General features: G+C 64.7%; 92 protein-coding genes, 1 pseudogene and 1 riboswitch (1 of these 94 running past the window's edge). Of the genes and pseudogenes, 44 read left to right on the plus strand and 49 right to left on the minus strand.

From position 1 onward, the window contains the following. Together FRC96_RS04230 and FRC96_RS04235 are read left to right on the plus strand one after the other, a co-directional pair. Positions 1–2686, plus strand: a 2686-nt coding sequence (locus FRC96_RS04230; protein ID WP_230469865.1) for a DUF3857 domain-containing protein, incomplete at its 5' end; no start/stop codon positions are given. Further along, positions 2683–6549, plus strand: coding sequence for a tetratricopeptide repeat protein (locus FRC96_RS04235; protein ID WP_146973076.1), 3867 nt, complete (start codon positions 2683–2685; stop codon positions 6547–6549). The genes FRC96_RS04230 and FRC96_RS04235, both read left to right, overlap by 4 nt. A 21-nt stretch (positions 6550–6570) precedes the next feature. Here FRC96_RS04235 and FRC96_RS04240 read toward each other — a convergent pair whose 3' ends face one another. Beyond that, positions 6571–7800, minus strand: coding sequence for a vWA domain-containing protein (locus tag FRC96_RS04240; protein ID WP_230469866.1), 1230 nt, complete (start codon positions 7798–7800; stop codon positions 6571–6573). A gap of 8 nt (positions 7801–7808) precedes the next feature. Further along, positions 7809–8618: an AAA family ATPase gene (locus FRC96_RS04245; RefSeq protein ID WP_146973077.1), complete on the minus strand. Its 810-nt coding sequence runs from the start codon at positions 8616–8618 to the stop codon at positions 7809–7811. 202 nt (positions 8619–8820) lie between these two features. On the opposite strand from FRC96_RS04245, the gene FRC96_RS04250 reads away from it, so the two are divergent. Continuing rightward, positions 8821–9750, plus strand: coding sequence for a hypothetical protein (locus FRC96_RS04250; RefSeq protein ID WP_146973079.1), 930 nt, complete (start codon positions 8821–8823; stop codon positions 9748–9750). A 220-nt stretch (positions 9751–9970) separates the two neighbouring features. Beyond that, on the plus strand, positions 9971–10735 hold the full coding sequence (locus tag FRC96_RS04255; RefSeq protein ID WP_146973081.1) for an MBL fold metallo-hydrolase: 765 nt from the start codon (positions 9971–9973) through the stop codon (positions 10733–10735). Positions 10736–10810: 75 nt separating this feature from the next. Here FRC96_RS04255 and FRC96_RS04260 read toward each other — a convergent pair whose 3' ends face one another. Both FRC96_RS04260 and FRC96_RS04265 read right to left on the minus strand, forming a co-directional pair. Then, positions 10811–12145: an ABC1 kinase family protein gene (locus tag FRC96_RS04260; protein WP_146973082.1), complete on the minus strand. Its 1335-nt coding sequence runs from the start codon at positions 12143–12145 to the stop codon at positions 10811–10813. Positions 12146–12237: 92 nt separating this feature from the next. Continuing rightward, positions 12238–12795, minus strand: coding sequence for a hypothetical protein (locus FRC96_RS04265; protein WP_146973085.1), 558 nt, complete (start codon positions 12793–12795; stop codon positions 12238–12240). Between the two features lie 188 nt (positions 12796–12983). Here FRC96_RS04265 and FRC96_RS04270 point away from each other — a divergent pair, with 188 nt between their 5' ends. From FRC96_RS04270 to FRC96_RS04310, 9 genes are all read left to right on the plus strand, one after another. Beyond that, positions 12984–14174, plus strand: coding sequence for an ATP-binding cassette domain-containing protein (locus FRC96_RS04270; protein WP_230469867.1), 1191 nt, complete (start codon positions 12984–12986; stop codon positions 14172–14174). Then, positions 14167–14877, plus strand: a complete 711-nt coding sequence (locus FRC96_RS04275) for an ABC transporter permease (protein ID WP_146973088.1) — start codon at positions 14167–14169, stop codon at positions 14875–14877. Before FRC96_RS04270 ends, FRC96_RS04275 begins: the two co-directional genes overlap by 8 nt. Before the next feature lie 53 nt (positions 14878–14930). Beyond that, entirely contained in the window at positions 14931–16664 is a 1734-nt protein-coding gene (locus tag FRC96_RS04280) for a GldG family protein (RefSeq protein WP_146973091.1), read from the plus strand. Positions 16665–16676: 12 nt separating this feature from the next. Further along, a complete protein-coding gene (locus FRC96_RS04285; RefSeq protein ID WP_146973093.1) occupies positions 16677–18050 on the plus strand; it encodes a DUF4340 domain-containing protein in 1374 nt (457 codons plus the stop codon). Positions 18051–18131: 81 nt separating this feature from the next. Continuing rightward, positions 18132–19076: a glutathione synthase gene (gene gshB, locus FRC96_RS04290; RefSeq protein WP_146973096.1), complete on the plus strand. Its 945-nt coding sequence runs from the start codon at positions 18132–18134 to the stop codon at positions 19074–19076. Positions 19077–19189: 113 nt separating this feature from the next. Next, positions 19190–19864, plus strand: coding sequence for a superoxide dismutase family protein (locus FRC96_RS04295; protein ID WP_146973099.1), 675 nt, complete (start codon positions 19190–19192; stop codon positions 19862–19864). Positions 19865–20163: 299 nt separating this feature from the next. Next, on the plus strand, positions 20164–20580 hold the full coding sequence (locus tag FRC96_RS04300) for a Bor/Iss family lipoprotein (RefSeq protein ID WP_146973101.1): 417 nt from the start codon (positions 20164–20166) through the stop codon (positions 20578–20580). A 23-nt stretch (positions 20581–20603) separates the two neighbouring features. Further along, the gene (locus FRC96_RS04305; RefSeq protein ID WP_146973104.1) at positions 20604–20936 is read left to right on the plus strand and encodes a hypothetical protein; all 333 of its coding nucleotides are present in this window, start codon (positions 20604–20606) and stop codon (positions 20934–20936) included. A gap of 104 nt (positions 20937–21040) precedes the next feature. Continuing rightward, positions 21041–21823, plus strand: a complete 783-nt coding sequence (locus FRC96_RS04310; protein ID WP_146973106.1) for a DUF3108 domain-containing protein — start codon at positions 21041–21043, stop codon at positions 21821–21823. A 20-nt stretch (positions 21824–21843) separates the two neighbouring features. Here the strand turns inward: FRC96_RS04310 and FRC96_RS04315 are convergent, their stop codons facing one another. The 9 genes from FRC96_RS04315 to FRC96_RS22610 all read right to left on the minus strand — a co-directional run bounded on the left by FRC96_RS04315 (position 21844) and on the right by FRC96_RS22610 (position 34309). After that, on the minus strand, positions 21844–23376 hold the full coding sequence (locus FRC96_RS04315) for a radical SAM protein (protein ID WP_146973109.1): 1533 nt from the start codon (positions 23374–23376) through the stop codon (positions 21844–21846). Then, positions 23376–24194, minus strand: a complete 819-nt coding sequence (locus tag FRC96_RS04320; protein ID WP_146973111.1) for a hypothetical protein — start codon at positions 24192–24194, stop codon at positions 23376–23378. Before FRC96_RS04320 ends, FRC96_RS04315 begins: the two co-directional genes overlap by 1 nt. 94 nt (positions 24195–24288) lie before the next feature. After that, positions 24289–28068 carry a serine/threonine-protein kinase gene (locus FRC96_RS04325; protein WP_146973113.1) on the minus strand — a complete coding sequence of 1260 codons (3780 nt, stop codon included), beginning with the start codon at positions 28066–28068 and terminating at the stop codon, positions 24289–24291. Positions 28069–28241: 173 nt separating this feature from the next. Then, a complete protein-coding gene (locus tag FRC96_RS04330) occupies positions 28242–28586 on the minus strand; it encodes a hypothetical protein (RefSeq protein WP_146973116.1) in 345 nt (114 codons plus the stop codon). A gap of 87 nt (positions 28587–28673) precedes the next feature. Beyond that, complete coding sequence (locus FRC96_RS04335) at positions 28674–30797, minus strand: ribonuclease catalytic domain-containing protein (RefSeq protein ID WP_146973119.1); 2124 nt, start codon at positions 30795–30797, stop codon at positions 28674–28676. Positions 30798–30933: 136 nt separating this feature from the next. Then, on the minus strand, positions 30934–31593 hold the full coding sequence (locus FRC96_RS04340; protein WP_146973121.1) for a CoA transferase subunit B: 660 nt from the start codon (positions 31591–31593) through the stop codon (positions 30934–30936). A 57-nt stretch (positions 31594–31650) separates the two neighbouring features. Further along, complete coding sequence (locus tag FRC96_RS04345; RefSeq protein ID WP_146973124.1) at positions 31651–32352, minus strand: CoA transferase subunit A; 702 nt, start codon at positions 32350–32352, stop codon at positions 31651–31653. Between the two features lie 75 nt (positions 32353–32427). After that, on the minus strand, positions 32428–33198 hold the full coding sequence (locus FRC96_RS04350; protein WP_146973127.1) for a hypothetical protein: 771 nt from the start codon (positions 33196–33198) through the stop codon (positions 32428–32430). Between the two features lie 601 nt (positions 33199–33799). After that, the gene (locus FRC96_RS22610; protein ID WP_146973130.1) at positions 33800–34309 is read right to left on the minus strand and encodes a hypothetical protein; all 510 of its coding nucleotides are present in this window, start codon (positions 34307–34309) and stop codon (positions 33800–33802) included. Positions 34310–34479: 170 nt separating this feature from the next. Between FRC96_RS22610 and FRC96_RS04360 the strand changes: the two genes are divergently transcribed. Further along, positions 34480–35094 (plus strand): hypothetical protein, encoded by a 615-nt coding sequence (locus tag FRC96_RS04360; protein WP_146973133.1) that lies wholly within the window; start codon positions 34480–34482, stop codon positions 35092–35094. Between the two features lie 30 nt (positions 35095–35124). On the opposite strand, the gene FRC96_RS04365 is transcribed toward FRC96_RS04360, so the two are convergent. Both FRC96_RS04365 and FRC96_RS04370 read right to left on the minus strand, forming a co-directional pair. Beyond that, positions 35125–35832, minus strand: coding sequence for a hypothetical protein (locus FRC96_RS04365; RefSeq protein ID WP_146973135.1), 708 nt, complete (start codon positions 35830–35832; stop codon positions 35125–35127). A gap of 315 nt (positions 35833–36147) precedes the next feature. Next, positions 36148–36534 (minus strand): hypothetical protein, encoded by a 387-nt coding sequence (locus tag FRC96_RS04370; RefSeq protein ID WP_146973138.1) that lies wholly within the window; start codon positions 36532–36534, stop codon positions 36148–36150. Beyond that, positions 36528–36639: riboswitch (SAM riboswitch) on the minus strand. It overlaps the preceding gene by 7 nt. Positions 36640–36825: 186 nt before the next feature. Here FRC96_RS04370 and FRC96_RS04375 point away from each other — a divergent pair. Next, complete coding sequence (locus FRC96_RS04375; RefSeq protein ID WP_146973140.1) at positions 36826–37101, plus strand: DUF4160 domain-containing protein; 276 nt, start codon at positions 36826–36828, stop codon at positions 37099–37101. 12 nt (positions 37102–37113) lie between these two features. Further along, positions 37114–37950: a DUF2442 domain-containing protein gene (locus FRC96_RS04380; RefSeq protein WP_146973143.1), complete on the plus strand. Its 837-nt coding sequence runs from the start codon at positions 37114–37116 to the stop codon at positions 37948–37950. A 190-nt stretch (positions 37951–38140) separates the two neighbouring features. Here FRC96_RS04380 and FRC96_RS04385 read toward each other — a convergent pair whose 3' ends face one another. The 6 genes from FRC96_RS04385 to FRC96_RS04410 form a co-directional block, all read right to left on the minus strand. Beyond that, positions 38141–39322 carry a methanobactin export MATE transporter MbnM gene (locus FRC96_RS04385; RefSeq protein WP_146973144.1) on the minus strand — a complete coding sequence of 394 codons (1182 nt, stop codon included), beginning with the start codon at positions 39320–39322 and terminating at the stop codon, positions 38141–38143. 42 nt (positions 39323–39364) lie between these two features. After that, the gene (locus FRC96_RS04390; protein ID WP_230469868.1) at positions 39365–40231 is read right to left on the minus strand and encodes an MbnP family copper-binding protein; all 867 of its coding nucleotides are present in this window, start codon (positions 40229–40231) and stop codon (positions 39365–39367) included. A gap of 155 nt (positions 40232–40386) precedes the next feature. Continuing rightward, the gene (locus FRC96_RS04395; protein ID WP_230469869.1) at positions 40387–40638 is read right to left on the minus strand and encodes a DUF2795 domain-containing protein; all 252 of its coding nucleotides are present in this window, start codon (positions 40636–40638) and stop codon (positions 40387–40389) included. A gap of 223 nt (positions 40639–40861) precedes the next feature. Beyond that, positions 40862–41965 (minus strand): peptide-N-glycosidase F-related protein, encoded by a 1104-nt coding sequence (locus FRC96_RS04400; protein WP_146973152.1) that lies wholly within the window; start codon positions 41963–41965, stop codon positions 40862–40864. 156 nt (positions 41966–42121) lie between these two features. Then, positions 42122–43330, minus strand: coding sequence for a choice-of-anchor D domain-containing protein (locus FRC96_RS04405; RefSeq protein ID WP_230469870.1), 1209 nt, complete (start codon positions 43328–43330; stop codon positions 42122–42124). Between the two features lie 86 nt (positions 43331–43416). Beyond that, entirely contained in the window at positions 43417–45012 is a 1596-nt protein-coding gene (locus FRC96_RS04410) for an RCC1 domain-containing protein (protein ID WP_146973157.1), read from the minus strand. Positions 45013–45419: 407 nt separating this feature from the next. On the opposite strand from FRC96_RS04410, the gene FRC96_RS04415 reads away from it, so the two are divergent. From FRC96_RS04415 to FRC96_RS04440, 6 genes are all read left to right on the plus strand, one after another. Continuing rightward, positions 45420–46892, plus strand: coding sequence for a hypothetical protein (locus tag FRC96_RS04415; RefSeq protein ID WP_146973159.1), 1473 nt, complete (start codon positions 45420–45422; stop codon positions 46890–46892). Positions 46893–46975: 83 nt separating this feature from the next. Continuing rightward, positions 46976–47305: a hypothetical protein gene (locus FRC96_RS04420; RefSeq protein WP_146973162.1), complete on the plus strand. Its 330-nt coding sequence runs from the start codon at positions 46976–46978 to the stop codon at positions 47303–47305. Between the two features lie 82 nt (positions 47306–47387). Next, a complete protein-coding gene (locus FRC96_RS04425; RefSeq protein WP_146973165.1) occupies positions 47388–48203 on the plus strand; it encodes a 2-keto-4-pentenoate hydratase in 816 nt (271 codons plus the stop codon). Positions 48204–48207: 4 nt separating this feature from the next. After that, the gene (locus FRC96_RS04430) at positions 48208–49119 is read left to right on the plus strand and encodes an acetaldehyde dehydrogenase (acetylating) (RefSeq protein WP_146973167.1); all 912 of its coding nucleotides are present in this window, start codon (positions 48208–48210) and stop codon (positions 49117–49119) included. Positions 49120–49150: 31 nt separating this feature from the next. Then, positions 49151–50176, plus strand: coding sequence for a 4-hydroxy-2-oxovalerate aldolase (gene dmpG / locus FRC96_RS04435; protein ID WP_146973170.1), 1026 nt, complete (start codon positions 49151–49153; stop codon positions 50174–50176). 36 nt (positions 50177–50212) lie between these two features. Further along, positions 50213–51001, plus strand: a complete 789-nt coding sequence (locus FRC96_RS04440; protein ID WP_230469871.1) for a 2-keto-4-pentenoate hydratase — start codon at positions 50213–50215, stop codon at positions 50999–51001. Positions 51002–51088: 87 nt separating this feature from the next. Here FRC96_RS04440 and FRC96_RS04445 read toward each other — a convergent pair whose 3' ends face one another. Next, positions 51089–51709, minus strand: coding sequence for a pentapeptide repeat-containing protein (locus FRC96_RS04445; protein ID WP_146973173.1), 621 nt, complete (start codon positions 51707–51709; stop codon positions 51089–51091). A gap of 178 nt (positions 51710–51887) precedes the next feature. Between FRC96_RS04445 and FRC96_RS04450 the strand changes: the two genes are divergently transcribed. From FRC96_RS04450 to FRC96_RS04460, 3 genes are read left to right on the plus strand one after another with little or no spacing between them, the layout of a single operon-like run. Continuing rightward, positions 51888–52817: a phosphatidate cytidylyltransferase gene (locus FRC96_RS04450; protein ID WP_146973175.1), complete on the plus strand. Its 930-nt coding sequence runs from the start codon at positions 51888–51890 to the stop codon at positions 52815–52817. Positions 52818–52826: 9 nt separating this feature from the next. Continuing rightward, entirely contained in the window at positions 52827–53888 is a 1062-nt protein-coding gene (locus tag FRC96_RS04455; protein ID WP_146973178.1) for a fatty acid desaturase family protein, read from the plus strand. Continuing rightward, complete coding sequence (locus tag FRC96_RS04460) at positions 53881–55200, plus strand: MFS transporter (protein ID WP_230469872.1); 1320 nt, start codon at positions 53881–53883, stop codon at positions 55198–55200. Before FRC96_RS04455 ends, FRC96_RS04460 begins: the two co-directional genes overlap by 8 nt. Here the strand turns inward: FRC96_RS04460 and FRC96_RS04465 are convergent. From FRC96_RS04465 to FRC96_RS04475, 3 genes are all read right to left on the minus strand, one after another. Then, complete coding sequence (locus FRC96_RS04465; RefSeq protein WP_146973183.1) at positions 55197–55913, minus strand: transglutaminase-like domain-containing protein; 717 nt, start codon at positions 55911–55913, stop codon at positions 55197–55199. The genes FRC96_RS04460 and FRC96_RS04465 overlap by 4 nt on opposite strands. 69 nt (positions 55914–55982) lie before the next feature. Beyond that, positions 55983–56717: a helix-turn-helix domain-containing protein gene (locus tag FRC96_RS04470; protein WP_146973186.1), complete on the minus strand. Its 735-nt coding sequence runs from the start codon at positions 56715–56717 to the stop codon at positions 55983–55985. Between the two features lie 417 nt (positions 56718–57134). Beyond that, on the minus strand, positions 57135–57488 hold the full coding sequence (locus tag FRC96_RS04475; protein WP_146973188.1) for a DUF4175 domain-containing protein: 354 nt from the start codon (positions 57486–57488) through the stop codon (positions 57135–57137). Between the two features lie 136 nt (positions 57489–57624). On the opposite strand from FRC96_RS04475, the gene FRC96_RS04480 reads away from it, so the two are divergent. Then, positions 57625–58089, plus strand: coding sequence for a GyrI-like domain-containing protein (locus FRC96_RS04480; protein WP_146973191.1), 465 nt, complete (start codon positions 57625–57627; stop codon positions 58087–58089). A gap of 57 nt (positions 58090–58146) precedes the next feature. Here the strand turns inward: FRC96_RS04480 and FRC96_RS04485 are convergent, their stop codons facing one another. Then, entirely contained in the window at positions 58147–59064 is a 918-nt protein-coding gene (locus tag FRC96_RS04485; protein ID WP_230469873.1) for an AraC family transcriptional regulator, read from the minus strand. A gap of 454 nt (positions 59065–59518) precedes the next feature. Continuing rightward, positions 59519–61081, minus strand: a complete 1563-nt coding sequence (locus tag FRC96_RS04490; protein WP_146973197.1) for an L-lactate permease — start codon at positions 61079–61081, stop codon at positions 59519–59521. 234 nt (positions 61082–61315) lie between these two features. Here FRC96_RS04490 and FRC96_RS04495 point away from each other — a divergent pair, with 234 nt between their 5' ends. Next, positions 61316–62098 carry a hypothetical protein gene (locus FRC96_RS04495; protein ID WP_146973199.1) on the plus strand — a complete coding sequence of 261 codons (783 nt, stop codon included), beginning with the start codon at positions 61316–61318 and terminating at the stop codon, positions 62096–62098. 83 nt (positions 62099–62181) lie between these two features. Here the strand turns inward: FRC96_RS04495 and FRC96_RS04500 are convergent, their stop codons facing one another. The 5 genes from FRC96_RS04500 to FRC96_RS21805 all read right to left on the minus strand — a co-directional run bounded on the left by FRC96_RS04500 (position 62182) and on the right by FRC96_RS21805 (position 67471). After that, on the minus strand, positions 62182–63933 hold the full coding sequence (locus FRC96_RS04500) for a hypothetical protein (RefSeq protein ID WP_146973202.1): 1752 nt from the start codon (positions 63931–63933) through the stop codon (positions 62182–62184). A gap of 70 nt (positions 63934–64003) precedes the next feature. Further along, positions 64004–65758: a hypothetical protein gene (locus FRC96_RS04505; protein ID WP_146973204.1), complete on the minus strand. Its 1755-nt coding sequence runs from the start codon at positions 65756–65758 to the stop codon at positions 64004–64006. Positions 65759–65863: 105 nt separating this feature from the next. Next, positions 65864–66340 (minus strand): RES family NAD+ phosphorylase, encoded by a 477-nt coding sequence (locus FRC96_RS04510; protein ID WP_230469874.1) that lies wholly within the window; start codon positions 66338–66340, stop codon positions 65864–65866. Then, positions 66340–66756, minus strand: coding sequence for a type II RES/Xre toxin-antitoxin system antitoxin (parS, locus tag FRC96_RS04515; RefSeq protein WP_146973206.1), 417 nt, complete (start codon positions 66754–66756; stop codon positions 66340–66342). Before parS ends, FRC96_RS04510 begins: the two co-directional genes overlap by 1 nt. Then, on the minus strand, positions 66710–67471 hold the full coding sequence (locus tag FRC96_RS21805; RefSeq protein ID WP_230469875.1) for a hypothetical protein: 762 nt from the start codon (positions 67469–67471) through the stop codon (positions 66710–66712). Before FRC96_RS21805 ends, parS begins: the two co-directional genes overlap by 47 nt. 57 nt (positions 67472–67528) lie before the next feature. Here FRC96_RS21805 and FRC96_RS04525 point away from each other — a divergent pair, with 57 nt between their 5' ends. Further along, positions 67529–67840, plus strand: a complete 312-nt coding sequence (locus FRC96_RS04525; RefSeq protein ID WP_230469876.1) for a four helix bundle protein — start codon at positions 67529–67531, stop codon at positions 67838–67840. A 285-nt stretch (positions 67841–68125) separates the two neighbouring features. Here FRC96_RS04525 and FRC96_RS04535 read toward each other — a convergent pair whose 3' ends face one another. Continuing rightward, entirely contained in the window at positions 68126–68551 is a 426-nt protein-coding gene (locus tag FRC96_RS04535) for a M23 family metallopeptidase (protein WP_230469877.1), read from the minus strand. A gap of 266 nt (positions 68552–68817) precedes the next feature. Here FRC96_RS04535 and FRC96_RS04540 point away from each other — a divergent pair, with 266 nt between their 5' ends. Then, positions 68818–69207 carry a VOC family protein gene (locus tag FRC96_RS04540; RefSeq protein WP_146973213.1) on the plus strand — a complete coding sequence of 130 codons (390 nt, stop codon included), beginning with the start codon at positions 68818–68820 and terminating at the stop codon, positions 69205–69207. Position 69208: 1 nt separating this feature from the next. On the opposite strand, the gene FRC96_RS04545 is transcribed toward FRC96_RS04540, so the two are convergent. Together FRC96_RS04545 and FRC96_RS04550 are read right to left on the minus strand one after the other, a co-directional pair. Beyond that, a complete protein-coding gene (locus FRC96_RS04545; RefSeq protein ID WP_146973216.1) occupies positions 69209–69907 on the minus strand; it encodes a helix-turn-helix domain-containing protein in 699 nt (232 codons plus the stop codon). A gap of 19 nt (positions 69908–69926) precedes the next feature. Continuing rightward, entirely contained in the window at positions 69927–70868 is a 942-nt protein-coding gene (locus FRC96_RS04550; protein ID WP_230469878.1) for a peptidoglycan DD-metalloendopeptidase family protein, read from the minus strand. 447 nt (positions 70869–71315) lie between these two features. Here FRC96_RS04550 and FRC96_RS04555 point away from each other — a divergent pair, with 447 nt between their 5' ends. From FRC96_RS04555 to FRC96_RS04575, 5 genes and pseudogenes are all read left to right on the plus strand, one after another. Beyond that, the gene (locus tag FRC96_RS04555; protein ID WP_146973222.1) at positions 71316–71627 is read left to right on the plus strand and encodes a hypothetical protein; all 312 of its coding nucleotides are present in this window, start codon (positions 71316–71318) and stop codon (positions 71625–71627) included. 215 nt (positions 71628–71842) lie between these two features. Then, a pseudogene (locus FRC96_RS04560) lies at positions 71843–72337 on the plus strand (methylated-DNA--[protein]-cysteine S-methyltransferase); the annotation flags it as partial. 375 nt (positions 72338–72712) lie between these two features. Further along, on the plus strand, positions 72713–73297 hold the full coding sequence (locus tag FRC96_RS04565) for a hypothetical protein (RefSeq protein ID WP_146973227.1): 585 nt from the start codon (positions 72713–72715) through the stop codon (positions 73295–73297). 240 nt (positions 73298–73537) lie between these two features. After that, on the plus strand, positions 73538–74956 hold the full coding sequence (locus tag FRC96_RS04570; RefSeq protein ID WP_146973230.1) for a 3' terminal RNA ribose 2'-O-methyltransferase Hen1: 1419 nt from the start codon (positions 73538–73540) through the stop codon (positions 74954–74956). Further along, the gene (locus tag FRC96_RS04575; protein ID WP_230469879.1) at positions 74949–77567 is read left to right on the plus strand and encodes a polynucleotide kinase-phosphatase; all 2619 of its coding nucleotides are present in this window, start codon (positions 74949–74951) and stop codon (positions 77565–77567) included. Before FRC96_RS04570 ends, FRC96_RS04575 begins: the two co-directional genes overlap by 8 nt. 45 nt (positions 77568–77612) lie before the next feature. On the opposite strand, the gene FRC96_RS04580 is transcribed toward FRC96_RS04575, so the two are convergent. The 3 genes from FRC96_RS04580 to FRC96_RS21815 form a co-directional block, all read right to left on the minus strand. Next, positions 77613–78218: a hypothetical protein gene (locus FRC96_RS04580; RefSeq protein WP_146973233.1), complete on the minus strand. Its 606-nt coding sequence runs from the start codon at positions 78216–78218 to the stop codon at positions 77613–77615. A gap of 80 nt (positions 78219–78298) precedes the next feature. Then, complete coding sequence (locus FRC96_RS21810; protein WP_230469880.1) at positions 78299–78901, minus strand: hypothetical protein; 603 nt, start codon at positions 78899–78901, stop codon at positions 78299–78301. Positions 78902–79230: 329 nt separating this feature from the next. Continuing rightward, positions 79231–79899, minus strand: a complete 669-nt coding sequence (locus FRC96_RS21815) for a hypothetical protein (protein ID WP_230469881.1) — start codon at positions 79897–79899, stop codon at positions 79231–79233. 207 nt (positions 79900–80106) lie between these two features. On the opposite strand from FRC96_RS21815, the gene FRC96_RS04595 reads away from it, so the two are divergent. The 5 genes from FRC96_RS04595 to FRC96_RS04615 all read left to right on the plus strand — a co-directional run bounded on the left by FRC96_RS04595 (position 80107) and on the right by FRC96_RS04615 (position 86432). Further along, a complete protein-coding gene (locus FRC96_RS04595) occupies positions 80107–81603 on the plus strand; it encodes an alpha,alpha-trehalose-phosphate synthase (UDP-forming) (protein WP_146973235.1) in 1497 nt (498 codons plus the stop codon). Between the two features lie 207 nt (positions 81604–81810). Continuing rightward, positions 81811–82869: a hypothetical protein gene (locus FRC96_RS04600; protein WP_146973238.1), complete on the plus strand. Its 1059-nt coding sequence runs from the start codon at positions 81811–81813 to the stop codon at positions 82867–82869. Between the two features lie 13 nt (positions 82870–82882). Beyond that, positions 82883–84520: a hypothetical protein gene (locus FRC96_RS04605; RefSeq protein WP_146973241.1), complete on the plus strand. Its 1638-nt coding sequence runs from the start codon at positions 82883–82885 to the stop codon at positions 84518–84520. Then, positions 84517–85341 (plus strand): TadE/TadG family type IV pilus assembly protein, encoded by an 825-nt coding sequence (locus FRC96_RS04610; RefSeq protein WP_146973243.1) that lies wholly within the window; start codon positions 84517–84519, stop codon positions 85339–85341. The genes FRC96_RS04605 and FRC96_RS04610 overlap by 4 nt, the downstream gene beginning before the upstream one ends. A gap of 59 nt (positions 85342–85400) precedes the next feature. Beyond that, positions 85401–86432, plus strand: coding sequence for a hypothetical protein (locus FRC96_RS04615; protein WP_146973245.1), 1032 nt, complete (start codon positions 85401–85403; stop codon positions 86430–86432). 41 nt (positions 86433–86473) lie between these two features. Here FRC96_RS04615 and treS read toward each other — a convergent pair whose 3' ends face one another. Further along, positions 86474–89809 carry a maltose alpha-D-glucosyltransferase gene (gene treS, locus FRC96_RS04620; protein ID WP_230469882.1) on the minus strand — a complete coding sequence of 1112 codons (3336 nt, stop codon included), beginning with the start codon at positions 89807–89809 and terminating at the stop codon, positions 86474–86476. A 180-nt stretch (positions 89810–89989) separates the two neighbouring features. Between treS and FRC96_RS04625 the strand changes: the two genes are divergently transcribed. After that, a complete protein-coding gene (locus tag FRC96_RS04625) occupies positions 89990–90352 on the plus strand; it encodes a DUF1634 domain-containing protein (protein ID WP_146973250.1) in 363 nt (120 codons plus the stop codon). Further along, positions 90352–91191 (plus strand): sulfite exporter TauE/SafE family protein, encoded by an 840-nt coding sequence (locus FRC96_RS04630; RefSeq protein ID WP_146973253.1) that lies wholly within the window; start codon positions 90352–90354, stop codon positions 91189–91191. Before FRC96_RS04625 ends, FRC96_RS04630 begins: the two co-directional genes overlap by 1 nt. Before the next feature lie 48 nt (positions 91192–91239). Here the strand turns inward: FRC96_RS04630 and FRC96_RS04635 are convergent, their stop codons facing one another. The 6 genes from FRC96_RS04635 to FRC96_RS04660 form a co-directional block, all read right to left on the minus strand. Then, positions 91240–93117: a pyridoxal phosphate-dependent decarboxylase family protein gene (locus FRC96_RS04635; RefSeq protein ID WP_146973254.1), complete on the minus strand. Its 1878-nt coding sequence runs from the start codon at positions 93115–93117 to the stop codon at positions 91240–91242. Further along, on the minus strand, positions 93114–94370 hold the full coding sequence (locus tag FRC96_RS04640) for a hypothetical protein (protein ID WP_146973256.1): 1257 nt from the start codon (positions 94368–94370) through the stop codon (positions 93114–93116). Before FRC96_RS04640 ends, FRC96_RS04635 begins: the two co-directional genes overlap by 4 nt. Before the next feature lie 1450 nt (positions 94371–95820). Next, a complete protein-coding gene (locus FRC96_RS04645; protein WP_146973257.1) occupies positions 95821–96378 on the minus strand; it encodes a glutathione peroxidase in 558 nt (185 codons plus the stop codon). Between the two features lie 606 nt (positions 96379–96984). Further along, positions 96985–97401 (minus strand): GNAT family N-acetyltransferase, encoded by a 417-nt coding sequence (locus FRC96_RS04650; protein ID WP_146973259.1) that lies wholly within the window; start codon positions 97399–97401, stop codon positions 96985–96987. Positions 97402–97456: 55 nt separating this feature from the next. Continuing rightward, on the minus strand, positions 97457–98311 hold the full coding sequence (locus FRC96_RS04655) for a hypothetical protein (protein ID WP_146973260.1): 855 nt from the start codon (positions 98309–98311) through the stop codon (positions 97457–97459). 7 nt (positions 98312–98318) lie between these two features. Further along, positions 98319–99374, minus strand: coding sequence for a hypothetical protein (locus tag FRC96_RS04660; protein WP_146973262.1), 1056 nt, complete (start codon positions 99372–99374; stop codon positions 98319–98321). A gap of 500 nt (positions 99375–99874) precedes the next feature. Here FRC96_RS04660 and FRC96_RS04665 point away from each other — a divergent pair, with 500 nt between their 5' ends. Continuing rightward, the gene (locus FRC96_RS04665; RefSeq protein ID WP_146973264.1) at positions 99875–100693 is read left to right on the plus strand and encodes a hypothetical protein; all 819 of its coding nucleotides are present in this window, start codon (positions 99875–99877) and stop codon (positions 100691–100693) included. A 760-nt stretch (positions 100694–101453) separates the two neighbouring features. Here the strand turns inward: FRC96_RS04665 and FRC96_RS04670 are convergent. From FRC96_RS04670 to hemN, 3 genes are all read right to left on the minus strand, one after another. Beyond that, positions 101454–102533 carry a hypothetical protein gene (locus tag FRC96_RS04670; RefSeq protein ID WP_230469883.1) on the minus strand — a complete coding sequence of 360 codons (1080 nt, stop codon included), beginning with the start codon at positions 102531–102533 and terminating at the stop codon, positions 101454–101456. 201 nt (positions 102534–102734) lie between these two features. Beyond that, positions 102735–104483 (minus strand): hypothetical protein, encoded by a 1749-nt coding sequence (locus FRC96_RS04680; protein ID WP_146973267.1) that lies wholly within the window; start codon positions 104481–104483, stop codon positions 102735–102737. 524 nt (positions 104484–105007) lie between these two features. Continuing rightward, complete coding sequence (gene hemN, locus FRC96_RS04685; RefSeq protein WP_230469884.1) at positions 105008–106381, minus strand: oxygen-independent coproporphyrinogen III oxidase; 1374 nt, start codon at positions 106379–106381, stop codon at positions 105008–105010. Between the two features lie 404 nt (positions 106382–106785). On the opposite strand from hemN, the gene FRC96_RS04690 reads away from it, so the two are divergent. After that, positions 106786–108594 (plus strand): RCC1 domain-containing protein, encoded by a 1809-nt coding sequence (locus FRC96_RS04690; protein WP_146973269.1) that lies wholly within the window; start codon positions 106786–106788, stop codon positions 108592–108594. Positions 108595–109058: 464 nt separating this feature from the next. Here FRC96_RS04690 and FRC96_RS04695 read toward each other — a convergent pair whose 3' ends face one another. Further along, the gene (locus FRC96_RS04695) at positions 109059–111548 is read right to left on the minus strand and encodes a DNA internalization-related competence protein ComEC/Rec2 (protein WP_146973270.1); all 2490 of its coding nucleotides are present in this window, start codon (positions 111546–111548) and stop codon (positions 109059–109061) included. Positions 111549–113010: 1462 nt separating this feature from the next. Between FRC96_RS04695 and secA the strand changes: the two genes are divergently transcribed. Next, positions 113011–115343, plus strand: the 5' portion of a protein-coding gene (secA, locus tag FRC96_RS04700; protein ID WP_146973272.1) for a preprotein translocase subunit SecA. 487 nt of this gene lie beyond the right edge of the window; the window shows 2333 of its 2820 coding nt (coding positions 1–2333); its start codon is at positions 113011–113013; its stop codon lies beyond the right edge, outside the window.

Raw genomic sequence — 115343 nt, forward strand, 5'->3', positions numbered from 1 at the left:
TGGGTTGGAGGGTGGCGCGTTGGGCGCGGCCCAACACGCCGAGGTGCTGCTTGAGGCCGCGCCGCTCTTTGAGGAGCGCTGGCGGCAGGTCAGCCTGCTGGAGCGCGCGCGCGAGCTCTGCGCCGAGGACGACGCGTTGTGGGAGCGCGTCTCGCTGGCGCTCGCGGCGGCCTATGGCGAGGGCAGCTCGCGGGCCGAGTGGCAGCGCCAGCGCACCCTCCTCGAAGAGGTTGTGGCGGCGCGCCCGGGCTCGCTAAACGCCCTCCTGGCGCTTGCGGAGCTTTACGAGGATCGCGGGCTTGAGGGGCAGGCTTTAAGGCTTCTGGAGGGCTGGCAGGGGCCTCCCGAGGGCGATCGTGAGGGAGTTGTGGCCTTGGTGCGCGCGATGATCGACGCGCATGAGGCTGCAGGCGACCTGCGGCGCGCGCGCGAGCTGCGCGAAAGCGTGCTTGACCAGACGCGGTTCTCCGGCGCGTACCGCTGGGAGATGATGAAAGAGGCCCTGGCCGAGGGGGCGCTCGATCAGGCGCTGGCGATCGCCCGGGAGCGCTGGGAGACCAACCCCTGGTCGTCGGCCTGGGGGCTGCAGGTGGCCCGGGCGCTGCAGGCCCGTGGCGAGTTGGAGGAGGCCGGGGAGGTGATCGAGACGCTGATCGCGCGCAACCCTGGCGAGGCCTCGTTGTGGGAGCGTAAGGCCGAGCTGCAGCTTCTGCAGGAGGATCGGGCGGGGGTGGTCGAGGCGATGGAGCAGGCCCTGAGCCTGCGCCCCCAGGACAGCGCACTACGCGGCCGCGCCGAGCTGATGCGCCCGCCCGGCGCGAACTTCTACGATGCCTGGATCGAAGAGGACGTGCGCCAGCTGGCCGAGGCCCACCCGCCAGGCCCCCACGACTACGACATCCTTATCGACCAGGCTGTCGTCGAGGTCGGCCCCACCGGGCTCGCTCGCCGATTTGTGCAACGGGTGGAGCGAGTGATCGACGCGCGCGGTGTTCAGAGCGCGCGGCAGATGGGCGTCTCGTTTCAGTCGGGTGATGAGCGCGTGGAGGTGCTGGGCGTGCGGGTGCATAAGGCCGACGGCACGCTGAGCGAAGACTACGACACGTGGCGCAGTGGTCAGGCACGCAAGCAGTCGACGACGTACAACGATCGCGAGCAGATCAACCTGCGCGCGAGCAATGTGGAGGTGGGCGATCTGGTGGAGTACCGCTACGTGGTCCACCAGGTGGCCAATGAGAACTTCCGCGGCGACTATTTCGGGGCGGTGCGCTACGTGCAGCACGGCCGCCCGGCAGCGCTGGTGCGCTACGCGCTGCTCTACCCCGAGAGCTGGGAGCTCTATTTTCGGCCGCCGGCGCTCACCCACGAGGTTCGCGATGACCTCACTCCGGCTGGCGAAGCGGTTGAGGGCATGAAGTCACGCAGCTTTGAGCTGCGCGAGGTGCCGCGGGTCTACACCGAGCGCGACCAGCCCGGTTACACCGAGATCTACGACTACATCATGGTCTCCAACAAAGCCGACTACGACGCCATCGGGCGCTGGTGGTGGGGGCTGATCGAGGAGCAGCTCGTGGTCGATGATGCGATCCGCGAAGAGGTCGGACGCCTGACCTCCGGGCTGCAGAGCGACGAGGCGAAGGTCGAGGCGATCTACGATTACGTGGCGCGCAACACCCGCTACCTGCACGTTGGGCTGGGCATCCACGGCTGGAAGCCCTACCGAACGTCCGCGGTGATGCGAAACCGCTACGGCGACTGCAAAGACAAAGCCGCGCTCCTCAAGGTGATGCTCGAAGAGGCCGGCGTCGACGCCGAGATGGTGCTCGTGCGCACGCGCCGCTTAGGTGAGGTCGACGGATCGGTGGCAAGCATGCACGTCTTCAACCACGCGGTGACCTATGTGCCCGGCCTCGACGTCTTTCTGGACGCGACCGCCGAGTACAACGGCGCGTTGGAGCTGACCTCGATGGATCAGGGCGCTCAGGCGCTGATCGTCGAAGACGGCGGGCAGACCCGCTGGGTGACGATGCCCATCGACGCGCCGGAGCAAAACCGGCTCTTGCAGCGCCTGGAGATCGACCTTCGCGGGGAGCGCCCCGTGCTGCGCGGTGAGGTGGAGGCGCTGGGCTCGCGAGCGGTGCGCTATCGCCAACTTCTCGAAGATCCGCAGCGCCGCGATGAGGCCTTTGAGCGCGAGCTCGCCAGGCGTTATCCGGGCGCCACACTCACGCGCGCCGACTACGAGGGCATTGAGACTCTGGGCGCGCCAGCAAAGGTGCGTTTTGAGGCCGAGCTTAGCGACGTCGTGCGCGGTGAGGGGGAGGGCTACCTCTACCCGCTGGCGGCCCCCGAGGACGCGCTGGGGGCCTATGCGGCCGAGAGCACGCGGCGCCAGGATCGGATGTTCCGTGTGCCCTTCGCCGAGAGCACGCAGATGCGCTACGTGCTCGGCCCGGGCCGCGCGGTGGAGCGGGTGCCCGAGGATGTGGAGGTGCGCTCGAAGTTCGGCGATATGCGCGTGCGCTACGCGAGCGCCGGCGACGATCTGGTGGTCGAGGTGGACTTTAGCGTCAAGGTCCAGCGTGTCCCGGTCGAGGAGTATGAGGCGTTTCGCGCCTTTGTGAGCGAGCTTCATACGGAGCTCAACCAGACGATTCGGCTTGTGGGTGAGGGAGGTGTGCGATGAAGAGCGCGTCGAGGATGCTGCGGGCGCTTTTGCTCGCGATGATGGCGGCGTGGGTGATGAGCTGCGCCAGCGCCTCTCCCACCCCGTCCACAGACTGGCGATTTGAGGCCGGCTCACCAGCAGCGGCGACCTTTGAGGCGTGGCTTCATGGCGAGGAGGTCGACACGTCGGAAGACGCCGCCGGGGTGGAGGCGCTGCTCACCGCCGGGGAGAGCGCGCTGTGGGAGGGCGATAAAGAGCGGGCCTTTGAGATCTTCTCGACGATGCTTCGCGAGCATCCCGCTCATCCGCTGCAGCGCTACGCGGCGCTGCGCCTGGTGGAGCTGGTTGATGAGGTGGTGGAGGGACCACAGCGCCTTGAGGCCTGGCTGGGGCAGGTGCGTTATGAGGGCCAGGGGGTGTTGACGCAGGTGGAGCTCAGTCGCCTGGCGGGCGCGGTGGCGCACGCGCGCTGGGAGCGCAGCGATGTGCGGGCGCCCTTTGCGCTCCGCAGCGCCGGGGTGCCGATGGCCTGGCGGGTCAGCCCGTTGATGTCGCCCTGGCGGCTGCTGGATGTTGACACGGTCTATTCGCCGGAGCAGGGCGGATGGCTGGGCGATCAGTACCGCAGCCCCCAGATCGCGCGGCCTTCGCCGGCCAACTGGCGGCCCACGCGGCGCGTGGCCCTGGGGCGCGCAGGTCAGGGGTTGGGGTTGGGTGAGAGCGGCGTCTATTACCTGGAGGCAACGCTTCAGGTCGCCGGACCCGATGCGCAAGAAGTCGCCATATTTGGGGACTTCTCGGCCGCCACGAAGGTCTGGGTCGGCTCAACGCCGGTGCTGGAGCATCGCGAAGAGGACTATGAGGCGGGGCGCTACGTGCGTCGGCTGCGCGTAAAGCCAGGCACCCATCGGGTGCTGGTGAAGATGGCGTATGAGGCAGGTTACCGCGACCGGCTCGATCTGCGCGTGGTGCCCGCCGCCGGCGCGGTCATGGGGGAGGAGCGGGTGCGCTTTGTGGAGACGCCGCCGGTGCGGGAGCGGCCGGAGGTAGGGCCGGTCGAGGTGATGGGGGAGGTGCAGCGAAGCTGGGAGGTGGAGCCCCTCCACGCGGTGGCCAGGGCGCCCTCGCAGGCCGGCAGCTCCGGGCTGTGGTGGGCGGCGGTCAGCGCGCTGGAGGCCGGGGAGACGCAGGCGTTTGAGACGATCGTGGGCGCGCTGGCGTCGCGCAGCGACGGTGAGCTTCCCGCCCCGGCCGAGCTCTTAAGGGCCGAGCAGGTGCTTACGCGGTGGGATCTTCCCGGTGATCTGCGTGACGCCGAAGCCCTGATGGCGGTGCGCCGCGCCCACACGCTCCGACCGCAGCTCTTAAGCGTGCTCGTGGCGCTGGAGCAGAGGTTGCGCCGCGGCGGAAGTGATGAGGAGCGCCGCCGGGTGTTGGAGGCCGCCCGCGATGCGGCGATCGATGGGCAGGGAGAGCTGCGCGATCTCGGCCCGCTCAAGGCCTGGGCGGGCTATGTGGCCGGCCAGGGCGTGCGCGCGGTGGCCGAAGAGGCCTGGCGCGAGGTGCTCGCCGTGGCCCCCACCGACTGTGAGGCCGCCAAAAAGCTGCAAGATCTCTATGCGCTGCGCTCCTACGCGCCGCATCCCTCCGAGATCTCCGAGGGGTGGGAGGCCTGCCCCGCGCTTTACGGGGCGTGGGTGCAGGCGCGCGGCGACGCCTTCGACGAGCGGCTGGCCTGGCTGGAACTCCAGGCCGCTCGCCAGCCGCTGGAGGTGTCCCGGCAGGTGGAGCTCGCACGCTTCTTACGCGGCGTCGGCCAGGAGGATGAGGCGCTTGAGGTGCTGGCCGCGGCTCGAAAGGCGCAGCCCTGGGAGACGCGGCTGTGGCTGGCCGAGGCCGATCTGCTCTTAAGCCTGGGGCGCACCGATGAGGCCCGCGCAGCGCTCTCTCGCGATCGCGAGCGCTACGGCTCGACGGCCCGGGTGGACTGGATGATCCACGAGATCGACGGGGAGCTTCCCCTTCAGGATGCGATGCCCGACGGGCTGGCCGCGGCGCGGGCGGAGTTTGCCCGCGCGCCCCTTGCTCCGGCAGGGGAGGGGCAGGAGGTTGGCCTGGCGAGCGGGGGAGAGCCCGGTGCCATGGCGCTCGATGAGGCGTATTACGTGCTCGACTATGCCGCGCGGCGCTACTTCCCGGATGGGTCGAGCTGGACGCTGACCCACACGGTGGTGCGCCTGATGACCCGCGGGGCGATCGACCGTTACGCCGAGGTGGAGCTTCCGCGCGGGGCACGCCAGGTGCTCGTGCGCACGATCAAAGCGTCGGGGGCGGTGCGCGTGCCCGAGGAGGTCGCCGGCAAGGGCACGCTGAGCATGCCCGGGCTGGAGCCGGGCGATATGATCGAGGTCGCCTACCTGCAGCACGACGGCCCCGGGACGTTTCGCACCCATATCGAGGGCATGCGCTTCTTTTTTCGGATGGCCGATATCTCCACGCGCCACAGCGAGTATGTGATCCTGGGGGCGGATGACCTCGGCTTCATCGCGGCCAACGGCGCTCCCGGCGCCGAAGCGGTCGAGATGGGGGGGGTGAAGGGGGTGAGGTTTGTGGCCACCGACCAGCGTCGGCCGACCCCGGAGCCGCTCACCGTCTCCAGCGAGGAGTTTCTGCCCTGGGTGCAGGAGTACCGCGTGGGCGTGGAGGGCGGGGCGATCGAGTCGGACCGCCGCTACGTGGTCAACGCGCTGATGGCCAGCGATCGTGTGGGGCCGGGGCTCAAGGCGCAGGCCGCGCGCTGGCTGGGGCGCCCGCTGCGCGATACGCAGAAGGCCACCGACGCCGAGGTGCGCGAGCTCTTTGCGCAGGTCTCGGAGGCCTTTGCGCAGCCCAGCCCCCTGGCGCTGACCACCGACGCCAACCACGCGGTGCTGCTGGGGCGCGGCAGCCCGCTGGTGGTGCTGTGCACGCTGTATCAGCGCCTGGGCGTCGACGCGGAGATCTACCTCGCGCGTGGCCAGGAGCAGCCCGATGCTCGCCATCCGGTGGGGGACTTTAACCGCTACCGGCGCGGACTTCTGCGGGTCGTGCTCCCCGAGAGTGAGGCTGTGGTGTGGCTGGAGGCCGCCGGACCCGACGCGATGTTCGGGGCGGTCGACGGCGATGTCGAGGGGCAGCCGGCGCTCTGCGTGAGCTGCGCCGACTACGAGGAGGTGCGGGTGGAGGGCGATGCGGCGCGCCGCCCCTCGCGCGCCATCGCGGTGGAGGGGGAGGTCGATGACGAGGGCACCCTGCGCGCCGTGGCCACCGCCACCTACGGTGGCATGCGGGCGGTGCGGGTGCGCGGGGCGTTACGGGCCAGAAGCGATGAGGCCGATCGCGACCGCTACATCGACGCGATCGCCCAGGAGCTCTTCAGCGGTGCCAGGGTCGAAGCGTACGAGGTGCAAAACGCCTCGGAGGTCGACCAGCCGCTGCGTCTGACGATCACGTTGAGCCGCGAGGGTTTTGCGCGCCAGGCCCAGGATGGCTGGGTGATCGACACCACGCTCTTTGCCGACGAGCTCGCCAGCATCTACGCCTCACGCGACCGGCGCCAGCTGCCGATGCGCGTGGGCTATGAGCGCTACCAGACGTACGCGCTGCGGCTGCGCCTGCCCGAGGGGGCGAACCTCGACGAGGCGACGCTGCGGGCCACCGATCTCAATCTGGAGGGTGCGAACGGTAGCTACACGCGCCGAAGTCGACTGGAGGGTGGGGAGCTGCGGGTGGACACCGAGGTCGCGCTGCCTCGCCAGCGGGTGATGCCCGAGGAGTATGAGGCGTTCCGGCGCTGGGCCATCGCGGTGGAGCAGAGCGCAGGCTTGGTGGTTCGCTACTGATTGTTGTTTGGTTTCAATGGTTTAGCGGATCTTTGAGATGGCCGCGTCGAGCCCCTCCAGCGTGAGCGGGAACATCTCGAAGAGCTGGCCAATCTGGCGGGTGGTGTAGCTTCCCCACCAGCGCGGATCGTCGGGGTTGATCCAGGCGGTGCGCGGCACCCGCTCGGCCAGGCGATTGAGCCAGGTCCAGCCCGACTCCTCGTTGAAGTGGTAGTAGTCGATCGCCCCGCCCGGGGCGGTCAGCTCGGTGGGGGCCATGGCCGCATCGCCTACGACCACGCAGCGCCAGGAATCGTCGACCGCGGCCAGAACTTCGGCGGTGGGTTTACCCTGGCGGCGCTCCATGTCGGTGTAGAGCGTCTCGTAAAAACAGTTGTGGAAGTAATACGCCTCAAAAGCCTGGAAGTGATGCGCGCGGTTGGCCGCCGAGAAGAGCAGGCTTGTGAGGTGGGTGTGCGGGGTCATCGACCCGCCGACGTCCATTAAGAGCAGGAGCTTGAGGCGGTTATGACGCGGTGGGCGAAAGACCAGCTCGATGTCGCCGGCGTTTTTTCCGGTGGCCTCAATGGTGGCGTCGAGGTCGAGCTCGTCAGCGCGCCCTTCGCGCGCCAGATCGCGAAGTTTGCGCAGCGCCAGGCTTATCTGGCGGGTGTCGAGCACAAGATCGGTGCGCAGGTTGCGAAAGCGGCGCTCGGTGGCCACCTGCACCGCCGAGCGGTTCTGGCTGGCGCCGCCCACGCGGATGCCCGCCGGGTTGTGGCCCGAATGTCCGAAGGGGCTGGTGCCGCCGGTGCCGATCCAGCGGTTGCCGCCGTCGTGACGCTCGTCCTGCTCAGCCAGGCGATCTTCAAAGGCCTGGCGAAGCTCGTCGAGGTTCATACGCTCCAACTTCGCCAGCTCCTCGGCGGTGGGCACCGGGAGGTCGGCGGCCTGGTCGAGCCAGGTGAGCAGCTCGTCATGAAGTTCGCTGCCGGTGTGCTCGGGCTGGAAGGGACGATCTTTAAAATAAGCCGCAAAGACCTGATCGTAGAGGTCGAAATGCTCGGCGCGTTTGATCAGCGTGGCGCGCGCCAGCACGTAGAAGCCGTGGAGGCTCTCGCGGGCCAGGCCGGCCTGGAGCCCCTGGCAGAGGGCCAGAAACTCGGTGGTGGAGACCGGCACCCCGGCGCGGCGCAGCAGGAAGAAGAAGTCGATGAACATCGCGGTCGTCTGGCGAGTGGGAAGTCGTGGCGAGTGGAGAGCGTGCGGCAAGCGCGCGCTCAGCGGCCGCGGGTGAAACGCGTCAGGTCGGCTTCTTTTTTCAAAAGGACGCCCAGAAAGGGGATCTCGTTGTCGAGCACATCGGGGCTGAGGCCGGCGCGAAGCATCGCGCCGATCCAGTCGACGAGCTCGCTTGTGGAGGGGCGTTTTCGCAGCTGGGGTTGCTCGCGCAGCCAGTAAAACTTCTTGAGGCAGGCGTCGAGGAGCTGGCGATCGAGCCCGGGGTGGTGAACTTCAACAATCGAGCGCATCAGCGCGGGGTCGGGGAAGTCGATGTAGTGGAAGATGCAGCGGCGCAAAAACGCATCGGGCAGCTCTTTCTCGGCGTTGGAGGTGATGATGATCAACGGGCGATGGCGCGCCACAACCTCGCGGCCGGTCTCGCTGATCGTAAAGCGCATCTGGTCGAGCTCATGGAGAAGATCGTTGGGGAATTCGACATCCGCCTTATCGATTTCGTCGATGAGCACCACGGCGCGCTCCTCGCTCTCAAAGGCCTGCCCCAGCGCGCCCAGCCTTATGTAGTGCTCGATATCACTGACATCGCCCTCGCCGAACCTCGAGTCGTTGAGGCGCTGGACGGTGTCATAGTGGTAGAGGCCGTCCTGGGCGCGGGTGGTCGATTTGACGTGCCAGCGCAAGAGGTTCAGCCCCAGGGCTTCGGCCACCGCATAGGCCAGGAGCGTCTTACCGGTGCCCGGCTCGCCGCGGATCAAAAGGGGCTTCTGCAGGGCGGAGGCGATGTCGACGACCTGACGAAGCTCAGGGCTGGCGATGTAGCTGTGGGTGCCTTCAAAGGAGGTGCTCATAAGGATCTTGGGGAGGGGGGATCGGGAAGCGGGGATGAATCGCGCCAGGGCGCGCAGCGTCTGGACTTTAACGCAGCCTTTGCGATGGGCGCCAGCCTCGCGCAGGGCGTGTGCCGCTCGGCCCGGCGGTCTTGACCTCGGGCGGGCTCATGTTAGGGTTGGCGAAGCTACGAGACGTTGTACGAAAAGGACCTTTTTGCGCATGACAACGAGTCGACATATTGCCGCCAGCGCGCTGGCGCTCGTTCTGCTGATGGGCTGCTCGGATGAGGAGCCCGGGGCTGAGATCGGCGCTCCGGTTGAAGATTCTTTCACCGAAGCGGTGCGCTACGGGGCGTTGACCGCCGAGTTTCTCTACCCGCGGGCCTGGGAGAGCGAAGGCGTGGCGGTTCAGGCGCACTTCATGGACGCGCGCGGCGTGGCCGTGGGTCCGGCGCTGGATGCGCTGGAGATGTGGCGACCGATCCGCGGGCTGCGCTCGGGGAGCTGCGAGCAGGTCCTGACGAGCCGCGCGCCGATGAGCGATGGGGCCGCCTCGCTGCATCTTCTCGATGTGGGCGCGATCGCCGTCGAGGCGCCCGTGGCCGACGCGAGCCTGCCGCCCCGGCGCCTTCCTGATCTTCTCAACGCCTTCTACGGTGTGGTCTACGGTAGCGAATACAGCTGGGAGAGCGACGCCGAGCTGCTCGATTACTTCCCCGGCGCCACTTACCGCTTCGCCGCTCCCGGTGGTCCGCTGGCCGGTGCGTTTGACGTCACCCTGCAGGCTCCCGACCCCATGGTGCTCGTGGGCCTTAACGGCCAGGAGCTCCGCGATCAGGCCGGCGCCGAGGTCGACGGGGAGCGCCCCGTGGAGCTCGTGTGGGATGTCGCCGCCAACCCCTCCCAGAGCGACGTGTACATCGATATCAGCGCCGGCTACGGCCCCGACCGCCTGCGCGTGCAGTGCCGCACCGGCGACGACGGCGCCTTCAGCGTGCCGCAGGCCTCGCTGGCTCCGCTCTGGCAGGAAGCCGGCACGCTGGAGATGGTGGTACGTCGGGTGCGTCACCAGCCCGTGCAGCTTGAAGGGCTCGATGAGACCGACTTCTTCTTTACCACCGCCGACCGCTTTGAGCTCAGCCAGCGCTGAGTCGGTCTGGCGAGATGGCGCAGAACAACGCGATTCATGAGGATCGAAAAAGACCGGCCGGAAGGCCGGTTTTTTTTGCTCAGGGTCTGGATGGTGTTGGTGAAAAGTGAAACGGTTTCAAGGGCTTATGGTGGTTTTGTGTGGCCCCTGTGTCGGTTGTTTCACGCGTGAGGACGCTGCCCGAGAGGTGCGGCTTTGAAGATGATCCGAGAGGGATGAGATGGCTTTTGAGCTTTGCATCAACGGGGTGGGCGACGCGTTCTCCACCCGGCATTTTGGCACCAACTTTCTGGTGCGTCGCGGCGACTTTGTGCTGGCTGTCGATTGTCCCGATCTCTACCGCCGCGCGCTGGCCGAGAACCGCTTTGCGCCGCCGCGGGACGACGAGGGCGACTATCTGGATGTGGATGGGATCAGCGCGATGATCCTCACGCATCTGCACGGCGACCACGTCAACGGGCTGGAGATGGTTGCGGCCTACCGGCGTTTTGTGCGCGGGGGTGTGCTGCCGCTGCACGCGAGCGAGGCGGTCCTGAAGGATCTCTGGGAGCGTCGCCTGGCGGTCTCGTTGGGGGTGATGTGGGACGGCAGCGCATATGTGAACTACGGGCCCGAGACCTACTTTGATCTTCGGGAGCTTTCGGCCGAGGCACCGAGCGCGGTGGGGCCGTTTGATGTGGAGACGCGGCTCACCATTCACCATCTTCCCACCACGGCGCTGCGCATCAGCGATGGGGATGTGACCCTGGGGTACTCTTGCGACACGGCCTTTGATGAGGGTTTGATCGACTGGCTCAAAGACTGCGACGTGATCTTACATGAGACGAGCCTGGGGCCGGCGCATACGCCGCTCTACAAGCTGATGGAGCTGCCGGCCGAGGTGCGCGAGAAGATGCTGGTGGTGCATTACCCCGATGATCTGGTGGGGCTGGAGATCGAGGAGCTTCGTTTTGCGCGGCAGGGCGAGGTGATTCAGGTGGGGTGAGGCGATCCGGTGTGTGGCGAGCACAAAAAAAGAGGCGCCGGAGCGCCTCTCTTTTGACATCCATGAATCGGCCGTTCACCAGGCCGTCTTGCGCTCCAACGACGAGACCTCAAAGACATAATCGGCCACCAGATCGCGCCAGGGTACCCGCGGGGTAAACGTGCGCAGGTGGTCGTAGTAGCCGCCGACCACGCGGTTCAAATAAGCGATCTGCACCGGGAGTTGGAAGCTGTTGATGTACTTGATGGACGCGCGCAGACGCTTCGGCGCCCGCTCGTGCAAATCGGCGTTGGCGAAGTCGTAGATATGCTCGCTGACGCAGGGGGTCATCATGTCTTCGCGCCAGGCCACGTAGAAATCTCGCGGGACCGGGGGGCCGTCGACCTGGCGGGCGCCGATGCGGACCATGGCGTCTTCCATCGCGTCGTAATCTTCGTTCATGCCGGCGGCGATGATGTCGGCAAAATCGCGGGCGACCTCCTCGGAGACGTGTTTTACGCAGCCGAAGTCGTAGAGCACGATCGAGCCGTCCGGGCGAAAGGCGTAGTTGCCGGGGTTGGGATCGGCGTGCACCGCCCGGTGGCGAAAGATCTGCGAGAGGGACATCCGGTAGAGGCGCTCGCCAATCTGATCGCGGACCTCCTGCGGGTAGGTCGCGAGCTCTTCGAGGCGGTCGCCCCCCTCGAAGGTCAGGGTGAGAACACGCTGAGCGCTGCGCTCGCCAACGACCTCGGGCACCACGATGTAGTCGTCGTCTTTATGAAGCTCGGCGAAGAGGCGCACGTTATCGGCCTCATTGCAGTAGTCGAGCTCTTCGTGGAGGCGGTCGCGGATCTCTTCAAAGAGGGCATCGAAGGAGCGGCGGTGGTTGCGGTTGATGCCGCTCATCTTCAGGACAAATTTGAGCTGCTTTAAGTCGGAGTCGCAGGCCTCATCGACGCCCGGGTACTGGACTTTGACGACGACGTCGCGGCCATCGTCGGTGACCGCGCGGTGCACCTGACCGATCGAGGCCGAGGCGAAGGGCTCTTTCTCAAAGCTCTTAAAGAGCAGCTCGGGAGGCTGGCCCAGCTCGCGCTCGATCTGCTCGGCGATCACCTCGTAGGGCATCGGCGGGGCGTCTTTTTGCAGCGCTTTTAAAGGCTCGGAGAGCTCTTTTGGTAGAAGATCGGACCCGGCCGAGGCCATCTGACCGATCTTCATCACCGCCCCCTTCAACTCGCCCAACGTTTTGGCGATGAGCTCCCCATTGGCGAGGTTGGCCGTCTGGCGGGCCTGCTCGGTGGCTTCTTCGTCTCGAAATACCGAGGTTACGCGCTCGCGGGTGTAGTTTGTGGCCACCTTCGCCGTCATTGAGGCCAGGCGAGCGAAGCGTTTGGTGCGGGAGACGGGGCCTTTATTTTCGGACATGGTACGGCTCAATCATGGGAGGTGCGGTGGGCGCAAGGTGCGGGCGTCGTCTCAGGGCGATGCCGCGACTCTAACGGGTAAGCGCGTGGGTTTCATCCGCCGGAGGTGATGATCGCCTCGATGTTGCGAGTTACCTCGATGTGGCGGGGGTTGCCGCGGGCAAGGCGCACAGCGAGCGCGCGCCGGATCTGGGCGAGCGCCTCGTCGCGACGCCCCAGCGCGTGGTAGCAACGCGCGCGGGCTTCGGCCAGAAAGTCCGTATACATCTCAAACCCCTGATCAAGCTCATCTTCCAGCGCCTCAAGGGCGGTTGCGGCGCGCTCAAACTGACCGGCCTGATGGTCGATCATGGCGAGTTTGAGCCGGCACAAGAAGTGGGCCTTCGCGCGTCCGAGGTCTTGCCAGATGTCGATGGCCTCCTCTTTGGCCGCGCGGGCCTCGTCGAAGCTGCCGGCCAGGCGCAGGGCCTCACTCAACTTCTGAAGGGCGCGGCCCAGGTGGGCTGTGTTCTCGGTGGTGGGCTCGGCGGCCAGGAGCGGCCGGAGCGCGGCGGTGGTGGTCTCAAGCTCTTTGAGCAACGCGTGCAGCTGCGCCTCATCGCGGGCTTTTTCGCGAAGATCGTGAGGCTCAAAAAAGGTGGGGATCGACATGGGCGACCTTAGAGGTCAGGGTAGGGGGGATCGTCTGGAATAAAAAAGTGCGGTGCCGAAATTACGCGGCCTGCACACCCTCAGCGCGCGGCAAAATGTCGCGCCACTCGGCGTCCGGGGTAAGGCCGGCGCCCTGAAAAACCATCGACGAACGCGATCGTTTCATGAACCTGTAAGTATTGAGGATGATGATGGAGACGGGCTCGACGAGCGGCGCCACCGGCGCCGAGAGTATCGTGGTGGAGAACCTGCACAAGCGCTACGGCGACTTTGAGGCGCTGGGCGGGATCAGCTTTTCGATCAACCCCGGGGAGATCGTGGGGTTTCTGGGGCCAAACGGCGCCGGAAAGACCACCACGATGAAGATCCTGACCTGCTTTATGTCGGCCTCCGGTGGCAGCGCGAGCGTGGCCGGCTTTGATGTGCATAACGACGCCACCGAGGTGCGACGGCGCGTGGGGTACCTGCCGGAGAATGTGCCTCTTTATGACGAGATGATCGTCTTTGACTACCTGCGTTTTGTGGCGGAGCTGCGGGGCGTTGCAAAAGGTCGGCGTGAGGAGCGCATCCGCGCGGTGGCCGAGCTCACCGGCCTGGAGCAGGTGATGGGGCGCACCATCAGCGAACTTTCGAAGGGTTATCGCCAGCGGGTGGGGCTGGCGCAGGCCATCATTCATGAGCCGGATGTGATCGTGCTCGACGAGCCCACCACCGGCCTCGACCCCAATCAGATCATCGAGATTCGCGACGTGATTAAGACGATCGGAAAAGAGAAGACGATCATCTTCTCGACCCATATTTTGCAGGAGGTGACCGCGGTCTGCGATCGCATCATCATCATCAACCGCGGGGAGATCGTGGCCGACGGCTCGTTGCATGAGCTGGAGGCGCGGGTGGCCAGAGCCGAGCCCGGGCTCGTGGTCAGCTATGAGGGGGAGGCCACCGACGCGCTCTACGCCTGGCTTTCGGGCCTCGGGGGCGTCGAAGGTGTCTCGGAGGTGGGCGGCCGGCCGGGGAGCTGCACCTACCGGCTCAAAACCCTCGATAAGGCGACCACCCGGCGCGCGCTCCTGGCCGGGGAGCCCGGGGTGGCCCGCGAGCTTCTGGAGCTGCGCGAGGCCGAGCCCACGCTGGAGGCGATCTTCCGCCTCTACACCGGTGGGGAGACCGAGGAGGGGGCGAGCCTTGTGAGCGTGCCGGCAAGCGCCGCGACGGCTTCAGAGGAAGGCGACGAAGTCGTTGCGCAGCGCGGCGAAGCGCCTGTTGAGGCTTCGGTAAAAAACCTCAACGCGAGCGACGCGGAGGTTTCTGAGAGCATGGCCGAGGACGCGGCGACCATGGACGAAACATCTGAGCCGGAGGAGGTCTCTCGTGGATAAGATCTGGATGGTGACCCGGCGAGAGCTGGGGACGTATTTTAACTCGGTGGTGGCCTATATTGTGGTGATCTTGTTTCTGGTGATCACCGGGGCGCTCTTCTGGCTGAACTTCTTTCAGGAGATCAGCGTGGTGTCGCTGCGCGGGTTCTTCTCGCAGGCGCCGCTCTTTCTGGCGTTTTTTGCCCCGGCGATCACGATGGGGCTTCTGGCCAGCGAGAAGCGCTCGGGCACCCTGGAGCTTTTGATGACGATGCCGGTGAGCGATCTGCAGATCGTGGTCGGCAAGTTCCTGGCGGCGGTGGGTTTGCTGGCGGTCGTCTTTCTGATGACCCTGGTCTACCCGCTGACCCTCTCGATGCTCGGCGATCTGGACTGGGGGGCGGTGGCCGCGGGCTACATCGGGCTGATGCTGCTCGGCGGGAGCTATGCGGCCATTGGCCTTATGGCGTCGAGTTTTACGCGCGACCAGGTCGTGGCGATCCTCGTGGCCTTTTCGATCTGCTTCTTCCTCTACCTCATCGATCAGCTGGTGGGGCAGGCCTCCGGCGTTGCGGCGCGCAGCGCGGAGTACCTCTCGACGAGCTACCACTTTGAGAACATCGCCCGCGGGGTCGTCGATGCGCGTGACGTCTTCTACTACCTCTCGCTGATGGCGGTGAGCCTGGGCGTGGCCACGCTGAGCGTGGGCGCCAGGCGTTGGTAAGCGGGAAGACGACGTGATGATGAGCGACTTTGAGATGGTTGAGGAGCGATACGATGCGTGAATCCAAATCCAATTCCCAGGCTTCGGACCGGCGCCGGCGCGCGGTGAGCGGAGCCAACGCGGTGGTGATGGGCGTGCTTCTGGTGCTGATAGCGGTGGCGGCCAACGCCCTGATGAGTCAGACCTTCTGGCGTCTCGATCTCACCGAAAATCAGATCTACACCCTGAGTGAGCCCAGCCTCGCCGCCGTCGACGACCTCGATGAGCCGGTGGAGGTGCGCGCCTTTATCTCGCCGGATCTTCCGGCACCGTTTCATAACTTGAGCCAGGATGTGGCCGACCTGCTCTCGGAGTATGAGGCGGCCAGCGGCGGGCAGCTTTCGTTCAAGATCATTGCGCCCGAAGACAGCGCGGAGAGTGAGGAGGCCGCCGCAGGCTTTGGCATTGAGCAGGTGGCCATCGGTCAGCAGAGCGAGTCGGAGATGTCGCTGCGCGCCATTTATAAAGGCGTGGCTTTTATCAAGGGCGATCAGAGCGAAGTGATTCGCGATCTTCAGACCACCGGGCAGCCGGAGCTCGACAACTTCGAGTATGAGTTCACCAAGGCCCTGCTCAACCTGCAGCGGCCTGAGCCGCGGCGAGTGGCCTTTGCCAGCGGTGCGGGCGGGCCGGTGGCCGAGCCGGGCTTTGTGCAGAGCCTGGAGCAGGTCTTTTCGCAGCTTTACGGCAGCCTCATTAAGGCCACGACCTACGATCTGAGCCGTGGTGAGCCGGTGCCGGAGGATGTGCACGCGCTGGTGCTGCTCAACGTGCAGGGGGATGTGAGCGAGGAGGCGCTTTTTGCCATCGACCAGTTTTTGCAGCGTGGGGGCAGCGTGGGGTGGTTCCAGAGCAGCTCGGTGGTCGATGAGGCGATGCAGCGCCAGTTGATGCAGCAGCTGCAGCAGAACCCGCAGTTTGCCGGTCAGCTGCCCACGATGCGCAAGCGTTTTGACTCGAACCTCATTGAGCTTTTTTCGCATTACGGCATCACGTTGCGCGCCGACACGGTGATCGACCGGGAGCGCGCGCTCTCCTTTAGCCTTGTGGCCACGCCTCAGGGGCTGGCGCGGGTGAGTCACCCGGGGAGTTTTTCGATCACCGACATCGATACGAGCCTGCCCTTTATACGCGGCTTCTCGACGATGGCGCTGCCGGTGCCCTCAAGCCTCGTGATCGACGAGGCGCTGCGCGGCCAGGAGGGCCTGGAGTTCCACGAGGTGCTACGCACCTCATCCGGCTCCACCCGTTTGCCCTCGCCGCCGAGTGATATGAGCTACCAGACCTTTATGGAGCCCGCGGCCAGCGAGGAGCCCGGGCCTTTTGTGGTGGCGGCGACCGTGCAGGGGGAGCTACCGAGTTATTATTCGGATAATCCGCTGCCGCAGGGGCGCGCCGAGTCGGATCTTGTGCGTGAGACGGAGGCGGGGCGCGTGCTGGTGGTGGGAAGTGGCGACTTCTTAGGGCCGCAGCGCGAGACGGGTTTCGATGAGCGCCTGGCCGGGCTGGGGGCGCAGTTCTTTTTGAGCTCGGTGGAGTGGCTGGTCCAGGACAGTGCGCTCTCGGAGATTCGCGGCAAGGCGATGCCCAGGCTCATTGGGGAGGTGAGCCGGGAGCAGCAGCGCTCGATTCAGTTTGCCAATATCGTGATCGTGCCCTGTTTTTTTGCGCTACTAGGGATCTTCATGATGGGGCGGCGCCGGCGTCGTAAAGAGGCGCTGAGCCAGTGGATGAGCAGCTCCAGGTAAGTGAGGTCAACGATGGTACAGAAACATGTGTGGATTGCCGCCGGGGTGCTGGCGCTCCTGGTGGGCGCGTTTTTCGTGACGCGCGACGCGCCGCCGAGCCAGGTGGACGCGGCGTTGGTGGTGGAGGCGCCCTCGACCCTGGGGCGTCTGGAGTGGGATCGGCCCGGAGACGAACGCGTGGTGCTGGAGTCGCGGGCGAGCGGCTGGTGGCTGACCTCGCCAGTGGAGGCACCGCTGAGCCGGCAGGCTGGCGATGAGGTCGAGCGGGCGTTTGGTCAGACGCTCAAGTCCGATGATCTTCGTTTTGAGATGAGCGAGGACCGCACCTTCGGACTATCTGAGGACGACGTCGTTAAGGTCGCGATCTTTGAGGCCGGGCAAAGCGACCCGATGACCGAGCTTCGTGTGGGGGAGGAGATTCAGGTGCCCGGCACGGGCGTGGCCCGGACCTTCGCGCAGGTTGAAGGCAAGGAGAAGATCTACCGTTTGCAGGCGGCGCTGGGTGAGCTCGTGCGTCAGCCGGTCGACGATCTTCGCTCGCGCAGCATCGTCTCTCTGGGCGATGAGGCGCTGCGTTCGGTGCAGTGGTCCCATGCCGATGGGCATCTTCTGAAGATCGAGCCGGCAGCGGAAAGCAGTGAGACACGTTGGATGCTGGCCAGCCCGCAGGTCGAGATGGCGCTGGATGCGGCGACCGTGGGTCGTGTTGTGAACACGCTCTCGCGGCTTAACGCACGCGACTTTGTGGATGAGGGCGACGCGCAGCTGGAGGCGCTGGACTTCGACGCGCCGGCGGTCACCGTGACGCTGGAGACGGGCTCGAAGAAGGTGGAGCTCGCTGTGGTGCGCCAGGGAGAAGGCGACCAGGCAAAACTCTATGTTCGCCGCGCGGGTGATGGGCAGGTCTTTGAAGTAGCCAGCAGCGCGCGGACAGCGCTTCTGACGCGGATGCTCGACGTGAAAGATCGCGCGGTGATGCCGATGGCCTCCGACGCGATGACGAGCATTGAGCTCGCGGGCGACGATCGCGTGCGCCTGGTCAAAGACGATGAGGGCGTGTGGACGATGGCGCGCCCCGAGGGGGTGGAGGTCGATCCGAGTGAGGCGTCGGCGCTGGCCAGCTGGCTGGGGGCGCTTCGCGCCGAGCGCTGGGTGGAGGAGATCGACGATCGCGAGGCGGGCCTGAGCCCGGGGCAGCGAAGCTCGGTGCGGGTGAGCGCCGCCGATGGCGAGGAGGTTCTTTATCTGGGCGCCTCGGTCGATGATCTGAGCGGCGGGCGTTATGCGCGTCTGGCTTCGAGCCCGGCGATCTTTGTGTTACCCGAGAGCGCTCTGCGGCGTCTTACGCAAGACGCCGACGCCTTTGCGGCGCCGAGCGATGGCTGAGTCTAACCCCCCGGGGCGATGCGTTCGCCCCGACTTCTCACGCGTCTTTTAAAGGCGCGCGATGCGCAGACACGAGGATCTATGAAGATCGCCTATGTGATGGACCCTTTAAGCCAGGTCAACGTCTTTGCGGACACGACCTTCGCGTTGATGCTGGGCGCTCAGGCCCGCGGCCACGAGGTCTTTTATGTGCGCCCGGGGTCGCTGGAGGCCCGTGGCGATGAGGCCTTTGCGACGATTCAGCCGGTGGAGCTGCGTCAGGAGCCGGGTAACGCGGTGAGCTTTGGGGAGGCGCGCCACGTCTCGCTCGATGAGGTCGACGCGGTGTGGATGCGCAAAGATCCGCCCTTTGATGACACGTACCTCTATGAGGCGATGCTGCTGGAGCTGGCCGAGGAGCGGGGCACGCTGGTGCTCAATCGCCCGCGTGGGCTTCGCGACGCCAACGAGAAGCTCTACGCGCTGCATTTCAGCGAGCATACGCCCAAAACGCTGGTGTCGAGCCACGCCGAGGCGATTAAGAGCTTTGCCGAGGAGGTGGGCGGTCGTGCGGTGCTCAAGCCACTCGACGGGCACGGGGGCTCGGGGATCTTTGTGATCGGCACCGAGGATCGCAACCTCAACGCGATGATCGAGGTCTCCACCGCCGGGGGCACGAAACGGGTGATGGTGCAGGAGTATTTGCCGGCGGCGCGCCAGGGCGATAAGCGCGTGATCATGCTCAATGGCGAGCCGCTCGGCGCGATTCTGCGCGTGCCACTGGAGCAGGAGCATCGCAGCAATATTCACGTCGGCGGGCGCGTAGAGAAGACTTCGCTCAGCGCGCGGGAGCGCGAGATCTGCGAGGCGGTCGGGCCGCGCCTCAAACAAGACGGGCTCTACTTTGTGGGCCTCGACCTGATTGGCGAGCGCCTCACCGAGGTCAACGTCACCAGCCCCACCGGCATTCAGGAGATGAGCCGGCTCGACGGCATCGATGGGCCCGATGTGGTGATGCGCTGGATTGAGGATCGGCTGGTCGACTAAAGCGTGCGGCTGAGTGTAGAACTTGCTTTATGTGGGTGGGCGTTTAATTACAGGGCCGGCCCGCACCTGTTGATGATGAACCATCGAAGTACCCATGACCTGGAGAGGTAAGTATGAAGATGATGCGACTTTTGATGATGAGCCTTCTGAGCGCCGGCGTGTTTGCGAGCGCGGCGTGCAGCTCTTCGCAGCCGACCGATGATGAGAGCGTGAGCGAGCAGCCTGCCACCGAGGAGAGCGCCCCCGAAGAGGGTGTGCAAGGCGGTGAGATGGAGCACGCTGAAGGCGACGACCACGGCGCGATGGCCGAGGAGCCCGCCGAGGACGGTGAGTTGATGGAGGCCACCGCCCGCGTGATCAATGGCGAAGGCGAAGAGATCGGCCAGGTGATGTTTAAAGAAGTTGCCGGCGGCGGCGTGCAGGTCTCGGGCATGGTCAGCGGTCTGACGCCCGGGCTGCACGGCTTCCACGTGCATGAGAACACGGTGTGTGAGGCGCCCGACTTCACCTCGGCCGGTGGTCACTTCAACCCGGGCTCCCATGAGCATGGTGGGCCGGCGAATGAGCACACGGCCCGTCACGCCGGCGACTTTGGCAACATCACCGCCAACGAAGAGGGCGTGGCCGAGTTCAGCTTCGTCGACACGATGATCAGCCTGAGCGAAGGCGAGAACAACGTGGCCGGTCAGGCGATGATCGTGCATGAGGGCGAAGATGATCTGGTCAGCCAGCCCACCGGCGCCGCCGGCGCGCGTGCGGGCTGTGCGGTGATCACGCTCGTCGAGTAAGTCGAGTCTCGAACGATCGCAGCGTATCGGGAGGTCTGCCTCTCGATGCTGCTGTTGAAATCAAAGCGCGTCGCACCTGTGGGGAGGTGGGGCGCGTTTTTTTGTTGAGGCGTGGCGAGTGAGGATCGGGGGCTGTGGTTTGACACCCCGATCACCCGCATGGTATCCACGCGACCTGTAAGTATGCAGTGTTTGGGAATCGAAGGCGAAGCGCGCGTAGTTCGGGCGCGGCGTCTTCTCTGATGTTGAAGTTGGATCGAGCCTGCTCGATCTGTCGTCCACGATGAAATGAGGGCACCATGAATCGAAATGTTCTGATGATGGTGGCGATGCTGGCGCTTTTGCTCGTCGGCTCCACCGGGTGTTACAGCAACACCTTTGATTACCCCAGCCGTCAGGCCGATGGTCGCGTGATGGAAGAGTCGCGCACCTTCCTGATTTACGGGCTGGTTGATCGCAACGATCGTCCTGTGGTGGGCCATGAGCTCTGCAACGGTCCGGTGAAGAGCGTGGAGACGGTGCACACCTTCGGGAACCAGTGCATCGGCTGCATCACGCTTTCGATCTACACGCCGAACACCGTGCGGGTGACCTGCGCTTCGGGCACCGCGCACAACTTCTACCTCGATGAAGACGACGCCGTCGTCGGACATGAGGTCGTCGATGGCGACACCGGCGAAGTCATGCAGAGCGAGTTCAAGTCGGACTTCATCTAACCCACCATCGAGGAGGTAGTATCATGGCACGTTTTGTTATGCTTGCGCTCGTCGCGGCTCTGGCCTTCCCCTCCACGGGGTGTTTCCACAACCGCATCGTGACCTCGCCGGATTATAACCCGTCGAAGTCGACGCCGGATGCCGAAGAGCTTCGTATTCACATCCTGGGGCTCTTCTCGGTGAACAGTCCAGTCGATCTTGAGGCGACCTGCCCCAACGGGGCCGGCGTGCTGGAGAGCCGGATGCTCTTCGGGATCCAGTTTTTGACGTTCTCGCAGACTCGCGTCTATTGCAACACGGTGGCGGCGGATGCCGGCGCTGACTCGGCCGATACGCTGGCGGCGTTGAAGAACTGAGCGATATGTTCGTCTGAAGTAGGAGCGGGCAAGCGGCGAGTTTCTCGCGGGCTTGCCCGCTTTTTTGTTGGGCAGTGAGGCGAAGTGTGCGCTCAGAAAAGTTGATGAGAGCCAGGCGGGGCGCGGTGATCGCGGCGTTGGCGCTGGTGGCGTTCTGGGCGACGCCTCCGGCTGCGGCCGAGGCTGCGGAGCCGGGGGAGCGGGCGCGCTACCGGGTGAGCTACGGACCGGCGCACCTGGCGGATTTGGCGCTGGAGGTGGGGTGTGGCGAGGAGGAGCGGCGGGGTCGGCTCTTTGCGAGGAGTCGGGGGATGGCCAGCCAGGTGCACCCCTTCAGGGTGCAGCTCGATACGGTGACTCGCGTGGGAGAGGGGGCGGTGCGGGCGCAGACGTTTATCGAAGAGGATGGGGTGCCGCGCCGCTACCGAAGTCAATTCGCGGCGGAGCCCCGGGTGCGTACCGAGTGGGAGTTTCGAGGGGTGACGCGGCGTGAGCAGGCGCTCTTGCCGGGGCGTGGTCACGACCTGTTGAGCTGGATGCTGGCGTTGCGGGAGCGGGTGGGGCGTGGCGAGGCGTTGGAGACACGGCAGCGTTTTGTGGTGTGGGACGGCTGGAAGCTCGTGTATCTCGACGCGATCCCGGCCGAGGTGGAGGAGCGCTGGACGCCGTTGGGGTCGGTGAGGGCGCAGCGCTTTGTGTTGCGGCGCACGTATTTGAGTCATGGCGCGGAGCAGGTCGCGCGTCCCTCGGGGCAGGGGGCGGAGGAGCTGGGGGCGATCTGGATGGAGCTCTCGGAGCGTGCGTTGCCGGTGGAGATGGCCTTTCTGGCGCCGATCGGACGGGTGCGCATCGCGTTGCAGGCGCATCAGGCTGGCGGCTGCGAGTGAGGCTCTGCGCTTATTTGCGCTTAGATACTGGCGAGCTCGTCGGGGAGGATGGCGCCTGGCTGAAGACGCTCGCTGGCGGGGATGCGCAGCGGGGTGGCGCCTTTTTTGTGGTCGCGGATGGCGCGCTTCCAGGCGCTGTAGCCCGCGCCGTTTTTGTAGGCGGCTTCGGCGGCGTCGGCCATATCAAAGCCGCCTTGAGAGATCTCGTGCTCGATCCAGGACCAGCGCACCGAGGTGGCCCGGATGTCGACCTTGCGGCCGAGCTTCTTGTGCACGTGTTTGATCTTGGTCTCCAGGCTCTTGTGATCTTCAAAAGGTGAGCCATCGAGGGGGGTGTTCTTCTTGGCGACGAGCGGGCTCATGCCGAGCGCGACTTTGCAGATGGAGGAGAGCTCGAGCATTAAGTCGATCATCTCGTCCATATCGTCGAGGGTCTCGCCGGGGTAGCCGATGACCATGTAGAGCTTGAGCAGCTTCATGTTGTGGTCGCGCACAAGCTCGGCGCAGCGGCGAAGATGCTTCTCTTTGATGTGCTTTTTGGCAAAATCGCGCATGCGCTGGCTGGAGCCGTCGCTGGCCACGGTGAGGGTGCGGGCGCCGCCTTTTGCGAGCAGGCCCACGAACTCGTCACCGAGGCGATCGGCGCGCAGGCTGGAGAGGCCAACTTCGCGTCCGGAGTCGACAAGTGCGCGTAAAATATCAAGAATCTTGGGGTGGTCGCTGGTTGCGGCGCCCACAAGACCCACGCGGGTGGCGTAGTCGGGGACGGTGCCCAGCACGCGCTCGGGGGCGACCGCGCGCATGCCGCCGTTGGTGGTGCGGCGCATCACGCAGAAGGAGCAGCCGCGGTGGCAGCCGCGCCCGTTCTCGACCAGGTGCATCGAACTGAGCTCGGTGTGCGGCGTGATGATGGGGCTGTAGGCCGGCAGGCAGGTGTCGCGGGCCTGGGCCACGGTGCGGAAGGTTTCCCCGTGGATCGAGGGGACGTAGACGCCCGGGAGCATCGCGACGTCGCGCAGGTAGCGCTCGCGATCGTCGTAGTCTTTCCACCAGTCGATGAGCACGTTGATGAGCTCTTCGCCCTCGCCCATCACGATGACGTCGGCGAAGGGACCGGCTGGCAGGGGGTTGGAGAAGGTGATGGGGCCGCCGATGATCACGAGCGGCCAGTTCTCGCCACGGTCGGCGGCACGAATCGGGATGGCGGCCAGCTCCAGGCAGGTCATGATGCCGATGAGTTCAAGCTCGTAGGAGAGCGAGAAGGCGATGACGTCGCAGTCGCCCACCGGGGTCTCCGACTCGTAGGTGAAGAGCGGGGTGTTGGACTGGCGGTAGAGGTCGGGATCGTCGGGCAAGAAGCTGCGCTCGCAGACGATGTCGTCGCGCTGGTTGAGCACGCGGTAGATCGTCTGAAAGCCCAGTGAGCTCATTCCCACACGGTAGGGCGAGGGGTAGACGAGCGCGACGCGGTGAGGCGCCTCTTTGAAGATGGTGCCGCGCTCGTCATCGAGCAGGGTTTCGACGTGTTGCTTGAGTTCGTAGCTGGTGGCCATTAGGCGTCCAGGACCATGTGAAGCTCACAGCCGTCGTCGCTGGCGCGCCAGCCCGGCGGGATGAGCCAGGCGCGGCCGCCCTCCTGAAGATGGCGGGCGAGGCGGCCCTGCATCATCTCGTTGTTCGGGTCGAACTCCCAGCGTACGCCTTCGGGGATGTTGCTTTGCCCGAAGACATCGTCGCCGCGGGCCATGTTGACGAGCACCTCGCGGGAGGGCAGCTCCAGGCGGTAGACGAAGCTGTCTTCGGGGTAGGTGTGCACGCTGGGGCGATGGATGGTCATCTCCATCGCGCCAAAACGCACGTGCACGCGGATGGCCGGGTTGTAGAACTGGGTCACACCGACCTGGAAGCGGGCTTTGTAAATGGCCAGCGCCAGCGCCTTGGTGCGGGTGGCGATTCCCTGGCCCATCAGGTGGCTGTGCAGAGAGAAGCCGCTCACACAGTCGGCCTCGACGGTGGGGCAGGCGCAGTATTCGGAGATGGGGACAAAGCCCTCGTAATCATCGTCGATGTCGAGTTTTTCGAGGATGGAGGGCGGGGTGTCGGCGCGGGGCAGCATAAAGCCGATGACGGCCGAGGGGAGGATGGCGCAGTCGAGCATCACCCACAGGGGCATGCCCATGGAGTCGGGACCGCCGAAGGCCTCCTGATTGGAGCGGTTGAGGATCGAGCAAAACTCGCCATTTTGATCGTCTTCGACGCGGAGCACCTCCAGAGGGCGACCGATGTCGACCTCCAGATCGAGGAAGGGGAGGTTACGCGCGGTGGTGAGCACGTAGGGGATGAGCTTGTGTTCGAGCTGATCCTGATTCATCGGGGGTGCTCTCAGGTCAAAACAAAGGGAAACGCCGCCGCGAAGTTCGGAGACGAGGGGGGCTGCATCATGGAGAGGATCAAAAGGGGTGACGTCAGACCGTTGCTGCGACCGGTCGTCCCAGGCGCTGGGAGGTCTCGGTGGCGAGCTCGCGCAGGCGCGCGGCCAGATCGGGGCGCTCATCTTCAATGAGGGCGGCGACTTTGTCAAAAGCGTCGGCGAAGCTCTCTTCAGCGAGCGCGAGCTCGGGGGCGTCGTTGAGGAGCTGGTCGACGACGAGCATGGCTTCACCGTGTACGCCGTTCAGCAGGAGCGCCAGGGCGTAGAAGGCGCGCGCGCAGCTGACCAGGCGGCGTTCGCCGATGCGGTCGAAGTGTTGGACGGCGTCGGTGAGGGTCTTGAGGGCGCGGTCGGGCTTGTCGACGGCGAGCTCCAGACGGCCAAGGAGCAGGCGTGCGCAGGTCAGGCCGTGGCGATCGCTTAAGGCGCGGTAGCCCTCCATCGCTTCGGTGATCAGGGTGTGGGTCTCGCGGTGGCGGTCCACGGCGAAGGCGAGCATGGCCAGGGCGCGGTTGCAGTGGGCGATGCCGTGGCGGTCGCGCATGGCTTCAAAGGTGGTGTGGGCGTGGCGCAGGTGTTTGGCCGCGGCTTTGAAGTCGGCGCGGGAGTAGGCGAGTTTGCCCAGGGTGAGCTGGCAGTAGGCGGCGTCGTGGCGTTGGCCGAGGCTCTCGGCTTGCTCCAGCGCGCGGGTGGCCAGGTCGAGAGCTTTTTTGGGCTGGCCGACTTCACGCAGGAAGTCGGCGGCCAGGCGCTGGCCGAAGGCCAGGGCTTCGGCGTCGCCCAGGCTCTCTTCGAGGATGGCAGCGCGGCGGAAGAAGACCTCGGCTCTGCGCGCGTTGCCCTGGCGCCAGAAGACGTCGGTGAGCAGGCGGAGCATGGAGGCTTCGAGCACGCGGTGCTGGATCTTCTGGGCGCGCTCCAGGCCGTCTTCGAGAAGACGCTGGGCCTCGGGCAGAAGTCCCTGGGCGTGGGCCAGGCGGCCCAGGCCGAAGAGGGCGTAAGTGTCGACGACCTGCAGGGTCTGGCGGATGTCGCGGGTGCGCAGGGTCTGCCAGATGTCTTTGACTTCGCGGCGCGCTGCTTCAAACCAGGTGCGGGCCTCGTCGAGGTCGCCCTGCAGGCGGCTGAGCTCGCCGAGGCCCCAGCGGGCCCAGAGGGCCACAGCCGGGCTCTGGTCGCCGAGCAGGCGGCGGTAGTGCTCGCGGGCGGAGTCGTACTCGCCGACGCGGCGCTCCAGGTGGGCGACCTCCAGGGCGACTTCTTCGGAGCTTAAGACCCCGGAGACGTCCTGAATCAGCGGGCTCTCGATGGAGACCTGATCGGTGTCGGCGAGCTGTTTGGCGTCGCGGTAGAGCGCCATGGCGCGTTTGAGGTCGGCGCCTTCGGCGGCGGCTCGGGCGGCCTTGACGGTGAAGGCGTAGACGCCGGAGGGCTCGCGGGCGTGGCGGTAGTGGTCGACGAGCTCCATGGCGCGCTCACGGGCGCGTTTGCCATAGTAGGTTTTCTTGGCTGCGGCGGCCAGGCGATGGAGGTGGCGCAGGCTGCGGCGGCCTTCCATCTCTTTGAGGAGTACGTCGCGCATGACCACGTGGGCAAACTCGAGGACGTCGCGGCCGCCCTTGCCGACTTCGCGCAAAAAGCCCTGTTCGACGAGCGCTTCGAGGACTTCGTCGAGGCGGTCGAGCCAGGGGGCGTTGTCTTCGGCGCCGAGGAAGGCGCGGAGCAACGCGTAGTCGAAGCCGGTGCCCAGAATGGCGGCGCGGTCGAGGATGGCGCGGGTGGCCTCGGCGTCTTCGCTGCGGTTGGCCAGGCGGTTGAGGCGGTAGCGCATCAGCTCGGCGAGCTCTTCGGGGAGCTCATGCTGGATGTCGACGCCGGGGGCCAACTTCCACTCGCCGCTCTCCCATTGCAGTTTGCCGCTCTCCTGGAGGTAGCCCAGGATCTGCGTGATGTGCAGGGGGTTGCCGCTGGCGCGTTGCGCGATCTGGCGGGCCAGGGCGTCGTCGACCGGGGCGATCTTGAGCACCAGGGAGCTGGCGTCGGAGGGGTCGAGGTGGCTCAGCGGGATGCGCAGGACGTTTTCGGGGCCCAGGCGCTCCAGGCGCTCCAGGGCGTAGCGCATCTCGGGGACCTGATCGACCTCTTCGGCGCGCAGGGTGGCGACGATGAGCACGGGCATCGGGTCGAGGTGCATGCCGACGGCGAGGTGCTGCAGAAACGCGAAGGTCTCATCGCCGCTGTAGTGGAGATCTTCGAGGACGATGAGCCAGGGTTTTTCTTTGCCGGCCTCGCGCAGCACGCGCTCGATCATGGCGAAGACGCGCTCCTGGACCGAGAGGCGGCGCTCGCCGGAGTCGCGCTCCTCGAAGATAGCGCTCTCGCCGCCGGGGCTCATCAGCTGGAGGCAGAGGTCGGCTTCTTCGGCCGAGAAACCCCAGGGGCCCAGGCGGGCGGCGAGGTGCTCGGGGAGGTTGTCGATGTGGATGTCGGTGGTCTGCAGGATGGTCTGCAGGATCTGGCGCATGCCGCCGAAGCTGGTGTTGCCCCGGGCGTGGGAGCCGGAGGCGACGCGCATGACGCCGGCTTCTTCAATACGGACACGGGCCCACTCCAGCAGGCGGCTTTTGCCGATGCCGGCTTCGCCCTCCAGAAATAGGACGCCGCCCTGGCCGACGCTGACGGTCTGGCGGACCTGGCGCTCAATGAGGCGTCGCTCGCGTTCGCGGCCGACGAGCGGGGCCTGGGGCACACCGCCGGGGCCGTGGCGGGAGGTGTCGCCGGCGAGGAGGTGGGAGGGGGGGATGGTTTGACCGCCGTAGCCGCTTAAGAAGCCGGCGTGGGAGAGGTTGCCGGGGTGGGCGCCCAGGCCCGGATCCCCGAGCCTCGGGCCGGTGACCATCCAGGGGACGTAGCTGAACTCGTTGATGACCGCCTGCAGGGCGTCGCGCACCTCGGCGGCGGTCTGGTAGCGCTCGGCGGGGTTTTTGGCGAGCAGTCGGTAGATGGTGCGCTCAAGCTCTGCGGGGAGGTCGCCTTCGCGCGAGCGCAGCCGGGGGATGGGCGCGCGCAGGTGGCCGCGCATCACCTCGCGGGGCTCATCGCCGGGGTAGGGGGGCATGCCCGAGAAGATCTCAAAGAGGATCACGCCCAGCGCGTAAAGATCGACGCGGGGTTCCACCGGCTGGCGGCGGAAGAGCTCGGGGGCCATGTAGCGCGGGGTGCCCAGGATGACGCGTTTTCCGGCGGCGGTCTCGCTGTCTTCGTCATCGAGGCCGCCGGGGGCGCCGGCCAGGCCCAGGCCGCTGTCGTCGCCGGAGCGGGTGGCGGCCAGGCCGAAGTCGACCAGCTTGATGATCTCGCGGCCGGCGTCGTCGCGGGTCACCAGGATGTTGGAGGGTTTTAAGTCGCGGTGGATGATGCCGCGGGCGTGCGCAGCGCTGAGCGCGCTCAAGATCTGATCGCTGAGCGAGACGATGCGCAGGATGTCGATGGGCTCGCGTTTAAGTGGCGAGAGCCCGTGGCCGTCGACCAACTCCATGGCCAGCCATAAGGTCTGGTCGTCGTTGTCGGTGCCAAAGTCGAAGACGCTGGCGATGTGGGGGTGGTTGAGCCTGGCGACCGCCCGGGCTTCTCGACCAAAGCGGCGGCGCGCACGCGGCGTGAAGGCCGCATCGGAGTGCAGGACTTTGAGCGCGACCTCGCGATCGAGCGAGGTCTGCAACGCGCGGTAGACCGCGCCCATGCCGCCCTCACCGATCCTCTCGGCGATGACAAAACGTCCGGCGACTTCGGTTCCTTCAGTGAGAATGGCCATGAACGTCGAGCATGCCGCGGTTGGAGGCTGACGCACCGGTGCACAGGCGTCAGCTCGGGTGGAAATTAAGTCCAGGCAACCCTAACCCATCGTTGAGTATTTTTCACCCGTAAAGAATGCGCCGCCGCCGGCCCGCGTGCGGGCGAAAGCGGCGGCGGACAGGTGCGATGCGCTCAGGAGAGCGTGGCCGACTCACCGTCGGCGAGGATGTAGACTTTGCCGCGACGCTCGTCGAAGACCCAGCCCTCAAAGAGGCTGTCGAGCTCCTCGCGGAGCACGGATTTTAAGTCCTCATCGAGTTCGTCAAGGTCTTCGGGCAGTACGATGTTGTAGACCCAGAACTCCTGGGAGCGATCCGGGTCGATGTCGCCGCCGTAGACGCCGGTGAGCATCAGTGAGGTGAAGGCGTCCTCGTCGGGAGCGGAGCGGTAGCGCGCCGCGCCCTGGGGGCCTTCGAGTTGTTCGAGCAGGGCGAAGCCCACGTCGAGCTCCAGCTCGTAGCTGTTTTGATACGTCATGGTCGAACCTCCGTAGGAGACGATGGTAAGACGCGATGACTGCTGGACCTCGCGCGGTGAAGAAGCAGCATGCCGCCGGCGTAACGCTCAGTCGGCGGGGGCCTCCTGAGGCTCGGCGGGCGGGATGTGCTGGCGAAGCGAGAGGCGATCGCCACGCGCGTCCACCCGATCGGCGACGACTTCGATGCGATCGCCGACGGCGGCCTTCTGCTTCAGGCTACAATTGGATCTGTAAGCACACTCCTCCACAAAGACAGAAGCTCTTCCGGCCCGTTCGTCTTTTATTTCCAACACGATAGCGTGCATGACCTCACCGCGGGTGGCTTTGAGGTGCTCGAAGAGCCAGTAGCGTTTGGTCTCGCGCTCGGCGAGCGAGGCCTCGCGGATGGAGCTCTCGACCGCCGCCAGCACCTGAAGCATCTCCTCGGCGTTATAAGGCAGAGGCTCGCCGGAGAGGTGGGCCTTGAGCTGGCGCTGGCAGATGAGATCGGAGTAGCGACGGATCGGGCTCGATGCCTGCACGTAGGTGTGCAGCCCCAGGCCAAAGTGGCTGTCGGGGCGGGTGGAGAGGTCGCCGCGTTTCATGCGCCGCAGGGTGGCGAAGGTGCGGGGCAGACCCTCGGGGACGGCCAGGATCTCGTCGTCGTCCAGGGGAAGATCGGGCGACTCCTGGATGCGGTAGATGGTGGGGATCTCGTTGCGCTCGCAAAAACGCCCGATGTGCTCGTTGCAGAGCACCATCAGCTCGCTGACCAGCTGGCGGGAGGGGGAGTCGGCGGGGAGCGTCTCGATCTGCACTTCGGGAGGAGCGGCGTGGGTGTCGACGACGATCTTCGCCTCGGGGATCTCGAAGTTGGTCGCGCCCTGGTCGGCGCGCCAGGCGTAGCGCTCGCTGGCGATGTGCTGGAGGTTCGTGAGCACCTGGCTGACATGGTCGTTGCCCTCGCCGGCCAGCAACGCGTCGGCCTCGTCGTAGGTGAGGCGGCGTTTGACGCGCACAAGCGAGGGGATGACCTGCGTGTCGACGATCTCGAGCTCGGCGTTGAAGATCACGCGGGTGGTGATGGCCGGGCGAAGTTCCCCTTCGATAAGGCTCATGCGATCTTCGCTGAGCTGCAGGGGGAACATGGGGATGGCGCCGGTGGGCAGATACACGGAGGTGGCGCGGCGGCGCGCCTCTTTGTCGAGGAGCGAGTCCGGGGGGACGATCGCCGAGGGGTCGGCGATGTGCACGTCGAGCTCCCACCCGCCGTCTTCGGTGGGGTTGATGGCCAGGGCGTCGTCGATGTCGCGGGTGGAGGCGTCATCGATCGTCAGGCAGAAGCGATCGCTCAAATCAACGCGCCAGCTCTCGGGCTCAAAGGGGGTGTCGGCCAGGCGCTGGGCTTCTTCGACCACTGCTTCAGGGAGCGCCTCGTCGATGCGAAAACGATGCAGCGCCAGGTTATAATGCTCGTCCCACAGCCCCAGCTCACGCATCAGGTTAAACGCTTTGAGGTGGTTGTGGCCGGGGAAGCCGCGGCCGGCGGCTTTTGTGAGCTCGTCGAGGGCCTCGTCGGCGCGGGCGCGGTGGGTGAAGTCTTCGCCGTGGGCGGCAAAATCTTGCAGCAAAAAGATCGTGTCGCGCAGCGGGTCGATGCGCATGGCCTCCTGCATCATCGCCGGACGATCGTCTTCGGGGGCTTTGAGGACGTCGGCCAGCTTGTCGAAGACCAGCGCGCGCTCGGCCTCTTTGCGGGCCTCGGCCTCGACCTGTTCGCGGAGCTGCTCGACCTGGGAGGCGTCCCGGGCCTCAAAGGTGCCGTCGCGCCTGGCCTTAAAGTAGAGCGAATCGTCGCGCAGCGCGCGCACCAGCGCCAGGCGGTGGTTGGGGCTGTCTTCGGCGAACATAAGCTCGGCCAGCGCGCCGGGGCCCTGCGCCTCGTCGAACTCCCGGGCGAACTCCCAGAGCATGGCGACGTCGACCTCGTTTTTGAGCTCGGCCAGCGCCTCGGCGGTGCTCTTGAGTTTCTGGCCGGCGCGGTGGGCGTCGTCGGCCGGGGCCCGGCCCAGCTCGAAGGTCACGTCGGTGCGGGCCGGGCGCATCTCGTCGCCGCCCTCGCTTAAGACGATGAGCTTTTTCTTGCCCAGGGTGTCGGTGACCACGCCCAGGCGGTGGTCGTTGCCGGTGGAAAACTCGATCAGCGCGCCCGCTTCGATCTCAGTGCTCATAAACAGGGGTGTCCGTGGGGAGGGAGGTGCAGTGGGGAGGGAGGGTGGTGCGAAACAACGCCGCCTGCCGCGCGAAACTCCCACAGAGATGTGTGGGTAAAGGGCGCATGGCAGGCGGCGGAGGTGGTGCGGGGGCTCAGCGCAGGCTGATGGTCTTGAGATCGTCGGCGACCTCAAAGCGCGCCTGGGTCTTCTCTTTGACCTCGTCGAGGGTCACGCCCTCGGCCAGCTCGCGCAGCACCAGGTGGTCGCCCTCGACATCGAAGACGGCCAGGTCGGTGATGATGCGGTCGACGCAGCCCACGCCGGTGAGCGGAAGATCGCATTCGGCCAGAAGTTTCGGCGAGCCGTCGCGGGCGGTGTGCGTCATCAGCACGACGACGCGTTTGGCGCCGCTGACCAGATCCATGGCGCCGCCCATGCCTTTGACCATCTTGCCCGGGATCATCCAGTTGGCCAGGTCGCCGCGCTCGCCAACCTGCATCGCGCCGAGGATGGTCACGTCGATGTGGCCGCCGCGGATCATGGCAAAGCTCTCGGCGCTGTCGAAAAAGGCCGAGCCGGGCACGGTGGTGATGGTCTGTTTGCCGGCGTTGATCAGATCGGCATCCTCGTCGCCCTCATAGGGGAAGGGGCCGATGCCCATCAGGCCGTTTTCGCTCTGCAGGACGACGTTGACGCCCTCGGGGATGTAGTTGGCGACCAGGGTGGGGATGCCGATGCCCAGGTTGACGTAGGAGCCGTCTTCGAGCTCCTGGCTTGCGCGCATGGCGAGTTGTTCGCGGGTTAAGCTCATCGTTGACCTCGTAAAGATCGTAGAAAGATGGGTAGGGAAGCCGCTTCGAGGAGCGCGTTATTCGGGACGCGGGCGCGTGGTGCGCTGCTCGATCCACTTCTCGTAGCTCTCACCCTTGATAATACGCTGCACAAAGACCCCGGGGGTGTGAATTTGATCCGGGTCGAGCTCGCCGGGCTCCACCAGCTCTTCGACTTCGGCGATGGTGATGCGTCCGGCGGCGGCCATCATCGGGTTGAAGTTGCGGGCGGTGGCTTTGAAGATGAGGTTACCCTGGGTGTCGCCCTTCCAGGCTTTGACAAAGGCGAAGTCGGCGGTGAGCGCGGTCTCCAGCACGTAGTTGCGGCCGTCGAACTCGCGGGTCTCTTTGCCGTCCGCGACCACGGTGCCGTAGCCGGTGGGGGTGAAGAAGGCGGGGATGCCCGCGCCGCCGGCGCGGATGCGCTCGGCCAGGGTGCCCTGCGGGTTGAGCTCGACTTCCAGTTCACCGCTCAAGAACTGCTGCTCGAAGTTCTTGTTCTCACCGACGTAGCTCGAGATCATTTTTTTGATCTGACGGTTCTGCAGCAGGATCCCCAGACCGTAGTGGTCGGTGCCGCAGTTGTTGCTGATCACGGTGAGATCGCCGGTGCCGCGCTCGGCCAGGGCCCGGATGAGGTTCTCCGGGTTGCCGCAGAGGCCAAAGCCCCCGCTCATGAGCGTCTGGCCGTCTTCGATGTCGAAGATCGCCGCGCTTGCTGATTCGTAGACCTTGTTCATGCAACACTCCTTCAAGTGCGTAGGTGTGTGAGAGGGTGAGTTTGCTGTGTCGGACATTCGTTTTGAATCAAGGGTTTACCACTGTCCGCCCAGCGAGAGGCCGGCGAAGACGTAGGTATAAAACCCGGCTTCGAGCTTGAGCACGGCGTGTGGGCCCAGGTTAAAGCGCATACCACCGCTGATGTTGATGATGGGCACCACCGGGGGCACGCGGCTCTCGATCTCGGGGTTGTCGAAGTCGATGGCGTTGGGGTCGGGCTCGCCACCTTCGGTGAGGCATTCCGGCGGCGTAAAGGACTCGCCGGCGCCACCGCCGAGGTTGTTGTAGCAGGGGGAGTTGCGGCGAGGCTGGTAGCGCACGATGTCGCCCAGGATAAAGCCCGGGCCGATGCCGCCGCCAACAAATGGCGAGAACCAGGGCTGCACGTCCCAATACCAGTAGGCCGAAAAGACCACCGAGGCCACCTGCATATCGAGCTCCGTCCACTCGGCCTGCTGGGCGGTGTCGCCGGACTCCTGCCAGAAAGCCTCGGGCATGGAGAGGTCGGCGTAATCAAAGGCCGCGCTCAGCTCGTAGCGGCGGTCTTTGCGCCACACAAACTCCGCGCCGTAGCTCAGGTTGCGCTGCCCGTCGGACCAGTGGGTGGGGTGCTCTTCAAAGAAGAGGCCCAGCAAGAATCCGGGCACGGCCACCGCGCGGGCGCGGGCGGTGAGCATGAACTCATCGCTGGAGAGGTCCGACTCAAAACGCACGCTGTCGTTGGGGTCGACGTACTGCGCGCTGGCAAGGGCGGGCAGGGTGAGCGCAGCGAGGAGCGTGGTCAGAAATACATTACGCAAAGCCATACAAGGCTCCAGGTCCAGGGGCTGGCATTCATAAGAAAAACAGGCCAGCCGGTCGTTAGGGCGACGTCGGCCGGAGTATAGGGTGCCGACCGCACCAGAGCAAAGCCAGCGGCGTCGCTGCGGACTCGCGGTGCCGACCGCCCCAGGACGACGCTGACGGCGTCGTCAGGGATTCGCAGTAGCGCTGCTACAGCTTCATCCCTGCCTCCTTGTCAGGCGCCGCCCTGGATACGGTCGGGTTGGGAGGCGTGCGCCAGGACAACGCTGATGGCGTCGTCAGGGACTCGTGGTGGTGTTGTTATAGCTTCGTCCTGGCTCCTTGCTGGGCTTCGCCCTGGATGCGGCCGGGTGCCGACCGCCCCAGGACGACGCTGACGGCGTCGTCAGGGATTCGCAGTAGCGCTGCTACAGCTTCATCCCTACCTCCTTGTCAGGCGCCGCCCTGGATACGGTCGGGTTGGGAGGCGTGCGCCAGGACAACGCTGATGGCGTCGTCAGGGACTCGTGGTGGTGTTGTTATAGCTTCGTCCTGGCTCCTTGCCAGGCGTTGCCCTGGATGCGCCCGGGTTCTCTGGGGTTTGGGGCGTGCTTTTTAGCGTTCTCACATGCCGAAGATCGACGCGTCGGTCGTGATGGCCTGGCAGTGCCCCTTGATGCAGGCGGCGGTGGCGGGCTCGTAGGCGCAGCCCAGGGCCGGGCATTGGGAGCGCAGCTCGGGGTTGGCGTCGCAGTAGGCGCGCAGGTGGGGGATGAAGTCGCGGTGAAAGGCGACGTCGGTGCAGGCGCTGCAGCACGCGCGCGTGAGGTTGATGGCGACGCAGTCGTTGGACGTCTGGCAGCGGGTGGGGTGCGGCTCGGTGGTGGGGGCGTCGGAGGGGGCGGGCTCGTCGACAGTTTCGGGGGTGGTGTGGGCGTCGGGTGGGGCCGGGGCAGGCGGGATGCGATCTTCGCCGGGGTTGGTGGTGGGCGGGGGAGGTTGGGGCGTGGGGAGGGTGAGGTCTGCGGGGGCAGGGGTTGCGGGCGTTTCGGGTTGGGCGGGGGGATCGGTTGGCGTGGGGGTGGAGCAGGCGGTGAGGATTGTGATGAGGAGCGCGAGGCTGGGGAGGCGCATGGGGCGTTCCTGGCGAGGGGTTGGGCGATCGTGGGGATGGACTAAGGTTAGCATGCCAACTGTGAGCGGGGCAGTGAGGTCAAGCGCGTCGAGGTGATGGGGGTGGTGTTGAGGCGCGCGTTGACGTAAGCAGCGAGAGGATGGATGCATGTGACGCACAGGAGAAGATTATGACGCTTGAGACCCTCTACCGCGCCGACGGTATCCCTTATGATCGCTATGTGGTGGTGGGGACGTCTGGGTCCGGGAAGTCGACCCTGGCCAACCGGCTGGCGTGGCAGACGGAGAATCGTCACGTGGAGCTCGATCGCCTGCAGTGGCTTCCGGGGTGGCAGGAGCGCTCTCGGGAGGCGTTTTGCGAGGATGTGGAAGCGGCGACGCGCGGGGCGCGTTGGGTGGTGGATGGGAACTACTCGGTGGTGCGGGATGTGGTGTGGGGGCGTGCGGAGGCGGTGGTGTGGCTGGATCTTCCTTTCTGGCAGGTGATGTCGCAGATCGTGGTGCGGACGTTGCGGCGCGGGGTGACGGGAGAGGTGGTGTGCAACGGCAATGTGGAGAGTCTGGCGCGGGGGTTTTTGAGTCGCGAGTCGATCATTTTGTGGGCGGCGAAGACCTGGAAAAAGCATCACGAGCGTTATGAGCGGCTGTTGATGGAGCCGCAGTGGAGGCATCTGGATGTGTTTCGGGTGCGGGTGGGGGATTTGGGCGATGTAGAGGTCTGGCGCGGTGGTGCACGTCCCCAGAACGACGCTGACGGCGTCGCCCTGGTTGATGTGCGGGTTTGAAGGCGCCGCACTCTCCGCGCGTATCGCGTGCTACTCGTTCGTTGCGATAATCGAGCGCGCGTAGGTCAGCGCCGACGCCTGGTCGGAAAACCCGCGGCTCTGGCGGGTGGGATCGGTACCAAGGCTTCCCCAGCTCTCGAGCCAGAGGCCGTGCGCGTGGTCGGGCACAGAGTTTCCGCGGTCGACGTGGACCGGGTAGGCGTGAACGACGACGAAGGGCGACGTAAAGAGAGCGTTGAGGTGCTCGCAGAGCTCGGTGTCGTAGGCGTCGTGGTTCAGCCGTGCCTGGTAGGTAAAGGCTTGTGGGCCGATGGCGAAGGCGACCCGGGCTTCGATGCCTTCGCCGGAGAGGTAGGGGTCGTGCGGGTTGGTTTCGACGTCGGAGGGGTTCTGGACAGGGACCACCTCGGTGAAGTCGACCTGGTGTCGGGTCGGGTAGTCGGTGGCGTCGTGCAGGGGCTGAGCCGGGAGGCGGTGGGGGGCGTCCGGGCTCTCCCAGTTTGCGCAATCGAGCAGCTTCGCGTTGTGAGGGCGGCCGACGAAGACGACGTGCGATGCTTCGACGGGGGAGGTTGGGATGGGGGCGACGCGCTTCTTCATCGCAGAGTCTTGTGAGGAGGAGGGGGAGCGGTCGTCGGGGGCATTGACCTGAGCGGGCACGACCGGCGGCGCGGGCGCGCTGGAGGAGGGGTTGCAGGCTGCGAGCACGAGCGTCAGGCAACACAGGGAGGTGCGCATCGGTATCCTTCGATCGGCGGTCGACCACGTCCATGACGTTGATGACGTTGATGAAGGGGTGAGTCTACCGCGTCTTTCATGATGTGTCGCTGCGGACTCGCAGTGGCGCTGCCAAAGCTTCGCTTTTGCTCCATTCTGGACTTAGCCCTGGATGCGCTCGGGGCATATATTATGCGGGGACGTTGGCTGCGGACTCGCAGTGGCGCTGCCACAGCTTCGTTTTTGCTCTAGCCCTGGATGCGGTCGGGTTAGGGGGACTGCGAGTCCGTTTTTTTGCTCATGTTTTGGGTGCTGTTGTTCAATGAAATCAACGGTTTAGCTGCTCTTGGTGTGCTCGCGGAGGAGGTTGTCCAGGTCGGTCTGAACCACCGCGCGCAGGCCGGGGCTGTGCAGGGTGTCGCGCTCGATGGCGAGTGCCTGCGCCTCTTTATGCCAGGGGTGCTCGGCGTTGGGGCAGGTGAAGCGGTCGAAGGGACGCAGGTTGGCCTCGGAGAGCAGGCCATTGTGATGGGCCACGGACTCGGCCATGCCGCGGGGGGCGCGCACGTTGCGTTCGGCGAAGCAGTCGGCGTCGCAGACCTTGCAGCGCATGTGGCTGTGGGTGTCGGGGGCGACGGTGAAGTAGGAGTAGCCGCGGCGGTAGGCGTACGCGTGTTCTGTCGGGGTTTGGGCGAGGGGGGTATGGCGAGGATCGTGAGACATGGTGCGCTCCACAGGAAGGGAGTTGCGCAGGCTTTACCACCTTACCGGGATTGGCAGGTTGGTCCGGCTTCAAAGGGCCTATCCCTCCACCGGTCTGCATGACGGCGTTGAGTGTAGGTGCGTGTAGGTGTGGGTCAAGGGATTTTGAATCGTACTAAGAGCGAATCGATGGAGGACTTTTTGTTCTCGTTTTGGATTGGAAAGTGTCGTTCGAGGGGTTAGAATCGAATAGACGCAGGGCTGCTACAGCGATCCGATGCGAGGCGATGCGTTAAATGGGGGGAGCTTCACGTGGGCAAGGTGCGCGCCATACAAGTGGCTGAAGTCGAGTGGCTGTTTTATTCGAATGACCATCCACCCCCGCATTTTCATGTGCGAAAGGCTGGCGAGTGGGAGATTCGGGTTTATGTCCTGACGTCGAATCGTGTGGATGGGCTTGATTATGAGTGGGTCTGGCCGCGAGGTTCAACGCATATCAACGGGCGACTTATCCGAGCATTGTTGCGGGAGATCGAGGCGCACCGCGCGGAGCTTCTGGCGGAGTGGGAAGTCAAGGTCGACTACTAAAGAGAACACATTATGACGACATCGACGACCATTCATGTGTTGGCGCGAGGGGTTGAGTCGCGAGGTTTTGAGCGCGACGGGGTAAGCGTCAGCGGGGAGTTGGAGTGCGAGGATTGGGAGGGGTTTGAAAACCTCTTTGTGCTGACATCTGCGATGCATCTCGGGGAGGTGGCGGATGTGGTGCGGGCAGCCAATCGCAAAAAGCATTTGCGGGGGCTTCTGGTGGAGCAGTCTCATGATACCCGGTGGATTCTGGCGATGTTGGAGCGGGCGAATCTGCGCACGCTTAAACATACGTTGGTGCATTCCGACATGCGGGTCTTCCGTCGCATTGTAAACGCCTGGGCGATGGGGGCGCAGGACGAGCTTATTGCTGACGCAACGGTGATGGAGGGGGTGCTCTTTGTGCGGACCTGCGCGCTGGAGACGCTGGAGGTCGAGGTGCGTGAGGTTAAGGCGTTGCGGAAGGCGAGCCGCGATGAGGTTCATACATTTGAGGTGGCCGAGGATGGGGCTTACATCTACTGGCCGGACCTCGACGTTCATTTGAATGTCGAGTCGGTTCGTGTGGTGCTCGACCCGACGTTAAAGAGCGAGTTGATGTTGGCGCGTCAGCGCGATGAGCAGCGGATGGGGGCTGCTCTGCGGAAGATTCGCGAGCGCAAAGGGCTGCGTCAGGCCGATATCGAAGGGGTTTCTACGCGGCAGGTCGGGCGTATTGAGCGTGGAGAGGTTCGGGCGCGTCATGCCACGCTGGAGCTGTTTGCCAGGGCGCATGGCGAAGAACTCAACACGTACCTGCAGGAACTCAGCCGCGTGATGCGCGAGCTCCGCGCGATTACGCCGTGAGCTATCGTTGACGCCGTATCTGTTGTGTTGAGAACGCCTCGGGCAGCGTTGCAAAGCCTCGACGATGCGAAAGCATCGCCTGTGTTTTGCGCCTTGCCCGAGAAGCTCTCGGCTTCGCAGCTATCGACGTCGGCTTCTGTTCACGGCGTAGTAAGGGTTGAGGCGAAGGTGGGCAGCTCCCGCCTTCATGTCACTCGCCAGCCCGCGGCTCAAAGGGAGGAAGATCGGCAGGGGGGCCAAGGGCGGGGTTGGTGAGGAAGTCGTGGTCGGTGAGGCTGTGGAGGAAAGCTTTGAGGTCTTCGCGCTCCTCGTCGGTGATGAGAAAGCCGGGGACGAAGAGGCTCAAGTTGGGGTTGAGGTAGCCGACGCCGGCGTTGGGGCCGTCGGCGATGGTGCGGCCGCCGGCGGCGTAGTGGTCGATGACGGCGTCGAGGTCGGCGACGCTGCCGTCGTGCATGTAGGGGGCGCGCACCGCGACGTTGCGGAGGGTGGGGGCTTTGAAGCGGCCCATGTCTTCGCGGCGGCCGGTGACTTCGTGCACGCCGGTGTTGGGGGCGGGGTAGGCGCCCTGGCCGTCGATGTTGTAGAGGCCGGTGACGTGGAAGGGGGCCGAGGTGGTGGTGAGGCCATCGTGGTCGATGGCGTCGGAGAAGTTAAAGCCGCCGTGGCAGTGGAAGCACTCCAGGCGCTCGGAGAAGAAGAGGCTCATGCCGCGGCGGGCGGATTCTGAGAAGTCGGTGGCGTCGCCCTCGTACATGAAGCGGTCGAAGGCGCTGGAGCCCGAGACCAGTGTGCGCTGGAAGCTGGCGAGCGCGTAGGTGATGTGGGTGATGGTGATGGGCTCTTCGGCCTCGGGGAAGGCGGCGGCGAAGCGCTGGCGGTAGAAGGGCTCGTTTTGCAGGCGCGCGATCAGTTCGTCTTCGCGACCGGCCAGGCCGAGCTCAACGGGGTGTTCGCCAAAGATGGGCGTAATGGCCTGGGTTTCGAGGGTGGTGACCAGGGGGTTGGCCCAGTTGTAGGTCTGGTTCCAGGCGACGTTGGTCAGGGTCATGCTGCGTCGCGGGTGCGCTTCGCCGGTGGAGCCCACCGCGCGGGGGAGGACGTCGGCGAAGGCGCTGGACTGGGGGTGGCAGCTGGCGCAGGACTGGGTGCCGTTGCCGGAGAGGCGCGTGTCGTAGAAGAGGGCGCGCCCCAGCTCGGCCTTCTCGGCGCTCCAGGGGTTCTCCGGGGGGATGCGCGGGGTGGGAAAGTAGGAGGGGATGGGCGGGGAGGCCACCTCCGGGGAGGTGGCCTCCGAGCAGCCCAGCGGGATGGCGAGCGCGCTGGCGAGCACGAGAAGGATGGCGGGAGTGAGGCGCAGCGCGTGGGTCACGGTCGGGGCTCGGTGTGGAGACGTTGGCTCGTGGTGCGGGTTTCAGCGAGCCTGGACGCGCACGACCTGGCGAGGGGTGGGGCTTTGCTCGCTGTGGGTCAGGTTGAGCGCGGAGAAGATCGGCTGGCAGTCGCTGTCGGCCGGTCCGGACATGCAGCCGGAGGGGGTGCCTTCCTGACGCTCATTGAGGTTGGCGTCGGCGACAAGTTCGGCAAGATCAAAGACGAGGGTGTCGGCGTCGACGTTGACCTCGCTCAGCTCGATCCGGGCGCGGTTGGCGTTGGTGCAGGAGGTGGCGCCGCCGCCTTCGGCCGGCTCGCATCCGGTGCTGCCCAGGTGGAATTGCCAGCCGGTGTCGAGGCCGGTGGTGGCACCTTCGATGCGCATGAACTTGTAGCCACCCAGCCAGCTCCAGAACATCGCAGTGGTGTTAAGGGGGCTGGGCGCGGTGGCCGCGTCGATATGGTTGAGCTCAAAAGGCACGCCGATGGTGAAGCGCAGGGCGTCGTAGGTGCCTTCGGGGAGCGTGCCGGTGACAATCTCGCGGGTCTCGGTGCTGCCGTTCTGACAGCGGCCGGTGGCGTCTTCGAAGTCGAGAAGCGCGAGGTCTTCGTGCTGCCAGACGCCGTCCTGATCAAGGTTGAGGGGCTGCCACTGGCCGTCGGTGTCGCGAAGTTCAATTTCGCTGATGAAGAGGCGGAAGTCGAAGGGTTCAAACGCCGTCTCGGTGGTGCCCAGGCCCTCATAGGTTTGACCGCAGGAGAAGGGCTCGTCGCCGACCTGGGCGGCGAAGTTCAGGGTGAGAGGCTGCGTGGTGGGATTGTCTTCGGCGCTGCCGCAGCCGGCGAGGAGCAAGAGGAGGGCCGGAAGTAGGAGGGGGCGGGTCAGCGGGGCGTGTTTAGAGAGCATCATTCAGCTCGGTGAATAGGGTCGGGGAGACGCAATGCGTGCGGTGAGGCCCGCGCCTGCGACGGATATGTGGTGAACGGTCTCCCCCGTTCGAGTGGGGTCTGGCAACGGGGCTAAACGTCGCACCAGGGCGCAGGGAGGTCCGTGGAGGGAGGTCAGGGTGGCGAGGCGGGAGCGCCGGGGCCATCGGGCCAGGTACGCTCGAAGCGGTAGGCGTGCAGGAGGTCGTCGAGATCGACAAACGTACGATCCGGCATACGGTTGAGCGCCGAGAGGATCAGCTCGCCGGCATAGGCATCGGTGGCGTGTTGCAAGAGCGCGTCGCGACCCACCGGGAAGCGCAGACCCCGGAGCACGCGGGCGATCGTGGTCGGGGAGGGCGTGGCGCTGATCCGGTAGTCCGTCATGCGATGACCTCGGCGCGGGATAGGGGCGGGCAGCAGTGGCGAGGCGGTCTTCACCATAAAGTTAAGGAGGAGCGGGGAAACGCCTAATGGATGGTGGATCAGGCGCATGAAATAAGGACTTCGTGCGACCGTGGGTCGTTTTTGGAAGTGACCGTGGGTCGGCTTCAGAACTGACCGTGGGTCACCTCTGGAAGTGACCGTGGGTCATCATTGGGTCGAACGATCAGCGCCACACGTAGAGCTTGAGCGCCACCTGGGTGGAGGGGAGGAGGTCGACCGGGGAGGTGTTGTCGTACTCGCTGCCGTCGGCCAGCAGGATGTTGAGGCTTAAGGTGTTGTCGCCGGGTTGCACGGCGTCGGTGAGGTCGACGCGATCGCCGACGGAGACGGCGCCCGGGCACCAGCCGTTGCGGGCATACTCCCAGGTGCCGGCCTGGGGGGAGACGGGATTCAACGCGCAGTCGGCCCGCCAGGGGTTCACCGAGAAGAGGGCGTCGTCGTTGAGGAGAAGATCGTGGCGCATCTCGCAGAACTCGGCGCAGTTGCGCGTGTTGCCAAAGCTGTGGCCGGTGGTGGTGAGGTGGGCCTCCACCCGGCGGAAGCTCTCGGGGAGTGTGAAGCTCAGCTCGGGGAGCTGGGAGGCGACGTTTTGATCGGGCTCCACTTCGCCGACGGTGATGGCCTGGCGAGCGATGAGGTTGATGACCTCGTCGGCGGCTTCCGGGTAACCCGGGGTTAAGTAGAAGGTCGCGCTGACCTCCCAGCCTTCGCCCTGTTCATGGCCGGGGCCGACCCAGGTGTCGATGAAGGAGCGCAGCGCGCGCTCGCCAGTCAGCAGGCCGGCCAGGGGAGTGAGGTCGATGTACTGGCACATGCCGCGGCGGTAGGGGGTGATGTGGCGCGCGAGCTCCACGCGGTTCTGGTCGTCTTCGGCAGCGTCGGGGTTGGTGATGAGCTCCAGGCTGGCGGTGCGGTCCCAGTGGTCGCAGACCATGCCCTCGGGGCAGGCCAGCTCCAGTTTGAGCCCCACCTGGGACCAGTCGCCCTCGGGGAAGGTGACGGGTGTGTCGACCGTGCGGCGGTCTTCGTCGCCAAAGTACTGATGGACGCCGTCCATGGCCACGACCTCCACCACGCGCTCGTCGAAGGAGGTGGTCTCAGGGCAGGGGTACCAGGGGGCGGCGTCGTCGAAGTTGTAGCGGGGCACCTCCTCTTCGACGACCAGCGGCTCTTCGGGCGCGGGGGAGGAGCAGGCGCTGAGAACGGCCAGGCACAGGATGGCGAGGAGGTGACCGGGGACTGGCGAGCGATGAGGAAGGGAGGGCATGCGGGGCCTGCGGCAAGGAGGGAGGGGGAGGGCCGGTGGCAGTATAGAGAAGTGTGAGGGAGGCGACAGAACAGATCGCGGGGAGGGCAGAGCAGTGAGAGCCCGCGTTTTGCGCGAGCTCTCAGATGTGTCGAAAATGGCTGTTAGATCAAAGGGTTATTCGCCAGGCTCGTCGACCGGTCGCGCGCGAAGTTGCAGGATGATCTCGCTCTGCGTGGGGTCGTTGGTGGTGAGGGTGAGCTGACCCAGGGCCTCCTGTTCGACGTTGAGGTTGGCGTCGATAGCGATGGCCTCGGTCTGGGCGATGCCCAGAACGAGCGGGAGGGCGGGAGGGGCGGGGAGGCTGAAGACGCCGCCGCCGTCGTTGGTGAGCTCAAGCTCGCTGATGGTCAGGGAGCGGTCGCGGCTGCAGTTGAGCAAAACGATATCTTCGCTGGTCTCGGCGCCCGGCAGGAGCTCGCCGAAGTCGAGGTCGCCGCTGGTGCGGATGCAGGGGGCGGGGCCGTTACCCTGGAGCTCGACGATGATGTCGGGGCCGTCGGGGAGGTTGGCGGCGATGGTGAGCTGGCCGCTGGCGATCTCCTCGGTGGTGGGGGTGAAGCTCAGCTCGAGGTCGATCTTGTCGTTGCGCTGCAGGAAGGCGGGGAGCTGGGGCTCGAGCGCGCGGGCGCTGAACTGGGAAGCGAACTCCTCGTCGCCGGTGGAGGTGAGCGCGGTGATGTTGAGCGGGTCAATGCCGCGGTTGTAGACAGTGATCTCGCGGGTGGCCGTCTCACCGACGCTGACCGAGCCGAAGTTGACGTAGCGCGGGGCTTCGGCCTGGGCGTAGGCCGAGGTGGACTGGATGGGGATGATGACTTCGGGGGTGTCCGGGTCGTCGCTGCCGATGATGAGGCGGCCGCCGATGCCGGTGTAGAGGGTGGGCTCCCAGCGGATGGTCACGTCGCGGTAGGTGTTGGGAGCGAGCTCGAAGCTCTCGGCCCAGCCCTCGCCGGGGCGAAACTGAGGCGTGGTGCCCGGGAGCTGGAAGTGCTCGATGGCCAGGCGCGTGACGATGAGCGGGCTTTCGCCGGTGTTGCGGATGGTGACGATGGCGCTGTCTTCTTCGCCAAGGCGCACGTCTTCGAAAGCGATGGCGATGGGGCTGACGTCGATGTTGGGGGGGCCGGCCAGAGTGTCGGGCTCATCGCCGAGATCGGGCTCGGCGTCGGGGCCGGCGTCTTCGGAGACATCCTCGATGTTGGTGTCGGGGAGCTCGACCGGGTCGGCGGTGTCGCTGTCGCCGGAGCAGCCAACGAACATCAGGGTCAGAGCGAGGGAGGCGGCGCCGCGAAGCGCGAGGGTGGAGAGGAGGGAGGCGTCCATCATAGATCCGGGCAGTGCATCAACGTCAGAGGAGCATCGGGCGCGCGTGGTTGCAGCGCGCGCAGGGCATCGTAGCCGCAACGGGCTTAGGGCGCTACCTGCACCGGGGTGATGCTCATGTTGTTTTCGCCCTCGGTGCCGTCGCCGAGTTGGCCGTCGACGTTGGCACCCCAGCAGAAGGCGTCGCCGGAGGTGCTCAACGCACAGCTGTGGAAGTTGCCTGCGGTCACGCGGTAGATCTCTTGGGCCAGGGTAACAGGAATCGGCGTTGTGCTCTGGCTTGTCGAGGATGCGCGGCTGAGCTGGTTGCGAGCGTTATCGCCCCAGCAGTAGGTTCGACCGTCGATAAGTGCCGCGCAGGTATGCAGCCAGCCGGCAGCGACGTCGACGGCGTCGGCCGGGAGGTTGACGCGCTGGGCCAGGCCCGCGCCGCCGGAGGTGCCGCGGCCCAGTTGTCCCGATGTGTTACCACCCCAGCAATATACGTCACCGTCGAGAGTCAGGGCACAGGAGTGATCGTAGCCTGCGCTGATGCGACGCGAGGCGGGGAGGTTGAAGACCCGGCGCGGGGTCGTTGCACCGTCGGTGTTTCCGACTCCCAGCTGACTTAAGGTGTTAATCCCCCAGCACCAGACCTCGCCAGAGGTTCTCAGCGCGCAGGCGTGAAGGTTGCCAACGCTTACATCGACGACCTGGTCGAAGTTGCCGCCGGTCTGGTTCTGGACGAGGACCTTAGCGGATGTCAGGGTGATGGTACCTCCCCCAAGTTGCCCCTGGCCGTTGTAGCCCCAGCAGCGCACCATTCCCCCGGTGGTGCGTGCGCAGGTGTGGTTGCCGCCGGCGGAGATATGGGTCAGGTCGAAGAGATCGGTCACGGCCATGGGCGTGGAGGAGGTGTTGTTGGTCGTGTCCACACCAAGTTTACCGTGATTGTTATTGCCCCAGCAGAGGGCGCGGTTGTCGGCTTTCACCACACAGGTATGGGTGTTGCCGGCGCTCACCTGCCGGCCGTCGTTGATGGAGGTGATGGCGTAGGGAAAGGCACTTCCTGAGGTACGGTTGTTGCCAATCTGACCGCTGTCGCCGCGTCCCCAGCAGCGGACCTGGCCGTTGGGGCGGAGCGCGCAGGTGTGTTCGGCGCCGGCGGTGAGGTCAACAAAATTCTGGTCGGCCACGCAGAGGTTATTTGGCGCGCAGCGTTCGCCGCCGGCGCAGTCCGCGCAGCTGTACCGGGTGCCGTCGATGTAGATGTCGCCGCATTCGGCGCCGACCTCCCCGCAGACGTCGACACATTGTCCTTCCTGACAGGCGCCGAGGTCGCAGGTGCCGCAACTCACCGCCTGACCGGAAAGGGTGTGGTCGCCGCATACAAAGCCGGCCTCCTCGCAGAGGTCGACGCAGACCTCGTCGCGGCATTGTTCGTTGGGGCCGCAGAGGCCCTCGCAGGGGAGCGGCTCGGTGGTGTCGGCGTCTTCTTGAGCGTCGGCGTCGGCGTCATCGCCGGCGTCGGCCGGATCGGCGTCGGGGAGCCCCAGGTCGGGCTGGCCGCTGTCGGGCGCGTCGGTGTCCGGGGAGGACGCGTCGGGCTCGATGTTCCAGTCGGGCTCGACGCTGGCGCAGCCCGCGCTGAGCAGCGAGGCCAGCAGGATGATCACAAAAGAGGTAGCAAAGGGGCGTAACACCGTCAGATCCCTGGCGAAAAAGGGGCGTTCTAAGCAGAGCGTTCGAAACGAGGTGGTCCCTTACTAAAACGAAGCTGCGGGCACAATGCAACTGCAGCGGCGATGGCGAGTTGCCCGCGTGGGGTGGGGGGGGAGCAGGGCAATCGCAAAGTGGGTCCCCACCACCCGCCACCGAAGGGGGACCCCTTGTAGGTCCCCGCCCTGGGAGTTCGGGAGGGGCACAAGACTCCTCCCTACGGATTGGGTGGGTTCTCCTTAAAAAGTCTTGTGGGACTTTGCGATTGCCCTGGGGGGTGGAGGTGCGGGCATTGTTTGGCACTGGCTCGCAGGTGTATGGTCCGCGCGCTCTCCTGGCGGGCGCGCGCTCGCTGATGCCCAATCTGGATTTATTGCGCGGTAGACGAACGATGACCTCCCAGCCGACTTCAACGCCCCACTCCGAGACTTCTCCCACCGATCGCCGCGTGAGCTGGCAGTGGATGGTGGGGATCTTTTTACTCGCGCTGGCCGTCTTTGCGGCGTTTAGCGGCGACCGCCTCAAGGGCCCCAGTCCGGACAATCACTTTGTGTATCTGGCGCATACCTACAACCAGATGATCGCGGCGACCTTCAGCGAGGAAGCCGCCGCGGCGCGCGAGGGGCTGGTGGCCTTTGAGCTCGATCGCGAGCCCCATCATCGCAATGATTGGGCGAGTTATCGGGAGATTGAGCTGCGCAGCGGGGAGGTGGTGAAGGGGAACTGGGCGGGGCGAGCGCAGCACGGGGAGTTTAAGCTCTTGAGCGGGGAGGTGATGGAGATCCCGCGGGCGGAGATGCGGGGGGCGGAGCAGACGCGGCGCTACTTTGTGTCTTTTCCACCGGGGCCGGGCTTTTTGATGATGCCGCTGGTGGCCATCTGGGGTTGGGAGACCAACGACGTGCTTTTTACGATCGTGTTTGCGGCGCTCAACGTGCTCCTGATGTTCCTGCTCCTGGAGCGGCTCTCGGCGACAGGGGTCACCGAGCGCAGCCGCAGCGATAACCTCTGGCTCACCGCGCTCTTTGGGTTTGGGACGGTGCACCTGTGGTGCGCGGTGCTGGGGCAGGTGTGGTTTACGGCGCTGGTGGTGGGGATCACCTTTACTCTGGGCTATATCTATTTTGGGCTGCACGCCCGGCGGCCCTTTCTGGCGGGGGTGTGTCTGGCGCTGGGCTTTGCGACGCGCACGCCGCTTGTGTTCTCGGCGATCTTCTTCTTTTTGATGGTGGCCTTCCCCGAGGGGAAGCTCGTGGTGCCCTCGCAGTATAAGGCGCAGCTCAAGAAGCTCGTGCTCTTCTGCATCCCCTGTCTGGCGGTGGGGTTGAGCCTGCTCTTTATGAATTATGTGCGTTTTGAATCCTTTACGGAGTTCGGGCACCGCTACCTGGCCGAGGGACGCATCGGGCGGATCGTGGAGTACGGGCTCTTTCACTGGCATTTTCTGGGCAAGAACCTCTCGGCGGCCTTTACGCTGATGCCGGAGCTGCAGACGAGCTACCCCTATGTGGTGGTGAGCCGGCATGGGATGAGTCTGCTTTTGACGACGCCGGCCTTTGCGTACCTCTTGTGGCCCAGGGAGCGGCGCGACGCGGGTGAGCGATTCTTGCACCGGGCGCTGTGGGCGACGGTGGCGGCGATCGCGATCCCGGGGTTTTTGTATCAGAACACGGGGTATGAGCAGTTCGGGTATCGCTTCAGCCTGGATTTCACGGCGTATCTGATCGTGCTGCTGGCGGTGGGGCGGCGGCCGCTGACGCGTCTCTTTAAGGCGTGTGTGGTGGCGGGCTTTGCGGTCAACGCGTTCGGGGCCATCACCTTCAAGCGGATGGCGGAGTTTTACAGCAATCGTTTTTTCGTTTAGGTCCGGGTGGTTGCTCGGGGCGGTGTGGTGCCGCTTTCCCTTTTCGATTTAAGCACTTAGCCCATGCGAAGTGAGAGCGTGTGATGTTCAAGTTTCCGATGCCCCCGCGTCCCAGACCCTTGCCGGAAGGGGAGCGGCCGAAGTTGCAAAAGCTCTTTGGCTCCTATGCCCACGGCACGCTGGCGTTGATGGGGGTGGCCGCCGGGGTGATCGCGCTGGTGACGCTGGGACTGGAGATCTTTTTTGAGTCGCCGCTGCCCGCGGCGCTGGGGCTTCCGATTCCTTATATGAGCATGCCGCTGGGGCTGGGCACGGTGGTGCTGGGCGGGCTGATGGCGCGCGCGAGCTGGAAGATGGCGCTGCCTGCGCTCTTGATGGGGGCGGTGTACTGGGCGATGGTGGCGCTGGCCTGAAGGGAGCGGCAATCGTCGGAACGTTGCCTTCGCGCGATTTTTCCTCTGTCTACAACCTCTCACACACCCTGCTGGAGCCCCTATGACCACCCATGATCCGGAGCGCGTGGAGCGTGCCGCGCAGATGCTCTGGGATGCTCAGTTCGGCCAGAGCCCCTGTGCGCCCTTGAGTCAGAGTTTTGAGGGGCTGAGCGTGCAAGAAGCCTACGCGATTCAGGAGCTTGTGGGGCGCTGGCGAGAGCTTCGCCACGGGCTGGACGGGGCGCGGCCGGCCCGGCTGGTGGGCCATAAGATCGGGCTGACGAGCGAGGCGATTCAGAGCTGGCTGAAGGTCAATGAGCCCGACTTCGGGCTTTTGTTGAGCGATATGGTGGTGAATGACTCGATGGTGGCCTCGACCTCGACGCTCTTGCAGCCGCGGGCGGAGGCGGAGGTGGCCTTTGTGCTCAAAGAGGATCTGAGCGGGCCTGGGGTCACCGCCGCCCAGGTGGTGCACGCCACCGAGTATGTGATGGCGGCGATTGAGATCATCGACTCGCGCATCGCCGACTGGAAGATCACCTACGAAGATACCATCGCCGACAACGCGTCGAGCGGGCTTTTTGTGCTGGGGGGCCGGCCGCAGAAGATCGAAGACATCGACCTGCGCCTGTGCGGGATGGCGATGCGCAAGAACGGCCGGGTGGTGTCGACGGGGGCCGGAGCGGCGTGCCTGGGGCATCCGGTCAACGCGGTGGTGTGGCTGGCCAACAAACTCGGGGAGTTTGGCCAGGGCTTAAAGGCCGGGCAGGTGGTGTTGAGCGGGGCGCTGGGGCCGGTGTGTGACGTGGCCGCCGGCGACTACGTGGAGGCGGAGATCTCGGGGCTGGGCCGAGTGACGGTGCGATTTGGAGAGTGAGCCGATGAGCAAAGTGAAGGTGGCGATTCTGGGTTCGGGCAATATCGGCACGGACCTGATGATGAAGTTGCAGCGCTCCGAGGTGCTGGAGCTGGCGATGCTCGTGGGCATCGACGAGGCCTCGGAGGGTTTGAAGCGCGCGCGTGCGCTGGGCGTAGCGACGACGCATCGGGGGATTGAGGGGTTGATGGAGGACGCGTGCTTCAGCGATGTGCAGCTGGTCTTTGATGCCACCAGCGCCTATGCGCACGCAAAGCACGCCGAGCTCTTGCAGGGCGCCGGTAAGCGGGTGGTGGATATGACGCCGGCGGCGCTGGGGCCTTATGTGGTGCCGGTGTGCAACCTCCAGGAACACCGCGAGGCGCCGAACGTGAACATGGTGACCTGCGGGGGCCAGGCGACGATCCCGGTGGTGTGGGCGGTGAGTCAGGTCGCAAAGGTCGCCTACGCCGAGATTGTGGCGGCGATTGCCAGCCGCTCGGCCGGGCCGGGCACGCGCGCCAACATCGATGAGTTTACGGTGACCACCTCGCGGGCGATCGAGGAGGTGGGAGGGGCGGCCAGGGGCAAGGCGATCATCATTTTGAACCCGGCCGAGCCCCCCTTGATCATGCGCGATACCGTCCACGTCTTCTCGGAGCTCGCCGACACCGAGGCCATTCGCAGCTCTGTGGAAAAGGTTGTGGAAAGGGTCGCCGAGTATGTGCCGGGCTATCGCCTGGTGCGCGCGCCGATCTTTGAGCTCTTCGATGAGGTCAACCCGCTGCGGGTGCCGGGGGAGGCGCCGAAGACCGGCGTGCGCACCACGGTGCTTCTGGAGGTGGAGGGAGCGGGCGACTTTCTGCCCGCCTACGCCGGGAACCTCGACATCATGACCGCTGCCGCGTTGAAGATGGGCGAGCTGCTCGTCAGCTAAACACCTTCGCGAACAGGCCTGGAGACTCGTTATGACGACTTCGACTTCGTCGAAAAAGATCCTTGTGAACGACTGCACCCTTCGCGATGGGATGCACGCGCTGGGCCACCAGTACTCGGTGGCGCAGATGGTGGCGATCGCCAGAAAACTCGATGAGGCGAAGGTCGACATCGTGGAGGTGAGTCACGGCGACGGGTTGCAGGGGAACTCGTTTAACTACGGGTTCTCGGCGCACACAGAACGCGCGTACATCGAGGCGGTGCGCGCGGAGCTCAAGCACGCGAAGTTGGCAGCGCTTTTGTTGCCGGGGATTGGCACCCGCGCCGACATCGATGAGGCCAAAGCGATGGGGGTGGACACCATCCGCGTGGCGACGCATTGCACCGAGGCCGATGTGGCGCGCCAGCATATCGAGCACGGGCGCAAGCTGGGGCTCGATACGGTGGGGTTTTTGATGATGGCGCATATGACGCCGACCGCCGAGTTGGTGCGCCAGGCGAAACAGATGGAGAGCTACGGGGCGCATTGTGTCTATGTGACGGATTCGGCCGGCGCGCTCCTGATGGACGAGACCCGCGAGAAGGTCGGGGCGTTGCGCGAGGCGCTCGACTGCCAGGTGGGCTTTCATAACCACAACAACCTGGGGCTGGGCGTGGCCAACACCATCGTGGCGATTGAGGCTGGCGCTGACCGGGTGGATGGCTCGGTGGCGGGCATGGGCGCCGGCGCGGGCAACTGCCCGCTGGAGGTCTTGATCGCGGTGTGCGAGCGCATGGGCATCGAGACGGGGCTTGAGCTTTATCCGCTGATCGACTGCGCCGACAAGATCGTGCGCCCCTTGCAGCGGCGGCCGGTGCAGACCGACGGCAACGCGCTGATGCTGGGGTATGCCGGGGTGTATTCGTCCTTTTTGCTGCATACCGAGCGGGCCGCGGAGCGCTTCGGCGTCGACCCGCGCGATATCCTGGTGGAGCTGGGCCGGCGCGGGATGGTCGGCGGTCAGGAAGATATGATTCTGGACGTGGCGCTTCAGTTGAAGTCACGTTCCTCCGAGTAGTCGCATTGCCCTTTTTTCCACGACGAGGAAGACGTTATGGCGCTTAGTGAAGAGACGATTCAGAGCCTGGCCGCAAAGGTCGATGAAGCCGCCCGCACCACGACCCCGCTGGTGATGCTGACCGCGGAGATTCCCGAGCTGACGCTCGACGAAGCGTACACGATCCAGCGCGCCTCGATGGCGCGGCGCTTTGAGCGCGGCGAGTCGCTGGTGGGTATGAAGATGGGGCTGACCAGCCGGGCGAAGATGGAGCAGATGGGGGTGCACGAACCCATCTACGGACACCTCACAAGCGCGATGACGCTCGCCGACGGAGCGACGATCGCGCACGGCGACTACTGCCACCCGCGGGTGGAGCCGGAGATCGCGTTCATTATGGGCGAAGACCTCAGCGGGACGCCGACGCCCCAGGAAGCGCTGCGGGCGGTGAGTGGGGTGTGCGGCGCGCTGGAGATCATCGATAGCCGTTATAAGGACTTCAAGTTCACGTTGATCGACGTGGTGGCCGACAACGCCTCGTCGACGGGCTATGTGCTGGGGACGAAGCTCGCCCACCCGGCGACCCTGGAGCTGGGAAACCTGGGGATGGTGATGAGCGTGAACGGTCAGGTGGTGGAGACGGGCTCGTCGGCGGCGATTCTGGAGCATCCGGCGCGCTCGCTGGCCGCGCTTGTGAAGATGCTCAACGCGCGTGGCGAGGGGCTGAAGAAGGGGCAGGTGGTGCTGGCGGGAGGGGCGACCAAAGCGGTGGCGCTCAACCCCGGCGACCAGGTGACCCTGGAGGTTGAGGGGTTGGGGAGGGTGGAGCTGGGTGTGGCGGGGTGAGTTCGCAATAGAAAAGACAAGAAGCCCGCAGCTCTTACGCGCTGCGGGCTTTTTTGTGGGGCGGAGATAGGAGGTGAAGGAGGCGTGTTATTCGCTCAAGCAATCGCCGACGTCGCCGCTTCGCACCGAGCCATCGACGCAGGTGACCTGGCGCAGGGTGACGTTGGTGAGGGTGATGCCTTCGGTGCGGGCGCCCTCGAAGGAGGTGTGGCTGAGGAGGGTGTTGGTGAAGTGGGCCTTTCGAAGATCAGCACCGGAGAAGGCGCTTCCGGCGATGGCGCCCTCGTTGATGCGCATGCCGCGCAGGTCGTGGTCGGGGAGCGCGAGGGAGGACCAGACCCGGCCCAGGGTGAGGCCGCGGGCTAAGTCGTCAACGTTGATAAAGGCGTCGGGGCCGATGAGGGGGGAGGTGGAGCCTTCGGCGATGAGGCCGTTGCGCGCCAGGAAGTGGTTCATGGTCTGAGCGACGGGGGAGACCATGGCCGGGTAGAGGTCGATCCAGTCGCCGTCTTTGAAGGCGACGAAGGAGGAGGCGGGCAGCGTGGTGATGGCGTCGGGCGCGCGGCCCTCAAGCATGGCGAAGTCGTGGTCGGTGTCGAGGGGGAGGTCGTCGGGGAGCTCCATCAGGGAGAGCACCGCGTTCATGGTCGGGGTGCTCGGGCAGGTCGACATATGCTGGAAGACGACGAAGGGTTCGCCGCTGGCCATCAGCGCTCAGCAGGGCGTGTGCTGCCGGTAGCGCCGCATCACAGGGAGCTGGCTCGCCGGTGTTCGCTACGTATCGTGCGCTTCCTGGTTGTTGCGAAGCGTTGAGTGAGAGGTGGGGGCGTGTTAGGGAAGGCGCATAATCATGTCCATCGTGAACCTCCTCGGGTAGCGCAGTCTTATGAGCACGCATCTCCTCCATGTTGTCTGGGCGATCGGTGCCTTCATGGCGTTTGGAACGACGGCGGTCAGTGTGATTGTGCGCACCGATCCGGCGCGCCACCGCGACCTGTGGGCGCGTACGCTCTCGTGGTTTCCGGTGTGCATCTTTTTGATCGGAACACTTTTTCTGGGACGCGCGCTCTTTACCGTAGGCTTTGTCTGGGTGAGCGCCCATGCGCTATTTGAGCTCTTTCGCGCCTCGCCGCGTCCCTTCTCCCGTCGTGTGACGGCGACGAGCTACGCGTTGATAGGGTTGAGCGCGGCGCTGCTCTTTGCCGAGCAGTGGTTGGCGGCGATGCTGGTGCTTCCGATCGCCGCGCTCACGCTTCTGCCGCTCTGTCTGGTGTGGAGCGAGGGCGTCGGGGAGTTCGGCGCCAGGTTTAGGCGACTTCTGCTCTGGGTGATGCTGGGGGCGTGGTCGCTCTTTGCCCTTCCGACGCTGGCCTGGCTCCCGATCGACGTGGGTGCGCATGGTTGGCAGGGGCTGGTGCTCTTTCTTGTGGTGACAACCCAGATCAGCGATCTGATGCAGTACGTCGTCGGCAAGATCGCGGGTCGCCGGTCGCTCGCACCGCGCATCAGTCCGGGTAAGACCTGGGAGGGGGCGATTGGCGGCAGTGTGATCGCCGTGGCGCTGGGCACCCTGCTCGGCGCGCATATCACCCCCTTTGGGGCGACGCAGGGGTTCGCACTATCGGTCGCCTTTTGCGTGCTGGGCGTGCTGGGCGACCTTGCGGTCTCGGGCATCAAGCGGAGCCTGGGCATCAAAGACCTGGGCGCGCTCTTGCCCGGGTTCGGCGGTCTGCTCGATCGGGTTGATAGCCTGGTGTTCGCCGCGCCTCTTTTTCTTTTCTTTGTGCTCGTGACCCGACTTACGCCGGGCGGATAAGGTCTTTGTATGACGCAGACGAGCGATACGCCTGAAGCGGTCCGCACCTTTCTCGACGCCGAGCAGAGCCGCGCGGTTCTGCTGGCCTCGCGGCCCTTTACCGAGGCGCGCGACGCGGTGGCGGCCTGGCAGATCGGCAGCACGCTCGTGCTTTTTTTGCTGATGCTGGGCTTTGCCTCCTGGATGGGGCCGACGCCATACCTGCTCTTGCTCGCGCCTTTCGGGGCGGGGTTTTTTATGCGGATCTTTGTGTTTCAGCATGACCTGGGTCATCGAAGTGCGTTTAGCTCCGCGCGTGTGAACGACGTGTTGGGCACGTTGCTCTCATTGATCACGAGCATTCCTTTTGAGCCGTGGCGAACCGAGCACCACTGGCATCACAACCACCAGGGACGACTGAGCAAACGGGGCGTCGACAACATGAATTCGCCGATGACGCTCGATGAGATCCCCGAGCGGCCGGCGGAGGCGCGTTATCGCATCAAAAAGGTGCGGCCTCTGAATATCTTTTTGCTCGGGGCGCATAGTCTGCTGATCGAGAGGCGTTTTCCGCAGGGGTTTTTCCCTTTTCGCGAGAGTTTTAAAGATGCTGTGCATAATCGCGAGGCGATGCTGCGCGCGATTGCCTGGACGCTTCCGGCCCACCTGGCCTTGCACGCGCTTGTGGTGCTCACGCTGGGATGGTGGGTGAGCGTGCTGGTGCTGGTGCCCTCGCTGGTGCTGGGGGCTGGCACCGGTGGGGTGCTCTTCTGGATTCAGCATAACTTTGAGCATACGTACTATGCCGAAGACGAAGAGTGGCATAAGGCCAACACCGCGGTGTATGGCTCCAGTTATTTGAAGTTGGGAGGCGTGCTGCGCTGGTTTACAGCGGATATCGGGTTGCATCATGTGCATCATCTCAACCCGCGCATTCCCAACTACAATCTGGAGCGGGCGCGGCGAGCGATTCCGGAGCTGGCGGCGGTGGAGCCGCTGAGCGATGAGGATCTGCGGCGCTCATTTACGCATCTCTTCTGGGACCGCGATGCCCGGCGCATGCGCCCGGCGCAGGGGAAGCTCGATGGCTGATGCGCGCTCCTGGCAGCGCTTTTTATGGCTCTGGGCTGCGGAGATGCTCTCGATCACGGGCACTGGGCTGACGGCCTTTGCGCTGGGGGCCTGGGTGTACGCCGAGACCGGCCGCGCCACCGATTTTGCGATGCTCTCGGTGGCGGCGACCTTGCCGGGAATTCTGCTTTTGCCGCTCGGGGGCGTGCTGGCCGACGTGCTGCCGCGAAAGGCGGTGATGACCTGGTGCAATGGGGTGGCCGGCGTGTGCGCGGCGTGGCTGGCGTGGCTGGTTTATTCAGACTCGCTCACCCTTATCGCCATCTATCTCTTGTTGGCGATCAGCGCGCTGTGTCGGGCGCTGCAGTGGGTCACCTTTACCGCCACGATGACGCAGATGGTGCCCGCACACCATCTGGGACGCTCCAGCGCGATGATCTACGCCGGGGAGGCGGGCCAGCATCTGCTGGCGCCGGCGCTCGCTGCGCTCGCGCTGCCTTTCATCGGGTATGCGGGCGTGATCGGCCTCGACCTGACGACCTTTCTCTTCGCGGTGATCGTCATCGCGGCGGTGCCGATTCCCGCCACACCTCCCGGGGACTGGCGCCGAGCGGGGGAGGTGCTCTCCTCGTTGCGCGCGGTCGTGAGCGAGGGCTGGGGCTTTATTCGCGAGCGCCCGGGCCTTCTCTATCTGCAGATCTTCTTCGCGCTGAGCCAGTTTCTGGGCGGGTTTTTGCCCATTCTCACGCTGCCGGCGCTGGTGGAGCTTACGGGCTCGGAGCAGGTGACGGGGCTGACGATGGCGGCCGCCGGCACGGGGCTTGTGTTGGGCATGGTGTGGCTCGTCGCGCGGCCGCGCATGTCGGGGCGCGTGTGGGCGACGGTCTTTTGCGATATGGCGGCCAGCGCCGCGCTTCTTGCGCTGGCGTTTGGGGCGACGCGTTTTGGCGCGCCGTGGTTTGCGGCGGCGGGCTGCGCGTTTCTCTTCTTTCACGCGTTGGAGAGCGGCATCTCCCAGGATCTCTGGCAGCGTAAGGTGCCGGGGCGGCTCCAGGGGCGTGTGTTTGCGATTCGACGCACCATCGCCTGGTCGCTCGTCCCGCTCTGCTACGTGCTGGCCGGACCGCTCGTCGATGACTGGCTGGCCCCGGCGATGGCCGAAGGCGCGCCCCTCGGCCAGATCTTCGGGCCGCTGCTGGGCTACGAAAGCCTGGGGGCGATGCTGCTCTTGATGGGGGCGGCCGCCGCGCTACGCCTTTTCGTGCTGGCACCGGCGGCGTTGTTGACGCGGCCCTTGATGCGCATCGAAGAGGAGTTGGTTGACCACGTTTAACGAGCCGCGGACCTGCGGATGCCTTCGACCCGGGCGTTCATCATGTGGCGAAAGAGGGTCGCGTAGAGCACGCGGCGAATGCCTTTGAGGTTGGTCCCGCGCTCGGCGTAGAGCTCGTCGGGGTGGGTGTAGACGCCAAAGTCTTCGGCGATGCCCTCGCGCTGGATGTAGGTAGGTCGGCCCTGCCATTCGACCTCCGGCGCTTGAAGATCTGGAGTGGCGGCGCCGTAGCCGCAGAAGGCGCCCTGGTGGGAGGCAAAGCGCTGCTGGAGCGCGCGCAGGTAGGTGTCGTCGAGAATAAAACCTTCCAGGGGAAGCCATTCGTCTTGATAAAACACCTCCACCCAGCTGTGGAGAATGCGTTGGCTGGCGAGCGGATACATCCACTCGGGGATGGCGCCCCGTTGAAGATCTTTATCGATGGTGAAGCCGTGAAAGCGACACGGAATCCCCAGCGCGCGCATCAGCGCGAGGAGGAGATTGCCCTTGGTGTTGCACTGGCCGTAGCCCTGGGCGAGCACGTCGCTGGCTGGGAGATCGTCAGAGCGGTTGTAGCCAAAGGCGATCTCGTCTTTGACAAAGGTGTAGGCCGCGCCGATGCGCTCGTAGGTGGTGAGCGCGTGCCAGCCGCGCTCCTGCACAAGGGCCTGGATGTTTGCGGCGTCGTAGTCGGCGATGGCGGTGCGTTCAAGAAAGGATGGGGCGGTGCTCATATCGTGCCTCCAGGGTGGGGGTTCGGGTCTATCGACCGTGGAAGCAAGACCTTAGGACGCGGCGAGACCTTAGAATTGAAGAAACTGGCTAGAGTTGACGATGTCGGAGGGGGAAAATCCAAAAAGGTCGAGACACTGGCGAGAGAGGTGGGCGGAGTCGGCGTAGCCCGCGGCGTGGGCGGCTTCTGTCAGCGAGGCGCCCTTGCTGGCGAGTGTGATCGCGACCAGCGCGCGCCGCCAGATGAGGTAGGAGCGCCAGGGAGTGCCGACATGTTGGGAGAAAAGGTGCAGAAAGCGGCTTTTGGAGAGATGCACCCGCGAGAGCGCCCCGTCGAGCGAGACGGCGCTCCAGTTGGCGTCGTTTTCCAGGGTGTCGAGCCAGCTCAACACGTCACTGACCCGCGGATCGATGGCCTCCCCAACCTCAGGTTCCGAATCGCCGGCCAGCTCACGACGAAGGAGCGAGGTGGCGTCCAGGGTCAGCGGAGTTGTCGTTGGCGGAGCGGTGGCCACGCGGGTCTCTGAGAGCCAGCGCGCTCGGAGGCGGCGCGCTCTGGGGCTCTCTTGCTGAATCAGACACATAAGGCCGGCCGGTAGCTCCAGGGTGTGGGGCACTCGCCCCTCGATAAGCAGGGTTGGCGCCTGCCACATCGTACCTCCGGAGCTCAGCCGGGCCGGGGCCTGCTCGGTGGCCCAGACCACTTGCATGGCGTGGTGGCTATGTTCGCGGTTGTCGGTGACGCGTCCGGCGATCCAAATCTCATCGCCCTGACGCATCACGTGCAGGTCGGTCGCTGGGGTCATACGATGGGTCCTATTCGAGGGAGGGAGGGGGAGGTCGCGAGAGCCGCTCGGGGGCGACCGGGGGCACTCTCGGCGCGCCTGGATCGGGGGGCCGCGTGCTTGCGAGCTCTCCGGGGTAGCATCGAGGAGGCGTCTGAAGGCTCTGGAGCCTTAACATCGCGATTTGATGAGGAGCCCCCGGGGCTTTCGAGCCTTCGCGGCGTTCATGGATGAGGCGAGGTAAGGCTTTGGAGCCTTAACATCGAGATCCGATGAGGAGCTTAAGGGCTTTGGAGCCTTAACATCGAGATCCGATGAGGAGCTTAAGGGCTTTCGAGCCTTTCTGGCGATCATCGAGTCGCGTTTGAAGGGCTCTAGAGCACTTTTCTGCTCATACATCTTGAAAGGGCGTTCAGTGGTCGGGGGTAAGCAGGGCCATCAGCGGTTTCCAAAGCGTCGGTAGAGCGCTTCCAGGGCGATGAGCAGCGCGAGCTTGATGGCCGCCGCCAGGAGGAAGCCGGGGTGCGCGAGCTCAAAAGGGCCGTGGCTGGCCAGCGCGGTGAAGAAATCGATGCTTATGATGACCGCCCCCAGCAGCCAGCTCAGCCAGAGCACGCCTGACAAGCTCCAGCGGTGGCGAGCGACGTACCCGAGCGCCGCGATGAGCAGCACGACCCCAAAACCCGGGATGAGGTAGACGTGCGCCAGATCGCACATGTCGCTCGCAAAGGCCAGCGAGGGGGTCAGCGTCAGGGCGATAAGGGCGATCCAGGGCCAGGGGAAAGAACGCATGGGAGCTCGCTCCAGGGAGGTCAGCAAAATCGCGGCGAAGATAGCACGCGCTATCAAACGCGAGCCTGAGATGCCGGTTAGGGTGTGCAACGTCGCCAGCTGAGAGCGACACCTACCCTTAACAAAAGGAACGCCCATGACCCTTGAATTTCATCGAAAAGAAGAGCCTGCCCGTACCTTGATCGGACTCCCCATCCGCAGCAGTCACGCCACGGCCTGGGAGGATATCCCGGCGTTCTGGCAGAAGGTGATGGAGGGACAGTTGCTCGCGGAGCTCGGTGAAACGGGCACGATCTACGCCGTGTACACTGATTATGAGGGGGACTGGCAGGCCCCCTACACCATGCTCCTCGCCGTGGAATGCGACGCGGAGCGCGAGGTGCCCGAGGGCATGCGCCGCGTGCAGGTCCCGGCGCAAACCTGGGCCAGCGCCACCTTGCCCGACGGCTCCCCAGAGACGGTCTGGGCGAGCTGGACCGAGGTCTGGGAGCGCTGGGAGGAGCGCGAGCGGCGCACCTACGAGGTCGATCTGGAGATCTACCGCTTTGGCCAGGCAGGACCGCAGGTGGAGCTGCAGATCGGCCTGGAGGAGGGCTCTTAAGACCTCGCAGCTTCGGGGGCCCGGGCAAGGGAAAGAGGGGGCCCCGAGGGTGTCGGCTTAAAGGTGGGCGGAGGCGGGTTGGAGGCGCGCCCAGACTTCGGTCAAAAGGTCTTCGGGTGGGGTGTGCGCCGGATGGTTGAGGTAGCGTTCGAGTAGAGGCTCGGCGCTGGCCTCGTAGCCGCTATTCGGAAGCCACTGGCCAATGAGGCGCAGGTAGGTCTTAAAGAGGGTCTCGTAAGGCCCGCGGTGCACCACCACAGCAAAGGTTCCCCCCGGCAGCTCCGAGGCGACAAGCTCGCCATCACCCACCCAGTCGCCGGGATGCACCACGCAGGCATCGGAGCGCAGCTTCTGTGCCGCCGTGATCTCCGGATCGTCGTGGTAGGCTCCGAGGAGCTCGATCGACTCGGGGTCGGCCCCTCGCTCCAGGGCCCAGTCCAGCAGCCGGTTAAAGGCCGGTCCGATCTCCAGGTAGGGCCCCCAATGGCGTAGCATGATCACCGGGGTGGCCGGCCGGTGGCGGAGCTGCACATCGAGGGGCGCCTGGGGAAGGGTCGGTCGGTGCTCGGCCGCCAGACGGCGGTCGTAGTTCGGGGGGAGGGTCTCTCGGAGCTGGGAGGGGGTGAGATCGAAGTGGGACTTGAACGCGCGCGTGAAGGCTTCGTGGGAGCCGTAACCGGCGTCGAGCGCGATGCGCAGCAACGTGCGCTCGCTGCGACGCACCTCGATGGCCGCGCGCTCCAGCCGAAGCCGGCGCAGATGTTCCGCAACCGACTCGCCGAACATGCCCCGAAACACCCGGTGGAAGTGGTGTTTGGACATCATCGCGACCTTTGCGAGCACCTCCGGGGAGAGGTCCTCGTCGAGGTGTTCGGTGATGTAGGCCTGCAAGCTGGCCATGCGGGTGAGGTAATCCTCGGTGGTGGTGTGACGCAGGCCGGGGATGCGCTGCGGGGTGGTGAATTCGGAGGTCATGGGAGAGCCGGGGAGGGAGGGAAGCGGAGTGTGTCGAGGGGAGGAGGGGAAGGCGCCTCGGTCGCCGAGGCAGTCTCTTACATCGTCGCTGCACGCCAAACCATCGATGCAGGTGAGGTGGCGGAAGGGAGAATGAGAGGTCGGCGCGTGGAGTAGCGGATCCTGGTAGCGAGAACGCCAGGTCGGCGCGTGGAGTAGCGGATCCTGGTAGCAAGAACGCCAGGTCGACGCGTGGAGTTGTGGATCTTGCTGGCGAGAATGGCAGGTCGACGCGTGGAGTTGTGGATCTTGCTGGCGAGAATGGCAGGTCGACGCGTGGAGTTGTGGATCTCGCTGGCGAGAAGTGCACTTAAGGTGGCCAAAGCGCACTTCTTGCTGGCAAGAATTGCACATTGGAATGTGATGTTAGGGGAGGTTGGGGGGATTCTGACGCGGGGGAGGGAGAGGGCGGAGGTTAGCCGGCGAGTAGTTTGACGAGGAGTCCGGCGACGAGTAGCGCGATGGCGGCGGGGAGGAGGGTGCGTTTGAGGACGTCGGCTTCGTCGCCGGAGATGCCGACGGTGGCGCAGCCGGCGATGATGCTGTGGGGGGCGATGGTGTTGCCGATGGCGGCGCCGGCGCCTTGAGCGCCGATGAGGCGAAGGGGGTTGAGGCCGAGGTGATTGGCGGTGGTGGTCTGGAAGTCGGTAAAGAGGATGTTGGAGGCGGTGGCGGAGCCGGTGACGAAGGTGCCCAGTGCGCCGATGAGAGGGGCGAAGAGGGGCCAGGCGGAGCCGGTGTGGGCGGCGGCTTCGGCCAGGGCGTCGACCATGTGGGTGTGTACCATGAGCCGAGAGATGCTCAGCATGGCGAGTAGGGCGAGTGAGATGGGGAGGAGCATGCGCAGAGCGGTGGTGGTGGCGCGGGCAGTGTCACGCAGGGACACGGCCTGGTGGCGAGCGGCGGCGAGGAACGCGAGTAGGAGGATGGTGCCGGGGTGAAAGAGGGGTTCGACGCGGCCCTGGAAGTGGTCGAGGTAGTGCCAGGAGAGGTCGAGGGAGCGCAGCCACGTGTTGAGGGGAGTGACCTGGCGGGTGAGCAGGACCAGGGCGATGACGATCAGGTAGGGGGATGCGGCCTTCCACAGGGGCATGGTGGTCGGGGAGGGGGCGACAGTGTCGGGGGTGGGTTCAGAGGGGTCAGGGGTGTTGGGGCGCAGGTATTTGATGGCGAGGATGAAGAGGGATGCGCCGACCACGGCGCCGCCCAGGGTGGGGAGTTCCGGGCCGACATAGCGAGCGAGGAGCGCCATGGGGAGAAGAAAGGCGATGGCGGCGAGTGCGTACCAGCCGAGCGCGGAGGGGCGACGGGGTGGTGGTGAGGGGAGTTTGTGGGCGCATTGATGGACGCGCCAGAGCATCAGTGCCAGGAGCAGGGCGCCTGTCCAGGTGCTGATCTCGGAGGTGGCCCGGCCGACCTCGAGGGCGGAGAAGGAGGTGCTGGCGAGCTGAGCCATGACGGGGGTGCCCAGGGCGCCGAAGGAGACGCCGACGGCGTAGCCGATGAGGGTGATTGCGACGGCGTGTGCGGCGGAGAAGCCGAAGGCGACGAGAAAGGGGGCAGCGAGTGCGGCGGGTGTGCCGAAGCCGGCGGCGCCTTCGAGGAAGAGGGCGAAGAACCAGGCGATGAGGATGGCCATCTGGCGAGGGTCGTCGGTGAGGCGGCCGAGGTGTGTGCGCAGGGTGTCGATGGCTCCGGAGTGGAGTTGGAGGCGGTGGATGCACAATGCGCCGAAGATGATCCAGAGGATGGAGGCGGCGGTGAAGGAGGCCTCGGCCAGCGCGCCAGCCAGGCCGGCGGCCAGGGGGGCGCCGAGGTGGGAGAGGGAGGGGAAACCGAAGTGGAGGAGGGTGAGTGCCAGGGTGAGGAGCAGCCCGAAGGCGCCGGCGGTGGCCGCCGAGCGCTTAAAGAGGAGCATCGCGACCAGGATCAGGGCGATGGGCGATGCTGCCAGGAGTGCTTCGAGCCACCAGGTCATGGGGAGGGGGGCCGGGGCAGGGGGGCGTTGAGAGAGGGGGTGATGGTAGCGCGATCTACGGCGGGCTCAACCTTCGTGCGGGAATGACGCCGTGAGCAGATGGTCTTGCGGGTTTATCGGGTTCTTGCTAACCCACCGCAATCCTAATCTGCTCGTCGATGAAGTGGCTGCGCGTGGGTGCGCGGCACGTATGCCATGAGCGCAACCGACTTAATTGGAAAGGAGATGTTTGCTATGACGATTCACACACACAAGAGCACGATCCTGGCCCTGTTGCTGATCACCTCCATGGCGTTTTTTGCCGTGGCCTGTGGAGAGAGCGCCGACACCAACGACGATGCGGATGTGGTTTCAGAAGCGAGCTTCTCGCTGGAGTTGGATGAGGCCGGCAGCACGCTCAGCGTGGATGAGGGGCAGGCTGTGGAGGTGGCGTTTACGGTGGAGAACACCGGCGATGCGGACGGCACGGCGACGGTGACGCTGACGCTTGGGGAGTTCACCGACACGGCGGAGATCGCGGTGGCGGCCGGGAGCGCCGAAGGTGGCAGCTTCACCTGGACGACTGCCGAAGGCGATGCCGGCACTTACAGCGCGGAGGTCGTTCTGGGTGAGACGACGGTCACCGCCGATGTGGTGGTTGCGGGAGCTCCGATCATCGACGAGGACGGTTCGTTCTTCGAGATGAGCATTGATACCGAGGCGAGCACGCTGACTGTGGTTGAGGGCGAGTCGCTGGAGGTTGTGGTTCTGGGAACGAATACGGGGACGACCGAGGGCATTATCGAGCTCACCGGGCAGATCACGATGGAAGGTGGCGGGGTTGCCGCGCTGCAGCTGCAGGCGCAGGGTGGGGATGCCGATACGCCGGTGGCGCCGGGGCAGGGGATTCGGATTGAGGCGACGCTGCCCACGGGTCCGGGAGAGCAGGAGCTGTCGGCGGGGACGCATAGCCTGGAGATTTCGTCGCAGAATGATTCGGTGACGACCGAGGTCGTGGTCACCGCCCCGGCGGAGTAAAGCCTGGACGGCACGTATTGAAGGAGAAGTCAGCAGCCCCGCTTGAATCAAGCGGGGCTGCTGTCGTTTTGCCTCAGGGCGATTTAGCGGATGTCATCTTCGGCGTACATGATGATGACGCGGTAGAGGTGCCAGGGATCGTCGGGGTGTCGGTAGGGGGCGGCGATGACGGCGGCGCGCAGGAGGCGAGCGTTGACGAGCTCATCGGGGACGTGGAAGTCGTCGAGGTCGCGGGCGGTCAGGGTCCAGTAGCGCACGCCGGTCTGGAGGTTGTTGACCATGGCGTTGACGACGCGGTCGGTGGCGCGGGCGGGAGTGACCTGACCCCGGGCGATGGCACCGGAGAGGATGACGGCGGCGCGCTGGTAGTCGCCGGAGTCGTAGACGGGGCGGTTGCCGACGGCGTCGCGGGCGGAGTTGATGGTGTTGAGGGCGCGGGCGACGAGCTCATCTTCGGAGAGGTCGGGGACGCGGTTGTAGCCGCCGATGAGCAGGCTTGTGGAGCCCTCGTTTTGAACGGCGGCCAGGGCGATGTGGCTGAGGTTGGGGTCGAAGAGCATATCGCGGGCGGTGGGGCTTGTGAGGATAAGGGCCATGACCTTGGCGGGGTTCTCGGCGCGGTAGTGACGGATGGTGAAGTCACCGTAGAGGATGGGTTCGCCGATATCCCAGCCTGCGGTGACGGCGCCCTGGTAGAGTTCGGATGCGGCGGCGTCCTTGTCGTGAATGGCCTGGAGCAGGTGAGGAAAGACTTTGCTGATGGTGCGGGACTGGGCTTCGGAGCGTTCGACGGGTTGCATGCCGGAGAGGGTGCGGATGCGGTTGAGCTGGGTGGCGATGCGGGAGAAGGCGTCGGAGGCGTCGCGTACGTCGGGGACGGCGACCGTGGCGCTGACGTAACGAGGGTCGTCGAGGTCGGTGACAAAGAGGGCCATGGTGCCAATGTCAGACCAGGGCTGGTCGCTCAGGGAGAGGGAGAACTCGACGTAGGCGCGGCCTCGGGGTTCGGTGGGGGAGTCGTCGCCGCAGTGGAAGCGGAAGTCGGGGTAGCGTACGGACTGGTCGCGTTCGCATCGGCGGGCGTCGAGGTTGCCGACGGTGATGTAGGCGCGGACGTAGTCATAGCGTTCGTCGAGGACGCGGCCCTCCAGGGTGCCCTGCTCGTCGAAGGTGATGGGGCGCGGTGTGACGGTCATGGTGCGTCGGCCGGCGCTCATGACGATGACGACGTTTTGGCCGATGCGTTCGACGTGCATGCCGAAGTCGACGAGGCCGGTGTATCGGTTGCGGCTTTCGTCGATGAAGGTGTTGATTTTGTCCGCAGCCAGCGCTTCGACCTGGTCGAGGGGCGTGTTGGCGTTGAGGTAGGAAAGTCGCGCGAAGTGGTCGGGACCGATCCAGCCGCAGCGCGCGCCGATGTAGGTGTCGAGCTCATTGTCGGGCCAGCGTTGTTGCGCGACGTAGTAGTGGGCGTTCTGGCGCGCGACGCAGTGGCTGGCCTCGGAGCGGGCGGTGTTGTCGAGGCTGTCGACCTTTTGGGCAAAGGCCTGCTCCCAGACTTCGAGGTTCTGGCGGGGGACGTGGCCGAGGGTGTCGGGCAGCGGGGCGACCAGGTTCCAGCGTTCGGCGGGCTGGGGGCCGACGAGCTCTTCGAGGGAGATGGACGGGGCGGGCGCCGTCACGATCTCCTGGATCTTCTCTCGGGAGGGAAGGTCCAGTGAGGGGGCCTCGCCCAGGGTGCTGCTGGGTTTGTTTGTGGCGCAGGCGGCTGCCAGGAGGAGGGCGAGGAGGAGCGCCTGGGGGCGCGGCGAGGGAAGAGCGGCGGGGAACTTCATAACGAACGTCCAGTACTACAGCGCGTGAGAGCGATGCGCTCGTCGGGCCTGACGAGCGCGTCGCGGGGGATCAGCGGATGTCGCCTTTGGCGTACATGATGACGACCCGGTAGATGCTCCAGGGGTCGTCGGGGTGCTGGTAGGGGGCGGCGAAGACGGTGGCGCGCAGAGCGCGGGCGGTGATGAGTTCCTCGGGGATGGTGAAATCGTCGAGGTTGTCGGTGGGGAGGGTCCAGTAGCGGACTTCGGTTTCGAGGTTTCGTGCCATGGCGTTGACGATGCGGTCGGTGGCTTCGGCCGGGGTGCCTTTGCCCTGGGCGACGGCGCCGGAGAGGAGGGTGGCGGCCTGCTGGTAGTTGCCGGAGTCGACGACGGGGCGGTTGCCGGCGGCCTCGCGGGCGGAGTTGAGGGTGTTGAGGGCGCGGGCGACGAGCTGTTCGCCAGTGAGGCCGGGGACGCGTTTGTAGCCGGTGAGCAGGAGGCTTGTGGCGCCCTCTTGCTGGGAGGAGGCCATGGCGATGTGGCTTAAGTCGGCGTCGAAGAGCATGTGGCGAGCCGAGGGGCTGGTCAGCAGGGTGGCCATGGTGCGGACGGGGTCGTTGTGCGCGGTGACGCGCATGGTGAAGTCGCCGGAGAGGATAGGCGAGTCGATGTCCCAGCCAGCGATGGCGGCGAGGGTTAAGAGGGAGAAGAGGCTCTCATCGTCGTCGCTCTGTGCGGCGAGCATGTGGGGGAGGAGGTCGTTGAGGGTTTTGGACTGGGGTTGGGAGAAGGCGACCGGGGTGAGTTTGGCGCGCTCGCGGAAAGCGTTGATTTGTGCCGCGAGTCGCTCGGTGGGGGAGGAGCCCTCGGAGGTGGCGGGGACGGAGGCGGTGGCGCTGACGTAGCGCAGCTCGTCCGGGTCGCTCACCAAAAGGGTGGTGCCGCCGAGCTCGGAGAAGAGCTGGTCGCGCACGTCGAGGGAGAACTCCACGTAGGCGCGGCCCTGGGGCTCGGTCTGGGAGTCGCCGCCGCAGTGGAAGCGGAAATTGGGGAAACGCGCGGCCGGGTCGCGCTCGCAGGCGCGGGCGCCCAGGGGGCCGTCACCGATGTAGGCCTGGACAAGGTTGTAGCGGGGGTTCTCGACGCGACCTTCGATGGTGCCGCGCTCGTCAAAGGTGATGGGGCGGGGCTTGAGGGTGACGGTGCGTTCGCCGGCGACCAGGGTGGCGATGGTGGCGTCGCCGATGCGCTCGACGTTGAAGGCGGCGTCCATCGGGCCGTCGATGGCTTTGCGGGAGCTCTCCAGGAAGCTGGCGATGTGGTCGGTGAACTGCGCGGCGATCTGATCGAGGGAGCGGTTGTCGGTGACGCGCAGGGCGGTGGAGGCGAAGTTGCCGCCAATCCAGCCGCAGCGGGCGGCGATGAAGGTCTTGAGCTCCTGGTCGGGCCAGCGATCGTTGGCGGCGTAGTAGTGGCCGTACTGGCGGGCGACGCAGGCGGAGGCTTCGGAGCGGACGGTGTTGTCGGTGTCGTTGACGAGCTCGGCGAAGCCCTGCTCCCAGCTTTTGGAGGAGGTGAGGGGGGCGTGGCCGATGGTGGTGGGAAGCGGTGCGACGAGCTCCCAGCGTTCGACGGCGATGGGGCCGGCGATCTCAGAGATGTCGACGTCGGGCGCGGGTGCTGAGGCCAGCTCACGGACCTTGTTGGCGTCGGGGAGATCGAGGGCGGCGGTCTGGCCGCTGGCGCGCTGGTTGGTGGTGGAGGCGCAGGCGCCGAGCAGGGTGGCGAGGCAGACAAGGGTGGCGGTGCGTCCGACCGAGGTCGGGCGTAAGGTAGAGAACATCGTTCCTCCCGGGGTGGGGCGTTGGGTTGTCAAGGTTTGTCGCGAATGCGGCAGACCTTATCACCCGGGGAGGGGATTACAAGTGGAGGGTGAACTCGGGGGGGCTCAGCTGGATGGCGAGCTCAAGAGGCGGGGATCGAAGGCGTAAGGCTCAGGCGGGTGGAAGGTGAGGCGAGCGAGGTCGGGGTGAGCCGGGTTGAGGAGAAGGTTGAACTCCGAGGGGATGATCACTGAGGGCACGCGCAACACCGCGCTCTCGCGACGTAAGACCCACTCAGAGCCCATGGTTTTGAGGGCGCGCAACCCGTCGACGCGTCGCCAGCCTTCGGGCAGCTCGTCGGGGAGGATGGTGCGGATGGGGAGGTCGTCGGGGATGTCGACGCGGATGGCCACGCGGCCGCTCAAGGGGATGCCGGCCGAGACGTGCACGAGCTGCTCAAGTGTGGCCAGCGCGAGGCTCTCGGAGGTGTAGGCGACCGCCGAGCCGCGGTGGTTCCAGCGGCCGCCGAAGCGCCGGGCGCCTTCGCCGTCAAAGGCGGTGGCGGCCCATTTCTGATCGGTGAGGCGAAAGGCGCGCATCATCAGCTGTAGACTCCGAACTCAATACGGCCGAGGAGCTCGGCCACTTTTTCGGCGCCGGCGTCGGTTTTCAGGAGGTGAAGAGGGGGGCGGCCGCCCAGCGCGGCGTTCTCGCATTTGAGCCAGCGGGCGGCGGCGTCGCGCTCGCCGAAGACCTCGATGGCGCGGCGGGTGATACGGGCGACGCGGTAGAGCTGGTCGGAGAGCTGGGAGGAGAGGTGATGTTTTTTGGCTTTGAGGTTCCGGATGAGCGTCTGGCGGCTTACGCCGAGGGCGGAGGCCATCTCGACCTGGGAGAGCTCAAGGAAGTTCTGGAGGGCCTCGATGGTGCGGTAGTGAAAGCCCTGGAGGATGTGGGCCTCCATGGTCTCATCAGGCTCGACGTTGAGGATGTCTTCGATGAGGGGGGCGGTGGACATCGAGGGCCTCCGGGAGTTGGGGGAAAGGGGGAGGGGGGGGTGTAACAGGTGATGGTGAGAATACACACAGATGTAACAGGGGGGAAGGGGAGGGGTATTTCTTGGGGAGCTGGTGCTTGGGCTGGATCTCGAACTCGATCTCGGGCTCGATCTCGATCTCGGGCTCGAACTCGATCTCGGGCTCGAACTCGATCTCGGGCTCGATCTCGATCTCGGGCTCGAACTCGATCTCGGGCTCGAACTCGATCTCGGGCTCGAACTCGATCTCGGGCTCGAACTCGATCTCGGGCTCGATCTCGATCTCGGGCTCGAACTCGATCTCGGGCTCGATCTCGATCTCGGGCTCGAACTCGATCTCGGGCTCGACCTCGATCTCGGGCTCGATCTCGGGCTCGATCTCGGGCTCGATCTCGGGCTCGAACTCGATCTCGGGCTGGATCTCGATCTCGGGCTCGATCTCGATCTCGGGCTCGATCTCGATCTCGAACTCGAACTGGATCTCGAACTCGGGCTGGATCTCGATCTCGATCTCGATCTCGAACTCGGGCTGGATCTCGATCTCGAACTCGGGCTGGATCTCGATCTCGGGCTCGATCTCGGGCTCGATCTCGGGCTGGTGGTCGGACTTGGGGGGTGAGTTTGGGCGCAGAGAGAGAAAAGTTGGGGGGGTAAGACGAAAGTTATGGGGAAAGTTCTCGATAACAGAGTGGGGCAAACCAGTGCGGTCTTCGACCGCGCTATTGAACTCGTTCACTTTCTGCGGAGGGTTGGCATGCATAATTTCCATCATGAACGGCTGGACTGCTATCAGGTTGCGAGAGAAGTCGTCGACTGGCTGAGCAACGAGAAGTTTCCTTCGGGGCGCTCGCACCTGAGAGATCAAACACTTCGCGCATCGGAGTCTCTCCTCCTGAACATTGCGGAGGGGGCTTCGCACTCTGGAAAGTCGCGCACTCACCACTTCCGTATCGCCCTCGGATCTGCCGCCGAACTCTGTGCCTGCCTCGATCTCCTGCCGTTCAAAGACAAAGCCGATCACCAGAACAAACTCCGCCGCGTCGGCGCGATGCTCAGCAAACTTTAAATGCCCCCGAGCCTGAGACCCAGATCCAGATCCAGATTTAGATTGAGCCCGAGCCCGAGCCCGAGATCGAGTCCGAGATCGAGCCCGAGATCGAGATCGAGTTCGAGATCCAAATCGAGCCCGAGATCGAGATCGAGCCCGAGATCGAGTCCGAGATCGAGATCGAGCCCGAGCCCGAGATCGAGATCGAGATCGAGATCGCGCCCGAGCCCGAGCCCGAGCTCGAGCCCGAGGAGTGGGGGACTGTTGGTGGGTCATGCAGGGTCGACCCAACCTCGGCCTGATCTAGCGGGTCTGAACGCGATCGTTCCGCTTCAAAAAACGGCTGCCAAAGGTCATGGGCATGCCTTTGCCCTCGAAGGCCAGCGTGTCGTGGTCGGTGACGCGGCCTTCGACAGCGTGGATGTGGAGGTGGGGCTCGGTGGTGTTGCCGGTGTTGCCGACCTCGGCGATGGGTTGGCCGGCGGTGACGGTGTCGCCGACGTCGACGACGAGCGAGTTCTGGCGCAGGTGGGCGAGGAGGATGGTGAGGTCGTGGCAGTGGAGGGTGATGTAGTTGCCCGGGAGGTTGTCAGGGTCCATCTCCATCGGCTTCTGGTCGGGCAGATCGCTGCGCGTTGCGAGGACTTCACCCTCGCAGGGGGCGAGCACGGGGGTGCCGTAGATGGCGTAGGCGTTGAGGTCGGGGGGCAGGAGGCCTCGGGTGCGCACGTATAACGAGGGCTCTACAGCCGAGCGCACCTTGTGTGGTGCCCGGGCCTTCGATCGGGGGCGGTCGCGGTAGCGCTCGCGACGAACGTTCATAGTGCGAATAGAGCGACGGTATGTTTGGCAGGCGGGAGGCGTCAACGCGTAAGAGGGCGCATTGGGAAAAAAGATAGAGCGTCGTGGCGAATCTGGCCGATTTATTCAATACCGTTGGTGGGGATCGGCGCGTAGGATGTGCGCTCCATTTACCTGAAACGCGAGAGGCCGAGATGTTGGGACTTCGAACTGTTGTTTACCCGGTTGACGATCTGCAAAAAGCCAGAGCCTGGTATGTGAAGGGGTTTGGCGTAGAGCCCTACTTTGAGAACGAGCGTTATATTGGTTTTGATGTATGCGGCTATGAATTGGGATTGATGGCTGCATCCGGGGATCTCACCCCATCGTTGGGGGGCTCGGAGACGCTCTGGGGGGTGGGGGATATTCAGGCGGAGTTTGAGCGTCTGGTGGAGCTGGGGGCGCGGGCGCTGGTGGAGCCCTGGCATACGGGGGAGGGGATCTGGGTGGCGTCTTTGGCCGACCCCTTTGGCAACCGGCTGGGGCTTGTGGTTAACCCGCATTTTCGGCCGCCGGCGGTGCCGAGTCTGCACGAGCTTGCGTGAGCTAGAGCCCGCGCTCCGGCTCGCGGAGTCGGAGCGCGTAGGTGGGGGCCTGGGCGCGGATCTGGGCGGGGGTGGTACCGAACCAGCGGCGAACTTCGCGCTGCATGTGGGCCTGGTCGCTGAAGGCGCAGTCCAGGGCGATGTCCGCCAGGGGGAGTTCGGTGCGGGCGATCTGGCGCGCGCATCGGCGGATGCGCGAGATCTGGCGCCAGAAGGATGGCGAGGCGCCGGTGGCGCGGGTGATGTGGCGGCGGAGGGTGCGATCGGAGACGCCGAGTTGGCGGGGAAACGTCGCCGCGTTCTCGGTGCTGGAGAGTGCCGCGAGGTAGTCGAGAAAGACGGGGGGAGGGCTGGCGAGGTGAGCGGAGATAAGCTCGCGGAGCAGGGCTTCGGCCTCGTCGGGATGCTGGTGAATCTTATTGATGAGCGCGCGGCTGTCGGGGCCTTCGAGCAGCTTTGCGGCGTCGATGGCGCGGCCGTCGCGGGCGGTGGTGCCGGCGTAGAGGCGGAGTCCCAGCCAGTGGGTTCCGGGAGCGGTTTGAACCTCACGGGCGGTGGTATCGAGAGGGCTAAGGTGCAGGATCGGGGCGGCGTCTGGAGGGACGCGCAGGATCAGATCGCGGCAGCCATCAGGGAGCACCGGGGAGGGGTCGAGGCCCTGGAGGCCCGACCAGCACTCGGCGACTAGCGGAGCGGTCATAGAAGGATTCCGGGCGCATTTAGTTGGGTTGAACGCGATCGTTCCGCTTCAAAAACCGACCGCCAAAGGTCATGGGCATGCCTTTGCCCTCGAAGGCCAGCGTGTCGTGGTCGGTGACGCGGCCTTCGACCGCATGCATATGCAGGTGGGGTTCGGAGGTGTTGCCGGTGTTGCCGACCTCGGCGATGGGTTGGCCGGCGGTGACGGTGTCGCCGACGTCGACGACGAGCGAGTTCTGGCGCAGGTGGGCGAGGAGGATGGTGAGGTCGTGGCAGTGGAGGGTGATGTAGTTGCCCGGGAGATTGTCGGGGTCCATCTCCATCGGCTTCTGGTCGGGCAGATCGCTGCGCGTTGCGAGGACTTCGCCCTCGCAGGGGGCGAGCACGGGGGTGCCGTAGATGGCGTAGGCGTCGAGGTCGGGGGGCAGGAGGCCGCGGGCGCGCACGCCGAAGTCGTTGAGCTTCACGATGTCGAGGCCGTAGCGCTGGGCGGGGACAAGGAAGTGGTGATTGACCGCCTCGTTGCCGCCGCCGTGCATGACGAAGAAGTCGCCGGCAGGCAGAGGCCAGGTCAGCTCGGTGGCACGCATGTCGTGGGAGCCGGCCGAGACCAGGTAGGGGATGGATGTTAGAAAGTAGGCGGCGAGGAGCCCGACGAGAAGCGTTGCCAGCCATGATTTTGTTTTTGCAGGGGGGAGCCAGGGCAGCGTTGGCCAGTGGTGATAGAGAAAGTGTCCGATGGCGAGCCCAAAACTCACCAGAAAGACCCAGCGCCAGGTGAGGCCGAACCAGCTCCAGCCGGCCCCGGCGACGTGCATCGTAGCGAGGAAGGCCGCCGTGAGAATTGTCGCGAGAATCCAGTAGAGGCGCGAGGTGGTGCGGCTGAGTGCCACCCAGACGATCAACGCCGGGGGGAGAATGAGGTGGGAAAAGAGGGTGATCGCGATGAAGAATGTGGCCATAGGAGCCTCCATGCGTTCGGGACTGTCGGGGCTGTCGCAGCGTGCGCGTTTGATCGCGGCGTCGTAGCGCGCTTGCAAAGGGTCGGGCAGGCGGTCGTGTAGCACGAACGGAGGGGGCGGCCAATGAGATGGCCTGGTGGCGCGGCGTCCACGTCGATCGAAGACGTAAAGATTTGCCAGCGGAGGGTGACAAGTTTGCAGGTGTGTTGAGCTTCCCCTTCGTTCGGGCGATGAGCGCTCGATACCACAACGGATGAAATGGCATAGATGTGGAGTAGACGTATGATGCGATTTTTGATGGCGCTGGCCCTGTCGACCCTTGTTTTGAGTACCTCGTTTGCGGATGACGCCCACGCGCAACGTAACCCGGGGAGTTTCGGGATTGGCGTGGGCTCGACGTTGGTGTCGTCGGGTCTTTCCTTGAAAAGTTTTGGGGGAGCGACCTCGATGCAGTTCACGGCCGGGTGCTGGCGAAGCTGCGATGGGCTGGCGGCGTCTGCCGATCTGCTGGTGAACCTGCCGGCGCTTTTTAGCTCGGAGCTGCTCGCGCTGGCGTGGAATGTGGGGATTGGCGGGGCGATCGGTTCAGAGAACGATCAGTTCGGGACAGCGGTCTCACTGGTGGGTGGCATTGAGTTCAACTTCCAGGCGCTGCCGCTCGATGTGGTGCTGGAGTGGAGGCCGGGGCTGGGGGTGTTGCCGAGTCGGAATCTGGAGTTTGTGGAGTTCGGGGGCCATGTGCGGCTGTATCTCTGGTAAGCGTGCGTGTTTCGAACATGGCGAAGCGTCAGGAGAGCCGGGCTCGTGAGCGAGCGCGGCTCTTTTTTGCAGGAGAGCTGGGGGGGCATGCTTCGCGAGCAGGGTTTGGAGTGTGGCCGAGCCTGGGAGCCGTGTAGGTTGTAGGGGGCAATGAGGATGAGCCGGGAGAAGAGGTCATGTCAGACAAGAAATGGCGCGACGATGCGACGTTTCGCTCGATTCGTTTTGCCGTCGGGCAGTGCGCGCTGGGCGCGGTTCTGGTGGCAGCGAGCGGAGAGGGCGTGTGTGCGATTTCGCTGGGCGATGATGCCCGGGCGTTGGTGAATGAGCTGGAGCGCCAGTTCCCCAACGCGGAGCCGGTCGGCGAAGATCCTGACTTTGAGCGCCTTGTGGCGCGGGTTGTCGGGATGGTCGAGGCGCCGCAGCTGGGCTGCGATTTGCCCCTGGATATTCGGGGAACGGCGTTTCAGAGGCGGGTCTGGCAGGCGTTGCGGGCGGTGCCACCCGGCCAGCGGTTGACCTACGGGGAGCTGGCCCGGGCCATTGGCGAGCCCACAGCGGCGCGGGCGGTGGCCGGGGCGTGTGCGGCCAATAAAATCGCGGTGGCGATTCCGTGTCACCGGGTGGTTCGCAGCGATGGGAGCATCTCGGGGTACCGGTGGGGGGTGGAGCGAAAGCGTGAGTTGTTGGGGCGTGAAGGCGATTCTTGAGCCGGTGCGCGGCGAAAGGCGGATTAACGCGCGAGAAAGCATCGCCTGCGCTTTGCGCCTTGCCCGAGTCCACACGCTCCCTCACATCGGTCAACTTCAACATCTGCTGACGGCGCGTCCAAGGCAGGTTTTTGGCGTTCCGGCTGCGATTGCATGTTGAAGTGCGCTCACCGACCCGTTAACAAGGTGTTACGTACCCGGTGCCATGTCGTTCGGGGGACCTTTCTTAAGTCGGGCTGTGTCGAGCTCGTCCCATAGGACGTACCACGCGGGCAACCCGCGCCGACCCGTGGGTCGTGTCCGTGTATGAAATGGTTTAAAGCGCTACGTGGCCTCACGGCTCTATATTAATTTAATAGAAGTCCAGGAAAAGTCATGAAAGCATTCCATGTTTGTTTAAGTACGCTCGGCATGGCCACCTCGCTTGCCATTCCTGCGTTCGCGACGGCTCAGGAATCATCGGTCGGCTCCGAGAGCAATTTCGTCGAGGAGCAGCCCGTGCGTGATCCAGGGCATGCTCACGCCATCACGCTTTCGCCACTTCACCTTGCGGTTCCGCTTTTCGAAGTCACCTACGAGTATCGGGTGGTGGATCGGTTCGGCCTTGCGGCGATTTTTGGCCTCGGAAGTTCCGAGGGCGTGCTGGCTTTTGAGACTGGCGTGCAGGCTAATCTCTACATCGTGGGTGATTTTGACCACGGCATGCAACTGGGCGCAGAGCTCGTGTCGCTCTCTGCGAGTAGCAACGCCAACAACGTCAGCAGCACCGCCAGCGGCCTGAGCGCAGGGCCCTATCTGGGATATAAAGTCGCGGGGTCGTCCGGGCTGACCTTCATGGCTCAGGTCGGCTACCAGATCACGTCCGTCGCTGCCCAGGCATCAAGCGGGGGCTTCACCGCATCGGACAGCAGGAGTGGGAGCGGGGTACTACTCAATCTCAATCTGGGTTGGTCGTTCTGAGCGCAGCGATAAGGGGGGGGTTGCTTTTGAAGGCTCTCCGTCAAATGTTGAACGTCGGAGAGCTTTTTGCGTTTAGATAGCCCTGCGCTATTCCGGGGGGCGGGATTTACTCGCTCTCGTCCGCGCTTCGTTGGTCTGGGCGAGATAGCGTCAACGTAGTACCAGCTGGTATCGCGAGTCTGGGAGTGAGCTCAGTCCGGCATGAAGTAAAAATCGCATCAGGCGCTTTGAGAGAGACCTATGTTGTTGACCATCTCGACCACACACCAGCCCGCCACCGATCTGGGGTATTTACTTTATAAACATCCCGAGCGCGCGCAGAGTTTTGACGTGGCCTCGGGCAAGGTGCACGTCTTTTATCCGGAAGCGAGCGAGGAGCGTTGTACGGCAGCGATGCTGCTGGAGGTTGATCCGGTGCGACTTGTGCGCGGCAACGAGGGCGCACATGGCGAGGGCTGGACGTTGCGCCAGTATGTGAATGACCGGCCTTATGTGGCGTCGTCGTTTGTCAGTGTGGCGTTGGGAGTGGTCTTTCGAAGCGCGATGGCGGGGCAATGCAAAGAGCGTCCCGAGTTGGCGACGAAGGCCATTGACCTGCGGGTGGAGCTCTCGGCGGTGCCGTGCCCGGGTGATGGTGCGATGATCGCGCGGCTTTTCGAGCCGTTGGGCTATCAGGTTGAGGCGACGCGTCTTCCCCTCGATCCGGCGTTTCCCGCGTGGGGAGGCTCGCCGTGTTTCGCCGTGACCCTGACGGCGACGATGCCCTTGAGTCAGATGCTGGGGCACCTCTATGTGCTGCTGCCGGTGCTCGACGGGGAGAAGCACTACTGGGTGGGCGATGCCGAGGTCGACAAGCTGTTGCGCTACGGGCAGGGCTGGCTGGAGCCCCATCCGGAGCGCGAGCTGATCGCGCGGCGCTACCTGAAGTTTCGTGGGCTGACGAAGGACGCGCTCAAAGCGCTGCGGGAGGATGATGACGCTCCGGCCGACGACGCTCGGATCGACGACGCGACGGTGTCTGAGTCGACGGAGCCCCACGTCACGCTGCAGAGTCGGCGCATGGACGCGGTCGCCAGCGCGATTGTGGCCAGCGGGGCAACCCGGGTGCTCGACCTCGGGTGCGGGGAGGGACAGCTCATGGAGCGCCTTCGCGACTACGCCCAGTTTGAGAAGTTTGTCGGTGTGGATGTGTCATATCGGGAGCTGGAGCGCGCTGCACGCAGGCTGCGCCTGGAAGGGTGGCCCGATGTGCAGGATCAACGTGTGGTCTTGATGCAGGGCTCGCTGCTTTACCGCGATCGTCGCCTGGCAGAGTTTGATGCGGCGGCGCTCGTGGAGGTGATCGAACATCTCGATCCTCCCAGGCTCGCGACCCTGGAGGAGATGGTGTTTCGGCATATGCGCCCGCGCACGCTCGTGGTGACCACGCCCAACCGCGAATACAACAGCGTATGGGAGAGCCTTCCCGCTGGCGGGCGACGCCATGATGACCATCGCTTCGAGTGGACGCGGGAGCAGTTCCAGGGGTGGGGCGATGGGCTGGCCGAGCGCTTTGGTTATGAGGTGCGCTACCGCGGTATCGGCGACGAGGTTGAAGGCGTGGGAGCGCCCACGCAGATGGGCGTCTTTACACGTGGCGAGGAGGTAGGCCGTGGGTAATCAACACCTGGAGATTCCGGAGCTGGCGCTGGTGGTGCTTATCGGCAGCTCGGGGGCGGGCAAGTCGACGTTTGCCGCAACACATTTCAAAGCGACCGAGGTTCTCTCCTCGGATCGTTGTCGCGCGCTCGTCTCCGATGAGGAGTCCAACCTCGATGCGACTGATGACGCCTTTGAGGTGCTGCATGTGATTCTTGAGAAGCGCCTCAAACGTGGTCTTCTGACGGTGATCGATGCGACCAACGTGAAACCTTTTGCGCGGCGTTCGCTGGTGACGATGGCGCGCAAGTACCATGTGCTCCCCGTGGCCATCGTGCTCGACCTCCCCGAGAAGGTCTGCCGCGCGCGAAACGCGGCTCGCCGCGACCGCAACTTCGGCGACCATGTGATCACCCATCAGCGTCGCGACTTAAAGCGCTCGCTCAAGCGTCTGGGTAAAGAGGGGTTTCGGATCATTCATACCCTCAGGAGCCCGGAAGAGGTCGATGCGTTCGAGATCGAGCGTCGTCCGGTCTGGAGCGATCGGCGTGATGAGCGTGGGCCTTTTGATATCATCGGTGACGTGCATGGCTGCTGCACCGAGCTCGAGGAGCTGCTGGAGCGCCTGGGGTATACGTGGGTGGCCAGCGCCGAAGGTCGCGAGGCGCATGATTCCACGTACTCGAAAGTCTGGAGCCACCCCGAGGGCAGGAGGGCGGTCTTTGTCGGTGACTTGATTGATCGCGGGCCGCGCTCGCTCGAGGCGTTGGATCTGGCGCGACAGATGGTCGCCGCGGGCAGCGCGCTGTGTGTGCCTGGCAACCACGAGGACAAGTTTCGCAAGTACCTTATGGGCCGCAAGGTCACGCTGCGCCACGGTCTGGAGAAGACGGTCGCAGAGCTTGAGGCGCTGCCAGAGAACGTACGCGGCGACTATCGAGACGCGGTGCGCGGGTTCATTGAGAGCCTGGTCAGTCACGTGGTGCTGGATGACGGAAACCTGGTCGTCGCTCACGCCGGGCTCAAAGAGGAGATGCACGGTCGGGCATCGGGGAAGGTGCGAAGTTTTGCACTTTACGGCGATACCGATGGCGCGCTCGATGAGCTCGGGTTGCCGGTGCGTCGGGACTGGGCGGCGGACTACAAGGGGGAGGCTACGGTTGTGTACGGTCACACGCCGGTGCCTCAAGCGCAGTGGCTCAATCGCACGATCAATATCGACACCGGGTGCGTCTTTGGTGGCGAACTCACGGCTCTACGCTATCCGGAGCGAGAGCTTGTCTCGGTGGCGGCCCAGCGGGTGTATGCGGAGCCGATTCGGCCGATCGCCGAGAACGCCCGCGCTGGTGATGTCGCGCTGCTCTCGGCGCAGCACCACGCCGACCAGGTGCTTGATCTGGAAGACTTCAGCGGTCGAATGCGCATTGAGACGGCGTTGCAGCGCTCTATTACGATTGATGAGGGGCAGAGCGCCGCAGCCCTGGAGGTGATCAGTCGGTTTGCGGTGCATCCGAAGTGGCTTGTCTACCTGCCGCCGACCATGTCGCCCACCGAGACGTCACGTCGCGAGGGATACCTGGAGTCCCCGGAAGAGGCGTTTGCGTTCTATCGCAAGCACGGCGTCGAGAAGGTCGTCTGCGAAGAGAAGCATATGGGGTCGCGAGCCATCGTGGTGCTCTGCCGTGATGAGGATGCGGTGCGCGAGCGCTTCGGGCTGAGCGATGTTGGCCTGGGCACCATATATACGCGTACCGGTCGCGCCTTTTTTCAGGATGTAGAGCGCGAGCAGGGCCTTCTGAGCCGCGTGCATAACGCGTTGAGCGCGAGCGGTTTCTGGGAGGATTTTGAGACGGACTGGGTTTGCCTGGATACCGAGTTGATGCCCTGGTCGGTGAAAGCGCAGTCCTTGCTCGAATCGCAGTACGCGCGGGTAGGGGCGGCTGGTCAGGCCTCACTCAGCGCTGCGGAGAGGGCGCTTGCGCAAGCGAGCGAGCGCGGGATCCATGTTGATGCGTTGCTCGCGCGGACCGGGGAGCGTGCCGCGATGGTGGCCAGCTATCGGGAGGCGTACCGCCAGTATTGCTGGCCAGTCGAGCATCTCGATGACATACGTCTGGCACCTTTTCACATCATGGCTACCGAGGGGCGGACGTATTTCGAGCGCTCCAACCTCTGGCATATGGAACAGATTGCCACCTACCTCACCGGCTCGGGAGGGGCGTCGATGCATCCGACGCGCTACCGGGTCGTTGAACTCCAGGATGAGGAGCAGGTTCGCGAGGCCATCGCCTGGTGGGACGCGATGACGGCCGAGGGCGGGGAAGGCATGGTGATTAAACCCTTTGATTTTATCAGCCGAGACGGTCGGGGGCGTGTCGTGCAGCCGGCGCTGAAGTGCCGTGGTCGCGAGTACCTGCGCATCATTTACGGTCCCGAGTACACGACGCCCGCCTATCTGGAACTGTTGCGAAAGCGCGGCGTTGGAAAGAAGCGCTCGCTGGCCTGGCGGGAGTTTGCCTTAGGTCTCGAAGCGCTGGAGCGTTTTGTGCGTCGGGAGCCGCTGCGTCGGGTGCATGAGTGCGTGTTTGGTGTGCTGGCGTTGGAGAGTGAGGCAGTGGATCCGCGCCTTTGAGGGGGATGAAGGGGGAAAAGGTCGGATCCACCCTGGTCGTTTCACTCAGGGACGCCAGTACGCCGAGGTCGTCTCACAACTCGCCGATGTGGGCGGTTCGAGGTGAAGGCGCAGGTATTCGGCCTTGTCGCTCCACGCGTCGACGCCCTGCTCGGTGACGGCGTTGAGGGTGGCGATTGTTTTGGTGAAGAGGTCGGCGGCCATGGCGTCGATGCTGTCGCGGAACGCGCGGTCCTGCTCGGCGGTGAGGCCAGGCGGGGCGGTGATGTCTTCAACCTCGCAGGCGAAGTTGAGGTAGGTCTGGGCCAGGCGCATTGAACCCCAGGCGTTGAGTTCGGGGTCGCTGGAGCCCTTCAGGTAGTTTCGGAGGCGCGTGTCGAGGGCTGTTTGGCCGGTGGAGCGCCGCTGAATCACGCTGTGGAAGTTGGAAACACCCTGGCGCAGGGCGGCGTCGAGCGGGGCGTATTCGCTGAGCCAGGCGTGGAAGTCGGCTTCGAGGGCGCGGCGCTCCTCGGGCCACTCGGAGGTGTCGAGGGCGAAGGGGCGCGGCTCACCGGGAGCGCCCTCGTCCGAGGCCTGCCGGGAGGTGGAGCAGGCGGTGAGCAGGCAGGTTGTGAGCGCGACGAGCGTGCGTTGCTTCCAGGGGGCCATGAGAGAACTCCGTGCGTTTTGAACAAGAAACATCCCGGCCGGCGTGGTCGCCGGCCGGGAGTCGGATGTGCGACGACGTGTCAGTCGCCGGTAGGCGAATTGCACACACCGAAGATGCAGCGGGACAGCGGTTGGGGACATTCGGTGTTTTCATCGCAGGGGATGGTGCATGTGCGGCGCTCGCCATCCGGAGTCAGATACCAAAGGCAAATACCGGTGTCGCATTGCAGCGAGCCCACGCCTTCATCGCAGGGCTCGCCGAATTTACGTGTGCCGCGGGTGCCGGCGAGGCAGTAGCGGGGGGTGGTGGGATCCGATGAGTTAGAGAAGCATACTTCATCCGCCTTGCAGTCGTCGTTGGAATTGCACCGGGTTGCGCCGGTTGCGCCGAGGTCTTCCATTTGAGCCAAGGAGGGGTCGTCGAGCTGGCCCTGACCTTCGGGGGGCGCGTCAGCGGGCGGAGCTTCTTCAGCGGGCGCGGCTTCTTCAGCGGGCGCGGCTTCTTCAGCGGGCGCGGCTTCTTCTGCGGGAGCGGCCTCTTCAGCCGGCGCGACTTCTTCTGCGGGAGCGGTTTGCTCAGTGGTGGTTTCGGCCGGCTCCGCGTTGCTCGTGTCGGACTTGCAGGCGAGCGTGGTGCTGGCGAGGGCGATGGCGAGCAGGGTGGCTTTGAGGAGGTTTTTCATACAGTCATCCAGGGGCAGTAGTCCGGGCCTTGAGGTTGCCCGGCGTCATCATTGGGGCGAGGTGTGGGTGCCTCGCCACGTGGTAGCACGCGCCGACAAGGGCGCCCTGTCGGGTCGCGCGTGGGTGCGGCGTCAGGAGGGCGTTGTCATGGAGGCGCTTGTGGATGACGTGACGCTACAACGAAGCGCGGCGCGTTTCCAGGGGCGAAAGGGTGCCCAGGTTTGGGAGGGCGCGGCGCATAAAAAACGCCCGCTGCGCGAGCGCAGCGGGCGTTTTCTGACCGTCGTGGCACGGCCGAGATAACGCTCAACTTACATCAAAGCTCGACTCAGGGGGCCAGGCAGAGGCCGAAAACGCATTCCGAGACCGGAGCGACGCAATCATCGTTCGACTCGCAGGCGTCCGAGCACACGCTGAAGGTCTCGGGGTCATCCTGGATGCAAATACTTGAGGCGCATTGCAGCTGTCCGTTCTCCGGGTCGCACGTCTCGCCGAGTTCGTAGGTGCCGCGGGTGCCGGGCACGCAGCATGCCACGTCGTTTCCGCGGCTCACGTCGAAGCAGACTTCCGAGGCGCCGCAGTCGGCGTTAACGAAGCACCCGACCGTATCGATCGCGTCACAGCTCTCGGCGGTGATATCCGGATCGTCGAGCTCGCCGGTCGTCGGGCCCGGATCGACATCGGGTTCATCTGCGTCAGGTTCTTCGGCGTCGGGCTCCTCAGCGTCGGGCTCCTCAGCGTCGGGCTCCTCAGCGTCGGGCTCCTCAGCGTCGGGCTCCTCAGCGTCGGGCTCCTCAGCGTCGGGCTCTTCGGCGTCGGGCTCCTCGGCGTCGGGCTCCCCGGCGTCGGGCTCCTCGGCGTCGGCATCGGGCTCGTTGGCGTCCTCGCCGGCGTCGAGGACGGGGTTGTCGCCATCGTCCGGGTCGTCCGAGCAGGCGACTGTGGTTAAGGACATGCCCGAGACGAGCAGGAAAGACAGCAGCAGTCGTTTCAACATGGTAAATCTCCTTGCATTACATCGTGATCTGGTCCCGAACGACCAGAGGGCTCACGGTACCACGGGGATTCGCAGTGAAGCAAAATGTTCTTGTCGAGCCGGGCGTAGTGTCTATGCGCTCGGATTGCTTGTCGCGTTGAGGGGGTGCCTAGGCTTCTAAGGAGTTGCACATCGTGCCAGAGAACGAGCACCAGACCAGGAGCGAGCATGACAGCGTTAGGGCCGTTGACGGTGGTGTCCAATCGCCTGCCAGTAGTGATGCGTCAGAGGGGCGGAAGCTGGAAGGTGGAGCCGGGGGCGGGGGGGCTGGTCGCGGCGATGCGTCCGATTCTGGAGCGGCAGGGGGGCTGCTGGGTAGGGTGGCCCGGGGTGGTCGATGAGGACGGGCAGGGGTGGACCCAGGGGTTGCAGCGGGCTGGCCAGCGGGCCGGCTATGCGCTGGAGCCGGTGACGATGAGTCGGGCGGCGTATGAGGGGTATTATGAGGGGTTCTCCAACTCGGTGATCTGGCCGCTTTTTCACGGGTTTGCGGACCGTTGCAGCTTTGAGGCGTCGGATTTTGAGCGGTATCGCGGGGTGAATCAGCGTTTTGCCGAGGCGACGATGCGCTGTGCGGGGGGCGAGGGCCTGGTGTGGGTGCATGATTACCAGCTCTTTGAGGTGGGGCAGCGCTTAAGGGAGCTGGGGCATAAGGGGCGGCTTGCGCATTTTTTGCACATCTCGTTTCCGGGCATGGAGAACTACGCGAAGTTGCCCTGGCGGCGTGAGCTCTTAAGGGCGCTTCTGGCCTATGATCTGGTGGGGTTTCAGACCGCGCGGGATGTGCGCAACTTCGTGCGCTGTGCGGAGGCCTTCGGGGTGGGCGGGGTGCTGCGCCATGAGGGTGGCGATGCCTTGCTGGTGGCCGAGGACGGGCGGCGGGTGGAGGTGGGGGCGTTTCCGATCGGCATGGACTTCGAGGCGTTCTCGGAGCGCGCAGCGAGCGCGGAGGTGGAGGAGCGGGTGCGCGCGCTGCAGGACGAGATCGGGGCGTATCGGATGTTTCTGGGCATCGACCGGCTCGATTACACCAAGGGGTTGATTCACAGGTTGCGGGCGTTTGAGCTGATGTTGGAGCGGCATCCTCATCTTCGTGAAGAGGTGATGTTCTTTCAGCTGGTGGTGCCCAGCCGGGAGAACGTGAGCGAGTATCGCTCGCTGAAGCGGGAGTTTGACCGCGTGGTGGGACGCATCAACGGGCGCTTTAGCACCTCGGGCTGGCAGCCAATCCGCTACCTCTACAACCGGGTCAATCCGGTAGAACTCGCCGCGCTCTACCGGCTGGCGGTGGTGGCGCTGGTCACGCCGCTTCGGGATGGGATGAACCTTGTGGCCAAGGAGTATTGTGCCTGCCAGGTCGATGAGAACGGGGCGCTGGTGCTCAGTGAGTTTGCCGGCGCGGCCGCGCAGCTCGGAGAGGGGGCGGTGCTGGTCAACCCCTACGATCGGGAGGCCACCGCCGACGCGATGGCGCGGGCGGTGCAGATGGACGAGGCGCGTCGGCGCACCCGGATGCGCGCGATGCGGCGGATCATTCAGGCGAGCGACGTGTACCGTTGGGCGGAGCGCTTTTTGGAGGGGCCGCAGCCCGGCGAGGGGTTTGCGACGCCGGCGCAGATCTCGGTGGTGAGTGAGGGGTTGGGTCCGATTGCGCCTCAGCCTTAAAAGCTGGGGGGATGCGGGGTGACAGGGCGTTGGCGGTTGCTTCGGCGCGCCGCGGCTGGTTGCTCGCCTTTCGGGGCCGACGCAATCTTTGCCGTTGAATCGAATGCGCCGGCTTCGTTAGTATGGGTTCACAAGGTTTAACGCCGCCCCCGCACAACGCATGAAGTGATGGATGAAGTCAGGGGGCGACTCTGTGGAGGACAGGGTTTGAAAATCACGCAGGAGCACGAGGGCCGGGTCTCCGAGAGGGGGCCGCGGGTACACCGACGTGCGCCGGAAGGGCCCGGAGATGTGCTGGGGCAGCTGGGATTGCACCTGGGCGGCGTTTTGGCGCTCGGTGTGGCGCTGGCGCTGTGGCAGCTTCCGGGCGCGCACCTCGACTTGATGTGGCAGAGCGGGGCGGAGTCCTCAAAGGTGGCGAGCGCGCTGGCGCTTCGCGCCAGCTTGCATGTGGGCATCGCGGCGCTCTGCTGGGGGCTTGTCTACGGGGCGTTCAGCGCGCTGCGAGGGAGGCTTTCGAGCAAGGAGGCGCGCCTGCAACGCCGCTTCAAACCGGCGCAGGGGGCGGTCTTTATCGAGACGCTGGCGGTGATGCCGGTCTTTTTGTTGCTGACCTTCGGGCTCTTGCAGCTCTCGATTGTGAACATCACCGCGGCGCTGATTCCGGTGGCCGGGTACCAGGGCGCACGCGCCGCCTGGGTGTGGCAGCCGGAGGCTGACAGCGGGCGCAGCGGCGTCACTCAGGCCGAGGTGAACGAGCGCGTGCGCATCGCCGTGGCGCTGGTGATGACGCCGGTGGTCGCCGGCGATATGCAGATGGTGGGCAGCGGCATCAGTCCGCAGGCCACGGCGATGGCGCGGGCAATGTACGCGCGTTTTGCCCTGGACGTCTCCGGCGGCGGCATCGCCAGCCTGCTGGTGCCGGTCGGGGGCAACAACTCCACCACCGAGCTCAGCGCGGCGCGGGCCTTTGACTCCGATGCGCTGGATCGACGCGCGGTCCGCAAGTTTCTTTTTGCCTACATGATGACCGATGTCGGTGAGGGCCTGATCGCCGGAGAAGACCCCGGGGTGGTGCATAACGCCACGTCGACCGGCGTGCGCTTTAGCTTCCATCATTACCTGGCGATGCCTCTTGTGGGGGGGCTCTTTGGAGAGCGCCGCTTCTTCTCGGGCACCGGAGGCCGCCCCGGCTACTACCGCACCTGGGAGCATGAGTACGCCTTTCCCCGTCAACCCCACGGTGTCAATCACCGCACGCCGTGAAGGGAGGTCGATGATGCGAACGATGGTGAATTCAATGCACCGCGATGAGGGCGGGGCGATGGTGCTGTTGGCGCTGGCGGCCAGCCTGATTGTGCTGCTCAGCGCGATGGTGGTCTTTGACGCGGGCGATGCGGCCTCGACCAATGTGCATGTGCAGCACAGCACGGACGCTGCGGCGTTTAGCCAGGCGGCGATTCAGGCGCGCTCGATGAACATGGTGGCTTACACCAACGTCGGCAAGCGCATGACGGTGGGGATGGTCAACACCTACATCAACGTCAACCAGTGGCTCTCCAACATCAACATGATGGCCACCTACCTGGCGGTGGCGGTGTGCGCGGCCTCGGTGGTGGTGCCGCCGCTGGCCTCGATCTGCAGTCAGGTGGCGCAGGCGGCCGCCGGGGCGCGGAGCCTGGTCAGCGCGGAGCGGCGAGACCGGGGGCGGATCTATGGCAAGAGCCGCAAGTGCATGATCCGCGTTCCCATTCTGGGGTGTGTGAAGCGCTGGCCGGAGCGCACCGAGTGGGGCGCGCCGGACTACGCCTGGTTGCCGCCGCCCATCAACAGCCTGATCTCGTTGCCCTTGCCCAACGATATCTACAACTGGAGCTCGCGCTCGTTGACCTCGCGTTTTTATGCGCGGGAGCTCAAAGCGTTTGATAACTACCAGCGCTACATGGTGGCGATCACGCCCTTCTGGGCGTGGACCGAGGGCGTGGCCCGGGGCATCTACAACCAGGCGCCGGTGACGGTGGGGTATCCGCCGCCGCCTTTTGATGCGAGCCAGCGCCACGCATCGACGTTGCCGGTGCGGCGCGGAAACTGGAGCGACACCTGCGAGCGGGCGCGCACCGGCGATGACCGCCTCTGGCATGCCGCCGACATCGCGCTTAAGTCGGGCATCTCGATTGCCGAGGGCAAAAACCGGGGTTCGGGCACGATGAAGGCCTCGCGCATTATGGCGATGGCCGTTGCCACCGGGTTCAGCACGCTGCTGGACTCCAAACATATCGTGCGCCCGGCGGATGCGATTCTGGCGCGCACCTGGTGGGAGAACTGCATGGGACGCGGGCGGCGCGGCGGGACCAGCGCGGCGTTGCGGGTCTGGAACAGGGCCGGGGCGGGTACGGTGGGGCGTCCCTTTATTCTGGAGTCGCCTTCGAGCCCGGCGGCCTGGCAGCTGCGCACCTCGACCCTGATGTTCGGCTTCAGGCCGAATGCGTCGATGATGGACGATGCGCAGGGGCGTAAGAATTACAGTGTGATGGGTTCGGATTACAGCGCGCGCAGTCCGCGCGCCGGTGGCACCTGGAAGCTCTCGCGCGCCGAATACGCGTTCCAGAAAAACGAGCGCCCTAACCTCTGGGAGCCCCGCTGGAGCGCGCGCATTCGCCCGGTGGCGCTTCCCGGGGAGTGGAACGCGCTCTCGAACTTCGATCTGGCCGACGCCTTCCACGACTCGGCCGGAACGCTGGCGTATGTGACCACGGTGACCCACGTCTTCGATCGAGTTTTTGGCGCCGACTTGATCACGCACCCGCACTCACTCAGCGGCACCAATGCCTTCTCGCAGATGCTTGATGAGGTCATCGCGATTGAGCTGGCCGTCCAGGGACTAAACAGCGCGCGCATTGAGGGGTTGGCCAAATGATCGGACGCATCAACGCATTGCTGCGCGATGAGCGCGGCACCTCCATGACCGAGTTTGTGATGACGATCCCGATCTTCATCACGCTCTTTATCGGCATCATGAATCTGGGGCGTCCGGCGCGGGCACAGTCCTATGTAACGCGTGACGCGGCCACCGAGATGTGGCGGCAGGTCTACCAGGCCGAAGACGACGATCTGCGCATGAGCGCGCGCTACGAGTGGGCCGGGCTGGGCTCGCACGACAGCTGGTTGCGCACGCTGGAGGCCGGCTATCTGGGGGCCACCGGCCACTGGGGGCACTCCCGACTTTACGCCCAGCCGATGATGTTCGGGCTGACCGGGCGCACCATCCCCAACCGTGGCGAGTACGGTCGGATGGCGCGCAAGATCACCTCCAACCCCACCGAGATCGTGGGCAACGCGCACGTGGCCACGATGATGGTCAATGACACGCTGCATTTCGATGCGCTGGCCACCAGCATGGGGGGCCGTCCCAGCTCTCTAGGAGATATCATCGGAGCTGTGGCTGGCACTGCGATCTCGATTACAGGTGCGACGGCTGGCTTTGGCGCCGGGATTCGCTACGGTCAGGTCGATGCGGGGCATACCGCGACGGTGACCTTTACCACCGGTCATACCCGCACGCTGACGCGCTCCTACAACGCGCTCGTCTCGCCGACCCCGGATGGACCGCTTTCGCCGGAGCAGCGCGCGTTTCTGGTCGGGCGGACCTCAGCGGAGATACGAAAACCCTATAGCCGACTGCTCGATTTCTGGCGATCGACGCTTCCCAATGAACGCTACTCGGTGCCCAACTTCTAAGTGGTTTTACCGGGAGCGAAGCGCATGTGTGCGCGCGCTTCGGACCTGAAGGTGACACGATGACGACGATGCTGAAGACGGGGTTGAAGCTGGGAGCCTGTGGCGCGCTGATCGTGGCGATCGGCGCGGCGATGCTGGTGGCCTCGCCACAGGGAGTGCCCGAGGCGGAGGCCGATATCGCCTGGCTCAGCCTGGTGCACCGCAGCGGCCAGGAGCGTTTTGTGGAGGCGCTGGAGTCGGCCGGCCTGGACAACGCCCGGGCCTACGACTGGAATGGCAACCTCATCTATTTTGCCTTCGATGAGACCGATGAGCCACCGCTCGATGTGAGCCTGCGCCTGCAGGCCGAGATGGTCAAAGCCGGGCTTAATGAGCGCGTCTACACCTACCCGGTCGATCCGATGAGTGTTCTGGAGGAGGAGAGCCCCGCGGAGGTGAAGGCAGAGTTTCTGGAGGCGTCGATCGACTTCTTCCGCGGCGGGCTGGTACCGGTCAAAGAGACCGACGGGTATATCTCGTTGAACGGTGTGGAGCTTCATCGCGAGATCGAGACCTTGGAGGACGTCATCGGCGTGGCGATGGAGCTTGCCGACGATGAGGAGGCGGTGCAGAAGGCGGTCAAAGCGACGCGTTTTGTGGAGGCGTTTCGCACCCCGGAGAACCCGCGCACGCAGGTGGTCGCGGTGTACAGCCAGGATAACGTCGACCTGACGAAGTTTCGCCCGGATGCGCCCGGCGTGACGCTGCTCGGGGAGGTCGACGACGGGATCCCTGCCTGCCCCGGGTGCGTGCGCTCCTCGCGCGTGGCAGGTACCGGCGCGGAGAAGGATTACCTGATGCTCTCGTTTGATACGCCGGCCGGGCGCAAAGCCACGCTCGACTTCTATGAGAAGGCGATGGCCGCGCGGGGCTGGGAGCTTCAGCCCAGCGCGATGATGATCGAGGGGCTGATCGATGCCTCGGTGATCCACGATGAGGATATCCAGGGGGAGATCGCCACCTTCGCCCGTGGTGAGCTCATGGTGCATGTGCACGTCTACGACGCGGAGGGCGGGCGAGGCTCGGCGGTGTCGATCTTCAAGAGCCGCTAAGGCGGGGGGCCGATGGCGTCGGTGGCGCACATCGCCCGGACTTACGCCATCAGCTGGGTGGTCACCGCGATCAGGGAGAGCTCGATGGGCTCGCCGCGCTCCAGGTCATGCTCAAGCTGGCGCAGGGCTTTTTGAAGGCGCATCACGTCGAGGAGCTCCGCGATGCCCTCGGGGGTGTTGGGCAGAAATCCTGCCGAGGTGGCCGGGGGGAGGTAGCCGCTTAAGAAGGCGTGAGCGCAGAGCGCGTACCAGCGCTGCGCGGCTTTGAAGATCTCCAGGGCTTCGGGGCGATCGCCGGGATCGAGGTCGCGTGGGAAGTCGGCGCGGCAGGTTCGCTGCCAGGCCAACAGGCTGGTGTGATGAAAGGAGCGCAGCATGGTGGCCACGTCACGCAGCGGCGTGCGCTTGATGCGTCGCTCGCCAATGGGAAGCCAGGGGTGACCCTCCAGATCGATGATCACAAAGTCATCGACGGTGCGCAGCACCTCTTCGAGGTGGAAGTCGCCGTGAATGCGGATGCGAAGCCCGCCCAGGCCCCGGCCGACTATGGTCTTGAAGCGGGCCAGGATCTCGGGCTCCTGGTCGAGCACCAGGCGCGCCATGGCCTGGTGCGACTCCAGCGTGCTGAGCCGCCGGCGCAGCAGGCGCATGGTGCGAAGGGTCAGGGTGCGCATGGAGTGGTAGCGGGTGCGCTCGTAGGAGGTGGAGAAGAGCGTGGGCTCAAAGGGGGTCTCGGGCAGCCCGCTGGCCAGCGCGGTGTGCAGCTCGGCGGCGCGCTGCCCGAGCTGGCGCGCCTGATTGAGGAAGACGCGGTCGTCGTCGGCCAGATCGAAGTCGTCCGGGTTGAGGCTGATGAGCGTTTGTGCGCGCACCCCGTCGAGGAGCTCCGGGGGCCCGGGCTGCTCGGGGCGTCGGTGCTGGAGGTGGTCGGTGGCGTGATCCAGAAACCAGGTCAGCCCGTCGGCGCGGTGGGGCACAAAGCGGTGGACCGTGGCCAGAGTCGTCGGCTCCCAGCGGCCGCGGTGGTAGTCGAGGTGGCCGGTGAGCGGGGCGACGCCGGGAAAGTCGCGCTCCAATAAGAAGTGGCCGACCTCCACGTCGACGGAGCGCCCCGACTCCAGGCGACGGAAGAGTTTGACGACGAGATCTTCGCCGAAGACCACCGAGGTGTGGGTGTGGTTGACCTCCAGAACACGGATGGGAAGGGCGCTGAGGTGTTCGGGGGTGAGGTCCTGGAAGTGCTCCACCCAGTGGCCTTTGAAACTTCCCTCCATGCCGTTGAGGGACCAGCTCTTGCGGATGTAGCCGAGCAGCGCGCTGACAAAGCCCGGGTTGACTGAGGCGTCGTAGAGCTCGCCGTTCTCTCCGCTGCGCTCCAGGCGCAGCTGAGTGATGATGGCGTGCGGGGATTGCTCGCGGATGCGATCGGCGCGTCGGTCGGTGGAGAAGCCGATGGGCAGCATGTAGATCTCGTTTTCACCGTCGAGAAAGGTCGCCTCGATCAGGCAGATCAGGGTGAGGCCCTCCTCCCAGCGCAGGCGGATGCGCTCCTGGATCTCCAGCGTCTCAAGGCGGCGGGCGCGGGGGTTGAACCAGGGCTGGCGATGCATGAACTCGGTGACGCGACGCAGAAAGGGCGCGCGCATGCGTCCCTCAAAGATCGCCGACCAGTCTTCGCGCACCTCCAGAGGGCCGCGCGGGGAGGGGGGCTCCATCAGGTGGGCCTCATCCAGCGGGCGTTTGGAGAGGTTGAACCAGTAGAATCCGTAAGGCGCCAGCGAGAGGGCGTAGCGCCGCGCACGCTCCGGGTGAGTCGGGGGAAACTGTGTGCGGCCCCATAATTCAACAGGCCAGCGCTCGGCCGCATCGCTTAAGTCCAGATGCACGTGCTGGGCGGCGTGCGAGAGGTTGAGCACCAGCAGGGCGTCGTCGTCCTCGGTGGTGCGGCGCATCGCCAGCACCCGGTGGTTGGTGCAGGGCACCATCGTCAGATCGCCGCTCTTAAGCGCCGGGCTGTTCTGGCGAATGCTGATCAGGCGTTTGACCCAGCGCAGTAAGGAGGCCGGGGCGTTCTCCTGGGTCTCAACGTTGGTGCTCATGTAGTGGTAGGCGGGGTCGGTGATCACCGGCAAAAAGAGGCTCTGGGGGTTGGCGCGCGAGAAGCCCCCGTTGCGATCGGCGCTCCACTGCATCGGGGTGCGCACGCCGTTGCGGTCGCCCAGGTGGTAGTTGTCGCCCATGCCGATCTCATCGCCGTAATAGAGGATGGGCGTGCCGGGCAGGGAGAGCAAAAGGGCGTAGAGCAGGCGGATCTTGCGCCCGTCACCGCGCAAAATAGGCGCGAGCCTGCGGCGGATGCCCAGGTTGACGCGCATGCGCAGCTCCGGGGCAAAAGCGCGGTACATAAAGTCGCGCTCCTCGTCGGTGACCATCTCCAGGGTGAGCTCGTCGTGGTTGCGCAAAAAGAGCGCCCACTGGCAGCCCTCGGGAAGCTCCGGGGTCTGATCGAGGATGTCGACGATGGGCTGACGATCCTCCATCTCCACCGCCATAAAGAGGCGCGGCATCAGCGGGAAATGAAAGGCCATATGGCATTCGTCGCCCTGGCCAAAGAAGGCTACGGCGTCTTCGGGCCAGAGGTTGGCCTCGGCCAGGAGCATGCGGTCTTCGTAGCGCTCATCGACATGGGCGCGCAGGTCGCGCAGAAAGGCGTGCGTCTCAGGCAGCCCCTCGCAGGTGGTGCCCTCGCGCTCGTAGAGGTAGGTGATGGCGTCCAGGCGCAGCCCGTCGATGCCCATCTTCATCCAGAAGTCGACGATCTCGAAGACGGCCTTTCGCACCTGGGGGTTGTCGAAGTTTAAGTCGGGCTGGTGGTCGTAGAAGCGATGCCAGAAGTACTGGCCGGCGACCGGATCGTAGGTCCAGTTGGAGTGCTTGACGTCACTGAAGATGATGCGCGCCTCGCGGTAGCGATCCGGGGTGTCGCTCCAGACGTAGAAGTCGCGCTCCACCGAGCCCCGCGGGGCGCGGCGGGCCCGCTGAAACCAGGGGTGCTGGTCGGAGGTGTGGTTGAGCACAAGCTCGGTGATGACCTTTAAACCGCGGCGATGGGCCTCGCGCAGGAATGTTTGGAAGTCGCGCAACGTCCCGTAGTCCGGGTGCACCTCGGTGTAGCTGGCGATGTCGTAGCCATCGTCTTTAAGCGGGGAGGGGTAGAAGGGCAGCAGCCACAGGGCGGTGACGCCGAGCTCTTCGAGGTAGTCCAGGCGCTGGGTCAGCCCGCGCAGATCGCCGATGCCGTCGCCGTCGCTATCAAAGAACGAGCGCACATGAACTTCGTAGATGATGGCGTCCTGATACCATGGCGTCTTCGGCATGGCGTTGTTCCCCCCCGCAGTGATCGTAGTCATCGGTGACCGAGGCCGTGCTGATTGTAGACACGGCCAGACAAAGGGGGAGGCGCGCGGCGTTGACGTCCTCAAACCTCCCCTCATAGGTTGCCGCACGTGCGGCGAGTCGTGTGGGACTCGCCGGTCCCGAGAACAAAAGGAAAAACCATGGCAGTGCGTGTTGCGAGCCGTGACGATGCGTTGGTCGTCGGGGTGCTCTACCGGTGGCTGAGCCTTGTGGGCATGGCGATGGCGCTTCTGGGGGTGGCGCTGGAGTTTATGCTCACCGGGGTGATTCGCAGCGGGTTGTGGGCCCCCTCGGAGCTTGTGGGGGGGATCCGCAGCCTGGATGTCTCGGTGCTCACCACGCTGGGGGTCTGGCTCTTGATCGCCGGGCCTTCGGCGGGGCTTGTGATCCTGGCCTGGCGAGCGCTGGGCTCAAGGCGCTGGATGCAGGGGCTTTTAGCGGTGCTGGTGCTGGTGATCGTGGTGCTCTCGGTGCCGCTGAAGATGTCGCTCAAGGGGGCGTGATGGGCGCGATGATCATTATGGCGATCTTTATGACGGGGTTTCTGGCCGGGGGATTGGGCTCGATGGTGGGGCTGGGCGGCGGGGTCTTTATCGTGCCGGTGCTCTCGCTGGTGCTGGGCGTCGATTTGAAGGCGGCCATTGCAGCGAGCGCGATCTGTGTGGTGCTCAACTCGCTCAATGGTAGCGCGGAGTACCTGCGCCGGGGGATGGTGCATATTAAGCTCGCGCTGCTCCTGCAGGTCTCCACGGCGATGGCGGCGATATTAGGGGGCATCATCGTGGTGTATTCGCCGGTGCAGACCTTGAAGCTGGTCTTTGCCGGGACGCTGGCGCTGGTGATCGCCGCGTTGGTGGCGGCGCCGCGGGGCGCGGAGGTTGTTGCGCCCGGGGGTCATGATCCCTTCGGGATGGCCACCGAATTTGACGATCCGGCCACCGCCAAACCCTTGAGCTATGTGCCTCAGCGCATGAAGCGCGGGGTGACCTTGAGCTGGCTGGCGGGCTTGAGCTCCGGGATGCTGGGCATTGGCGGCGGGGCGGTGCAGGTGCCCATGATGAGCGCGATGATGCGCGTGCCGCTTCGGGCGGCGGCGGCCACGAGCACCTTTATGGTGGGCACCACCGCGTCGGTCAGCGCGTTGATCCTGGCGATGGCCGGGGTGGTCGACGTCGCCGTCACCGTCCCGGCGATGGCCGGGGTGATGATCGGCTCGAACCTCGGCGCGCGGCTCGGCGCTCGCGTTTCGGCCGGGGCGCTGCGTCAGGTGCTGATCTTCACGCTGGCGGTGCTCACCGTGGCGATGGCCGCCGACGGGCTGGGCTGGGTGCAGCTCCGTTAATGCTCTGTTCAGGAACGCACCTTTCAGGTGGGGTTGAACGTGCCCTCTTTATTGAGGGGTTTCCAGGGCATTGAGGGCTTCGCTCAGCGCCTGTGCGAAGGCACGGGAGAGGTCGAGCTTCATCTCGCGGGAGTCGATAAAGGGGTTCATCACGCTTAAACGCAGCACGGTGAGGTGGGTGGCGTTTGCGTCGAGCTCCACCTCCCAGTCGGCCAGGAGCGGATGCAGCAGAGCGCCGTAGGCCGAGAGGTTCAGCGAGGTCTTGGAGACAAAAAAGTCGCCGGCGCCCTGCGGCCCAAAACGCGCGTAGAGCGCCTCGCTGCGCGCGTTGATAGCGCTCAGCGACTCGCCGGGAGCGCCCACGCAGAAGCCCAGAAGGTTGGAAGACGCTGGTAGAAGGCGCACAGGCTGTGCCAGCTCGCTCAGGGTGGCCTCCAGGCGTTTGCGAGCCTCCAGGGTGCGGCGAAGGATTCGGCCGTAGCCCTGCGTGTTGAGGCCAATGGTGCGGGCGGTCAGCCAGGTGGCGACGGCGCCGGCGGCCGAGCGCGAGCCTTCGAGCGTCTGGGGCCCCGGGTCGCGGGCCTCTTCATCAAAGACCAGGTAGGGGGCGTCGATGCGGTGGGCCAGGTACTCGCGGGCCTGGCGGGCGATGAAGGCGCCCGAGGCATAAGGCACGTAGCCGAGTTTGTGAGGATCGAGGGTCACGGAGTTGGTTCGGCCGATGGCTTCGAGGGCGCGGCAGACCGGCTCGCTCAGCGCGCAGCCGGACTCCGGCGAACACACGCTGGCGGCGAAGAAGCCTCCGTAGGCCGCGTCGACGTGGTGCCAGATGTGGTGGCCGAGCGCGGCGGCGCGGCGGTCGAGCAGATCTTGCACCCGGTCGATGGGATCGAAGGCGCCCAGCTCGGTGGTGCCCGCCACCGAGACGACCATCAGCACCGGGCGTCCCGCGGCGGCGGCCTCATTGAGGCGTTGCTCCAGGTGCTCGACGCAGAGGGTGCCCTCGGCGCTCAGGCGCACCGGCCAGAGGGCTTCTTTGCCCAGCCCCAGCAGTTCGACGCCTTTGACCCAGGAGTAATGTTTGTGCTCGCCGATGAGCAGCACCGGGCCGCGGTAGGGCTGCTCAAAGTGCTGGCGCAGAAGTTCGGCCAGGGCAAAGGGGTTCATCGCCTGAAGATCGCCAGAGAGCGGGTCGTTTTCGGCGTTTTCGGCGTTTGAGGTGTCGGAGGGCGCGTCGGGGCCCAGCGCGTCGTAGCGGGCCCAGCCGAGATGCGCGGCCTCCACGAGGCTGAGGGCCGGGAGGGTGCCGCGGGCGCGGGCCTGCGCGCCGCGGGCGATAAAGCGCAACATGCGACTTCGGGCGCGGGTCATCGCCTCGAAGTTTGCGATGGTCCCGCCGCTTGTGAAATGCCCGCGTGGCGAGGCTTTGCCCTGACTGGAAAATCCCAGCATTTCTGCAAGCGCGTCAATCGCCTCCGCCTCCAGCTTCACCCCCACTCGCGAGGATTCGCCGGAGATGTTGTTGGGGTTATGCAGCAGCGTGAGCACGTGCCCTACCATCGCCGGCATCGAGGTCTCGGAGAACATATGCCCGATGTAGCGGGGGCTGTACTTGGGAACCTCCGACTCGAAGCGGGCAAGCAGGTCGAGGAGCTCGCGCTCAAAATGGCGGCGGCGCCCCTGAAACTCCGAGGACTGGCGGTCGTTTTGCGAGATGGCGCGGCCGTCGTCGGGGTAGACCTCGCGGCGCCAGCGCACGTAGCTCTCAAAGACCTGGTTGATGATCTGGCGCAGCCACTCGGCGTTCTCGGCCTGCGGGCCCAGAAAGAAGCTTTTTAGAGCGATATCGCTCGGGGCGCAGTCGCTCTCCGAGAGCGTGTCGGGACGAAGGGGGGCGTCGGTGGGGGAGATGGCGTCGGCGCTCATTGCTGCCTCGGGGCCTGGAAGGGGGTGGTGCGAGGAAGGAGGGCCTGCAGAGTGGCAAGCGCGCTCAGCATAGTGGCCCCGAGCGCGCCCGCAAGGGCCGAGACGAGCACCCAGCGCCCGGTGAGGGCAGCGGGCCAGATGCCGGTCAGCGGCAAAAGTGTGCTCAAAAGAAGGGTCACGGCCAGTGTCCAGGTCGCCGGCGAGGGGCTTCGGGAGGGGCCGAAATGTCGTGCGGCGACGCTGATGAGAGTGAGCGTAACGGCGCCGGCAAACGCTGTATGTAAGAAGAAGAGGCGTAGCCCGGCCGTCTGCCCCCAGTGGGCGACAGGGGGGATCGCGATGGCGGCGAGCATCAGGGCGCTGGCGAGCAAGAGGCCGAGCGCGACGCGATGCCAGGGTTGAAGCGCGCGCCAGAGCGGCAGGCTCAGCGCCATCAACCCGGCCGCGCTCAGCGCCGCGCCGACGTGCCCCAGAATGCGAATCGCCGCTCCAAGCTCCGCTGTGGGCATGCCGGCCAGAAAGAGGAGCGGTAGGCCGGCGATGAGCATCCAGCGCGCCTGCGCCTCGGCAGGCGATGCGGGCAGCGCGGTCTCGGCGCGAAGCAGCGCCAGCGCGCCGACCAGGAGCCAGCCGATGCCAAAGAGATCGACGAAGAAGTGTACGGCGAGTTGCTGGCTGAGCGGGTCGCCGCTCTTGGTGATCATCTGCGCGGCCAGGGCCCAGGCGCCGATTGAAGAGACGACCATGGCGCCCACGGCGATCTTCAGCAGAGATGTCGCGGGGTTTGGTGCGCGGGCGTTCGGGGCGCGTCGCGCCGCCCAAAAGACGATTGCGGCGAAGACGTACCAGACGAGCATCGCCACCCCGCTGAGCGCGGCGGCGATGGGGATGTTGGCCTCGCCGATGGCCGCCGAGCGGTAGCCGTAGAGCGCAAAGGCCGGGGTGCTCAGCGCGGCCAGCAGGAGCGCCGCCCAGCCCGTGGCCAGGGTCGCGCGTACCGGGAGCTTCAAGCCCAGCGCGGGGGCGCGGGCGATGATCAGCGCGATGAGCGCCGGGGTGGCCCAGCCCATCAGCATCAGGTGGCTATGCGCGTGACGCAGGTCGCCGGCCTGAAGTCCGAAAAAATCGCCGCGAAGCATGCCGAAGCGGAAGAGGGCTCCCAGCGCCGCGGCCACGACGAAGCCCAGGGCGCTGGCCATAAAGAGGCGGCGCGGGGCGGCGAGGTTGGGGGAGTGGGTGGAGGTTCGGGTCATGGGAGCTCGGTGGGTGGAGAGGGCGGTGGTGCCGAGCGCGTGGACTGCAATGGGTGTGCCGAGGGGCGGTCGGGTGCGCCGAGGGGCGGTCGGAGCGTGGAAGTGGCGGGTTGGCGTGGAATGTGAGGTGCACGTTTTGCGTGTGGGGGCGGTTTGGCGCAAAAGGTGCGTGGTGGGGGTGGGGGGGGATGCGGGGTGGTTGGGTGGTTGTGGGGTTGTGGGGCGCCGGTGGTGTGCGTGTTGTGGTTAGGTGGTTGGGTGGTTGGGTGGTTGTGGGGCGCCGGGGTTCGCGGGGTTGGGAGGTTCGTAATGGGCGGTTGGGGGGGCGCGGGTTAGGGGGTGTTGCGAGGTCGAGCCCGAGATCGAGATCGAGACCGAGCCCGAGATCGAGATCGAGAGCGAGAGCGAGTTCGAGCCCGAGATCGAGATCGAGTTCGAGATCGAGTTCGAGATCGAGTTCGAGATCGAGTTCGAGTTCGTGGAAAATCACGACCGTGGGTCACCTGAAAGTTGACCGTGGGTCACTTGAGAGATGACCGAGGGTCGGCTGAGCACGAGCGTTTATGCGGGTGAAGCGTGACTCTGGGTCACCTGCTCCAGATCGACCCGGGGTCACCTGAGAGATGACCGTGGGTCATTGGAAACATGACCCGGAAACATGACCCGGGGTCCCCTTCGAGATGGCCGAGGGTCGGCTGAGCACGAGCGTTTATGCGGGTGAAACGCGACCGTGGGTCACCTGCTCCAGATCGACCCAGGGTCAGCTGAGAGATGACCGTGGGTCACCTTAAACGCTGTATTCGCGCGGGTTTTTGCCATCGGTGGCGCAGAACCCGGTGACCGGCCGAATACCCGAAGCCCCAATCCTCATGCGCTTCGACGCCACTCTTTTAAATTGAAAGAGAGGCGTCGAAGTGCTCGGGGCGGGTGTTCGAATTGAAAGAGGTGTATCGAAGTGCCCGACGGGGGATCCGCCGGCTGAAAGAGGTGTGTCGAAGTGCCCGACGGTGGATCCGCCGGCTGAAAGAGGTGTGTCGAAGTGCCCGACGGGGGATCCGCCGGCTGGAAGAGGTGTGTCGAAGTGCCCGACGGGGGATCCGCCGGCTGAAAGAGGTGTGTCGAAGCAAAGGACTCGCGTGTTTTGAAACAAAAGAGGTGCGTCGGAGCAAACGACGCGGGTGTTTCAAGTGCGGGAAGGCGTGTCGAGGCGAACGCCACGCGTGCTTCCGGTGCAGGAAGGTGTGTCGGAGCGAAGGACACGCCTGTTTTAAATACGGGATGGCGCTCCGAGGCGAACGACGCGAGTGTTTCAAATGCGGGAAGGTGTTTGGGACCGGTCGAGACGTGAGGTCTGGCAGCGAGCCCTGGATGTGACCGGTCCGGGGGGCCGAAGCACTGCAGGTCTGGCGTCAGTGCGGCGCGATCTGCATGTGCTTCGAGCAGCCGCGACTTAAAGCAACGACTCAATCGCTGCAATCACCTCCGGCGCGTCCGGCTGGACCGAGGGCGCGAAACGAAAGCGCACCTCCCCCTCCCGATCCACCAGAAATTTCTCAAAGTTCCAGCTGATGTTCTCGCCGCCACCGGCCTCGCTGTTGATGAGAAACTGGTAGAGGGGGCTGCGGCCGCCGCCGTTGACCTCCTGCTTGGCGAGCAGCGGAAAATCCACGCCGTAGGTCACCGCGCAGAAGCTCTCGATCTCTTCGGCTGTGCCGGGCTCCTGGCCCAGAAACTGGTTGCAGGGGGCGCCCACGATCTCAAAGCCCTGCTCGTGAAAGCGCTCGCGAATCTTCACCAGCGTCTCGTACTGGGGGGTGAGCCCGCAGCGGCTGGCGACGTTCACAAAGAGCACGACCTTGCCCTGATACGCGTCGGTGGGCAGGGGATCGCCGTGCAGCCCCACTAGCTCAGCCTCCTCCAAAGAGGCCGGGCCGGGGCCCTCGGGGGGCTTTCCGAACTTAACTCGGGTGACAGCGTCGTTGGCTTTTTTGGCGATCTTCTTCAACATCAGCGCTCCTGGTCCGGGGGAAGGTCAACATCGTTGGGGTCGAGGTGAGCGAGGGTAGCAGTTGAGAAACCGGGTGTCGCTCGGGTTGTGTGGCTTTGGATAACGGTGACCTGCGGTGGGTTTCAAAAAGGGCAGTGAAGACGCGTGACGTCGCGTGATTTCAGGGGGGATGCGGTCATCGGCAAACGACCCACGGTCGGGTGTGGAGGTGACCGTGGGTCAGGTGTGGAGGTGACCGTGGGTCAGGTGTGGAGGTGACCGTGGGTCAGGTGTGGAGGTGACCGTGGGTCGGTCTGTGAGGTGACCGTGGGTCAGGTGTGGAGGTGACCGTGGGTCGGTCTGTGAGGTGACCGTGGGTCAGGTGTGGAGGTGACCGTGGGTCGGTCTTGGAGGTGACCGTGGGTCAGTCTGTGAGGTGACCGTGGGTCAGTCTGTGAGGTGACCGTGGGTCAGTCTGTGAGGTGACCGTGGGTCAGGTTGGGAGGTGACCGTGGGTCAGTCTCGGAGGTGACCGTGGGTCAGTCTGTGAGGTGACCGTGGGTCACCGGGTTGCCGCACGAACAAAGGCTGAGACGCAACCCCGCTTCGGTTTGGCTCCGCGTCAGGTCATGACTCGCCAGCGCCCCGCTGGTTCGAGTAGTGGCGTCGCGCCATGCCTTTCAGAGCCCGAAACCCGAGAGGCGCATAGAAGGCCTCCAGCTCCGGATCGCAGACGATGTCGACCATGTAGAGGTGGTCGAGCTGTGCGCTCAGCTCGGCGATGAGGCGCCGGCCGATGCCCTGTCCCTGCCACTCGGGCAACACCTCGAGCAGGGGGATGTACGCGCTCAACACCCCGTCGGAGATGGCGTTGGCGAAGCCGATGACATGGCCTGTCTCGGTGTCGACGGCCAACGCCAGGGCGTAGGCGTTTTGGAGGATGCGCAGGTGGGTGGCGGGGTCGGGGTGGGTCGGCCAGCCGACGAAGAAGCCCTGGAGGTGGGCGGAGGTGATGGTGGTGAGGTGGGTCTGGTAGCGGAGCATGGGGGGCCTGAGGGTGGACTTGGGAGGCGCGACTGGAAAAAGAGTCACCCACCGTTCATTCATCAGCGTCCAGAACACCCAGGAGGTCTTGAATCAGCGCGCTTACATCGGCTTGCGTCTCATCGTGGGGCCCTCCGTGAAGAAAATGCGCTGTTCGCAGCGGGCCCGGTCCGTCGATCGTTATGAAATCGTCTCTTAATATTCTAAGGGCGTGCTGGAGGTACTCAGACCCTGAGAGCTTGCGAAGGTTTTTGGCAATTCCCTCGATCTGCGACGCATGGTTCTGAATAACGTATACGAGGTCGTAGGCATCTTTGTTTTCACCCCGTCCTTCAAACGCCAACGCCTTGAGAATGATGAATGGTGCTGCTCCACAAACTTTCACCGTGCGTTTGGTTCTTTCGTTTTGAAGCGTTTTTCCCGTGATTTCGATGGTCTCGAACTGCTGGAAGGCCAACTCCAGTCCAGGGGTGACGAGCGCGGCGAAATCGCTTTCCAAATGCTTCACTTTGCCGCCTTTGGCGTCATCGTCGACAGGCGGCATGAGGAAGTCGAGGGTCACCCGCGCGGCGTCCTTTTCGAACACCCAGCGCTGGAAGGTTTGATTGCCACGATCATTTACGTCGGGAGCGAAACCGCGGTCGCGGAGGCGTTTGGCAATCTCGCGATAGCGCTCCTCTTGGAGAAGTGCCAGAGCGAGTCCGAGGTCGAGGTCCTGGGTTCCGACATGAGCCTCGACTCCCTGTGGCAGACTCTCCAGGGGAATCAGCAAGGAGGGAACAAGACCGCCCACGATAACGATATCATCGAGAAGGTCGCCCAGAATGGTCGCAAGGTAGAGACATGCCTGATGGACGAGCTGAGTGGCGCTGGCACGATAGCCGTCCGCAGTCTGAGGTTTATTCGTCATAGTGTCTTTACGGGAACAGGGTCTGTCGTAGGTGCTCTGCTGCTTCGGCGCTCCGTTCCGGGTGATCTTTTAGATCGAGAACCATCTGAATGGGGTGAACGTGCTCGAAACCATTGCGTGTTTTGGCGCCCTGAAAAACCCCTTCATCGTTGGGCGTGACGAGCCAGAGGTTCGCTCCGCGCTGACCTTCGTGGAAACGAAGCGCTTTTTCATCGTCTGCACCGAGGGGGGCGCGAAGGTAAAATGTGGCGGTTCGGAAGTTGGCGAACCCATCAACGAGCCACGCACCGCTCAGGCCCGTGAGCGCGTAGTCTATCTTTCGAGCATGAAAGATTTCAGCGACCCGCTCCATCAACTCCGGGCCGCTCCTTGCGGCCACCGTACCTCGCCGAATGCGGTGTTTGTCAAAGCGGTAGTTTTCCAGCCATGAGTCGAGAAGAAGAGCCGGGTCACTGGCACCCACCGCACCGGCTTCGTCGCGGTGTAAGAGTCTCAGACTTTCCAGACGTGAGACGACTCGACTCGTATAACCCTCACTGAGGCCGGTGGCTTCGGCGATCTCTTTTTGAAGAAACGTGCGCTCCGGAAAGCGCAGCACGTGACGGGTAATTCGCGAGCTTTTGGGCGCAAAAACGTTGGGAGGACGGCCCCGACGGGTGAATTGATTCGATTTTCCTTCAACGTGAAGTCGTAGTTTGGGGGCTATGATGTGGGCGTTGCCCGAAAGATCGAGCCAGGGGATGCGCTCGTCTTCGCAGCGTTGGGCACCAGTGGACGTCATGTAAGGCACGACCAAAAGCGGGATCACATCCATGGGCAGGAGGTAAGCCATACGCTTAAGATGGTCGATGCCCGACGCGACGGAAGGGAGCGACGCGCTCGTCTTCCAAATTATGTCAAAACGAAACCCAGCGGCCTCAGCGATGATCGCCGGACCGTGTTGGGAGGCCTGGAGATCCGGCGACTCAAAAAAAACATGGATATCGTCGACCTCGACGCCCAGAAGGCGCGCGAGATTGGTCTGAATGCTGTTTATGACTTCTCGATCGGATAAAGCGGGCATAGTGCCTCCCTCGGGTTGAGTGACTTAACTAAATTACCCATGTTTCGCATAGGCGCAAGTCGGCGAATTTAGTTAAGTCGTAACTTCCCTACCGACCGAGAGACCGACAACACCCAGTCATGACGGGGATGATCGCAACTTTTGTTGGGTTTGATGAGGGGAGAGCAGGCCGACCGAGCGACCGACGAGCTTCTGGATTTTCGCGTATCGGCGATTTTCTCGTCGGAGAAAACCCGCCATGCACGAAAATCACGTCCATCGCCGCCCGGCGAGGGCTCAGATACGTAGCCTGATTGAACCCTCCTCCCCCTTGACACCCCGCCGCTCTGCAGGGCTAATCTAACGCTCACGCACACCAGATCCGTCAGCTCCATGTCGTACCGTCGTAGGGGGATCTGTGTTTCGTCCGGGGCGCTTTGCTGCAGGGGCAGCGAGGCATTCATTGATGTGACGCGCGGCGCTTTTTTAATGGCCGCCGTCCTCGACGTGAGAGGAACGACATGGAAAACGCACACTTTTTGAACCTTCGACGTATGCCGACCGGGCGCTACGCCCGCGCGCTGCGCCTGATGCTCGCCAGGGTCAAGGACGCCTCGCTCCCCGGCCTGGGGGAGCGCCTTGAGCAGGCCCTGAAGCTCTCGGAGCAGACCCTGGCGCTGGAGTTGAAGTGGTCGACGGCCCGCGCCAACGCCACCAGGGCCCGCGGTCAGGCGACGCTTATCGACCACCAGATCGACGAGCAGCTCTCCGCCCTGGAGAGCGGCATCAAATCGCAGATGGTCGGCGATGATGATGAGCCGGAGGTGGAGATGGCCCGCGAGCTGCATCGCACCTTCTTTGCGGAGGGCGTCGGGGCGATCACCCAGAAGGCGTACGAGGTGCAGGAGGGACTGATCGACGCGATGCTCGCGAGCCTCGACGCGCGCTTTAACAACCACGTCGAGGCGCTGGGCCTACGACGGGGTGTGGAGCGTCTGCGCCGACTGACTGGCGAGTTCAAGGCGGAGCTCGACCGCGACCGCAAGCCCGGCGTGACCTACGATCAGGTGCAAGCCGCCCGCCATCAGCTTCATGAGGCCACCTGCCGCGTGCTCATTGGGGTGCTCTACCATCTCGAAGCTGGCGAGGCGTCAACTCTTGCCCGGCGCGCGAATATCCTGGAGCCGCTGCTCGACCAGCAGGAGCGCGTCGCCCAGGCCTACAGCCGCCATCGCGCCCCGACCGACGTCAATCCGGATACCGGGGAGGAGATTGTGGAGGGCGGAGAACCCGAGGCCGGGGAGGCGGAGCCGCAGCCGCAACAGCCCGCACTCGCCTGACCCCGCACAGGGTCTGATACCCAGCACCACCCCCTAAAAGCCGGCCCCCACGCGCGTTCCTGCCCCGGACGACGTGGGGGTCGGTTTTTTAACCAGGGAGAGCGGGGCTTGCGGTGGGGTGGCGGTTCGACCGGGAGGGTCGATGACCTCCAAAAAAGCACTTCGACCCTCAGCAAAATCGGTCATCGACCGACGTGGGAGGTGGTGAGTGTGCCAGATTGGCGCGAAAGGACCGGTTTAGGGGGAGGTGAGTGTAGAAAAACACCACATAGGGACCGGTTTTTGGGGGTGTGAGTGTGCCAGAATGGCACACATGAACCGATTTCGGGGGGAGGTGAGTTCAAGGAAAATGGGTCGAGGACCGGTTTAGGGGGAGGTGAGTGACGAAAAAATGGGTCGAGGACCGGTTTTGGGGGGAGGTCAGCTGGGTGGGAGTCGGGGGTAGGAGCGGGGGTCGAGCTCGTCGCAAAATTGGACCGGAAAGGCCGACCGAGGGACGGGCGCGAGGCGAGAATGCAATGGTCGGCCTACTCATCTTTCTTGTTGTTTTTGGGTGGACGCTTGGAAAACGTCCTCAGATGGTCTGGAGTACCATGGTCGAGTTGGATTGAAATCCGTGGTGCCGGTACAGAGCTGGCGTCTGGACGTGCCCGAACGCTGGGTTCCGTCTGTAACGCTGATTTTTTGACTGCTGACTCAGTCTTGTTGTGTTTGGGCTTGTTTGTAGACTCTTTCTCGTTGGAGTTTGGTGTTGTCTTTTTCATTTCTTCTGACCTCCATCGCTGTCCTTCCTGATTTCGATCGATGGGCGCGGAACGTCTACTTCGGGACGAAGAAACGGGATTCTTGGACGTTGTTCACGCCCGGCGTTCGAATTTGCTGAGTTCGGATTTGGTTTCGATGGTTCTGGTTTGGATGGGGGTTGATTGTCTTTCGCCATTACTTGCCTCGTCTCATCTGGTGGAAGTTGGTCCAATTCGTGCAATCGGGATTCGGTTATGTGGGCTAAAACAGACGTTATCACAAACACACCTCCAAGTAAAAGACTTGTTCTGGCACGATGCAGCCATATGCCTCGTAGATTGTTCACTCGGTGATTTAGATCATTGCAATATGCATGAACGATTGTCATGCGATCACGAACTTCATCTTGTGCCAAGATATGTGCGTCTTCCGCAAATCCTTGCTCTTTAAAAGTGCTAGTGATTAGGTCGATCTGTCTTAAGTTCTCTTCGGCAGGTGTTCCATATGCGTAGGCATGGCCATACCATGCGCGAGCGGAGCAAAACGCGGTCCACACAAGTAGACATAGTGATAGGAGAACACAGGTTGAGGCTATGTGGAGGATCCAGTTTGAACGATTTAGTGGGAGGTTTAGAACGACAAATCCAAGTAGGCCAACCAACGGAATGATAACCGTCAACACTAATCCGATTCCTTTTTCAATGTGATCTCTGCGAGCCAGGTTTAGTGTTGTTGCTTGTTGGAAATATGAATCCAGCCAGGGTGAAGTGTCTAAGATACGTACTGGCCATTCGGTTTGAGGGGAAATTTCTGGAAATGGATTCCACCAGTTTTGAATTGGTTTCCAGGCGTTCATGAGTATGCTTCTTTTTGCTTTTTCGGTATCCGTTAAGTTGGTGGATTTCGTGGGGGCTGTCGAGTCAGTAGAGCCAGCAGCGTCAACAGCGTCAACAGCGTCAACAGCGTCAACAGCGTCAACAGCGTCAACAGCGTCAACAGCGTCAACAGAGTCAACAGAGTCAACAGAGTTAACCAGGTTTGTGGGGTTGGTAGGGTTTATGGAGTCAGCAGGGTTTGTAGGTTCAGTGGTATCCATAGAACGAGCAGTGTCAGTTGTTATCTTCATTTTTGTGTGCCCGGTATCTGGGTGTTTTGATAGTCGTTGGATTGTTTGTAGAAGGTTGGTTGATATCCGATTTGATTTAATTTAAGGGATGCTTTTGCTTGTTCTGTCAATTTTGTAAATTCGGCATCTCATCGCACATACTCATCACCCTCTCTCACTTTCTACCAATCTTTACATTCCCCCCACCACCCCCACCGCCTTCGCCCCCACATCCAGGATCGAGGCGCCGGCCGGGTAGGTGTTCACATCGAGCACCGTGCTGTGCTCCAGCGCGTCGATGCGGACGGAGGTCTCCTGCACATCTTTGGGGATGTAGGCATGGTAATCCGCGATGTGATCCAAAAAGCCCGTGACTTCGCCGCGTGCGAACACCGCGTTGAGGTGCTCGGCCGAGGCGAAGGGGCCGCCCAGCGCCGAGTTCTCGCCGGATAGCGGTGGGGCGGCGCGTTGGCCGCGGAGGTAGGCGGCAACTTCGTTTTCGCTGAGTGCGTTGGTGGCGAAGACGAGGAGTTGGCCGTGGCGGTAGATGGTGATGGGGAGCAGCGCGTGTTCGACGAGGGTGATGTCGGGGGCGTCGGTGCCGTCGCTCTGGCGCAGGGGGCGCTCTTTGAGGTTGATGAAGGGGCGTTCGCTGATGAGGGCGAGCATGCGGGTGTGCAGGGCTTCGAGCTTCTGGGGTTCGATGAACTGGATGATGGCCAGGGCGCGGAGCTCTTTGAGGGCGGTCATCAGGCCAAGACTATCTCTGGCGGGTTGGTCGCCGCGGTAGATAAAGAGGCCGGTCTGGCCGCTGAGGTTGTCGATGAGGTCTTCTTTGATGTCGAGGTTGTAGTCGGTGACTTCGCGCACCGACTCAAAGAGGGCGTCGAGGCGCTGGCGGTCCTCCTCGGTGAGTTCGTTGCGGCTGTAGTTCCAGAGGTCCTGCGGGTGCATGGAGGTGCGGGCGGCGAGGAGGGTCTCGTCGGTGGCGAAGTTGGACCAGGGGAGGGTGTGTGCGGCCAGGGAGATGGAGGGAGGCTCGGTCCCGTCGGGCGCGGGTTCGGCGTCGCCCATCCAGAGGCGCCAGCGCAGGATGTCGTTTTCGATGCTCAGGCCGATGCCGATGCCGGAGGTATGGGCAAAAAATTCGTCGAAGGACTCGGTGCCTTCTTCGGGGACGAAGCTGGACCACAGGGAGTTGTCGGCGAGCTCGGGGGCGGCGGGGAGAAAGAGCCCAAAGAGGCTGCTGGCGAGCACTTCGTTTTGGAAGTGTTGGAAGGGGCGGTGTTTGGAGAGGGGGGCGTCGCCGGGGCCTTTGAGGAAGTTCGCGAGGATAGTGGTGGGGATGGGCTCGGGGTTGGAGGGGGGCGCCTGGGCGGTGGAGGTGGCGCAGGCCGCCCCCTTGATGTGGGTCCAGGCGAAGGTGTCGCCGTAGGCGTGAATGAAGTGGTCGCCGACGCGCTCCTCGCGGTGGCGGGCGGAGGGGTCGGTGTCGAGGGCCGGTCCCACGGTTTCGGTCAGAAAGGCGTCGAATTTGGGGGCGTCGCTGACGGGGGCGCAGAGGATCGGGTTGCCTTTGATGACGCCGCCAAAGACTGCACCGTCGAGTTTGATGCCGCGGGCCGCCCAGGCTTGCGCGTCGCGAAGATCGAAGGAGGCTTTTTCGGCGAAGGAGGCGGTCAGTTCTTCGAGGCGGACCTGCTGGCGGCGTTGGGTGGGGACGTCGAGGGCCTCGGATTTGAGGGAGGCGTCGATGGCGAGCAGCGCGCCGCCGAGGTTGGGGACGGCGAAGGCGGCTTCGGTGTCGGCGGGGAAGTGCTTGGCGAGTTTAGCTGCACCATTTTTGGACGGGCAGCCGGAGTTGCAGCCGAAGGTGGTGAGGAGCGCGAGGGTCAGGAGCGGTGTGGTGAGGGCGCAATATGAGAGTCGTGGGTACGTCATAGGTCGGTTCGATCAGAAAAGTGGGTTTGCCACGCCGCGGGGAAATGAAACGTTTAAACCCGCATGGATCGTAGGTGGTGTCTGTCTCTCGGGGATTCTGGGTGACCGTGGGGCAGGCGCGGCCTGGGTCAGGCGCGGCCTGGCGGGCGGCGCAAGCGTGTTGGCGAGATGAAGCTGGCCCCCTCCCTTCGAGTTGCGTGGCGTTTGGGAGTTGAAACGAAGCGTAACGGGGGTGGGCTGACCCTGCAAGGGGGCGTGAGAGATGACCCGTGAGAGATGACCCGGGGTCAGTCTGGAGATGACCGTGGGTCGCCCGAGGTGCGCGAAAAATGGGGGTGAGAGGTGACCCAGGGTCATTATCAAAACGACCGAGGGTCGTCATCGAGAGGTGACCCAGGGTCAGTTCGGAGATGACCGTGGGTCACCCGAGGGGCGCGAAACGTGGGGGGGAGAGGTGACCCACGGTCGTTATAGAGGTGACCCACGGTCGTTATAGAGGTGACCCACGGTCGTTTTAACCGTGTCTAGATCGTGCGCGAATACTGCCGCGCCCCGGCGCTCAGATGGGCATCAAAAGGCATGCAAATATTGCGCAGGAGAAGACGCCCCCGCTCGGTGACGGTGAGCCCTTGTGCGTCGAGTTCGACCAGGCCGTCGTCGGCCATGGGCGCAAGCTCCTGGAGTTCGTTTTGGAAGTAGGTGGCGACGTCGACGCCGAGCTCCCGGGAGGCGTTCTGAAAATCGACGCGGGCCTGGCACATCAGGGCCATGATCCAGGCGCGGCGGATGCGGTCGTCATCGCTCAAGAGGTAGGCGCGGTGGATGGGGAAGTCCTCCTGGTAAACGCGCTCCAAATAGTCGAGCAGCTCCTTTGGGTTTTGCAGGTAGAGGCCGTCGATCTGGGAGATTGAGGACATGCCAAAGCCGTAGATATCGACGCCGGCCAGGGTGGAGTAGCCCTGGAAGTTGCGGCGCAGAGTGCCGGCCTGCCAGGCCCTGGCGAGCTCGTCGTCCAGGCGCGCGTAGTGGTCCATACCGATGTAGCGGTACCCCTCGGAGCTCAGGCGCTCGATGATGCGTTTTTGCATCGCGAGCTTCTCCTCGGGGCCGGGCAGCGTGTGGCGCTCGAGCAGCTTCTGGGCCGGTTTGATCCAGGGCACGTGCGCGTAGGTGTAGATGGCAAAACGGTCGGGCTGGAGGCTTAACACCTCGCTCAAGGTCTGATCAAAGGTCTCGGTGGTCTGGTAGGGCAGGCCGTAGATGAGGTCGACGTTGATCGACGTAAATCCTGCGTCGCGCAGCCACCCGACCACCCGTTCGGTCATCTCAAAGGGCTGAATGCGGTTGATGGCTTTTTGAACCTTTGCGTTGTTGTCCTGAACGCCGAGTGAGGCGCGGTTAAATCCGGCTTCTTTGAGCGCCTGGACCTGCTCCAGCGTGAGCCTGCGCGGGTCGACCTCGACGGCGACCTCGGCGTTGTCGGCCAGGGTAAAGTGGGTGCGGATGCGCTCGCCAAGCCAGCGAATCTGCTCGGAGGTGAGGTAGGTGGGGGTGCCGCCGCCGAAGTGAATCTGCACGACCTTTCGATCGGGGTGGATCCAGGCGGATTTGCGGCGCATCTCCTCATCGAGCGCAGCGAGGTAAGGCTCGGTCTGCGAGCTGTCTTTGCCGATCACCGTGGTGCAGCCGCAGTACCAGCAGAGCGTCTGGCAGAAGGGGATGTGGAAGTAGAGCGAGAGGGGCCGGGCCCGGGTGTTATTGTCTCGGATGGCCTGGTGCACCTGCTCCGGCGGCACGTCGTCGCGAAAATGCGGGGCCGTGGGGTAGGAGGTGTAGCGCGGCCCCGGGACGTCGTATTTTCGGATCAGCGGCAGGTCGACGTAAATGGGTTCTGTCATCGCAGACTCCTCGTTGATGCGTGCTCGACGCCGGCATGAGCGTCATGGCTGCGAGGGTTTGCAACGGGTGTGCCGTGTGGGGCGATGATGATGACGTCCCGGGGTGCAGGTGCGTTTCGTGCGGTGCTGGCGCGGGTTGCGGCGAGGTCGGAGCGCATGGAGAACACTCGCCGCGCGGGTGGCTTCGCGTCGCGCGCGACCACCCGTCATCTTTGGGGGGCGCATCCTTTGCGCCAATGCCCGGCGCGGTGCATCATTTGCACACTCAGACGCTCGCCGGCGCATCGACGCCGGGCGGGAGTCGGCGCATACTTGATGCCGGCGTCTGCATTCGCTAGAGCGCGAGGCGCCGGTAAACAGGCGTCAGCCGGCGTTCTCCGAGGCGGTTTTCCTTGAGGCAGATCATGAACCGACATGTTTTCGTACTGTGTGCAACGCTCCTGATGCTGTTAAGCGCCTGCGGTAACGGCGATGCCGAGCGGCGTCGCGGTGACTCGCCACAGCCCGGCACCTGCGAGCCGGCCTGTGAGACGGGCTTTAGTTGCGTCAACTCGGAGTGCTACGTCCAGGTGCGGCCGGAGGATTGCGGAGAGGACGAGGAGTTCGACCCGCGCCTGCGCGTCTGCCTGACGCCGCAGTGTGATGATGGCGTTCAGAATGGCGAGGAGGAGGGGGTGGACTGCGGCGGTGACTGCGAGGCCTGCGAGATCCCCGAGCTTTGCGGAAACGGGGAGATCGATGAGGGCGAAGCCTGCGATCACGGCGGCACCATTCAGTTGGCTTGCGCCTACGGAGAGAGCTCCTGCGAGGTTTGCAATGTGCGCTGCGAGCTGGTGCCAGGCCAGGTCACCGGGTTCTGCGGCGACGATCAGGTACAGGCCGGGGGCGGGGAAGAGTGCGATCACGGCGGATCGCCCCAGACGGCGTGCCCCGATGGCGAGGATGTCTGTCAGGTGTGCGCCGAAGACTGCACGCTGGTGGCGGGCGAAGCGAGCGGAAGCTGTGGCGATGGTGTGATCCAGGGTGAGGAAGAGTGCGACGGGGCGGCGCTCGGTGGAGCAAGCTGCCAGAGCCTGGATTTGCCCGAAGGGGAGCTCTCCTGCGCAGCGAATTGCACCTACGATACGGCCGCCTGTGTGGCTTCGGATGGCATTGAGGAGCTCGCGCTGGGTTACTCGCATACCTGCGCCCGGCGCGCCGACGGCAGTGTGTATTGCTGGGGACGTAACGATGATGGTCGCCTGGGAGACGGCGGCAGTAGCGATCGCGTGACTCCCACCGCGGTCGTTGGTCTGGACGACGCGGTGCAGATCAGCGCCGGCGGCTACCATACCTGCGCGATCCGCGAGAACGGCACGGTCGTGTGCTGGGGGGATAACGCCGACGGTCAGCTCGGTAATGGGACGGGCGTCGGCAGCCGGTTGCCCACGCCGGTACCGGGGTTGACCAACGTGACGGCCATTACGACGGGCACCTGGCATACCTGCGCGGTCACCGGCAGAGGCGCGGCCTACTGCTGGGGCCAAAACAACTACGGCCAGCTCGGTGATGGCCGGGCGGTGGGTTCGAGCTCACCGGTGCTCGTGTCGATCGGGTTGAGCGACGCGACCCGGATTGATGCCGCCAATTTTCATACGTGCGCGCGGCGCAACAACGGAGCGTTGGTGTGCTGGGGCCGAAACACCTATGGCGAATTGGGAGACCCGAACTTCACGCTCTCCTACTCCGAGGAAGCGCTTGTGCAGGTGCGCGGGCCCAATGGCACCGCCACGCTCTCGGGAGACTTCATCGGTCTGGGCAATGGCTTCACCTGCGCGCGCACAGATCAGGGGCAGGTGTACTGCTGGGGCATCAATGGCGAGGGCCAGCTGGGCACCGGCGTTGCCGGCACGTCGTATTACGCCGGGCTGGTCGGCACGGGCTTTGCGCAGTTGAGCGTGGGTGAGTTTCACGCCTGCGCCCGTGACAGCGCGGGTGCGGTGTCATGTTGGGGTCGCGGGAGTGAAGGCCGTCTGGGGCTCGGCAACATCGCGAACTACGATCAGCCCCAGACGCTCGTGATGCCTGCGGTGGAGCATGTGGAGGCCGGGGGAACCCATACCTGCGCGATTCTTCAAGACGGGAGAGTGATGTGCTGGGGGCGCAACTCTAACGGCCAGCTGGGCGATGGCACGTTGAACGATCGTCTGGTGCCGACCGAAGTTGGGTTTTAGCGGGCGCCCGCTCCGGACACAGGTGCAGGCGTGATGGTGGCAAGGCGCTTCGGGGGGAGGGGGCGTTCATGCGCATCAACAAAGGGGCAGGGCTGACCCAGGGTCGGATTTTGAGGTGACCCAGGGTCGGATTTTGAGGTGACCCCGGGTCGGTTTAGAAGTGACCCCGGGTCGGTTTAGAAGTGACCCAGGGTCGCATTTGAAATGACCCAGGGTCGGGTTTTGAGGTGACCCGGGGTCAGATTTGAAATGACCCCGGGTCGGTTTAGAAGTGACCCAGGGTCGCATTTGAAATGACCCAGGGTCGGGTTTTGAGGTGACCCCGCATTTTGAGGTGACCCAGGGTCGGTTTAGAAGTGACCCAGGGTCGCATTTGAAATGACCCAGGGTCGTCTGAAACGGTTCGATAAAAGGGGGGCGAAAGGCAGGTCAATGCGCCTGATAGGATACCCCGCGCGAGGCGTTCAGGGGTGCTCGCCCTCCGGCCACCGGGCCGGAATCACGCGCAGAGTGCCGTTGGCCTCGATCTCGAGGCGAGTGCTGCCGTGGGTGTCGGTGCGGAAGACGTCGATGTTGCGCGTCTCAAAGCGCTCGAGCACCTCAAGGTGGGGGTGACCAAAGGGGCTGGGGCGGCCGGCGGAGACCAGCGCGATGGTCGGCTGCAAGAGCTCGAGAAGTTCAGGCGACGACGAGGTTCGCGAGCCATGGTGACCAGCCTTGTAGACGGCTGCCGGCGTAGGAATGTGGTGGGCCTGGGTGAGCAGCCAGCGCTCTCCGGCCTCTTCCAGGTCGCCTGTGAGCGCGATGGCCACGCCGGCGTAGTTCACGACGACCACCACGCTGCGGTCGTTCTCCGAGGGCAGCGAGTCGGGTGGCGTGAGCAGGGTGAGACGCGCGCCGCCGGCGCTCAAGGTGAGTCGCTCAGGTAGACGGGGAACGTGGGCGCCCAGGGCCCGGGCTTTGAGCGCCGTCTGGTAGGTGCGGGCGTGGGCGGGGTTGTTGCGCGCCAGAAAGACGCGGGGCGCAAAGGGGCGCAGGAGCGCGTCGAGGCCGCCGTAGTGGTCGAGGTCGGCGTGGGTGAGCAGCAGCACATCAAGGCGCCGGATGCCGAGTTTTCGCAGGTAGGGCGCGACCTTTCGCAGTCCCGGATCCTGGCCGGAGAGGCTGCCGCCGGCGTCGATGAGCATGGTCGTGCCATCGGGAAACTCCAGGAGCGTGGCGTCGCCCTGGCCCACGTCGATCATATGCACCTTGAGGGGGGCTTCGTCGCGCCGGAGCGTGTCGCTGAGCGCGCCGGGGACAAGGCCCAGCCCCCAGATCAAGAGCGCGATGAAGCAGGGGCGAAGTCGCAATCCGCCGCGCACCGCCAGCCAGCAGGCCACCCACATCGCCGCCCACTCAAAACGCTCCGGGTACCCCAGGCGCAGCTCGTTGAGCGGCCAGTACGCCACCACGTCGAGAAGCTCATATAGCTGGATGAAGAGACCGGCGCCCCACCTCAGGAGCACGCCGGCCAGCCAGGGCCACAGACCGGTGAGCAGCGCGCCGGCGACCATCAGCGGAAAGATCAGTGGGCCCACCACCGGGATCACCACCAGGTTGGTCCAGAAGCCACTGACCGGAAGCTCCCCGCTCATCGCGATGAGCGGGGGCAGTGTCGCCACCGAGGCCGCCGTCGACACGCCGACAAAAAGTCCCACCGCACGCCGACGCCGCACCCACACGCTCTCGCGCTGACCCATGGACGCCTGGGGCCGCAACCACGCCGGGCGTCCCTGATGAAAGAGCAGAATCCCGGCCGTGGCCGACATCGAGAGCTGAAAGCCGATCTCAAACAGCAGTCGCGGCGCCCCCCACAAAAGCAGCGTCCCCACCATCCACAACACCGACGTCGCCTTCACTCGCCGCGTGATAAGAAGCGAGAGGCTGGCCAGCGCCGCCATCAGAAACGCGCGCTGCGCTGAGACCGGCGCGCCGATCGCCACCAGATAGCCCAGCAGCAGAAGCAACGAGGGCAACACCAGCAAACGTCGCCTGGGCACGTAGCAATACAGGCGCGGCAGGCGATCAAAGAGCAGGCGCAACCCCAGCGCGATCAACGCGGCGATCACCCCGAAGTGCAGCCCGGAGATCGCCAGGACGTGGCTTGTGGAGGTCATATCGAAAGGTTCGCGAAACTCCGGGCGGATCAGCCCCCGGCTGGCGGTGAGCATCGCCCAGGTCACCGCCAGACCGTCGCCGTCGAGGTGCTGCGCGATGCGCCGCTCCAGATCCAGGCGCTGGCCGGTAAGCCAACGCTGAAGCCTCAACGACACGCCGGGGGAGTGCGCGACATGCACCTCCGGACGCTCGCGTAACGTGGCCGTAGCCAGGTAGCCGCGCGCCTCCATCAGCTCGCGGGCCGAGCTCTGCCAGGGAGTGGTTCGCGGCACAAAGCGCGAAAGCCGCGCCCACGCCCGCACCTCGTCGCCCGGCATCGGAAGTACGTCACACGCGCGGCCCTGGTCGGTCCCGTAAAAGAGGCGCAGCAATGGTCTGCGCCCATCCATCACCGCGTTGAGCTCGGGCTCATCGCTCCCCAGGAGGCTCGCATCGTAGCTGTACCCCTCGCCCATCGGCACCGGGCCGGCCTCAATGCGCACGTGCACCTCCAACTCGCGCCGCTCCTCCCCGAGCGCGGCGCGAAGGTCGCTCTCGGTCTCCCAGCTGTGTCGATCCCGCGCGCTTATCCCCAGGACCACCGCGCCCGAGAGGGCCGCCACCGCCACCGCGAGGCTCCACCGCCGACGCGGACCCTGGCGACGACCTGCCCCGGTCCCGAGGGCCAACATCCCCAGGAGCCCTGCGACCGCCAGCAGAAGCAGCGCTGCGCCCACGCTCACCATCGCCGGTGGACCCGCGATGCCCACACACCAGCTCAGCGCACTCGCCCCGCCGAAGGACGCCAGCGCCACGGGTACTCCCTGCGCCTCACCGCTACTATATGCCTCCCCTCGACCCCTCAATGCACCCTCGCCAGATCACCCGTTGACAGGCCCAAATCTCCTCTGATACCGGCCGCCTTCACATCCCACCCCGATCTGTTGTCGTGTCATTTTCGTCAGGCTTGCGCGATCACCGCCAATTCTGCCGGGATTCTTTCCCACAACCTTAAGTTTTCCACCGCTTCAGGGGGAGTTTCCCACAGCCTTCCCCCTACTTTTCCACAGGGTTGTGGTTAACCGACGGTCGACCTGTGTGTCGATGTAGGTGTGGATTGTTTTGGTGTGCATGTGCCTGAATTTATTGGGTTTTATTCCGTTATCGCGCGATGGGGTGAAGGCGTGTTTTCGTCCAGAAAGGGCGATCACAAGGCTTCCACAGCGATCTGTGAAAAACCCTGTGGAAAAAAATGGGGAAAAGTCTGGCGATCGCCCGAGGTCTCTGAAAACGCATGCGGTGCAGGTGATTGTAGAGGTGGGTTGGGCATGCATGTGGCGACCCGGGGTCGCTGTTCTGATCGACCCACGGTCACCATTTCGACGACCCACGGTCACCTTTTCGGCGACCCACGGTCACCTTTTCGCGGTCACCTTTTCGGCGACCCACGGTCACCTTTTCGCGGTCAACTTTTTGGCGACCCAGGGTCACCTTTTGGGCGACCCAGGGTCACCTTTTGGGCGACCCAGGGTCACCTTTTGGGCGACCCAGGGTCACCTTTTGGGCGACCCAGGGTCACCTTTTGGGCGACCCAGGGTCACCTTTTGGGCGACCCAGGGTCACCTTTTGGCCGACCCAGGGTCACCTTTTGGGCGACCCAGGGTCATCTTTTCACCGACCCACGGTCACCGTTTCGACGACCCACGGTCACCATTTCGCGGTCAACTTTTGGGCGACCCACGGTCACCTTTCTATCGACCCAGGGTCATCTTTTCACCGACCCACGGTCACCGTTTCGACGACCCACGGTCACCATTTCGCGGTCACCTGCTTCCGCTGCAAATCACCGCCCCACAACCGCCGTCTCCTTCGCGCAACACTCCCCACACCAGCATGCCTCGCCCACGTCCTGAGCGTGCGCGTTGCGCCGGCAGGAATACCCCCCCGCGATCGGCCTGTTGTTGCGGCACAGGAGGTCGGGGCCGACGGTGAGTCACACAGCGACGCTCGCGGGCGTTGGCGTGCTGGCCATAGTCTGCTATGCCATGCACCGATCATCGGACTGACAAAGTGCCACTTACGACGCCGTGAGCCAACATTGACGCCATGTATGCTACATCGAGAGCACCCTGAGCTGCGTTGCAAATCCTCGACGATGCTAAAGCATCGCCTGCGGTTTGTGCCTTGCCCAGGTCACTCTCGAAATCGCCTCCAAAGGCGTCACCATTGTCTCACGGCGTTCTAAAAGCAGCGCGCGCGCAGCGGAACCACATTCCTATGAAGAAGCTACTGACATCGCTATTCGGGTCGGCCAACGAGCGTTACATCAAAGATGCTCGTGCGAAGGTCGCGCAGATCAACAACCTCGAGGCCAAATACGAGGCCATGAGCGAGGAGGAGCTCAAGGGCCAGACCGGCGTCTTACGCCAGCGTCTGGAGCAGGGCGCCTCGCTCGACGATCTGCTCTTTGACTCCTTTGCCGTGACCCGCGAGGCCGGCAAGCGCGCCCTGGGCATGCGCCACTACGACGTGCAGATGATCGGCGCGATGGTCATGCACGAGGGCAAGATCGCCGAGATGAAGACCGGTGAGGGTAAGACCCTGGTCGCCACGCTCGCGCTCTACCTCAACGCGCTCGAGGGCAAGGGCGCCCACCTGATCACGGTCAACGATTACCTGGCTCAGCGTGACGCGGCCTGGATGGGCAAGCTCTACAGCTACATGGGGATGAGCGTCGGCACGATCATCAGCGATATGAGCGACGCCGCCCGCAAGCGCGCTTATGCCGCCGACATCACCTACGGCACGAACAACGAGTTTGGCTTCGACTACCTGCGCGACAACATGAAGTTCCGCCTGGAAGATTACGTCCAGCGCCCACTTCGTTTCGCGATCGTCGATGAGGTCGACTCCATTCTCATCGATGAGGCCCGTACCCCGCTGATCATCAGCGGTAAGGCCAACATGTCGACCGAGATGTATTTTGAGATCAACAAGATCGTGCCCTACCTCAAGCGCGATGAGGACTACCTGGTCGACGAGGAGCACCGCAGCGCCACGCTCACCGACAGCGGCGTGGAGAAGGTCGAGGAGCGGCTGGGGATCGACAACCTTTACGACCCGGTGCACATCGAGACGGTCCACCACGTCAACAAGGCCCTCCAGGCGCACACCCTTTATAAGAAGGGCGAGCAGTACATTGTGGAGGATGGCGAGGTGAAGATCGTCGATGAGTTCACCGGCCGTAAGATGGAGGGGCGCCGCTGGTCCGATGGTCTGCACCAGGCCGTCGAGGCCAAAGAAGGCGTCGAGATCAAAGACGAGAACCAGACGCTCGCTACGGTCACCTTCCAGAACTACTTCCGCATGTACGACAAGCTCTCCGGCATGACCGGTACCGCGGAGACCGAGGCCGAAGAGTTCCACGAGATCTACAAGCTCGACTGCGTGGTAATCCCCACCAACCGGCCGATCCAGCGTATCGACCAGGAAGACGTCATCTACCGTAGCTATCGCGAGAAGTTTAACGCGATCGTCGAGCAGATCGTCGAGTGCAACAAGCGCGACCAGCCGGTGCTCGTCGGTACGACCTCGGTCGAGAAGAGTGAGGCGCTCAGCCAGGTGCTCAATCGCAAGGGCATCAAGCACGAGGTGCTCAACGCGAAGTACCACGAGCGTGAGGCCGAGATCGTCGCCCAGGCCGGCCGCAAGGGCCGCGTGACCATCGCCACCAACATGGCCGGTCGTGGTACCGACATTCTGCTCGGCGGCAACCCCGAGGCCATGGCTGATGATCTGGTCGGTGAGCCGGATGTGCCTGAATTTACTCCGGAAAACGAGCGTGAGCAGTACTTCAGCGAGGAGTACAAGGCGGCGCTCAACCGCTTCAAAGAGCAGTGCGCCAAAGAGAAGCAGGAGGTCCTCGACAACGGCGGCCTCTTCATCATCGGCACCGAGCGCCACGAATCTCGCCGCATCGATAACCAGTTGCGCGGTCGCGCGGGGCGTCAGGGCGACCCGGGGGAGAGCCGCTTCTTCCTCTCGCTCGACGATGACCTGCTGCGTCTCTTCGGCGCCGAGCGCATCGGCAAGATCATGGACACCCTCAAGATGGAAGAGGGCGTGCCGATCGAGCACCGCATGGTCACCCGCAGCATCGAGAACGCGCAGAAGAAGGTCGAGGGTCGTAACTTCGACATCCGCAAGAACGTGCTCGAGTACGATGACGTCATGGATACCCAGCGTAAGACCATCTACACGATGCGTCGCAACGTGCTGCAGGGCCATGACGAAGACGGCCGCGGGTTGTTGTCGATGTCGCTCGACCTCTTTGAAGAGGTCGCGCTGAGCACTATCGACACCTATGCCTCACGCCAGGTCCGCCACGATGACTGGGATCTGGCCGGGCTCTCAATGGCCATTGAGCAGGTCTTCGACCTGGAGATCTCCTTTGATGACATCACCGGCCGCGACGCCATTGAGGCGCGGGTCTGGTCGCGCATCGAAGAGATGATCAGCAAGAAGGAGGCGATGCTCGACGAGGTCGCCGCCAAGGTCAACGAGCGCCGCGCCCAGCAGCGCGAGCAGCAGTCGGCTGCTGCGGCCGCCGA

The sequence above is a fragment of the Lujinxingia vulgaris genome (assembly GCF_007997005.1).
Classification (GTDB): Bacteria; Myxococcota_A; Bradymonadia; order Bradymonadales; family Bradymonadaceae; genus Lujinxingia.

What these genes read in the sequence shown, in the direction of transcription:
- FRC96_RS04235 (WP_146973076.1), top strand. Translation starts at nt 2,683, where the DNA reads ATGAAGAGCGCGTCGAGGATGCTGCGGGCGCTTTTGCTCGCGATGATG.
- FRC96_RS04245 (WP_146973077.1), bottom strand. Translation starts at nt 8,618, where the DNA reads ATGAGCACCTCCTTTGAAGGCACCCACAGCTACATCGCCAGCCCTGAG.
- FRC96_RS04250 (WP_146973079.1), top strand. Translation starts at nt 8,821, where the DNA reads ATGACAACGAGTCGACATATTGCCGCCAGCGCGCTGGCGCTCGTTCTG.
- FRC96_RS04255 (WP_146973081.1), top strand. Translation starts at nt 9,971, where the DNA reads ATGGCTTTTGAGCTTTGCATCAACGGGGTGGGCGACGCGTTCTCCACC.
- FRC96_RS04260 (WP_146973082.1), bottom strand. Translation starts at nt 12,145, where the DNA reads ATGTCCGAAAATAAAGGCCCCGTCTCCCGCACCAAACGCTTCGCTCGC.
- FRC96_RS04265 (WP_146973085.1), bottom strand. Translation starts at nt 12,795, where the DNA reads ATGTCGATCCCCACCTTTTTTGAGCCTCACGATCTTCGCGAAAAAGCC.
- FRC96_RS04270 (WP_230469867.1), top strand. Translation starts at nt 12,984, where the DNA reads ATGATGGAGACGGGCTCGACGAGCGGCGCCACCGGCGCCGAGAGTATC.
- FRC96_RS04280 (WP_146973091.1), top strand. Translation starts at nt 14,931, where the DNA reads ATGCGTGAATCCAAATCCAATTCCCAGGCTTCGGACCGGCGCCGGCGC.
- FRC96_RS04285 (WP_146973093.1), top strand. Translation starts at nt 16,677, where the DNA reads ATGGTACAGAAACATGTGTGGATTGCCGCCGGGGTGCTGGCGCTCCTG.
- gshB (WP_146973096.1), top strand. Translation starts at nt 18,132, where the DNA reads ATGAAGATCGCCTATGTGATGGACCCTTTAAGCCAGGTCAACGTCTTT.
- FRC96_RS04295 (WP_146973099.1), top strand. Translation starts at nt 19,190, where the DNA reads ATGAAGATGATGCGACTTTTGATGATGAGCCTTCTGAGCGCCGGCGTG.
- FRC96_RS04300 (WP_146973101.1), top strand. Translation starts at nt 20,164, where the DNA reads ATGAATCGAAATGTTCTGATGATGGTGGCGATGCTGGCGCTTTTGCTC.
- FRC96_RS04305 (WP_146973104.1), top strand. Translation starts at nt 20,604, where the DNA reads ATGGCACGTTTTGTTATGCTTGCGCTCGTCGCGGCTCTGGCCTTCCCC.
- FRC96_RS04310 (WP_146973106.1), top strand. Translation starts at nt 21,041, where the DNA reads ATGAGAGCCAGGCGGGGCGCGGTGATCGCGGCGTTGGCGCTGGTGGCG.
- FRC96_RS04315 (WP_146973109.1), bottom strand. Translation starts at nt 23,376, where the DNA reads ATGGCCACCAGCTACGAACTCAAGCAACACGTCGAAACCCTGCTCGAT.
- FRC96_RS04320 (WP_146973111.1), bottom strand. Translation starts at nt 24,194, where the DNA reads ATGAATCAGGATCAGCTCGAACACAAGCTCATCCCCTACGTGCTCACC.
- FRC96_RS04325 (WP_146973113.1), bottom strand. Translation starts at nt 28,068, where the DNA reads ATGGCCATTCTCACTGAAGGAACCGAAGTCGCCGGACGTTTTGTCATC.
- FRC96_RS04330 (WP_146973116.1), bottom strand. Translation starts at nt 28,586, where the DNA reads ATGACGTATCAAAACAGCTACGAGCTGGAGCTCGACGTGGGCTTCGCC.
- FRC96_RS04335 (WP_146973119.1), bottom strand. Translation starts at nt 30,797, where the DNA reads ATGAGCACTGAGATCGAAGCGGGCGCGCTGATCGAGTTTTCCACCGGC.
- FRC96_RS04340 (WP_146973121.1), bottom strand. Translation starts at nt 31,593, where the DNA reads ATGAGCTTAACCCGCGAACAACTCGCCATGCGCGCAAGCCAGGAGCTC.
- FRC96_RS04345 (WP_146973124.1), bottom strand. Translation starts at nt 32,352, where the DNA reads ATGAACAAGGTCTACGAATCAGCAAGCGCGGCGATCTTCGACATCGAA.
- FRC96_RS04350 (WP_146973127.1), bottom strand. Translation starts at nt 33,198, where the DNA reads ATGGCTTTGCGTAATGTATTTCTGACCACGCTCCTCGCTGCGCTCACC.
- FRC96_RS22610 (WP_146973130.1), bottom strand. Translation starts at nt 34,309, where the DNA reads ATGCGCCTCCCCAGCCTCGCGCTCCTCATCACAATCCTCACCGCCTGC.
- FRC96_RS04360 (WP_146973133.1), top strand. Translation starts at nt 34,480, where the DNA reads ATGACGCTTGAGACCCTCTACCGCGCCGACGGTATCCCTTATGATCGC.
- FRC96_RS04365 (WP_146973135.1), bottom strand. Translation starts at nt 35,832, where the DNA reads ATGCGCACCTCCCTGTGTTGCCTGACGCTCGTGCTCGCAGCCTGCAAC.
- FRC96_RS04370 (WP_146973138.1), bottom strand. Translation starts at nt 36,534, where the DNA reads ATGTCTCACGATCCTCGCCATACCCCCCTCGCCCAAACCCCGACAGAA.
- FRC96_RS04380 (WP_146973143.1), top strand. Translation starts at nt 37,114, where the DNA reads ATGACGACATCGACGACCATTCATGTGTTGGCGCGAGGGGTTGAGTCG.
- FRC96_RS04390 (WP_230469868.1), bottom strand. Translation starts at nt 40,231, where the DNA reads ATGCTCTCTAAACACGCCCCGCTGACCCGCCCCCTCCTACTTCCGGCC.
- FRC96_RS04395 (WP_230469869.1), bottom strand. Translation starts at nt 40,638, where the DNA reads ATGACGGACTACCGGATCAGCGCCACGCCCTCCCCGACCACGATCGCC.
- FRC96_RS04400 (WP_146973152.1), bottom strand. Translation starts at nt 41,965, where the DNA reads ATGCCCTCCCTTCCTCATCGCTCGCCAGTCCCCGGTCACCTCCTCGCC.
- FRC96_RS04405 (WP_230469870.1), bottom strand. Translation starts at nt 43,330, where the DNA reads ATGGACGCCTCCCTCCTCTCCACCCTCGCGCTTCGCGGCGCCGCCTCC.
- FRC96_RS04415 (WP_146973159.1), top strand. Translation starts at nt 45,420, where the DNA reads ATGACCTCCCAGCCGACTTCAACGCCCCACTCCGAGACTTCTCCCACC.
- FRC96_RS04420 (WP_146973162.1), top strand. Translation starts at nt 46,976, where the DNA reads ATGTTCAAGTTTCCGATGCCCCCGCGTCCCAGACCCTTGCCGGAAGGG.
- FRC96_RS04425 (WP_146973165.1), top strand. Translation starts at nt 47,388, where the DNA reads ATGACCACCCATGATCCGGAGCGCGTGGAGCGTGCCGCGCAGATGCTC.
- FRC96_RS04430 (WP_146973167.1), top strand. Translation starts at nt 48,208, where the DNA reads ATGAGCAAAGTGAAGGTGGCGATTCTGGGTTCGGGCAATATCGGCACG.
- dmpG (WP_146973170.1), top strand. Translation starts at nt 49,151, where the DNA reads ATGACGACTTCGACTTCGTCGAAAAAGATCCTTGTGAACGACTGCACC.
- FRC96_RS04440 (WP_230469871.1), top strand. Translation starts at nt 50,213, where the DNA reads ATGGCGCTTAGTGAAGAGACGATTCAGAGCCTGGCCGCAAAGGTCGAT.
- FRC96_RS04445 (WP_146973173.1), bottom strand. Translation starts at nt 51,709, where the DNA reads ATGGCCAGCGGCGAACCCTTCGTCGTCTTCCAGCATATGTCGACCTGC.
- FRC96_RS04450 (WP_146973175.1), top strand. Translation starts at nt 51,888, where the DNA reads ATGAGCACGCATCTCCTCCATGTTGTCTGGGCGATCGGTGCCTTCATG.
- FRC96_RS04455 (WP_146973178.1), top strand. Translation starts at nt 52,827, where the DNA reads ATGACGCAGACGAGCGATACGCCTGAAGCGGTCCGCACCTTTCTCGAC.
- FRC96_RS04460 (WP_230469872.1), top strand. Translation starts at nt 53,881, where the DNA reads ATGGCTGATGCGCGCTCCTGGCAGCGCTTTTTATGGCTCTGGGCTGCG.
- FRC96_RS04465 (WP_146973183.1), bottom strand. Translation starts at nt 55,913, where the DNA reads ATGAGCACCGCCCCATCCTTTCTTGAACGCACCGCCATCGCCGACTAC.
- FRC96_RS04470 (WP_146973186.1), bottom strand. Translation starts at nt 56,717, where the DNA reads ATGACCCCAGCGACCGACCTGCACGTGATGCGTCAGGGCGATGAGATT.
- FRC96_RS04475 (WP_146973188.1), bottom strand. Translation starts at nt 57,488, where the DNA reads ATGCGTTCTTTCCCCTGGCCCTGGATCGCCCTTATCGCCCTGACGCTG.
- FRC96_RS04480 (WP_146973191.1), top strand. Translation starts at nt 57,625, where the DNA reads ATGACCCTTGAATTTCATCGAAAAGAAGAGCCTGCCCGTACCTTGATC.
- FRC96_RS04485 (WP_230469873.1), bottom strand. Translation starts at nt 59,064, where the DNA reads ATGACCTCCGAATTCACCACCCCGCAGCGCATCCCCGGCCTGCGTCAC.
- FRC96_RS04490 (WP_146973197.1), bottom strand. Translation starts at nt 61,081, where the DNA reads ATGACCTGGTGGCTCGAAGCACTCCTGGCAGCATCGCCCATCGCCCTG.
- FRC96_RS04495 (WP_146973199.1), top strand. Translation starts at nt 61,316, where the DNA reads ATGACGATTCACACACACAAGAGCACGATCCTGGCCCTGTTGCTGATC.
- FRC96_RS04500 (WP_146973202.1), bottom strand. Translation starts at nt 63,933, where the DNA reads ATGAAGTTCCCCGCCGCTCTTCCCTCGCCGCGCCCCCAGGCGCTCCTC.
- FRC96_RS04505 (WP_146973204.1), bottom strand. Translation starts at nt 65,758, where the DNA reads ATGTTCTCTACCTTACGCCCGACCTCGGTCGGACGCACCGCCACCCTT.
- FRC96_RS04510 (WP_230469874.1), bottom strand. Translation starts at nt 66,340, where the DNA reads ATGATGCGCGCCTTTCGCCTCACCGATCAGAAATGGGCCGCCACCGCC.
- parS (WP_146973206.1), bottom strand. Translation starts at nt 66,756, where the DNA reads ATGTCCACCGCCCCCCTCATCGAAGACATCCTCAACGTCGAGCCTGAT.
- FRC96_RS04525 (WP_230469876.1), top strand. Translation starts at nt 67,529, where the DNA reads ATGCATAATTTCCATCATGAACGGCTGGACTGCTATCAGGTTGCGAGA.
- FRC96_RS04540 (WP_146973213.1), top strand. Translation starts at nt 68,818, where the DNA reads ATGTTGGGACTTCGAACTGTTGTTTACCCGGTTGACGATCTGCAAAAA.
- FRC96_RS04545 (WP_146973216.1), bottom strand. Translation starts at nt 69,907, where the DNA reads ATGACCGCTCCGCTAGTCGCCGAGTGCTGGTCGGGCCTCCAGGGCCTC.
- FRC96_RS04550 (WP_230469878.1), bottom strand. Translation starts at nt 70,868, where the DNA reads ATGGCCACATTCTTCATCGCGATCACCCTCTTTTCCCACCTCATTCTC.
- FRC96_RS04555 (WP_146973222.1), top strand. Translation starts at nt 71,316, where the DNA reads ATGCAGTTCACGGCCGGGTGCTGGCGAAGCTGCGATGGGCTGGCGGCG.
- FRC96_RS04565 (WP_146973227.1), top strand. Translation starts at nt 72,713, where the DNA reads ATGAAAGCATTCCATGTTTGTTTAAGTACGCTCGGCATGGCCACCTCG.
- FRC96_RS04570 (WP_146973230.1), top strand. Translation starts at nt 73,538, where the DNA reads ATGTTGTTGACCATCTCGACCACACACCAGCCCGCCACCGATCTGGGG.
- FRC96_RS04580 (WP_146973233.1), bottom strand. Translation starts at nt 78,218, where the DNA reads ATGGCCCCCTGGAAGCAACGCACGCTCGTCGCGCTCACAACCTGCCTG.
- FRC96_RS21810 (WP_230469880.1), bottom strand. Translation starts at nt 78,901, where the DNA reads ATGAAAAACCTCCTCAAAGCCACCCTGCTCGCCATCGCCCTCGCCAGC.
- FRC96_RS21815 (WP_230469881.1), bottom strand. Translation starts at nt 79,899, where the DNA reads ATGTTGAAACGACTGCTGCTGTCTTTCCTGCTCGTCTCGGGCATGTCC.
- FRC96_RS04595 (WP_146973235.1), top strand. Translation starts at nt 80,107, where the DNA reads ATGACAGCGTTAGGGCCGTTGACGGTGGTGTCCAATCGCCTGCCAGTA.
- FRC96_RS04605 (WP_146973241.1), top strand. Translation starts at nt 82,883, where the DNA reads ATGCGAACGATGGTGAATTCAATGCACCGCGATGAGGGCGGGGCGATG.
- FRC96_RS04610 (WP_146973243.1), top strand. Translation starts at nt 84,517, where the DNA reads ATGATCGGACGCATCAACGCATTGCTGCGCGATGAGCGCGGCACCTCC.
- FRC96_RS04615 (WP_146973245.1), top strand. Translation starts at nt 85,401, where the DNA reads ATGACGACGATGCTGAAGACGGGGTTGAAGCTGGGAGCCTGTGGCGCG.
- treS (WP_230469882.1), bottom strand. Translation starts at nt 89,809, where the DNA reads ATGCCGAAGACGCCATGGTATCAGGACGCCATCATCTACGAAGTTCAT.
- FRC96_RS04625 (WP_146973250.1), top strand. Translation starts at nt 89,990, where the DNA reads ATGGCAGTGCGTGTTGCGAGCCGTGACGATGCGTTGGTCGTCGGGGTG.
- FRC96_RS04630 (WP_146973253.1), top strand. Translation starts at nt 90,352, where the DNA reads ATGGGCGCGATGATCATTATGGCGATCTTTATGACGGGGTTTCTGGCC.
- FRC96_RS04635 (WP_146973254.1), bottom strand. Translation starts at nt 93,117, where the DNA reads ATGAGCGCCGACGCCATCTCCCCCACCGACGCCCCCCTTCGTCCCGAC.
- FRC96_RS04640 (WP_146973256.1), bottom strand. Translation starts at nt 94,370, where the DNA reads ATGACCCGAACCTCCACCCACTCCCCCAACCTCGCCGCCCCGCGCCGC.
- FRC96_RS04645 (WP_146973257.1), bottom strand. Translation starts at nt 96,378, where the DNA reads ATGTTGAAGAAGATCGCCAAAAAAGCCAACGACGCTGTCACCCGAGTT.
- FRC96_RS04650 (WP_146973259.1), bottom strand. Translation starts at nt 97,401, where the DNA reads ATGCTCCGCTACCAGACCCACCTCACCACCATCACCTCCGCCCACCTC.
- FRC96_RS04655 (WP_146973260.1), bottom strand. Translation starts at nt 98,311, where the DNA reads ATGACGAATAAACCTCAGACTGCGGACGGCTATCGTGCCAGCGCCACT.
- FRC96_RS04660 (WP_146973262.1), bottom strand. Translation starts at nt 99,374, where the DNA reads ATGCCCGCTTTATCCGATCGAGAAGTCATAAACAGCATTCAGACCAAT.
- FRC96_RS04665 (WP_146973264.1), top strand. Translation starts at nt 99,875, where the DNA reads ATGGAAAACGCACACTTTTTGAACCTTCGACGTATGCCGACCGGGCGC.
- FRC96_RS04670 (WP_230469883.1), bottom strand. Translation starts at nt 102,533, where the DNA reads ATGGATACCACTGAACCTACAAACCCTGCTGACTCCATAAACCCTACC.
- FRC96_RS04680 (WP_146973267.1), bottom strand. Translation starts at nt 104,483, where the DNA reads ATGACGTACCCACGACTCTCATATTGCGCCCTCACCACACCGCTCCTG.
- hemN (WP_230469884.1), bottom strand. Translation starts at nt 106,381, where the DNA reads ATGACAGAACCCATTTACGTCGACCTGCCGCTGATCCGAAAATACGAC.
- FRC96_RS04690 (WP_146973269.1), top strand. Translation starts at nt 106,786, where the DNA reads ATGAACCGACATGTTTTCGTACTGTGTGCAACGCTCCTGATGCTGTTA.